This window comes from Thalassotalea agarivorans (genome assembly GCF_030295955.1).
Lineage (GTDB): Bacteria > Pseudomonadota > Gammaproteobacteria > Enterobacterales > Alteromonadaceae > Thalassotalea_D > Thalassotalea_D agarivorans.
In genome coordinates, this window is record NZ_AP027363.1 from 1,038,085 (window position 1) to 1,153,427 (window position 115,343).

Here is a 115,343-nt window from a genome sequence, read left to right on the forward strand (position 1 = left end):
TGCTCAGTTTTCTACCGCCGAAGTTGCCGCTTTTGCGCTAAATGATATTGGCCAGCAACAGGCCGCAACGCAATTAAAGCTGTGGTTAGAGGTTTTTAGTTTTTTCTATCAAAAGAGTGTGAAAAGAGAAAATAAAGGTGATGAGAATGCACTCGCTCATTATCTAGATTTCATTAAGCAGGGTAGCAATGACACTGATAAAAAGTAGCCGGTTAACGTTACGACCTTTAGTACTTTCTGATGCTCGCGATATTAAAGAGCTATTCAATCAACCAGACTGTTTGCAGTTTATCGGGGATAAACAGATTCATAGCATCGCAGATGCTAAACGTTATCTGTTAACGGGGCCTATACAGAGTTATCGAAATAATGGTTTTGGCTTGCTAGCAGTCACTTATCATGGCCAATTTATTGGCGTATGCGGGTTACTGTCGAGACAAGGGCACGCGACACCAGATTTAGGATATAGTTTTTTAACGCACTACCAAGGGCATGGTTTTGCAAAAGAAGCGGCTAAAGCAGTTTTGTCTTATCATCAAAAAGCCGTCGTGTTGGCTTATACAGATCCTGATAACTATGCGTCTATGGCGGTATTAAAGGCGGTTGGTTTTGAGTATACAAACACGCAAATAGTTAGTGATAGAGAAACCTCGATATTCCAGTATATTAAACGGTAACAATTTCGTTTCATTTTAGTTGTTGTCAGAAAAAATACGCGAAGTATAATGTCGAAAACTGGGGCGCCCAAAAGGCGGTTCAGTTTTTTTTTGCCTGAAATTCCCCACGGACTATTATTAATTTACATAGCATAGCGAAATCAGGAGCTATTTATGCGTATTGAACAAGATTTAAAATTAGGTTTTAAAGATGTTCTTTTTCGTCCCAAACGTTCGACCTTAAAAAGCCGATCTCAAGTTGACTTAAATCGAGAATTCACCTTTAAACACAGCGGTCGTAAGTGGAAAGGTGTTCCTATCATTGCAGCCAACATGGATTCAGTTGGTAGTTTTGAAATGGCTATTTCATTAGCTAAGTACGGCGCTATGGTTGCCGTACATAAGCACTACTCTGTTGAACAATGGGCTGACTTCGTTAGCGCGAACGACGCAAGTGTTTTAAACAACGTGATGGTTTCTGCTGGTACTTCAGACGCAGATTTTGACAAGTTAAAAGATATTTTAGCGCTGTCTGATGACTTAATGTTCATTTGTATTGATATCGCAAATGGTTACTCAGAGCACCTTGTAGAATACGTTCAAAGAGTACGTGAAGCGCACCCAAATATGGTTATCAGTGCGGGTAACGTAGTAACGGGTGATATGTGTGAAGAGCTTATCCTTGCTGGCGCGGATATCGTTAAAGTAGGTATTGGCCCAGGTTCGGTATGTACTACACGTGTTAAAACAGGTGTCGGTTACCCACAACTTTCAGCCATTATTGAATGTGGCGATGCAGCGCATGGCCTAGGCGGTATGATCATCGGTGACGGTGGTTGTGCATGTGCAGGTGATGTTGCTAAAGCATTCGGCGGCGGTGCTGACTTTGTAATGCTTGGCGGAATGCTAGCTGGCCACCAAGAAAGTGGTGGTGAAATCATCGAGAAAGATGGTGAAACATTTATGAAGTTTTATGGTATGTCATCTAAGAGCGCTATGGATAAGCATTCTGGTGGTGTTGCAAACTACCGTGCAGCTGAGGGTAAAACCGTATTGTTACCTTACAAAGGTTCTGTAGAAAACACCATTCAAGACATACAAGGTGGCGTTAGATCTACTTGTACTTATGTTGGTGCGGCTCGTTTAAAAGAGTTATCAAAGCGCACAACCTTTATTCGTGTGCAAGAACAAGAAAATAACGTTTACGGTAAAGAGTAAATACTGTTAATGCTATTTGAAAGCCCGCTTCTGCGGGCTTTTTTGTTTCTAAAGGGCGAACGATAAATACTTAATATCCAAATAATCATCTAGCCCGTATTTTGAACCTTCTCTGCCATACCCTGATTGTTTCATACCACCGAAGGGAGCTGCGGTATTTGATATTGCCGTGTCGTTAATGCCAACCATGCCAAATTGCAGTTTTTCTGCGACACGCCATATACGGCTGATATCTCGACTGTAAAAGTAAGCGGCAAGTCCATAAGGTGTATCATTGGCCATGGCAACAACCTGAGCTTCGTTATTAAACTGAATAATGGGCGAAACAGGAGCAAATAGTTCCTGCTGCGCAACAGCCATGGTGTTGTCTACTTCCGTCAATACGGTCGGTGGATAAAAACTCTCACCTAAAGGGGATAAATTGCCGCCACATGCTAACTTAGCACCTTGCGCAACCGCTTGCTGCACTAGATCATGGGTTTTACTAACCGCAGCAGCCGAAATCATTGGACCGACATTTGTTCCTGCGTCAATGCCTTTGCCTAATTTGAGCTCAGTTACTGCACTGACATATTTTTCCGTAAACGTGTCTGCGATATCTTGATGAACAAAGATACGATTAGTACAAATACAGGTTTGCCCTGCATTTCGATATTTTGAGGCTAAAGCTCCTTGCACAGCTTGCTCAATATCAGCATCTTCAAACACGATAAAAGGGGCATTGCCACCTAATTCCATAGACACTTTTTTTACCGTGCTAGCACATTGTTCAGTGAGGATTTTGCCTACCCGAGTAGAGCCGGTAAAAGTAAACTTTTTCACTAGAGCATCGCGAGTAAGCACTTTGCCTATGCTAGGTGCATCGTCACTCGCTAGTATATTAAAAACGCCCTTAGGAATACCTGCGCGATCGGCAAGCTCTGCCATTGCTAACGCCGACAATGGCGTTAACCCAGACGCTAACCCAACAAATGTACAGCCTGCAGCTAGTGCCGCTGCCGCTTTACGGGCAATCATTGCATTTGGAAAATTCCATGGCGTAATAGAAGCGACAACGCCAACGGGTTGTTTTATGACAACGACGCGCTTATGCCTATCCTGTGTCGGTATGGTATCGCCATAGACACGAATGGACTCCTGTGCAAACCATTGTATGAAGGAAGCACCATAGGCTATTTCGCCTTTTGCCTCTGAAAGCGGCTTTCCTTGTTCAAGCGTTAGTATTAGCGCCAAATCGTCTTGATGTTGCATCATCAGCTGATGCCATTTATGTAGTAAATCAGCGCGGTCATATGACGTTAAGCTAGACCAAGACGCAAAAGCATCGTCGGCCGCTTTTACCGCAGCTTTTGCGTCACTGTCTGTAGCATTTCCAACAGATACTAAGGTTTGGCCATCTGCAGGGTTGATAACATCAAATGTAGTGTTTGATGTTATCCATGCACCGTCTATGTAGGAGTCTGTTTTAAGTAGCCCACTGTCCTGCAATAGATTTTCCATTCTATTTCCTTTGTTACGACTTGATTTGTGCGTACCTACTTAATGCTTGCTCTCGAGACGTTTTTAGATCGACTAACGGGTGTGGGTAGGTATCACCTAAGGTTATTTGTGCTAATTGTAAAACATCCTCGGGTGCTTGCCACGGTTTATGGATATATTTTGGCGGTAGTTTCGCTAGTTCGGGACAATATCGGCTGACATACTCGCCCATCTTGTCAAACTTCTCGCCCTGTAAAACGGGATTAAATATGCGAAAGTAAGGCGCTGCATCGGCGCCAGAGCCTGCGACCCATTGCCAGCTTGCACAATTACTGGCTTGATCTGCATCAACTAAACAATCGTGAAACCATTGCAATCCATATCGCCAGTCAATTAACAAATTTTTAGTTAAGAATGAGGCAACAATCATACGTACTCGGTTATGCATGTAGCCTGTTTGCCAAAGTTCGCGCATACCTGCATCAACAATCGGAATGCCCGTTTTGCCTTGTTGCCATGCGGTCAAAAATTCGGGGTTATGCTGCCACTTAAAATGGTTGAACTTAGCGTTAAAGTTTTCGTTTAGCATATGCGGAAAGTGAAACAATAAATAATAACTAAATTCACGCCATCCAAGCTCTTTCAAATAGGTGGCAATATCTGCACTGCTACTTTCGGGCAACGGTGCTTGTTTCACGCTATACCAAATTTGGTTTGGTGATATTTCGCCAAAGTGCAGGTGAGGTGACAATTTAGACGTACCTGGCAGTGACGGAACATCTCTGTCTTTTTTATATTGATTTACGGCATCATCAAGGAAAAGAGCCAATTGTTGACTAGCACCTGCTTCACCTGGTTGCCAATGATGATAGAAGTCTTGGTCCCAATCTATGGTTGGCAACAGGCCAATATCATCTAGCTGAACTGATGTTACTGGCACATCACCAAACGTCATTTGCGGCGGCGCGGGCAAAGGAAAGGCAGGAGATTTAGGTAACGCGCCTTTCGTATAAAAAGGAGTGAAGACTTTATAAGGCGTATTGTCTTGTTTTGTAATTTGCCAAGGTTCCCACAAAAGAGAAGCATTGAAAGACTTAACCGCTACCTGTTGTTCGGATAATGTGGCCTTTACATCTATATCCGTTTCTATTTCCTCTGGTAAATAACGCCTATTCCAATACACGGCATTTGCTTTTGTTGACTCGATGAGCTGTGACAATATGTCTAAAGGCTTACCCACGAAGATAAGTAGTTTACCGCCAAATGACTGCTGTAATTGATTCAAGCTATGATGCAGCCACCATTTGCTAGCACCGCCAAGCTGTTGAAGTGACTTGGGTTCAAAAATATAGATAGGGATAATGTCGCCGCGTTCGCAGGCAGCTGTAAGCGCACGATTGTCGCGAAGGCGTAGGTCATTTCTTAGCCATACTATGGTTGTGTTATTGGTTGTGTTTTTCACCAATTTGTTCGTTACCACCAAGCGTCTCTTTTTGTGATAGTTTTATTTAGTCTAATACGTTGAGCAAAAAGTAAAAGTTTAGTTTTATCTGATGTTTAATGTTACGCTGATGTTAACAGCGAAGTGACTTGAGAAGACAAGGTAACAGATGAAGCTAACAAGATTGTGGTATGCAGTGGCAGCGTGTTTATCGCTTACAGTAAGCGCACAAGAAGAGGGCGATAAACCCGATAAAAATAGCACCGAACAGTCGTCACCTTGGTTGTTTACGCCACTAGTGACGTCCAATCCAAAGCTCAGTACAACCGCTGGTGCAATGCTTGGTTACATGCATACATTCGATCCTAAATCTGCCGCATCCATGTTTGGTTTGACCGGAAATTATTCAAGTACCAAGTCTTATACAGGCGTCGCTTTTGCCAATACCTTTTTCGATGAAGATAGGCAGCGTATTCTTAGCGCGTTTTTTACTGGCGAGATAAAAAATGATTACGACGATTTTCTAGGCAGCGGTATGCCGCTTAAAACAACCGATTCAGTATCGGCGTTTTATTTCAAGTGGGCCTATCGCGTATTTGATCAATGGTTTTTAGGCGGTCAATTCATCAGTACCAATTATTCTATCTATAGTGACGAGATTATTCCGGGCAATAGTCTCGATTTTACAAACTACAGTGTAGATGCGCGCAATGACACTATCCGTTTGGCCGGTTTTCGCTCAAATGGTTTAGGCTTAACGATAGAATACGATAGCCGAGATAGACCACGTTCGGCCACCCAGGGTCATTACTTTCAAGCGGACAATACCGCTTATCGGGAAAGTTTGGGAGGTGTAGAAAACTTCGATGTGTATCGCCTTAAATATAACTACTACTTGTCTCACGGCGAAAGTAGCGTATTGGCGATAAATATCAAAGGTAAGTATACCGATGATGCACCTGTAGCTGCCTGGGCAACAGTCCGTACCAAAGGCTATACCTCCGGCCAATATCTAGCCCCTTATTCAACGGCCATACAAATTGATGAACGCATTAATTTTACTGATAAATGGGGCATGGTCGCATATGCCTCGCTTACCTGTTTGCACGGCGACAATGATGAAGGCTCGCTGTCTTGTTCAGATAGCGACAATCTATACCCCTCTGCATCGGTTGGCGGTTTTTATGCGGTTAAACCAGAAGCTGGCGTGGTTATTCGAATGGAAATGGCGTTTGGTAAGGACGACAACAAAGGGTTTTACATGTCGCTAGGGCATCCTTTTTAGAGGTCGTTATGAGTTTAATTTCTCCAACCGGGCAGATTCAAGAGCCCAGCAACAAGAAACCTGCACCACCTTTTTGGCAATTAGCGTTTCGTCCCTTTTTTCTATCAGCCGCGGTATTTGCTGTGTTAAGCATCGCCCTATGGCTTGCAATGTACAATTCCGCCATTGACTGGCAACCCATCAATGGCATGTATTGGTGGCATATGCACGAAATGCTATTCGGTTTTGTGGTAGCTGTGGTTGTCGGTTTTTTACTGACGGCAGCGCGCACTTGGACGCAACTAGATACTGTGTCAGGTATTCCCTTACTCTTGCTCTTTTTACTGTGGTTAGGCGCTCGGCTATTTATTTTGATACCTGTTATGCCAATGCTTCTAATCGCACTTCTCGATGTGTCATTTCTATTATTTTCGGCGTACTTTTTAGGCAAGCCTATCTTTACAATTAAACAATGGCGCAATGTTATGTTTGTGCCCATTTTATTGGCAATGGCAACATTAAATGGCTTGAGCTGGTATTACGCATTAACTGGTGTTGCCTTGCAGGGGTTGTGGTTGTTTCATGCAATGGTTCTGCTCGTTGCGGTGGTGATGTGCATCATGGGGGGGCGTGTTTTTCCCATGTTTACTGCAAATGGCACAAACACGCAGCGCGTGCCGGCGATTGCGTGGCTGGAGCATGCCTCTATTATTTCAGTGCTGTTTGCTGCCATTACAACGCTAATTGGTCATCCTAGTCTCGCCGAATTTTCAAGTTATAGCTTAATTGCAGCAGGCAGTATTAACTTTGTTAGGGCGGTGCGTTGGCGCATATGGGTGACGCTTAGAACGCCTTTAGTGTGGTCATTGCACGTGAGTTACTGGGCAGTATGTATTGGGCTTGTGATGTTAGGAATGGCACAACTTGGCATGGGTATTCAATCATTGGCGTTACATGCCATCACAATCGGCGGTATGGGGGGTATGATTTTATCGATGATTTCTCGCGTTTCCTTAGGGCATACGGGGAGAAAAATTGTTGCGCCAAGGCTGATGGTGTTTGCCTTTGTTTTTATCAACCTATCATTTTTAATGCGTGTATTTTTGCCAAGTTGGCTCGGTAATTACCAGCTTGCTGTCATCCTTTCTGGCGCTTGTTGGATAGTCGCGTTTAGTTTCTTTGTTGTGCGTTACACTAGCATTTTAACTAAAGCTCGTATTGATGGGTTACCGGGGTAGTTAAATTTGAGATTCAACCGGTAGTAGCGACATAAAGAAAATCGAAAGGCGATCCCACCAACTGCTGTAGGGTTCTTGATCAAATGTTTTTGAACTGCCGTCGCTATAGGTGCGCGTCCATAGTAAATCACCCTTTTCTAAGGTGACTTTAAAGGCGACATGTTTAATCTGGGCATTAAACTGCTGGGTTAAACGACTACCAAGCTGCTCATTGTCTACCACAACACCAATCTCGGTGTTTTCTATAACTGAGCGCGGATCTAAATTAAGCGAACCAATAAAGGTAAACTGGTCGTCAATAACAAAGTATTTTGCATGTAAGCTCGACTTCGACCCTTTTATGCCTTCACGATTTTTACCGCTTTTTTGCCGTTTAAAATCTAATCCTAGTGCCTTAGGATCAAGTTCATAGAGTTGCACGCCTGCTTCAATGAGCTCTTCGCGATAGCGAGCGTATCCCACATGTACAATTGGTACATCATTAGACATTAATGAATTAGTTAAAATACTGACTTTAACCCCTTTTTCTTGCAGCGATTGAAAGAATTCAACACCGCTTTTTCCGGGCACAAAATAGGGAGAAACCACTAGCAAATGATCTTTTGCATTAAGAAAGTAAGGCCCTAGCTTTGGCGCTAGATGAAAGGCTGTATTTTCTCTGTCTTCACTAATTTTATCAGGTAAATCATAGAGCACTTCTGTGTCGCCCCAGAAGTAATCTTCTCCTTGCTGATAACTAGCCGACAATAGTTTGCTTTGTTGCAGGCTTTCAATGTACTTATTATCTTTGTTCTCTTGGTAGAAGGTGTCGATATAAGTTTCTACGCTGGCAAGTTCTTCTTCACTGGTTTGATGTTTTATCAGTGTTTCTACAGGGTAGGCGAGCGGACTATTCCAATAAAGATCAAAAGCTGAAGACACCTCGCCCGTAGATGGCTGCGTTACCATCACATCGAGGTCACCAAATGCCAAGTTAGGGTTTGCTCCAAAGTATTCATCGCCAATGTTTCTGCCGCCTACAATGGCAAACTGATTGTCGGCGATAAATGCCTTATTGTGTGCTCGTCGAGTAACGCTGCCAAAACGGGTAATGTATTGGCCTGCTCGAGATTTACCGCGAATAAAGGGATTAAATATGCGGATTTCAATGTTGTCATGCGCGTTTAAAATAGCCAGCGTTTTATCTCGGCCAGCCATATCCATATCATCAAGTAAAATGCGTACACGTACGCCACGCTCTGCAGCACGCCAAAACTCAGCGGTGAGTAAGTTGCCAGTTAAATCACTGTGAAATAAATAATATTGAACATCCAATGAATGTTGTGCAAGTCTCGCTAATGCAGCTCTTGCGACAAACGCATCAATACCTTCTGCAAGCGGTAAGATCCCTGTGCTGCTTTGTGTTTGGTTATCTCTTTTACGGCCTTTCTCTGCGCGCTCTTCTAAAACAGAGGTTTGTGTAGGCGATATAGCATAGCTTTCAATTTGTTGATCATTGGATGGAAGTGATGCACACCCCGTTACCAATAATAAGAGGATGGAGGCTTGCAGTTTTTTGAGCAACGAAATCGTCGCGTTATTGATTACCATGAAAATTCAAGCACTCGAGTTAACATAATGAATTATATAGCTTTCCTCTTTTTTAACTCATTTGTAAGGGCATTATCAAGTATCACTGCCTCTTCTTTTATCATCTTCAGCCGAAACCTAGCGTGCATTATTAAACCATTAGCATGTTCTACATACTCTAGTAATATGGGGGACGTTAGCACGTTGGGTTTAACTCTTGTTCTTGCAACGTCATAGGCATTGAGTTCTTCACTAAATACTGGGCCCAGTTCCATTAATGCTAATCTGTTTCGATACAAAGCTTCTCTGCCGTTATCACGATAGCGATACTGTATTAAGGTGGCAGTGCGAGGGGCAGTAAAATCGTAAAAGTGCACCATTTGATTGCGTAAATCATCATTCTTTACTTTATCTAACCCCGATGCTTTCAATGCTTCATAGGCACCTTTGTTATAACTAAAGACATAGCCAATAAAGCTATCATCGAGCAGTTGAAGCAGTTCTTTTTCGTCAATATCTTCTTTTTTATACAAATGCTTAAGTAGGGTCTGGTTCGCGTTAAATGCTGGCTCTAATCGATTTCTGATACCTTCAAAATAGCTAATGTCATTACTCAGTGCGGCTTGAATTTGTACCAACATTTTTGTTTCAAATGCGGCAGATTGTTTGGCTTCTTTATAGTTGGAGACTTCAAGTGCAACAAAGATACCGAGTACCACCACAATGAAATCGAGAAACACGGCAAACCAATTTTGCGCTTTTACGTGTTCGGTTATTCTTCTTAAGAGCATGTTCTTGATTATAAAACGTGGCTGAATGTTAAAGATAACTATAGGAAACTATTACGTTTCTGCAATTAACGCGAAACGCTAATCGTATTCTATGCACACGCTTTCTGGCGGCGGTTACTTGCGCAGCGTTTAGAACAATACTTGACCTGGGCCCAATCCCGAGCCCACTTTTTTCGCCAAGTAAATGGCCGTAAGCAAACAACGCAGACTTTACTTTCCTTAGGCTTGTTCATGGCAATGCTATGCTATTGGCCAATCAGCGGCATCGATAGAATCAAGCGCTGCCTGTTCATATTGTCCCTGCCATTTATTGATAAAAGCGTTATCAGGATCAAATATGCGTGTTTGCTTAGCAATATCAAAATGCCTACCACCGCGCGGATCAACGCCAACGCCTGCGATATATTGCCAATTCCCCCAATTACTTGCGGTGTCGTAGTCAATCAGCATTTCTTGAAAGTAGGCGGCGCCATAACGCCAATCAATACCAAGTTCGTTAACAAGACAGCTGGCGACAATTTGCCTACCTCTATTGGACATAAAGCCTGTCGTGTTGAGCTGATGCATACAGGCATTGACCAGTGGATAGGGCGTGTTTCCTGCGCACCATTTTTTGAAGCGCTCTGGGAAATAACTAGTCAAGGGCCCTTTTTTTGATAAGCCTTTAAAACGAAATAACTGGCTTTTAATATTGATGGCAAGCCACTGGAAATATTCGCGCCACAGTAATTCAAAATATATCCAATAGGTAGATTCATTTTCACCATAACAGGCTTCATAGTTTTTCAACCGTTGATAGATATCAGATGCTGCGACATTGCCCATACTTAAATAGGGGCTAAACAGTGTTGAGCTATCTTTGCCTTGCAGGGCGTTGCGTGTTTCTTTATAGGTTGACGCTGATTTAGATTCAAAATAGCGGCAAATGTGCACGTTTGCGGCGGTTTCACCCCCTTGTAAGTCACAACTGCCGTTGTGCTCTAAAAGCTCCGCACCTTGGATATTAAATGGTTGGCTAATGTCGAATCCTCGCGAACTTGGAAAAAAGTTAAGCAAGCATTGTTGCCACAATGCGCTTGGTGTAATCGTTTCAATAGTATGAGGTAATGAAACGCTATCAATCGCAGATAATGGGCTCGCTATTGGGAAAATACGTGGCTCAATGGCCTGCTTTTCGATGATGCGTCTAAATTTGCTAAAGCTTGGTGGCGACGCAAAAGGCAGTGCTTGTGCCTGTTCAAGTTGCTCTGGTGAAAATAAGGTATAGCTATGTGACTGTTCAATTGTCGTGCTATTTAACAGATGGGCTACTTTCGCCACGGCTTCCTGCTCATACAAACCGATTTGATGAGCGACATAGAGTGAATCGATGTGCATAGCGTTGCAAAGCGAGGCGATAACTTGTTCAGCAGGTCCCTCTATTATATGCAATTGATGCCCTTGCAATGCCAAGTTTTGCTGTAAATCGATGAGTGATTCAATCAGTAGGCGCAGGCGGTGAATACCAAGATAGCGCTGATTAAAATTGCGTTTATCAATCCACCTAGGATCGAATACATACACAAAACTCGCTTGCTCGCATTGCTCTGCTAGTGTGTGAAGCAATGGATTGTGTTGCACGCGCAAATCGTTGGTAAACCAATACAAACCTTTGTGGGACATGAAAGCTCCTAATGAAAAGGTAATATTGTTCTTACGATCTAGTGCCTGAGCTAGTTCACTTTAAAGCTTATCTAGCAGTCACAATTGAAATAGGCAAAAAATGTGAATGCTCTTGCTCTTCAGCAATCTCTAATTTTTATTTACAAATCGATAAAACTATTCTAGTTGAAGTTTTGCTGGTTGTTTTTTAACCTCTCTTCGATTTTTTTAAACAACTTAAAGCCAATGAACAGTCTAAAACATTTGATTGCTTTTGCTCTCATGATAGCCTTTTTGTCCGCTTGCCAATCTACTCAAAGTGGTAAGTACAGGTTACACAAAAGTGCGAAGCCCTCTGAAAATCCGAGTGAACATTATGTGCAAGTGGAGCACACCCCTACTAAGGTACTCAATCTGGAAGGTTATGAGATAACATCAGAGGAAGTGGATTCTATAGTTGCTTGGCGCTGTAAAGATTTTTATGAAGGTGGCGACACAGTTTTTGAAATTGGTTTTATCAAAAATTTTGAAATGGATACTGTTGGATACATTTTGTTGAGTGGTGAAACAGTGGCCAGCGCAGCGATTTATCAAAGGCATGGGATAAAACATCGCTGGGATTGGGGAGATGATAAACTAAACTACGCAGTTGTTTTGTCCCACAATGGTAAGGGTTTTTATTACGATTTTTCTACTGCCGATGAAAAAGGAATGAAAAGCAGCGCTGATGAGATATTTAAATGTTCCCAAATCAGCTTATGATGGATATTGTAAAAAAGGCGCTAAATAGCGCCTTTTTATTTTGGATTTGGTGGAGCGGGGGACATCTGAATTGATACTTTAACCTTTTGTTAATTAGGGTTTTTATTTTTCGTAATATTTGGTGGTACTACCTTTGGTACTTCAACTTCAAAACGTTGATAAAAAAACTCGTGCCTTAGATGTACCTGCCTAAAAATTAAATTGTAACTAAATTGTACGTTTTGATTGTTCTAGTCATTTGGAGTAATTTGTAATCACAATAAGGTAATCATTTTTTCAGAATGGCATTAGAAGATCATATACTTTTTGGCAACTACAAGAATACCGGCGAGAGCAAACAAGTCGAAGATGTAGCTAACGGTGAAAAATGTGAATGCTACTGTTTTTCCTGCGGTATGCCGCTGAGCGCACAACAAGGTACTAAAAATGTTTGGCATTTTAAACATGCAACGTATAAACCTGAATATGGTGCGAAAAAGGAGTGTATGTATTCTTTTGATGTTTCAGTATTGGCAATGGCCAAACAAATCATTTTGGAAAGCGAGTACTTAAAAACTCCCAACCAAATAATGTATACCCCAAGCGGCAAAGAGACAGTAGTAGCAGACAGAGGAAAGTTGGTTTTCGATTCTGTTGAAGTAAATGCTAAGTATCATAATCGTAATGTCGATGCGCTTATTCAAAGCTATGGAAAGGAAATAGCCGTCATATTTAAATGTCGGCATCGCGATAATTTATTAGCTGATTCAATATTACAGAATGGTGGTAGTGCTGTGCTAACCATCTCTCTTGAAGACGCTCGATATTGGCTAGATAAAGGAAACAACAAGGGGTTTAAGGAAACTTTAAGAGAACACATAATCGATGATTACTGGGAAAAGGATTGGGCCATGCACCCTCGTAGGTTTAATTACGAACAAGAAAATGGAATTAAGTTAACTTACAAACCAACTACTAGTAATTCTGCTATAAAATTAGGAAGTAATAGCGATTTAAATCAGATGCCAAGGGCCTCGTTTTTTGCGTGTACATCATGCGAAATAGAGTGGCTAGGTAGGGCTTTTTGTAGTTGGTGTAAATCAAAGGAGTATGTGAAGCCAATACCTCATTTAGGGTTTACTAAATAGTTTTGTTGTATAAGTCTGAACTTGATTGGTCGGTTGTTAATAATAGGTCTAAATCACACAATAAAGTTAATCGCATATTTGTTAAAGAGCCTATGACCACTGTGTGCCATTAGCTACCCGTTAGCACTCGCGTTGAGCCTCTTGTATATCTTGGGCCGTGATATGATTGCCCCAAGGATTTGAATCAATGCCTTTAGTTTGTATATTTTTAACCGCCGCCTGATAGATAACTGAAGTATAACGATTAAAGATATTTGGAAATATTTGTCCTGGGCTAGCCTTCCTAGTTAAGAACTCATTGTCCTGGGTTACAAAGCACTTAACCATCTTCCCTTCGTGCTCAACCTTGAAAAGCGCTCCGGTTCCTTTGTTAAATTGTAAGTCTTGTATTTTGCTCATGTTCATAGAAATTTAGCAGTTTATTATGTAGACGGCTTAGTAATTCCCGTTTGGGGGAAATCTGTACTTTCATGTTGCATACGTAACTACCGTTCGTAAATTAATATAATAGATTCGATGTAATTTTAACTGTTTTCTTGAACATATGTATCAGCGTGATTTATAAAGTCTTCATTTCCCCATGAGGCCGTGTATTTTTGAGAGAAATCTTGGTAACAACTTACTGCTTTTTGTGTTTCAAGCTTAAACTCAGAAACATAACAAACTTGGAAGTCTAAACCAGCAAATAGGCGATAAGATTCCACATATTCCTGATAAAAAGAATTCATCCTTTCATATCCATGATGTATACCCTGATATCTTAAATAAGCCATCACTATCTTTTCATCTTTCTTGTTTGCGTTATAGACAGATAAATACAATGCATCACCTTCGTTTTTTCTGCCTATAAATGCGAGCGAATTTGCGTATTGAGCGCCAGAAACATAGAGTGTGGGATGCTGAATATGTTGTTCTTCATCAAAGTATTTCTCGAAGATTTTTATCGATTCTTCATATTGGTAAATTGCCTCTAAGACACCTGCTAACAATAAAGGCATGCCGTTATAGTTAATCTGCTCTGAATCTTCCATTTTTTCATATAAAAATATTGCATGATTTACGTCATTTTTTACTTCTATAACCGCTTTTTTTTCTAGATCTGTAAAATGCCCCATCTTTTGATCTAATTCATACAACCTAATTTGAGAGCCTATCTTGTTGGCTTTAATTGCCATTTCCCTCGGGTGCAATTTAGATTGTTTGCTAATGTATGAATAAGCGGCTTCTATTCCTTTTGTTGAATATGTTTTTTGGAATTTTTGAAGAATTTTCGCTATAGCTTGTTTGTCTAACTTTTCTGTATTTTTGTCACCGCACGCTAACAAGACAAAAGTCATTAAAATTATCAATGTTGTTTTTATTACTTGTGCCATTTGCACTTTCCCTATTATTGTCTTTGGTTCCATTCGGCGCCGTTAGGATAATGGTATCCAACAGGCTCAATAGTTGGTGCATTGCTTCTTTCACCATCCAATTTTTCAACGCAATATGCTACATCATATAATCTAAAAAAACTCAAAAATTATAGGGTTACTGATCCTCAAACCATCTGGTAGAAGCAGATACTTAAATCCAAAATTTCCTAACCTTGTATCTAAAATAGCTTATTTTAAAGAGTATCAACCTAAGGGTATTCTTTATCACACAACGAGCCGTCCAACATAACCAATTCCCCATTGAGGGTTGCCGATAGTGTTTTTTGATGATCACGCATAAGTTCTTCATGGACGAAGAACAAGGTGAAATAGGACAGGGATGTGCTATTGAGACGGTGCGTCGACATCATTAAAAAACAATAACGGGGTCGTCAAACCGAGTTGGGGCGTGGGGGTACGTCCTAGGGGGGGCACGCAACACCCCTGGACTATTACTCCTTTAGGAGTGATAAATACATTCTAAGCAAAGCAAAAGTAGATTCCGTGTCAGGCACGCAATGACGTTTATTGGTTCTTGCAGAGTAGAATTCTAGGGAATTAGGTGGCAACCCTTGCGTGTCAAGCAATACCCCTGAATTATTGCTCATTTAGGAGTAATACAATCTTTGAGTATGAGAAATATTCCAAACAAAAAAGGCGCTAAAAAGCGCCTTTTTATTTTGGATTTGGTGGAGCGGGGGGGAGTTGAACCCCCGTCCGAAAAACCTACATCCTCGGTCCTACATGCTTAGTCGCTCTATTGTTTAACCAGTCAGTCGCCGAGCGACAGGCTACTTTCTGGTGAGTCTGATACTGTTTCGCGGTTCATCCTCAGACAAGATTCCCTCGCTAACCTTTATAATATGACCATCAACACCGCAAGTCTAAAGGTAAAACTTTGCGGGGATGGCTAGCATTAAGCTGCTAGTGCGAACGTTTCGTCGTTTGCAACTATAAGTTTGCGGCTTTTTACCAGGCCAACCGCCCCTGGGCATGCACCTTGGGTTTCGTGAATCCCGTCGAATCCTGAATCCGCCCCAAAGTAGATCGCATTTTACTGCGCTTTAATTGTTAAGACAATGAAAGTTAAAGCAAGTTTACCTTACTTTATGTTTCATTATACGCGCTTTATCGATATTCCACTCTCTATCTTTAATATCAGCGCGTTTATCATGTGCCTTCTTACCTTTACCAAGATAAAACTCTAATTTTACCCAGCAGGCTTTCCAGTACATGGCAGTTGCTATCAGTGAATAGCCATCACGCTCAACCGCGCCCACTAAACGATCAAGTTCTCTGCGATTAAGTAGCAGTTTTCTTGAGCGCACAGGGTCGCATACTACATGAGAGGATGCAGCATTAAGCGGTAAAATTTCACTACCCACTAGGTAAGCTTCACCATCTTTAATGTGTACATAACAATCAGAGATATTCACTTTACCACTGCGAATACTTTTGATTTCCCACCCTTGAAGGCTCATACCAGCTTCAAATTTATCGGATAGGGCGTAGTTATGTCGCGCTTTTTTGTTCAGCGCTATGGTGTTGCTATTTGACTGTTTGGATTTTTTCTTTGCCATAACGGGCGTCATTATACGTATTGCTCGACGTATTTAAAGTACAATTCAAATTTTATCTTTGTTTCAGCTTTGATATTATTGCCAAGATTAAAACAATATAGCAGTGTTTGCGGGGTTAAATGCCAGTAGTCAATCGAAGTTCGCTTGTAATGCACAGCGCAGAACAGATGTTCCAGCTGATAAATGATATTGCAGCGTACCCTGAATTTGTGCCAGATTGCCACGATAGCAAGGTACTAGAAAGCAGTGATTCACAAATGACGGCATCTTTATTAGTTGCCAAAGGCGGTATTAAAAAGTGGTTTACGACCAAAAATACCTTAGTGTCGAATGAATCGGTTGAAATGTCCTTGGTTGATGGGCCGTTTAAAAAGTTAACCGGTAAATGGCATTTAACTAAATTGTCAGACGAGGCCTGTAAAATAAACTTAGAATTGCAGTACGAGTTTTCAAGCAAAGTATTTGATCTTGCCTTTGGGAAAGCATTTAACCATATGGCCAATAACATGGTGCAAGCCTTTATAGCGCGTGCGAAGGATAAATTTGGGGGAGCCAATGGCTGAGCAGATTCACATTGAAGTGGTATATGGTACGCCGACAAAACAAGAGTTACTGTCATTATCGGTAGCGCAAGGTAGCACGGTGGAACAAGCGATTGAAGAATCAGGAATTGTTGATTTGTTTCCTGAAATTGATTTAGCCACTAATAAAGTAGGCATTTGGAATCGCAATGCCAAGTTAAGCGACGAAGTGGCAGATTACGATCGCATTGAAATATATCGCCCGTTAATTGCTGACCCTAAAGAGGTACGCAAACGCAGAGCGGAAAAAGCCAAAGCGGAAGGACGCGCGGATAAAGTAACCGGTGGCAGAGTAAACCCGCTGAAAAAGTAATAAAAAAGCGACCTGATGGTCGCTTTTTTGATTGGAACTTGTTTAGTTCACCATAGGAGTGTAAAAACTCTCGGGTAACTCATAATCGCCTTCGGCTTTTACTACACGGTCATTCTCAAAATAAACCGTAAATTTGCGCGAAATATTCAGATCTGAACTTTTACCTGATTTAAAGCGATACACATAATGCCACACGTCTGATGAAAACGGGTCTTCAACCACAGGCGTGCCAAGAACAAATTTAACTTGCTCTTTGGTCATCTGGATTTGTAACTTGTCGATGTCTCTTTGCTCAACAAAGTTTCCTTGTGGGATATCTCTTTTATAAACCCAACTTGAACAACCACTTAACGCCAACACTAAGGCGAGGGAAATACTTCTAACCAACATGAAACTTTATAAATCCTAAAATTATTGAAGTGCGATAATAACCAAGCAGCCCGTGATATACAAAACAATTTTACAAAATCGTTCAAATTCGGCTGCTAGCTTGCTAAAAGCTCTTCGGCATTAGCTAGGCTACTGTCTGTAATTGTATCGCCAGCCAACAAACGAGCAATTTCTTCGACACGATTTTGCGCATTAAGTTCCCTTACCGACGTTTCTGTGTGTTCACCGTCGGTTAGTTTAGCGACAAACAGTTGCTGGTGGCCTTTACTCGCTACCTGAGGCAGGTGAGTCACGCATATCACTTGCGTATGCTCGCCTAGTTGTTTTAGTTTTTTACCCACCATAGCAGCGGTTGGGCCGCTGATACCGACATCTACTTCATCAAAAATTAATGTTGGTGTGGTTACACGGCTAGCCAAGATAACTTGCATTGCTAGGCTAATACGCGACATTTCACCACCTGAAGCAACTTTATTCATTGCTTCTAGCGGCTGGCCAGGGTTTAAACTAACGTCAAATGAAATGGCGTCGGTGCCATATGGAGATGATTTCTCGCTTTCTGCATCATTTACTGCAACACAAAATTGGCCATGTTCCATATTCAATTCTTGCAAACTTGCGGTGATCAGTTTGCTTAATGTTTCTGCATGCTTTTTGCGACTTTGAGATAGGTTGTCACTTGCCGATATATATTGAGCCTTGCAGTCTTCTATTTCTTGATGCAATTGATCGAGCCTAGATTCGTCAGTATTAATACCTTCTAACTCCTTTAACAGGCCTGCATGAAATTGTGGTAAATCCACCGGCGCGATGCCGTGTTTTCTGCCTAATTCGATCGCCAGCGAATAACGTTGCTCTATGGTGTTAAAGGCTTGTGGATCGAGTTCGATACGATCGTGATGATTTCTAAGCTCGTTACTTGCTTCTTCAACCTGAATGATGGCGTCGTTAAGCATAGTGGAAATTTCTGCAAATTTAGGATCCAAATCAGCATATTTCTGGATACCCTCAATGCTTTTATTTAAGCCATCTAGTACGTTAAATTGTTCACCATCAGTTAGCATGTATAAAGACTGCAAACATTCATGTAGCAAATCCTGGGCGCTACTTTGTTTCTTGAAGTCTTGTTCCAGCTGTTCGAATTCATTGGGTTGTAAGTCAAATTCGTTTAGCTCATTCACTTGATATTCCAACAACTGCAACTTGGCATCCCGCTGGCTTTTACTTTCTTGTAAACGCTCTAATTCACTTTGGAGGTGATGTAAATTACGATGGTAGTAAGCCACTTGATCTACCAAAGGATAGTGATTGGCATAGTCATCGAGGATGCGGCGTTGCTCGCTAGATTTGGTAATCAATTGATGATCGTGCTGGCCATGTATATTGATTAACCATTGGCCTAAGTCTTTTAGTTGCGCTAGCGGTACCTGGCTGCCATTTATGTAGGCCTTGGAGCGTCCCTCTGCTGAAATAACGCGGCGTAAAATACACTCGTCGTCCATTAATAGGTCGTGATTATCTAACCAGTCAATCGCAGCTTGGTTATGTTTAATATCAAAGGTTGCAGCAAGGTCTGCTTTTTTCTCACCTGGGCGCACGGCATTAGTTGTGGCTCTTTCCCCTAAACATAGACCCAACGCATCTATCGCAATAGATTTACCTGCACCTGTTTCCCCGGTAATACTTGTCATTCCTTTTTGCCAGTCAATATCTAACTGGCGCACAATGGCAAAGTTTTGAATATTTAACTGTAATAGCATAATTAACCTGATAATCACTGTATGAAATTACAGTTAATTTATACAGGTTTTATACAGTAATCAAGTGTAAAACAAAAAAAGAATGTGAAAAAAATCGAGGTTAGCTGCTAAGCCTTTTCCAATAAAGGCTTAGCGTATTAATACAGTTTATTACCCCAACTGAGTTTATTTCTAAGGACGTTGAAATAGTTGTGATCTAGTGGGTGAACCAAGCGCAAGGTATTTGGGCTTTTCTTAATAATGACCTGATCGCCAGGCATTACAGCTAGAATCACATGACCGTCACAGCTCACTTGCAAATTTTCATAGTTTTCATTAGCTAGCACCAATTTTATTTCACTGTCGCCGTCTACAACAATAGGGCGAGAAGTTAATGTATGTGGAAACATTGGCACAAGTGATAATGCGTTAAGTTTTGGTGTAAGAATGGGGCCACCAGCAGACATCGAATAAGCCGTTGAACCTGTTGGCGTTGATACAATTAATCCGTCAGAGCGCTGGCTAAACATAAAGCTGCCATCGATATACACTTCAAATTCGATCATATTGGCCACTTTACCGGCATGCAATACCGCTTCATTTACCGCGCTGTTGGCACTTTTTAGTTTGCCATGGCGGTACACTTCCGCTTCGATTAAAAAGCGTTGTTCACTGCGCGACTTGCCAGCAAGAATGTGCTCTAACGGTTCTGTAATATTATCTGGCGCTAAGTCGGTCAAAAAACCTAAATTGCCTCGGTTAACACCAATAACGCCTATGTCGTAATTCGACAATACGCGCGCTGCGCCTAGCATGTAGCCGTCACCACCGACAACAATGGCCAAATCGGCTTTTTCGCCAATTTCGTTGAGTGTGCATACTTCAATATTGTCTATCGCTAATGAACGAGCGACGGTTGCCTCGGTTACCACGTTATAGTCCTGCTGCGTCAAATACTGATGCAACATTTCAATACTGGCTTTTGCGCCTTCGTGTTGGGGCTTACCAATTAAGCCGATGGTGTTATATAGCCTGCTCATATGATTTAGCGACTTGTTATTACATTGCGCTCAGTGTCGTACTTATCACCTTGTTTGTAAAGTATAAGTTAGCGGTAATAGCCGCCGATACATAGTGCTTTTCGGCACATGAATCGACTAAATGTGTAACTAACGCGATTAATTGCTATTAATGTGTAAAATTATCCTAGCAACTACTTGAATCATCTTTTTCAATCCCCATAATATGCAACATATGAGTTTTTAGGGTGTAAAACCGCCTACGCTAGTTATTATACGCGGAGTTTTTCATGACAGCTGAGTCAAACGAATCAATCAACAAAGAAGTAGAAGATCAGAACCAAGAAGAGGTATCTGTTGAAGAAGTAGCAACAGATGAAGCCGTTGAAGGTGAGGTCATTTCTGCTGAACAAGAAAAAATCAATGAACTTGAGCTTAAATTAGCCGCGGCTGAAGCAAAAGTTGCTGACCAAAAAGATAGCGTGGTGCGAGCTAAGGCTGAAGTTGAAAACATCCGTCGCCGCAGTGCACAGGACGTAGAAAAGGCGCGCAAGTTTGCATTAGAAAAGTTTGTTAACGAACTGCTCCCAGTAGTTGATAACCTAGAGCGCGCAATTGAAAGCTTTGATCGTGAAGATGAAGCACAAAAGCCATTACTTGAAGGTGTTGAATTAACGCTACAAAGTTTTATGTCGGGTTTAGAAAAGTTCGATATTCAGGAAATTAACCCGAAAGACGAAGCGTTCAACCCAGAATTGCATCAAGCAATGTCGATGCAAGAAATCCCTGGCGTAGCAGCAAATACCGTTGTTGCGGTAATGCAAAAAGGTTACAGCTTAAATGGTCGTTTAGTGCGCCCAGCAATGGTGATGGTAGCTAAAGGCTAGTCGCGATTTAAACGATAAGCATTTGAAGAAGCTGGCATTTGCCAGCTTTTTTTATGTCCAACTATAAATAAAAAGCTAATTTACATTAAAACTGTTAAAAATTAGTTAATTTTATATACTCAACTAAGTGATGCGTTTCAAGGTAAGTCTGCATGTGGTTGAGAAAGAACTATAAAAACATTTTGGCCTTTTGTATTTTAAGCTTTGCAACAGTAGCAAAAGCGAATGAATTGTCACCAGAATTGTTAGAGTGGGCAATGCAAAATCAAACGGTTACCGTTGGTATCGACGATAATTTACCGCCGTTTGATTTTATCGACGATAGAGGCAGACCTAGCGGCGTCGGCAGGCTAGCACGTGATTCGTTAAACCAAGATTTACCATTTGAATTAAAAGTGACATCCGCTCGCTCCTTTCGTAAGGTATATAACGAAGTTAAAAGAGGCGAATTAGATGTTGTGTCTATGTGTGCAAAAACGCCTGAGCGAGAAGGCGAGGTATTATTTACACGTCCGCTTATCACATTAACTCCAGTGTTGGTGACACAAGAGGGAGGCGCTGGTATTTCTTCTCTTGACCAAGTCCAAAGCTTTCATCGCATTAGCGCAGTGAGTGGTTACAACACGACCGATTACGCAGAAAAAATTTCCAAAGGCACTGAAGTTATAGGCGTGGCAGATACTAAAGCCGGACTTCGCGCCGTCAGTGAAGGCAAAGTAGATGGCTTTGTCAGCTATTATTATACCGTTCACCAGTTGGCTGAAAGTCAGGGACTAAAGAACCTAAACTATATTCAATTAAAGAACTTCAAACCATTTACCGCTGGTTTTTGCGTAAACAAAGACAAACCGGAAATAGTCAAGATCCTGAACCACTTCATAAGGGAAAAAGGGCCAAATTTTGGCCCTGACATGCAAATTGAGTGGCAAGCAATGAAAGCCACGACCTCGATAGATGAAACAGAAAAAGATAATGCCATGGTGTGGTTTGTTGGCATTGCCGCATTAACGTTTGTTTATTTAGTTATTCGTGTTAGCCAGCAATATTCGCTCTCTATCGCAAGAAATTTTGATACCAATACTTTTAGAATTGTTTACTTTTTGGTAATCGCCCTGATGTTAGCCATTATTGGTTACTTAATGACCAATCACCTGAGTAATAAAGAAGAACAAATAAAAACAGAGTTGCTAGATACGTTTGAGTTAACACAAGACGTTGCGCTAAAAATGCTCGACTCGTGGTATACACCGCGTGAGGCCTATACAAAAGATATCGCCAATAGTGATCGCTTTAGAATGCTCGTTGAACAAAGGGCTAAATTTGCCAGTTCAACAGAAAGAATAGAAGAAATAAACGCGATAAACCAAGAAATAGATGCGCATTTTAGAAACAAAGCTTGGTTAAGAGTCGAAAATAGAACCTTTAACGTCATTAGTTTAGATGGGCATCATTATCACTCTAGTGCAGGTCTTAAGATTGGCCATGTCAGTGAAATTTATAAATACAGAAAAGCGCTTTTTGACCGCGTTGTAAAAGGTGAAACACTCTTTATCCCGCCGGTTTGGGCTGATGAGGACGTTGATGGTTTTATTGAAGACGGTGACAGAGATGCTGTTGTTTTTATTGCTACACCTGTTAGAGACATGTCGGGCAAAGTTATTGCGATTTTTGCCGTCCGTTTTGACGCTAGTAAGCGTTATGCCAGTTTGTTCAATGATGCAAGATTTGGCACCTCGTTTGAAAGCTACTTAATTGATCAAAATGGTTTTTTTGCTTCAGAAAGCCGATTTTTAAATAGGCTCAGAAAGCGTGGCATGGTGCCACCAACGGGCTCAACCATTCTCACCGTACAATTGCCTGATGTAGACAATAACCCGATAGCGCAAGCGGCGAGTTTTGGTAACAGTGGTCAGAGCTTGGAAGGATACATCGACTACCGAGGAAATCTTGTTATTGGCCAATGGGTTTGGTTTGCCAAGTACAATGTACTGCTTGTATCTGAGCAAGATTGGGACGACCTTGTTGCATCTTATCGCAACGTAAAAAATATATTTCTCATCAGTATCATTTTGCTGTTTAGTATCGTGTTTACGCTGTCAGTCTTTATGATCATCATTTCAAGGCGAGCAAATGAGATTAGCCAACGATCTAAAAAAGAGCTTGAAGAGCAAGTTCAGCAACGTACCAAAGATCTTGAAGCCGCCATTGAAACCAATGAGCTTGTTGTGCGTTCGATGTCAGAGGGTATTTTTGGGGTTGATATTGATGGGCAAATTGAGTTTTTTAACCACGCAGCTAGCACTATGCTTGGTTTTTCAGAAGACGAAGTCAAAGGTCAACATTGCTTTGATTTATTCCATCATACCGATAAGTTTGGCAAAAAAGTGACGGCTGAAACTAGCCGAATCATGACAGCGATTAGAGAGCAAAAACCCATTAAAATTCCAGAAACGATTTTCTGGACAAAAGCAGGTACCAATATACCGGTTGAGTTTAGCGTGAACCTTGTTGATGATAGAAAATCAACATTAGAAGCGGTAGTCACCTTCCAAGATATAACCAATCGCTTAGAAGAGCGAGAGCGTGTTGAAAAACTGATTGATACGGCGCCAGCGGCTATGCTTATCGTTAATAACAAACATCGCATTGAAATGTTTAACCAAGAAACAACTAAGTTACTCGGTTATTCAGATGAAGAGTTAAATGGTTTAGACGCAAGAAAGCTCATTCCGCCAGAAGTCGCTAAAGATTATGCTAACTACATCGACGATTTTTGGCAGAATCCGCGCCGAATTTCATCGGTAGAGGCGGGATTTGAAGCACGTGCAATCAAAAAATCGGGTGAAATAGTTGAGGTGGAAGATATTCACACACCAGTGACAATAGATAAAGAAGTAAAAGGTATTGTGCTGCTTCGCGATGTCACTATTGAAAACAAAGCTAAACAAACGCTGGTTAAAGCTAAAGAAATGGCAGATGAGGCTAGTAAAGCTAAATCCGATTTTCTGGCAAATATGAGGCATGAAATAAGAACACCAATGAATGCGATTATTGGTATGTCTGATCTTGCTATGCAGCATGTTAAAGATAATAAGGCGCGAAATTATATTGGCAAAGTCAATCGCGCTGCTGAATCGCTCCTTGGCATTATTAACGACATTCTTGATTTTTCAAAAATAGAGGCGGGTAAACTTACCTTAGAAGCCGTTGATTTCCATTTAGAAGACGTCTTAGCAGACTTTTCAAATTTAGTTGGGCTAAAAGCGCATGATAAAGGCTTAGAGCTGTTATTTGACGTTAAGCAAAATGTAACCCGCACGCTTGTAGGCGACCCGCTGAGATTAAATCAAATATTATTGAACCTAGGCTCGAACGCAACCAAGTTTACCGAAGAGGGTGAAATTGTTATTGCAGTGTCTCAAGTTGAACAAAAAGATAGCAAAGTTAAATTGCAGTTTGATGTGAAAGACTCTGGTATAGGTTTAACTGAGGAGCAACAGAGCAAGCTGTTCCGCTCGTTCCAACAAGCGGATACATCGACTACACGTAAATATGGTGGTACCGGGCTCGGCTTAACCATTTGTAAAAAGCTAACTGAGTTAATGGGTGGTGACATTTGGGTCACAAGTGAAGCCGGTCAGGGCAGTACGTTTTCGTTTACTGTTTGGTTAGAACATAGCGAAACACTATCAAGTGCGGCGGTTGCTAAGAAAAATCACGGACTGTTAAAAGACAAGCAAGTGTTAATCGCCGACGACAATCATATTGCGCTCGATGTACTTAAAGGAATCTTGGAAGGGTTCGGCTGTATTGTGACAACAACGTCTACTGGTGTGGAGGCTGTTAATACGGCTGAAAGCAGCATGCAGGTTTTTGATTTTGCGATTATCGATTGGAAAATGCCTGACATAGACGGCATAGAAGTTATACGGCAAATCAGCGGTTTGGAACCTAAAAAAGTGAATCATATGATGCTGATAACCGCATTAGGTAAAGATGAGGTTATTGATCAGGCTCAAGCGGAACAAGCAGAAAATATTGAAGCTTATTTAGCAAAACCTGTCACTTCTTCCGTGGTATTTGATCATATGCTTGATTTGCTGGGCGACAAGTATGCGCATACTACACGTCAACATATTCGCAGCGACGAGCTAAAAGATAACCAGGCATCACTTGCTGGTGCGAAGATTTTATTAGTAGAAGACAACGAGCTTAACCAAGAATTGGCAATGGAGTTACTAAAACAAGCTAATATTCATGTTGAACTGGCTGAAAACGGCCAGCAAGCGATTGATATGATATCGGCTAATGAATACGACGGCGTGTTAATGGATCTGCAAATGCCTATTATGGATGGCTACACCGCAACCAAGCAACTTAGAGCAAATGGCGTTACTTTGCCTATTATTGCGATGACCGCGAATGCCATGGCGGGTGATAAAGAAAAAGTATTAGCGGTTGGTATGAATGCACATATTGCAAAACCGATTAACGTTCGCGAAATGTTCTCTACCATGAGCACATGGATAAAAGTGAGTGGACTATCGCCATCTGAAAATACATTAAGTGAAACTTCAAACGACAGTGATGAGCCGGATAATTTTGATATGTTAGCGCATATCAATGCGGCAAAAGGGTTAGAAGTAAGTAATGGTAGCTCTAAACTGTATCGTAAATTGTTAGGTAAGTTTATCGATGGACAAACGCTATTCCATGAAGATTTCAGGGAAGCGTGGGCGCACGACAGAATGGAAGATGCAACCCGTATTGCACATACCCTAAAAGGCTCCGCGGGTAACATTGGGGCGACTGATTTACAGGCGCAAGCAACAAAATTGGAAAAAGCGTGTGCAGACAAAGCCTCGACAGAAGCGATAACAGCCTTGTTTGAACAAACCAAAGCGTCACTAAATGAAGTGCTTGACGATTTACAACGATTCTTTGATGCAAACCAAGTTGAAAAGGTAGCAACGAAAGCGACATTCGCGCTGGATGACGAGTTGTTAGCATCACTTGATAAATTGGCAGAGCTTATCGAAGAGTTTGAAACAGATGCCGTGGATTTAGTTGAAGAACTTATTCCGCAATTGTCAGGCAGTGGTTTAGAGAGTGAGTTTAAGAAAATCGCTCGTCATATTGAAAACTATGAATTTGATGAAGCACAACAAGTGTTTGATCAGTTTTTAGAAAAACTAAAGTCACGTTAGTACGTCAATAAAGTATGGTGATTAAAAAAAGTTTCAATTTTTTGAAACTTTTTTTGTTTTTAGTGTTGAAAACTCATTTCTCACCCCCATTAAAAGGTCAAGACGAATTTTTACCAAATATATTTTTATACGGAGATCCTCAAGATGGGCAAAATTATCGGTATTGACCTAGGGACTACTAACTCATGTGTTGCTGTTTTAGACGGTGACAATGTTCGTGTAATTGAAAACGCAGAAGGTGATCGTACTACACCTTCTATCATTGCATACACAGACGAAGGCGAAACATTAGTTGGTCAACCAGCTAAACGCCAAGCAGTTACAAACCCACAAAACACATTGTTTGCTATTAAGCGTTTAATCGGTCGTCGTTTCGAAGACAAAGAAGTACAACGCGATATTGACATTATGCCATTTGGTATTGCCAAAGCAGATAATGGCGATGCTTGGGTAGAAGCGAAAGGTGAAAAAATTGCACCACCACAAGTTTCTGCAGAAGTATTGAAGAAAATGAAGAAAACAGCAGAAGACTACTTAGGTGAAACAGTAACAGAAGCTGTTATCACAGTACCTGCTTACTTCAACGATTCACAACGTCAAGCGACAAAAGATGCTGGCCGTATCGCTGGCTTAGATGTTAAGCGTATTATTAACGAGCCGACAGCGGCTGCACTTGCTTACGGTATGGATAAGCAACAAGGCGATAAAGTTGTTGCTGTATACGACTTAGGTGGTGGTACGTTCGATATTTCAATCATCGAAATTGATGAAGTTGAAGGCGAGCACACGTTTGAAGTACTAGCGACTAATGGTGACACACACCTAGGTGGTGAAGATTTCGATAACCGCTTAATTAATTACTTAGTAGCCGAGTTCAAGAAAGACCAAGCGATTGACTTAACAAACGATCCACTGGCTATGCAACGTTTGAAAGAAGCGGCAGAAAAAGCGAAGTGTGAGCTTTCTTCAGCACAACAAACAGACGTTAACTTACCTTACATCACTGCTGATGCAACAGGTCCTAAGCACATGAACATCAAAGTTACACGTGCTAAGTTAGAGTCGCTTGTTGAAGATATGGTTAAAGCGACATTAGAGCCGCTTAAAACAGCATTAGCTGACGCTGACCTTTCAACATCAGACGTAACAGACGTTATTCTTGTTGGTGGTCAAACGCGTATGCCACTAGTACAAAAAACAGTAACAGATTTCTTTGGCAAAGAGCCTCGTAAAGATGTTAACCCTGACGAAGCCGTTGCATCAGGTGCAGCAGTTCAAGCGGGTGTACTAGCAGGTGATGTTACAGACGTATTACTACTAGACGTTACGCCTCTTTCTCTTGGTATTGAAACCATGGGTGGTGTGATGACTAAAGTTATCGACAAGAACACAACGATTCCTACTAAGCAATCGCAAACGTTCTCTACAGCTGAAGATAACCAAGCAGCGGTAACTGTGCATGTACTTCAAGGTGAGCGTAAGCAAGCACAAGCTAACAAATCACTTGGTCAGTTCAACTTAGAAGGTATCGACCCAGCGCCACGTGGTATGCCACAAATCGAAGTAACATTCGATATCGATGCTGACGGTATTTTACATGTGTCTGCTAAAGACAAGAACACAGGTAAAGAGCAGAAGATCACGATTAAAGCATCTTCTGGTTTATCGGACGATGAAGTAGAGCAAATGGTACGTGACGCAGAAGCGAATGCTGATGCAGATGCTAAGTTCGAAGAACTAGTAACAGCACGTAACCAAGCTGATGGTCTTGTACATGCTACTCGCAAGCAAGTTGAAGAAGCCGGTGATGAATTACCAGCAGAAGACAAAGACAAGATTGAAGCAGCATTAAAAGAGTTAGAAGAAGCGATTAAAGGCGATGACAAAGAAGCAATTGATGCTAAGTCACAAGCCGTTATCGAAGCTTCAGCTAAGTTAATGGAAATTGCTCAAGCAAAAGCTCAAGCACAACAAGCTGGCGCTGCAGGCGGCGAAGCACCACAAGGTGAACAAGGCCCAGCAGGCGATGACGTAGTTGACGCTGAGTTTGAAGAAGTTAAAGACGACAAGTAATAGCTGTCGTCTTTCATAAAACATAGTCAAAGCGTCGGTAACCGGCGCTTTGTTATGTTTTACTTAGAGGCTCTGGGCTGCGAGCTTCGAGCGGAAAGTACTAAGAGCTAGCGTAAAGTTGCTTGTACCTAGTTCCTCGTTCCTAGGAACGATAGTGACGAGTCCCTAGGAACCGTCATCCTGTAGGTGCCTACTAGGATGTAGGTACTTAGGTTTTGTCTGGAACTGAAAACCTGTGATACAGGATCTTAAAATCTATTTGTTTAGTCTTTTGACTAAAGAGCATAAACCAATAGATTTTCGAAAATTTGTAGTACGGATAAAGAATTAAGATTTATGTCTAAACGTGATTATTATGAATTATTAGGCGTTGCTAAAGATGCTGGCGAACGCGATATTAAAAAGGCCTATAAGCGCCTAGCGATGAAGTATCATCCGGATCGCACCAAAGGCGATGCCGAGAAAGAAGAAACGTTTAAGCAAATTAAAGAAGCATACGAAGTGCTTAAAGATGATCAAAAGCGTGCAGCTTATGATCAATACGGTCATGCTGCTTTTGAACAAGGTGGCATGGGCGGTGGCGGCGGCTTTGCTGGCGGCGCTGACTTTGGCGACATCTTTGGCGATGTCTTCGGTGATATTTTTGGTGGCGGTCGCCGAGGCGGTGGCTCACGCGCGCGTCGTGGTAGCGATTTGCGTTACAACTTAGAAATGACACTTGAAGAAGCTGTTAAAGGTAAATCAGTTGAAATACGTGTTCCTACCTACGTAGCCTGTGAACCATGTGATGGCAGTGGAGCTAAACCTGGCACAAGCGCTAAAACCTGTCCTACATGTCATGGCCACGGCCAAGTGCAAATGCGCCAAGGCTTGTTTGCGGTGCAGCAAACTTGTCCTACTTGTAACGGCCAAGGTAAGGTTATTGAAGAGAAGTGTACCTCTTGCTACGGACAAGGTCGCGTAGAGAAGACAAAAACACTTAACGCGAAGATTCCAGCAGGCGTCGATACAGGTGATAGAATTCGTTTAGCAGGCGAAGGTGAAGCCGGTGAACATGGTGCACCAGCAGGTGATTTGTATGTGCAAGTGCACGTAAAAGATCATCCTATTTTTGTTCGCGATGAAAATCACTTGTACTGTGAAGTGCCAATTAGCTATACCACAGCAGCATTGGGCGGTGAGATTGAAGTACCGACCTTAGCAGGCAAAGTTAAGCTTAAGATACCGAAAGAAACACAAACCGGTAAAATGTTTAGAATGCGTGGCAAAGGCGTTAAGTCAGTTCGCAGCTCACACACAGGTGACTTGATGTGTAAAGTGGTGGTGGAAACACCAGTGAATTTGTCAGCCAAGCAACGAGAAATTTTAGAGCAGCTTGAAGAAAGCATTGACGGTAAGAAGAATAGACCAAAAGAAAGCTCTTTCTTTGATGGCGTGAAAAAGTTTTTCGACGACCTAACTTCATAATAAAAAGCACCTTCGGGTGCTTTTTTTATTGCCGCTCAAAAACGCCGCTTGGCAATAAATAGCGCACGAAACATAAGTCACCTTTATCTCTTACTGTTGATTTCTTATACTGCTGTAAGGTATTTATTTCAGGAATTGGCTGTGCAACTAGAACAGATATGGTCGACCTACCGAGGCACGCTTAAAAATTTTCTACATGCAAAAGTCTCAGATCCAGACGAAGTAGAAGATCTTCTGCAAGATGTGCTGATTAAAGTACATACTAATCTAGACAAGATTAAGGATGACAGTTCTGTTAAATCTTGGCTTTTTACCACAACCAATCATGCCATTATTGATTTTTATCGTAGCAATGCCCGCAAACGCCAATTAACACAAGAAGACACTTGGTACGAAGAAGAAGCAGAAGAAGACATTAAGCAACAAATGGCACCTTGCGTTTTGTCCTTTATCGATGGCTTAGATGCTGATGATGCAGCCTTACTTAGAATGGTAGAAATAGAGAATAAGCCACAAAAGGCGCTCGCTGAATCGATGAACATAAGCTATTCCACGTTAAAATCTAGAGTTCAGTCAGCTCGCCGTAAGTTGAAAGGTCTGTTTGACCAGTGCTGCAGTTTTGAACTTGATAGCCAAGGCAACTTAATGGATGCAACGCGAAAAAATAATGCCTGCAGCAAATGCTAATCTACCGCCATACTGCATGACTTTTTAAAAAATTTTGTTTAATTTTCGTCTTTTTGCTACATGCATCGTCTTATAGGTAAATACGTTAATTGGTCCTGGTGACTAATCACGTTTAACCCTATTCGAGGATGTTGTCATGATTAAAGTTGTTAGTTTTAGAATCTGCCCATTTGTTCAACGTGTAACTGCGCTTTTAGAAGCGAAAAATGTGCCTTATGAAATAGAGTACATTTCATTAAGCGATAAACCACAATGGTTTTTAGATATTTCGCCTAATGGCCAAGTGCCTTTATTAGTGACTGAAAATGGTACAGCCTTGTTTGAATCAGACGCTATAGCAGAGTATTTAGATGATCAATATGCACCGATTGTTGCTGACGTATCTGCAGAACAAAAGGCGTTAGATCGTGCTTGGACCTACCAAGCGACTAAGCACTATTTGGTGCAATGTGGCACCATGAGCAGTAAAGACAAAGAGACTTTTGAAACACGTTTTGAAAAACTGTCAAAAGCCTTTGCTAAAGCTGAAAAATACCTCGCCGAAGCAAACCACAATGGCCCGTTTTGGCATGGCGATTATGTGTCAAATGTTGATATGGCTTGGTTTGTTCTTCTGCATAGAGCGCATATTGTTGAGCAACATTCAGGTTTGGACTTTTTCGCTCAGTTCCCGCGCGTTAAAGCATGGCAACAAGCGTTGATGGCAACACAATTACCTGAGTCTACTGTGTCTGATGATTTTGTAGAAAAGTTTTCAAATTTTTACTTATCTGAGAATACATACTTAGGAAGAAAGCTTGAACAAAGCTGTGCGCCAGCTGAAAAAAGCGCATGTAGTACATCAAGTTGTTGTGGATAGATGAAAAAGCGCCTTCGGGCGCTTTTTTAATGCGTGCTAAGAGCTACGTGCCACGCGCTCTTACTCCTTGCCCCATGCTCCTTGTACCCTTAAGCGAAGCGCACTTGCTCCTTGCCCCTAGGAACGAAGTAACGAATGGGCACTCTTTACAGTATTAAAGCTTTTAGCCAGTCCCTATTTTTACTCCGTAAAATTAGGGACGACGCCACTGCGGCTATGTTCAAAAATGAGGGAAGTTTCAACGGTTTGTACTTCATCACGGGAGGTAATTGCTTCAAACACGAATTTACGCAAGTGCTCACTATCTCGCACAGACATATGGATAAAGTAATCGTACATGCCGCCCATGTGATACAAGCTGACAATTTCGGGTAACAACAATAGATCATCGCGCAGCTTATCAACGATTTCTTCTGAGTAAGGTTGCAGTTTTATCGCAGCGATGGCTTCGATATTGCCGCCGATAGTTTTGAAATCGATATCGATAAAAGCACTTTTTATCACACCCGCTTGTTTCATACGTTTAACACGTTCTAAACAAGTAGATGGGGCAATACCTATTTTGCTTGCTAGCTCTTTGTTGGTGATATCAGCATCTCTAAACAAGATGGTTAATATGCGTAAATCTATGTCATCTAACTTTTTCATTAACGTACTTATCGAACAAATCCTAACTTAATACTACCTTACATTTTATACAGATTAACAGAGCGTTTATCATCTGTTTTTGAATTAATGTCGCTATAATTTATATTTTTCGAATAAAAACCATAAAAAATAACACTGGTTACAACTGATAACGTTTTTTTCTTTTGTGAATTAACTATAATCGGACATAATGAACCAATGTAAGTTATAAGACGTACGGTTTTTATACTTTTATCAATTAACAGGGAACTTAATCGCTTAACTATGACAACCAATAAAGTAGAGCAGTTTTTCAAAATGGAAGCGGCCAACGGCATTATTCTGATGCTGGCGGCTATTCTAGCACTTGTGTTAGCCAACTCACCGTGGTCAGCTTGGTATGACCTTCTTCTTGATGTGCCTGTCGTGGTCGCTGTCGGTGACTTAGACATATCAAAACCTTTGTTGCTTTGGATCAACGACGGTCTTATGGCATTATTTTTCTTCTTAGTTGGCCTAGAACTTAAACGAGAATTCCTAGAAGGCGATTTGTCTAAACCAGGACAAATTACCTTACCTGCCATTGGCGCTGTAGGCGGTATGCTAATTCCTGCTCTTTGTTATGCTTATATGAACTGGGACGATCCTGCAGCGCTTAATGGCTGGGCGATTCCTACTGCGACTGATATCGCGTTTGCGTTAGGTATTTTGTCGATTATCGGCTCGCGTGTACCCATTCAACTGAAAGTGTTTTTAACGTCGTTGGCTATTTTTGACGATTTAGGCGCGATTATTGTTATCGCGGTATTCTACACAGAGCAACTATCGTTCCTTTCATTAGCCATTGCTAGCTCAGTGCTTGTTGCCTTGGCTGTTGCCAACTTTGTGCTAGGTATTAAGCGCACCTCTGTGTATATAATCTTAGGTATGGTGCTGTGGGTGTCGGTACTTAAATCAGGTGTTCATGCAACCTTAGCGGGTGTGATTCTAGCGATGTTTATCCCCATAAAAGGGAAAGAAGGACAGCCTTCTCCATTGCGAGAGTTAGAGCATAACCTACATTCCACTGTTACCTTTATGGTATTGCCGGTATTTGCCTTTGCGAACGCAGGTGTGCCGTTAGCGGGATTAAGCTTAGAGGATATAACCTCGCCAGTGCCGCTTGGTATTATTGCCGGTCTAGTCATTGGTAAGCAGGTGGGTGTCTTTGGTTTTTGTTGGGTGGCTATCAAGCTTGGCTTGGCTAAAATGCCTAAGAACGTTAACTGGACGCTTCTCTATGGTGTGTCGTTATTAAGTGGTATAGGTTTCACCATGAGTTTGTTTATCGGTTCGTTGGCCTTTGAGGCAATACCTGATTCAAGTATCTATCAAGACAGATTGGGTATTATGGTCGGCTCCTTTATTGCCGGTATAATTGGTTACTTCGTGATTAAGCACGGTGTAAAAGATTTACCCGAAAACAAGTACGATTAACACACAAAACGGCGATGCATTCATCGCCGTTTTTCGTTAAAATGCGCTCACTTAATTTGTTCAAACCAGATTATTAATCGATTTTCAGCATGCAGCACAATATTAGCGATCTCATTGCACTCTTTGCCAATACGTTTGAAACACGCTATCAAACAATTTTGGTAAAAGGTGACGATGAGCCCATTTATCTCCCAGCAGACGAGCATCACCCGATGCATCGTATCGTGTTTGCACATGGTTATTTCGCTAGCGCCCTCCATGAAATTGCGCATTGGTGTATTGCTGGACCTGCTAGGCGATTACTGGAAGATTTTGGCTATTGGTATTGCCCTGATGGTCGCAGCGCGGTAGAGCAAAAAGCATTTGAGCAGGTTGAGGTAAAACCGCAAGCGCTTGAATGGGCATTTAGTGTAGCTTGTGGCAAGAGGTTTAACTTGTCAGCCGATAATTTATCGGGTGAAGCAACTGATGATAGCGAGTTTAGAGTAAGCGTTGAAAAACAAGTTCAGTATTATCTGCATCATGGTTTTAGCGAACGAGCAGAGCATTTTATCGCCGCCTTGTGTCAGTTTTATGGGCAGCCATATCCGCTGCGCGAGCAGCAATTTAATTTTCAAAAAGTGGATGTAGTGAGTGTTTAAGCTTGGATTAATAATCAACCCCATTGCAGGTATTGGCGGTAGTGTTGCGTTAAAAGGTAGTGACGGAGAGGGCACTGCTGAAAAAGCGTTAGCATTGGGCGCTGTGGCTAAATCTAATGATAGAGCTAAAACAGCATTATCACTGTTAGTGCCATATCAATCAGATATCGCCGTTTATACCGCTAACGGTGAGATGGGCGAGACAGCGGCGAAAAGTCTAGGATTTGATACAACAGTTTGTTATCAAACCGCCTCTTCACATACAACTGCAATAGATACCGAAAACGCGGTCAACGCCTTAATAGCGCAGGGTGTCGATGTGTTGTTATTTGCTGGCGGAGACGGTACTGCGCGAAACGTGTGTAATCAAGTAGGTGATAGCTTTCCCGTACTTGGTATTCCTGCTGGCTGTAAAATTCATTCTGGTGTCTATGCTATTACCCCAAAAGCGGCGGGACGTGTGGTTGAAATGATGGTTAATCATCAACTGGTAACTCTTGGTGAAGCAGACGTTATGGACATTGACGAGTCACTGTTTAGAGAAGGCGTGGTAAAAGCAAAACGTTACGGCGAAATGCAAGTGCCGATGGAACTTCGCTACGTCCAGGCAACAAAGTCGGGTGGCAAAGAATCAGATGAATTAGTGTTGCAAGACATCGCCGCTGATGTGATTGAACAAATGGATGATGAAGTATTCATTATTGGCTCAGGTTCCACTACAGCTTTTGTAATGGAAGACTTGGGCATTGACAATACGCTCTTGGGTGTCGATGTGTTACGGCAACAAACCTTGGTTGCAAACGATGTAACCGAGCCAGAGCTATGGAAAATTGTTAATCAACACCCCGGTAATATTAAATTGGTGATCACCTTGATAGGTGGTCAAGGCCACATTTTTGGACGTGGCAATCAACAGTTAAGCCCGCGTATTATTTCAGCCATTGGCAAAGACAATATTATTATTATCGCTACTAAGTCCAAGCTTAGCGCGCTCAATAATCGCCCCCTTATCGCCGACACCGGCGATGAAACACTAGATCAAACATTATCAGGCTTCATGCCAATAACGACTGGTTATAAAGACCAAGTGTTGTATCCCGTTGCAAGCCCTCAATAACGAGAAGTATTCATGAACTTACAAGATTTTTATCAATTTTTAGATGACGTAGTCGAGTCAAATGCCGACGCTGATGATTTATTTGCCTCAAGCTACATTCGAGGATTTGTTAGTTTACATGCGGCGGCCTTTGGCGACGAAAGTCAGCCATTGTCGCAAGCTTTGGCGAGTAAAGTGAGTGAAGAGTTAGTGAATGCCAAAAATGAATTAACGCCTCAAGACCAAGCTATTGTTGCCGCTTATTGGCAAACATTAACGCCAAAATTTTCGGCTTAATTTATTTTTACGGCGTATGTGCTGAAACTTAGAACAGAAAATAGTTGGCTTAGAATGCATTGGTGGTTAAAGTATAGCCATCTCTCGCGCCGCAAAGGCGCTTAAGACTCGCAGTAAGATGTATAGGTTGGATATAGTAGTGAACAAAGCGAAAGGCTTTACATTAATAGAACTCGTCGTTGTTATTGTAGTTGTAGGTATCTTGTCAGTAACGGCTTTGCCAAAATTTATTAATTTACAAGATGACGCTCATGCTGCCGTTGTGTCTGGCACGGGCGGGGCGTTTAAAGAAGCTATTTCATTAGCACATACAAAGTGGGTTGCAGGTGGTCATTCAGGACCAGTTGATAACTTAGATTTGTATGGAACAGGTTCTAATTTAATGGATATGAACCGATTCGGTTGGCCTGCTCAAAGCTGGTTTCCGTTTGAATCTGATCCCCAGTTAAACAATACCAATGATTGTATTTCGGTTTGGGGCGCAGTACTAGATAACAACTCGCCAACGGTTGCAACCAATGCGCAACAAGATTTTCAGGTCACTTATAGCAGCAACACCTGCACATACACTTATGTTGACCAGCCGGCATATTCAATATTCTATGACTCGGTCAATGGCGAAGTTGTGGTTGATACGGAGCTATAATCGGCTCCTAGTCGCAAGCAACATACGTTGAGCTGCACGCTTTGTCCTTTGTTCCTCGTTGCTCATAACATGCGTAGGGCTGCGAGCTTCGAGCTGCGAGTTAAAAGAGTGCTAAATCACCTGTTCCGCGTCCCTCGTTCCCAGGAGCGTTAGCGACGACTCCCCAGAATAGTGCGTAGAAATTAGTTGTTAGCACTTATTCTTAATAATATCCCTGATCACAAAACGATTGGGCGCAAGATTAAACAACATAGTATTATCGACAGGATAGGGAGCTGAACTAAGATCGGCAGCCAATATGTCTCCTAGTAGAGGCGCCGTACATAAGCCTCTAGCACCTAGCCCAGTTAATACATATAGGCCTTTTTTTACCGGCGCCGGGTCGTCATATTTCCAGTGTTTATCTTTGGCTAAATGAGGGTACACAGTTTTGTGTTGCTCTATATCAGGCATAGGCCCAACAATCGGCCAATGATCAGGTGTCATACAGCGAAGACGCGCTTTACTTTGAACTACATCTTTACTTGTCCATGGATTGAGATAACCCATGGCTTGATTAAGCATGTCTAGATTGTAACTATCGTCAGAGTCTTTTTGCTGTATTGAAAAATCATCTTTATCAAAAGTAGCGCCAATACAATGCTCGTTTTGATTCGCAGGTGTTAGATAACCTTTGTGGCAAATAACCGTACTCAGTTTATCAAGCGGCGCTTTGCTGATCATAGACGAAACTTGTCCTCTTACCGCATATACAGGCAGATGTTTTAGCTCATCAATATCACTTAACAAACCTTCAGCGCCAGTGGAAAGCACCAAGTGATTGACCAATAAGCTGCCTTTGTTGGTTTTTAATTGCCATTTAGTATGGTGTTTATCGTCTGCGAGCGGCGAAATTTGTTCAACGTTTACCTTGGTTTTGATTTTTACCTGACCAATCGCCTGCGCCGCTTTAAGCATTGCACTCACTAATTGTGCTGGCGCAATCCAGCCGGCTTTTGGGAAATACATGCCACCGTCATTCAAAGGGATATTGGCGCGCTCGCTGGCGGTTTTGGCATCGATTGCCTGTATTAATCGAGTTGACCAAGGCGATTTTTCTGCAAACTGCTGTTGCCGTTTACGCAAAGGCTCCTTAAAGGATAGCTCTAGTAGCCCACACCAATCATGGTCGAATTCATAGCCCTGTGCCAATAGCGTGTTATAACGACCCAATGCATGTTCAAACGCTTTTTCATAGAAAATGCTGATGTCATCTTTAACAAGATGAATGAGAGGGTATATAGCACCAATGGCATTGCTTGACGCACCTTGAGCAATACTTTCGTCTTTGCAATACAGGGTTACTTTAATGCCTGCTTTCGCTAGTGAATAGGCTGCACAAGCACTGGCGATTCCGCCACCAATAATGGCGACATGTTGCGGCTTTGTTGTTAACGGCCTTTGCATGTAACCCTTATGCTTGGGCATCTGAAACTTGCCGGCGAGCATTTCTTTTTTCTTGCCCTTTGCTACCTGTTTATAAATCCGAAAACCAGCTGTTGTTAAGCCGCGCTTTACTATACCGGCAACAGTAAACGTTGCTACTGTGGCTTGTTCGGCGGACAAGCGATGCATTTGCTGGAAAAGCGCAGGAGACCACATGTCAGGGTTCTTTGCTGGTGCGAAACCATCTAAGTACCAGGCATTGATCTTGTTTTCATAACGACGGTCCAAGCCAGACAAGCTTTGTGCAGCATCGCCGATTAATAAAGACAAGGTCACTTTGCCATCTAGAAATTTCAGTTTACAACTGTTGCTTGTTTGCTCGGGGTATTGTGACAACAAAAGCGATACTACAGCACTTAATTGCGGTAGTAGTAATAGAGATTGCTCAAGCGTTGCTTTGTCTAACGGGAATTTTTCTGTACTGATAAAATGCAGCGTAGGTAGCTCGGCTATGTCGTGTTCTTGAGCCAGCGACATAAAAAGTTGTAGCGTTAGCAGAAAATTTAATCCGGTGCCAAAACCGGTTTCGGCGATAGTAAAGTCACTATCGCTTTTAAGCAGGCGCTGCCTTATATCATTGCCATTAATGAATATGTCTTCGCTCTGACTACAGCCATCTTCTGTATCAAAATATATATCATCAAATTGGGTAGAGAATGGCGAACCATCTTGTTGAAAAATGATTGAATTAGAAGAAGTCACAATATTAATTTAAGCAATATTCGGTTAGACTGAGCCCAAATAATAACATGAACCTCGCTTATTTAGCCAAATTTAGCCTGCTGATCATGACCTTACAGTGATTGAGCGTACAAGTGTTCACTGGATAGACCAGTAAAAGGCGCAAATCGGTTAAAATACGCGAGATTTTTGACAATGCGAGTGAAAGAATGAAACGTGTCGTAATTACAGGATTAGGTGTTGTATCAAGTATTGGTAACAACGCTGATGAAGTAACGGCTGCGCTAAAAGCAGGCCGTTCAGGTATATCTCGTTCAGAAAGTTTTGAAGAAGTTGGCCTACGTAGCCAGGTTTGGGGTAAGCCAAACATCGATATTAAAGAGCATATTGACCGTAAAGCACTGCGCTTTATGGGTGAAGCAGCAGGTTATGCATACATTGCGATGCAACAGGCAATTGAAGATGCCAAATTAACTGATGAGCAAGTATCAAACTTCCGCACTGGTATCGTTGCCGGTTCTGGTGGTGCTTCATCTGACAATACAGTTTCTTCAAGCAAAACGTTACTTGATCGTGGCGTAAAGCGTGTTGGCCCTTATGCTGTACCAAAAACAATGTCGAGCACGTGTTCAGCGTGTTTAGCAACACCATTTAAAATTAAAGGTGTGAACTACTCGATCAGTTCAGCTTGTGCAACATCTGCGCATTGTATTGGCCATGCAATGGAGCTTATTCAATTAGGTAAGCAAGATATTGTCTTCGCCGGTGGTGGTGAAGAAGTACATTGGACGATGGCTGGTATGTTTGATGCAATGGGCGCGTTGTCGACTAAATACAACGAAACGCCTGAAAAAGCATCAAGAACTTATGATGCAGACCGCGATGGTTTTGTTATCTCTGGCGGTGGCGGTATGGTTGTCGTTGAAGAATTAGAGCATGCCTTAGCACGTGGCGCACACATCTATGCGGAACTTGTTGGTTACGGCGCAACATCTGACGGCTTTGACATGGTTGCACCAAGTGGTGAAGGTGCTGTTCGTTGTATGCAGCAAGCAATGCATGGCGTTGACGGCGACGTAGATTACTTAAACACGCATGGTACTTCTACGCCAGTGGGTGATGTTAAAGAATTAGGCGCTATCCAAGAAGTATTCGGTGGTAAGTCTCCAGCGATTAGCGCGACTAAAGCAATGACTGGTCACGCGTTAGGTGCTGCTGGTGTGCATGAAGCAATTTATTCACTATTGATGATGGAAAACAACTTTATTGCGCCGTCAATCAATGTGGAAACCCTTGATGAAAAAGCTGAAGGTTTGGATATTGTGACACAAACACGTGAACAATCGCTTGACCTTGTTATGTCAAATAGCTTTGGTTTTGGTGGCACCAACTCAACGTTAGTATTTAAAAAATACGCGTAGTAAACTAGCCCACCAGCAAAAAGTTTGAAATGCCAATCAGTTTGCTGATTGGCATTTTTTTTTGGCTGTAGATTAAACACCATTTTTGTGATGTTTTGCCTAAGGTATGTGATATCGAGGTGGGACTTTAATCTTTTGATACAAAGATAATATGATGAATATTTACTACGATGAAAACATGCCTTATGTTGCTGATTTTTTTGGCGGTATGGGTCAATTGTTTCCATTTGCGGGCAGAGAAGTAGATGCTGAGCAAATTTCAAACGCCGATGTTTTGTTGGTGCGTTCGATAACCCAGGTTAACCAGCAGTTGCTGGCGAGAAATCCGCGTATTCAATTTGTGGGTACCGCGACAATTGGCGTTGATCACATTGACCAGCCATACCTCGCATCAAAAAATATCGCCTTTAGCAGCGCACCAGGGTGTAATGCCATTTCTGTTGCAGAATATGTTATTAGTGCGTTGGTTATTTGCGGTGAAAAATATCAACGGGATATTAGTGAGCTAAGTGTTGGTATTGTAGGCGCAGGTAATACAGGCACACGCGTCAGTGAAAAACTAGCGGCTCTTGGTATTGAATACAAGTTATGTGACCCTCTTTTAGAGCGCTCTGGCGATGAGCGACAGTTTCACTCGCTTGAAGACGTGTTAGCTTGTGACGTGATATCACTCCATGTGCCTTTAACAAGAGAAGGCGAGCACGCCACTTATCATTTGTTGGATGCGAACAAACTGTCGCGATTAAAACCCGAGCAATGGCTGTTTACCGCGTGCCGCGGCGAAGTCATTGATAACAACGCTTTGCTCAGTATGAAACAACAGGGCCACGGTCTTACATTAGTGTTAGATGTATGGGAAGGTGAACCCAACGTACTACAGCCGTTAATTGAGTATACGGATATAGCGACCGCACACATTGCTGGTTATAGCTTAGAAGGAAAAGCTCGTGGTACTGAAATGCTTTATCAGGCATTATGTCAGCATCTAGAAATAGACCCTACTATTACACTAGATAAGGTATTACCAGCGGCAGAAGTCAGTGAATTTGAATTAACTTCAGACGCTGACTCGATAATGCGAAATAAATTAATAAAAATGGTCTATGACGTTCGTCGTGACGATGCTATATTTCGCTCTCAGCTTAATGAGATTGGCTTTGACAATATTCGCAAAACCTACCCAGTTCGCCGAGAGTTTTCATCGCTATCAATAAAAGCGGGTGAATATAATGCATCGCAGCAACTCATGGATTTAGGCTTTAAACTCAAGTAAACAGAAAGAAGAAGTAAAGAGAGAAAGAAGATGGCACAAAAATTTGACGTTTGTGTATTAGGCGCTACAGGACTTGTAGGCAAAACTATCATGGAAATATTGGAACAACGCGATTTTCCAATTAATAAACTTTATCCGTTAGCAAGTGCTCGCTCTGCTGGTGAAGTTATTGAGTTTAAAGGTGAAAGTATCGAAGTGTTAGACGCAGATCATTTTGATTGGAGCTTAGCACAAATCGGATTCTTTTCTGCCGGCGGTGCAACGTCTGCTAAATTTGCACCTTTAGCGGGTGAATCTGGTTGTATTGTAATCGATAACACATCAGAGTTTCGCTACGAAGAAGATATTCCATTGGTTGTGCCGGAAGTTAACCCACACGCATTAGCAGATTTTCGTAATCGTAACATTATTGCAAATCCAAACTGCTCAACTATTCAAATGCTTGTTGCCCTTAAGCCGATTCACGATGCGGTAGGTATTTCACGCATCAATGTGAGCACATACCAATCAGTATCAGGCGCTGGTAAAGAAGCAATGGATGAATTAGCGAAGCAATGTGCTGATTTGTTAAGTGGTAAGCCAGTAGAACCGAAAGCATTTTCTCGTCAAATTGCGTTCAATGTGATTCCTCAAATTGACGTATTCCAAGACAATGGTTACACCAAAGAAGAAATGAAAATGGTGTGGGAAACAAAGAAAATTTTTGGTGATGAAAATATCTTAGTTAATCCAACTGCTGTACGTGTACCGGTATTTTATGGTCACGCTGAAGCCATCCATATCGAAACGAATGCGCCAATTTCTGCCGAAGAAGTAAAAGACTTACTTGAACAAGCGCCAGGTGTTGTAGTTTGTCGTGATGACGAAGACTTCCCAACACAAATTGGCGACGCAAGTGGTAAAGATGAAACATTTGTTGGCCGTATTCGCGAAGATATCAGTCACAACCAAGGTATCAACTTGTGGGTTGTAGCAGATAATGTGCGCAAAGGTGCAGCTACGAACAGTGTGCAAATTGCCGAATTACTAGTGCAAGAATATCTAAACTACTAAAGATGTAACACGCAATTGAATGTTAAGAGCCCGCTAAGCTAAAGCGGGCTTTTTTATGCTTGTCACTTAATCATTAAATAGGGTAGTCTTTGTTATATAAGTTTAGGCCCCCGCCAATATAATAATTATCAGGAAAATAAGCATGGCTAAGTCATTTGTTGCCCAAAAAGCAGCGGCAATTTTAATGGGTGCAATCGCAGTAACATCCTTCACCTACATAGATGCTGCAACAGCAAGCGATTATGGATATTACAATAAAGCAGAGCGCAAGTTTGGTCCTATTAGTGCTAAAGATACGCTTTGGAATATATCTAACAAAGTAAGACCTGATAATGAGGTCACAATATACCAAGTAATGCAGGCGTTATTTGACGCAAACCCAAAGGCTTTTTCCGATGGTAATCGCAACCATTTGGTTGAAGGGGCTTATTTGAATATTCCGTCTAAAGCACAGATGTTAAAAGCTGAGCCAACGAATGCGCCTAGCACGTCGAAAAAAGCAACCACTAAGCCTAAACAACAAGGCCCAGTGATCAAGAAAACGTTAAAATCAAGCAACACCACCACAACCAAGGTGACTAACACTCCAGCGGCTAAAAAGTCAGTTAAGCTTCAGCCTATTAATGAGAAGCAATTAGCAGAGCTTAATGCGATCAAAGCTGAACTACAGCGTTCTATTGAAGATCTAGAAGCCGCGTTAGCTGAGAATGAGCAGCTTAAAGCTGATTTAGATAGCGTTAATCAGCGTATTGTTACTTTACAAAAAGCGGCTTCTGATGCGGATACAGCCTACAACCACCAGTTATCGGTTGTTGAAGAAAAAGAACAGCAATTAACTACAGCCAAACAACAAAACGCACAATTAACGCAGCAACTGACACAACAAAAAACTGCCGCGCAACGTGCACAAACGCCTGATTATATGATGTTAGGTGCATCTGCTGGCGGTGCGGCATTGTTAGTATTCCTCATCATGTTGCTATTTGGCCGTAAAAAAGGTGGAGAGCAAACAACACAACCTTCTCCGTCAGACGACAATGATAGTGGCGTAACATCGCTAGCTGATTTAGTAGCAGATGATGCTGAAGATAAAAAAGAACAAGAAACAGCAGAAACAGTCGATGCTGAAGAACAAACAGAGCAAGATGAAAAGGAAACGGCTACGCTAGAAAACGAATTAGTAGAAGCGCATGTTGAAGATGAGCCTACAGAGCGCTTTGAAGAAGAAACGGCGGTAGTTGAGTCTGACCTTGCAGAAGAAACAGAGGTTGCATCAGAAGAAAGCACTGAAACAGAAGAAAACACTGAATCAGAAGAAACTTTGACGCAAGAAGAGCAAAAAAATGAGCCAGTAGACTTATTAGCACCGGCAGAAGAGCTTGATGATGAAGCGATGGATAAGATCATCGATAGCGTGCTTGAAGATCAAAAAGCGCTTGAAGAAGATGTCGCTAATCAAGAAATCACTGATGCTGAAGATATCGATTCGGTGTTAAGAGATGTTGGCGTTGCAGGCCCTTACATTGAAGAAGCCGAAACAAAAGAAGAGATTACCGAATTATCGCAACTCGATGAAGTGTTAGATGAGATGCCGGAAGTGGCATTTGAAGAAGAAACTGCACCGATCATGCCACCTGAAAAAAGTGAGGTGGAAGAAGAGGTAGAAGTTATCCAAGACAGCGCCGCTGATTCAGCCAGTGAAGATGATACTTTGTCGTTAGAAGAGCAAACCGAGCAAGAAGAGACTGCTGACGGTTCTAATCTTAATCAAGTAATGAACACCATCGCACAAGAACAATTCGAAGAAGACATCGCGACTGAAGAAGACAAGCCGATGACTATCGATGATGTGATGAATCAGACCGCACAAGCGCATTTTGAAGAACAACAATATGAAGCAACAACAGAAGATGATGTTGATCCACTTAAAACGTTTGAACAAAGTTATTCCAGCAATGCAGTTGAACTCGATTTAGGCGTGATTCCACAAAACAGCTTTGAACAAGGCAGTGGTAGTGATTTACCCGAGTTTACTGAGGAATATTTAGCAAGCTTGCCAGAAGATGAAGAAATTGAAGACGGCGACGAATTCCTGCTTCAAGATAAAGAAGAGGGTGGTTCGGTCTTTGGCGATTTGCTGAAAGGGTCACCTAGCAAACGAGCTAGTGACGAAGCGCTTGCAATCGATGATATGGAAGCCTTGGAAGACGTCGATTTTGATGATTTATTGGCGGATATCGAGCAAAAAAATAAAGCACAGCAGCCTGCTCCTCAAAGTAAATTTCCTACAAAAATTGGGTTTGCAGACGAAGAAGAAGCAAGCGATACGGCTGGAGAAGAAACTGCAGAAGCTCAGCAAAAACCGGCAAGTGACCCGAGCGAACATATTGATGTAGATGATTTGCTTGAGGAAACATTAGATCCAATAAAAGACGAACCTTACAACCTAGAAAATATGGATGTTGGTTTAGAGGAGTTTCCTGAGTTTAAACAACAAGAAGCCGTTGACGTTGATTTAGTTGGTGACAGTGGCTTTGATGAAAAACTCGACTTAGCCCGTGTATACATTGATATGGACGACACAGAGGCTGCATTAGAGTTACTTAACGATGTGTTAGTCAATGGTAGTGATGACCAACAACAAATTGCACAAGCGCTGATTGACCAGCTGAAAAAGAAGTAAACGCGAAAAAGCCAGCATTACGCTGGCTTTTTTAATCCCGCTATAAAGTTGGCGAAAGGCAATAAATAGGCGATAATGCGCGTCCACAAAACGGAGGACAAAATGCGTTACGCGATTGGTGTTGAATACAATGGTGAAAATTACTTTGGCTGGCAAAGGCAAAGAGATGTTGTCAGTGTGCAACAGCGCCTTGAAGAAGCTTTGTCGCATATTGCTAATGAACCCATTGAAGTGGTTTGTGCGGGCCGCACAGACACAGGTGTCAATGCAACCAATCAAATAGTTCATTTTGACTGTAATAAGCCAAGAAAGCACGTTGCTTGGACGCAAGGGACAAATTCAAAGTTACCTAAAGATATCGCCGTTAAATGGGTCACTGAAGTGGACGAAAGCTTCCATGCTCGCTTTAGCGCCACCGCTCGTCGCTACCGATATATCATTTACAATGGTCCCCTTAGACCAGCGATCATGGCCAATGGTCTGAGCTTTTGTCATTATCCGCTTGACGAAACCTTAATGCATCAAGCCGCACAAGTTTTGGTCGGCGAAAATAATTTTGATTCGTTTCGAACGGTTCATTGTCAAGCCAATAGCCCTATTCGTACCGTTAAACATTGCAATGTAAGCCGCCAAGGTGACTTTGTGATTATAGATATAAAAGCCAATGCATTTTTACATCATATGGTGAGAAATATTGCTGGCAGTTTGATGAAAGTGGGTAAGAAAGAGCGCCCTATAGAGTGGATTGCGCAAGTACTTGCTGCGCAAGATCGCACCGTTGCAGGTATGACAGCACCATCAGGCGGACTATATTTTGTTGATGTAGACTACCCAGAGCAATACGCGTTGCCTACCTATTCACTTGGCCCACTGTTCATCCCTGAGTAACACTTTATTAAGCCACATTGTTTGTTTTGCTATTATTATAGCTAGCTAACCGTGTGATTTTAGGTTATTACTACTGACTAGACCGACCAGTTTTTGCTATAAATAGGTAGGGTATTTGTGGTTTAATGCGCGGTTAGAAACTAGCTACGAATATGTCGGTAACTAGTCAAGAATTTATATGGTGTTGGTAACGTGCCAGCAACATGAACACAGGCTTAAGGCAATAAAATAATATGAGTTGGATAGAAAAAATTCTCCCTCGTGCAAACTCAACTGAGAAGAAGAATATTCCAGAAGGTGTTTGGGCGCAGTGTCCCTCCTGTAACGCAATGCTCTATAAGGCAGAATTAGAGCGTCAAATGTCGGTTTGTCCGAAATGTGATCACCATATGCGTATTTCTGCTCGTCATCGCATTGACAGTTTCTTGGATGAGGGTAACCGCGAAGAGTTAGGCAGTGAGTTAGAGCCACAAGATATTCTCAAGTTTAAAGACTCTAAAAAATACAAAGACCGTATTTCTTCTGCGCAAAAAGTAACAGGCGAAAAAGACGCACTGGTTGTGATGAAAGGCGAACTTCACGGTATGCCTATCGTGGCAGCGGCCTTTGAATTTTCATTCTTAGGTGGATCAATGGCGTCAGTTGTAGGTGCAAGGTTTGTGCGCGCTGCAGAATACTGCTTGGAACATAATTTACCGCTAGTTTGTTTTTCAGCGAGTGGCGGTGCTCGTATGCAAGAAGCATTGTTATCATTAATGCAAATGGCTAAAACCAGCGCAGCATTAGCTAAAATGAGTGAAAAAGGTCTTCCTTATATCTCTGTGTTAACCGATCCAACGATGGGCGGTGTATCGGCAAGTTTAGCTATGCTAGGTGATGTAAACGTGGCTGAACCAAAAGCTTTGATTGGCTTTGCTGGTCCTCGCGTAATTGAGCAAACGGTACGTGAAAAATTACCTGAAGGCTTCCAACGCAGTGAGTTTTTGTTGGAAAAAGGTGCTATCGATTTAATTGTTGACCGCAGAAATATGCGTGATAAATTAGCGCAACTCATCGCTAAGTTTACGGGTGCAGAGTCACCCATCGCGTAATATATGACCGAAAAACATCAAAAAAGCCACTTAGTTAATCAATCATTAGCTCAGTGGCTTTCTTATTTAGAGCAGATCCATCCCACTGAAATTGACCTTGGTCTAGGTCGTATCACACAAGTTGCAGAGAAACTCGCGGTCGACTTGTCGTTCGCAAAAGTTATTACCGTAGCAGGTACTAATGGTAAAGGGACCACGTGCGCCTTTCTAGAGAACGCATTATTGGATATGAAGCAGCGCGTAGCTGTATATTCTTCACCGCATATTCACCACTTCAACGAACGTCTAAGGATTAATAAACAAGACGTTAGTGATACCCCTTTGATTAGTGCCTTTGAAGCGATAGAAACGGCGCGCGGCGATATATCGCTGACGTATTACGAATATACAACGCTAGCGGCGCTTTTGGTGCTGATGGATGAGAAGCCTGATGTTGTCATACTAGAAGTTGGCTTGGGTGGGCGACTCGATGCCACGAACTTAATTGATGCGGATATTGGCGTTATTACGTCGATAGATTTAGACCATCAAGCTTTTTTGGGCAATACGCGAGAACTGATTGGTGCTGAAAAAGCCGGTATTTTTAAAGCAAATAAAAAAGCGGTTGTTGGTGACCCCAATGCGCCGCAATCAGTGCTAACTAAATTGGATGAATTAGGCCTTATACACAATGTTCGGGGGAGTCAGTTTGATATCCTCGATGACGGCAATACGTGGCAATACCATGCACAAGGTTATGTCGTTAAAAACTTAACTCAACCTTGTATACCGCGTGACAATGTCGCAACGGCAATCACTGCATTGCGCGCATTAGCTTTTGAATTTTCCGAACAGCAGATTAATCAGTGGATTGATATAACCCGCGTGCCAGGAAGAACAGAGATATTTCACGGTCATTGCGATGTAATGTTGGATGTTGGGCACAACCCTCATGCCGTTAGATATCTGGCGGGTTACGTTAAAAGTAAAGGTTATGCAAAGATTCATGCGGTTGTTGGGATGCTTAAAGACAAAGAAATATCCGCCACTTTGTCAGAAATAGAGCAATATGTTGATCATTGGTATTTTTGCAGCTTAGATGTGCCACGGGGGGCTACAGCCAAAGAAATGCTGTCTCGATTTGCGCCTGCCAATCAGCATGTGAATTGCTTTGACAATGTCATTGAGGGTTATACAATGGCATTAGAAAGTGCGCAACAGCATGATTTAGTACTTATCTTTGGCTCATTTTTCACCGTTGCCGAAGTGCGTCATTTATTGCTAAACGAATAACAATAATAATTTTACAGGAGTAAGTTTTGTCTACACCTTTTCAAAATAGATTGGTCGGGACCATTATTGTAGCCGCAGTAGCAATTATTGTATTGCCTGATTTGCTTGACGGTGAAAAGAACCGAAATCAGGCTGACTTTGAAAATATTCCTCAGGCGCCTCAGTTTGAAAGTACACGTGAAATTAAAACATTTCCTGAAGAAAAACTCGATGCGTTGCCTCAAGAGCAAGTAGTTGATGAGGTAGCGGTTGAAGATCAAACTGAAGAAAATACACCTGCGAATGTTGTGCCGGAAGATGCTAACACCAAAATAGAGCCAGTAGCACAGCAACCAAAAACCAAGCAAACAAAGCCGGAGCAAACAACGACTTCCTTGCCTGAAAAAGCAGTGGCGCAGCAAGCATGGGTCATTCAACTTGGTAGCTTCCGTGATAAAAACAATGTAAATGCGCTTGTCAAAAAATTGCGAGCAAGTGGCTACACCACCTTTACTCGCCCTGTAAAAACCAAAACAGGCGAATTAACAAAAGTCTTTATTGGTCCAGAGCTTATTCAGAGTAAGTTGGAAAAGCAGTTACCTAAATTGGAAAAAGAATTTTCTTTAAAAGGGCGAATCGCGCGATTTTCTCCGACAAATAATTAGGCATATTGCTCTGCCTCTGGTAGAATGCGCGCGACTAATCGGTGAGAACACTAGTTTATGATTTGGATCGATTATGCCATTATCGCAATTATTGGCATATCAACATTAATTAGCCTGGTCAGAGGATTTGTCAAAGAAGCTGTTTCTTTGGTAGTTTGGATCAGTGCGTTTTTTGTCGCCAGTACATTTTATCCAAATCTCGCCTCACTGCTCACAAATATTTCTGACGAACTTGTCAGAAACGCCGCTGCAATCGCCATTCTATTTATCTCGACATTAATCGTCGGCGCACTCGCAAACTACGTCATTGGACAGCTCGTTACTAAAACAGGATTGTCAGGTACTGATAGAGTACTTGGTTTATGTTTTGGTGCGCTTCGTGGTGTACTTGTTGCTAGTGCCATCTTATTTTTTATGGACTCTTTCACCCCTGCATCGGATGCAGATTGGTGGCAAGATTCTCGATTAATTCCTGAGTTTAAATTAGTGATTGAGTGGTTTTTTGACTATTTAAAAGAAAGCTCTAGCTTTCTTAACTGATCTTTAAAGACGGAGTAAAACCAAATGTGTGGTATCGTAGGTATTGTAGGTAAATCACCTGTAGGGCAATCAATTTATGACGCCCTAACTGTATTGCAGCACAGAGGCCAAGATGCAGCAGGTATTGTTACCATTTCTGATAACACCTTTAGACTTCGCAAGGCTAATGGCCTAGTGAAAGATGTTTTTCATACTCGCCATATGCATAGACTACAAGGCGATATCGGTATTGGCCATATTCGCTATCCTACTGCAGGTAGTTCAAGCTCTTCAGAAGCTCAACCTTTTTATGTGAATTCACCGTTTGGTATTTCACTTGCTCACAATGGTAATTTAACAAATGCCGATGAGTTAAAAGATTGGTTATTCAAAACAGCGCGCCGTCACGTAAATACCACGTCTGACTCAGAATTACTGCTTAATATACTAGGTCACGAGCTACAAGAAGCTGGTGGTATTTCACTTACTCCGGATGAAATTTTTACCGCTGTTGCTAATGTTCACGAGCGCGTCAGAGGTGCATATGCGACAGTAGCATTGATTATCGGTCATGGTATGTTGGCATTTCGTGATCCAAACGGTATCCGCCCAATGGTTTTTGGTAAGCGTGAAACTGAAACAGGCACTGAATATATGGTTGCGTCTGAATCAGTAGCACTTGATGCCTGTGATTTTGAGTTTGTACGCGATGTAGCACCGGGTGAAGCGATTTATTTTTCGGAAGACGGACAATTACACAGCAAACAATGTGCTAAAGCACCAAATTACAGTCCTTGTATCTTTGAGTTTGTTTATTTTGCTCGCCCAGACTCAACCATCGACAAAATGTCTGTTTACGCGTCACGCGTAGAAATGGGCAGAAAGCTTGGTCAACGCATTGCGCAAGTATGGGATGATTTAGATATCGATGTTGTTATCCCTATCCCTGAAACATCTAACGATATTGCACTGCGTATAGCTCAGCAATTGGAAGTACCATACCGACAAGGTTTTGTTAAAAACCGTTATATTGGTCGTACATTTATCATGCCTGGCCAAGAAATGCGTAAGAAGTCTGTGCGACGCAAGCTAAATGCAATTGGTACAGAATTTAAAGACAAGAACGTTTTGCTAGTAGATGACTCTATTGTGCGTGGTACTACGTCAGAACAAATTATTGAAATGGCTCGTGCAGCAGGTGCAAAGAAAGTTTATTTTGCTTCTGCAGCGCCTGAAGTTCGCTTCCCTAATGTCTATGGTATTGATATGCCAAGTGCGAACGAGTTAATTGCTCATGGTCGTGAAGTGGAAGATATTTGTGAGCAAATTGGTGCTGACAAACTTATTTTCCAAACTAAAGATGATTTGATTAAAGCGGTTGGTATGCACAACCCAGAAATTACGCAATTTGAAACGTCAGTATTTGACGGCGAATATTTAACTAACGATATAGATCAAGGTTACCTAGAAAAGCTTGATGCTGCGCGTAATAACGAAGTGAAAGAGACGTCAGATAAAAACGCTGACTCTATCCTTGATTTGCATAATGAAGGTGCGAGCTAGGTTTTTCTCTATAGCAACAGCTATACGACACCCACAAAAAAAGCGCTTTCAAAGCGCTTTTTTTATTGCCTTAATAGTCTAGTGCACATATTCACCGACAAAGCCCATGCTGTAAAGCACAGCGGCTGTCGCTAACATGCCGACCAAAACAACAAGTCCAACGGTTACAACCGAACTCGCGTAGATAAAGCCTTTCTCGCTTGGTATGCGCATCATAATCGGCACACCCGAATATAGCAGGTACACTGAGTATGCGATTGCCAACATTAATGCTAATGTGACGAACCATAACACAGGATATAGCGTTGCTATACCAACCATTAACAGTGGTGTTGCTGTATAAGCAGCAAGCTCTAATGCTTGGCTCATATCTGGCGCAGCATCAAATGTTTCACCCATCCATTTGATTAAATAAGCTAACGCGAACACTCCCATCACAGAACCTGCGTACATTGTTACCGACATCATTAATGCACTTTGCTCTGTTAATTTTATCGGGTCTCCAGCGCCCACTGTCCACCCAATATGAGCAGCAGCAAAATAACTGCAGATAGCGGGAATTAATGCAACAACAAGTATGTGTACTAAGCTGTACATCATGCTCTCGTGGCGTTTTTCAATTGTTTCCCACTCTTGTCTTGGGTGAGCGTATAAACCCCAAATATGGTCTAAGATCATAACGTCTTCCTCATGCTGTCCCCGATTCATTACTTCTTTATACGTAATGACTTTAGTTATAGATTTTTAACAGGTCGTTTATTTTATTCTTATCCTGTTAACCTATTTATGAGGTCTGATCGAAAATTAGTCAAGAACTGATTGGTATTTATACAAAAATAAAATCAAATTGAATATTGTTATAACCAAAATAAATATAAATGATGTTTTTAAAGGGTGTTCTCTATTTTGTTTTTAGCAAGTGCGCGACTAAAAAGTATTTATTCCTTATACTGTTATCGTCAATATTAACAGTAGATTGCTATGCCAACTCAGCGAGAAAAACTATTAAAGAAACACACCAATTTAATTCAAACGGATAATGTAAAAGTGGTGTCTCATGTGCAACGTGAAGAGGATGATTGGTTTTTGAATACGGTTATGATCGAGGACGTTGATGTACCTTTTAAGTATAAACGTAAACAATTGTATCGATCTTTGAATGGTCAGCGAGTTAACTTAAGTTATTATCCAGACGAAGAGCAGGTCGCCGGTTTTTCAATTGAGGTGATGAAAGTCGTACGAATTAAGGTTGCATAAAAAACGCCAGTCTAAGTTCATGTATAGGTCATTTAGCTGATGACAGACAAATTGTATTCTAGCTTTAATCTTCAAATTCGTATTTATCAATTCAGTAATTAGATAGCGAGCCTCAAATTCAACACCAACTCACCTTTGAGTTTTACAGAAAATTTAGAAGTTGTTCACGTATACAGGCTTCATGGATGAAGCCAAGGCGAGGAGCACAAGGACGTGCTCTTGAGGCGTTACGTCGACAACAAATGACCAAAATTTTTTGAGTACAAAACTCCAGGTGACGCGGGGGTATGTCCTAGGGGTATCGCGCAATACCCCTGGACCTGCTGTCGGCAGCCCGACATGTTTTAATTAGATAATGCCTTAATAACGGGACAATACAAGCTTAACTGATCGGGTTAAGCTTGATTTCAGCTTGTTAGCATTCCAATAATACTACGCAGATAGGTCGAACCTATCTGCATTCATGACCTTAGCCCATGCGTTAACAAAATCATTAACGAAAGCTTGCTCATTTCCGGCGCTTGCATAGTACTCGGCTATGCCACGCAGCTGCGAATTTGCGCCAAAGACAAGATCTACTCGAGAAGCTGTCCATTTTTCTGCGCCGCTAGTCAGGTCCGTTCCAACAAAACTTGCAGCGCTGGCATCAACAGGTGCCCACTTAATATTCATATCAAGCACATTGGTAAAAAAGTCTGTGCTTAACACACCGGGTTGGCTAGTAAAGACACCTTGTTGCGAGCCACTATGGTTAGCATTCAACACACGCAACCCACCCACGAGCGCTGTCATCTCAGGCGCTGTTAAACCAAGCAACTGCGCTTTATCAATCAGCAGTTCTTCTGCAGGTGCATTAACGCCATTTTTTACAAAGTTTCTAAAGCCATCTGCGATAGGTTCTAGCACCGCAAAACCCTCTTCATCAGTTTGCTCTTGGCTGGCATCAACTCGACCTGAAGTAAATGGAACATCGACATTAAAGCCACCAGAAGATGCTGCTGACTCTATCGCTGCAGTTCCAGCTAGTACAACTAAGTCAGCTAAGCTCACCTCAATACCAGAGTTTTGTTGAATAGTTTTTAGTGTACTTATGACTTGTTCAATACGCTCAGGATCATTGGCTTGCCACTGGTTTTGCGGCGCAAGCTGAATCCGCGCTCCATTTGCTCCGCCACGATAATCTGAACCTCTATAGGTAGATGCGCTCGCCCATGCGGTAAAAATAGCGTCATTGGCAGTTATTTCACTGTCTAAAATGAGCTGTTTTAATGCCGCAATGTCTGCATCTGACAGTGGCTTTCCTGCATCTGGTAAAGGGTCTTGCCACAGCAAATCTTCAGAAGGTACTTCACTACCGACATAACGAGACTTAGGCCCCATATCTCTGTGAGTAAGTTTGAACCAAGCGCGCGCAAAGGCATCACCAAACTCGTCGGGGTTTTGATGAAAATGCTCTGAAACCTTGCGATAGGCAGGGTCTTCAATCATTGCCATATCTGCCGTTGTCATCATCAAACCAACTTTTTTGTTTGCATCTTCGGCATCAGGTGCGTGATCATCGTCTGATAAATCGACAGCCGCCCATTGATAAGCGCCCGCAGGGCTTTTAGTTAACCACCATCTATAGCCAAACAATACATTGAAATAATTGTTATCCCATTGCGTTGGGGTAGGGGTCCAAGCACCTTCTATGCCACTGGTGATGGTATCGCTTCCCTTGCCGCTGGCGTGAGTACTTAACCAACCTAGCCCCATTGCTTCCATTGGCGCTGCCTCAGGTTCAGGACCAACATGGGCCGCGTCGCCAGCGCCATGTGCTTTACCGAAGGTATGCCCACCTGCTGTTAGTGCAACAGTTTCGTAATCGTTCATACCCATGCGAGCAAAGGTATCGCGTATATCTTGTCCAGAGGCTACTGGATCAGGCGTTCCATCTGGCCCTTCTGGGTTAACATAAATCAGCCCCATTTCAACCGCAGCTAGCGGGTTTTCTAAATCTCGCTCTCCTGAGTAACGTTTACTTGTTAGCCACTCGGTTTCTGCGCCCCAATAAACGTCTTCTTGTGGCTCCCACACATCTTCACGACCACCACTAAAACCAAATGTTTTAAGACCCATAGATTCTATTGCAACATTGCCGGTTAAAATTAATAAATCAGCCCAAGATAAGTTGTCACCGTATTTTTGTTTGATAGGCCAAAGCAATCGTCTGGCTTTGTCTAAATTGCCATTATCTGGCCAACTGTTTAGCGGCGCAAAGCGCTGACTGCCGGTATTGGCGCCACCACGACCATCTGACGCTCTATACGTGCCTGCAGCATGCCATGCCATACGAATCATAAAGGGACCATAATGGCCATAATCTGCCGGCCACCATGATTTTGAATCTTTTAGTACATGCTCGATATCGGCTTTTACTTGTTTAATATCTAGTGAGGCAAATGCAGCAGCATAATCTGTTGTTACGTGCGCAGGTTTAGATTTTGTATCGTTCTGATGGAGAATTTTGATATTAAGTTGATTTGGCCACCAATCATTGTTGGTGGTGCCCGTTTTGGCTTTTGTGGTCACACTGCCATGCATAAAAGGGCACTTTCCGCCTGCGTTTTCTGTTGTCATAGGTTTTCCTCATTCGATAAGGTGTTGGCATTTGATAAGTTAGTTATAGACAACAAAGTGAGCATTTAAAAATGGGAATAGCCAATCACGCTAATCGAAAAACTCGATTAAACGAAAAAAGAAAAAGGCCGCAGTCAAACCTTAGTTTGCTACGGCCACTGATCTAGCAGAGTCAAAGGATTCTTTTACTTGCACAAAATTGTGTTAATCATTTTTAATCTCTGCAATTGCTAGGATTGCTGAGCAACAATACTTGTTGCAACTTGCTGGACAGATTAAAATAGGCGTGATTTTTACTAGCATATTTGCATCTCATATGTACGACGACTTACTTGCACCGATTAAATCTTTTCTGTTGTGTGAAACGCCTGAAAAATGGATAGAAAAAGCGAAACAGCCCGAGCAGCTTCAGCTGTTGCTAACTGACCATATGATATGTGAACTTAAGGCGGCACAAACTGCGATGTATTTGATTCGTAAGTATGCAGTAGATAAAGACAGTGGCGAGGCATTGCTTGCTTGGCTTGCCCCATATGAAGCGTTTATTTATCGTAAGCAGGGCAGTATCGAAGATCTAGCAAGCAAAAATAAACTGTCGAAACAGATACTGCCGAAATCGACATCAGCGTATGGTCAAGAGCTGATCGATAAAATGGTGTTGTTGATTAAAGAAGAATTACATCATTTCTATCAAGTGCTAGAAATTATGCATCAACGGGGCATTAGCTATGAAAGCATTACGCCAAGCAGATATGCTAAAGGAATGATTTCTAAGGTCACCAGCTATGAACCATACACACTTGTCGATAAGCTGATCATTGGTGCTTACATTGAAGCGCGCTCTTGTGAACGTTTTGCTAAATTAGCACCGCATCTAGACGACGAACTTAATAGCTTTTATGTTTCGTTATTGCGCAGCGAAGCTCGTCATTATCAAGATTACTTGTCATTAGCACAGCAAATATCGCCAGAGGATATTACGCCACGTGTAGAATTTTTCGGAAAATTAGAAGCCGAATTGATTAGTTCGCCAGACAGCGATTTTAAATTCCACTCAGGTTTACCTCAATAATCTGTCACTGTTTTCTTGATTTGTTTTACTTTTTCCTAAAAAGTGCTTAGCTTTTTAAGGTCAAAATTATTTTTATAAAAACGAATCAAGGATTTAACATGAAAAAATCTTTACTAGTTGCCGCCTTAGCAACCTCATTGCTAGTCGCTTGCCAGTCAGCAAATGACAGTAAACCTGCTGCTGTCGTAGATCAAGCTGAAATACAAGCAGAAACAAGCCGTTTAAATGCATGGTTCGACGTTAAATATGAAGAACAGCTGCAAAGTAGCCCATTGATGATGACATTTTTGGGCCGCAAAGATAAATACGATCAATTTAATGACTTTAGTTATCAGCAAGCAGACAAAGACTTGGCGTGGCGCAAAGCGTCGGTTGAGGAAATGGAAGCTTCGTTTGACTACGACAAGTTATCAGCCGATGGCAAGATTTCATATGATTTGTGGAAGTATACTTATCAACGTGACCTAGAAGCCTCAAAATATAGAAGCCATGAGTATGTGTTTACTCAGATGAATGGTACGCAAGCTTTTCTACCAAGCTTTATGATCAATTTCCACAAAGTAGATAGCAAAGAGGATATGGTTGCTTACAACGCTCGTTTATCTGGTATTGGAAAAGCAATTAATGACTTACTTGCTATTGCAAAAGATAACGCGGCAGGAGGTGTTCGTCCGCCTAAGTTTGCTTACGAAGGTGTTATAGAACAATCGCTAAATGTGATTACAGGCGCACCATTTGATAAGAGTAACACCGTATCTCCACTTCGTGCTGATGCAAAAGCTAAAGTGGATGCTTTAGTGAAAGCTGAAAAAATCACGCCTGAAGAAGCTAATACATTGCTTGAACAAAATAGAACCGCCTTACTAGAGAACATAGCACCTGCCTATGGTGAACTTGTCACTTGGTTCAAAGAAGATATTAAAAATACCGATGAAATTGCAACAGGTGTAGGTAAACAAAAAGGTGGTGTTGAATATTATAACTACCGTTTAAAAGCGAACACGACAACAGAATTAACCGCTGATCAAATTCATCAAATAGGTTTAGATGAAGTTGCCCGAATCAAAGCAGAAATGATCGCTATTAAAGATTCGGTAGGTTTTGAAGGTGACTTACAAGCCTTCTTTAAGTTTGTAAAAACAGACAAACAGTTCTTCTACCCAAATACAGATGAAGGCCGTCAGGCGTATATTACAGATACCGAAGCCTTTCTCGATGAGATTAACCAAAAGTTGCCAGACTACTTTGGCATTTTGCCGAAAGCGCCACTCGTGGTTAAGCGTGTAGAATCGTTTAGAGAGGTTGCCGGTGCACCTCAGCATTATTTTCCAGGAAGCCCAGACGGAACGCGCCCGGGTGTCTATTATGCTCATTTACTTGATATGAATGCGATGCCGAAAAATGAAATGGAGGGTGTCGCTTATCATGAAGGTAACCCAGGCCACCATATGCAGATTTCGATTGCACAGGAATTAACCTCTGTACCTAAGTTTAGAACGCAACTTGGCTTTACCGTTTATTCTGAAGGGTGGGGACTATATGCCGAGCTTTTAGCCAAAGAAATGGGTCAGTATAAAAACCCTTATTCGGATTTCGGTCGCTTAGTTAATGAAATGTGGCGTGCTGTTCGTTTAGTTGTAGATACTGGTCTGCACTCAAAAGGCTGGACGGAACAAGATGGTATCGATTACTTTACTGAAAACACACCTATTTCTGCTGGCGCAATTAAGCAAGAAGTGCGTCGTTATATTGTTTGGCCAGGCCAAGCAACAGCATACAAAATTGGTATGTTGAAAATATTAGAACTTCGAGCGAATGCAAAACAGGCGCTTGGCGACAAGTTTGATATTAAAGGCTTCCACGATGTTGTTTTAGGTGGTGGTGCGGTATCACTCGATGTATTAACATTGCGCGTTGACCAATGGGTTGAGTCGGTTAAAGCGGGTTAGGATAATACTTGGGCTACGGGCTACGGGCTACGGGCTACGGGCTACGGGCTACGGGCTACGGGCTACGGGCTACGGGCTACGGGCTACGGGCTACGAGCTGCAAGCTGTGGGCTAGGAGGCTTCAACTGAATAACTCGAAGCACATAGCTCGCCGCACCAAGCTAATTTGAAAGCAATAGTTAGGCATTTCAAAATAAAAAAAGAGTGACTCGTCACTCTTTTTTTATACTTGTATTTTAACTTTTTACTTTTACTAGCCTTTAAAAGGCTGGTTCAGCAATTCCATACTGTCAGGGGTTACTTTTAACCAAGCACCTTGATCGTACCAATCACCCAGTACAATGCGCTCCGCTGGCTGTCCATTTGCTTCAATTTTATGGCGATAAGGCCTATGGGTGTGACCATGAATCATGAGTTGGCAATGATATGCTTCGAGCGTTTCTATGACTTCGCTCGGTGTTACATCCATAATCTCTTGAGCTTTCATTGCCGTTGCAGCGGCACTTTTCTTGCGATAATTTTCAGCCATATTGCGACGCACGAATAAAGGTAACGCGCGCATGATGCCTTGCCACCACCAAGTGCGAGACTTTTTACGAAACTTTTGATACTCAACATCACGTGTACACAAGGTATCGCCATGCAATATCACCGCCTGCTGACCATACAGGTCGATTAATTCAACATCGTCGAGTAAGGTCATACCAGCCTGTTTACAATAGTCCTTGCCAATCGCAAAGTCGCGATTACCTTGAATAAAGTATATGGCTGTGCCGGTATCCGATAATGTTTTTAATGCTGTCGCTATCTTGCGATTAAATGCGGTATCGTTGTCGTCACCTATCCAGTACTCGAACAAGTCGCCTAGTATGTATAGTGTTTGCGCCTTCGTTGCTTCTGTCTGCAAAAACGCGAGAAAGCAGTCGGTGATGTCCGTTCTGCTCTCCACTAAGTGCAAATCAGCAATAAAGTAGGTAAGTGGCTGCTTTGACGTCATTAATTATGCTACAACCGTTGCAGATTCAATTACGATTTCTTCTTTAGGTACATCTTGGTGGAAACTGTAATTACCTGTTTCTACTAAGGTCATTTTGTCTACGATGTCCATACCTTCAACAACCTCACCAAATACACAGTAGCCCCAACCATGCATAGTTTCACTTTGGAAGTTTAGGAAATCATTATCAACTAGGTTAATAAAAAACTGCGCTGATGCAGAGTGAGGGTCTTGCGTACGTGCCATCGCTAATGTGCCACGCTTATTGGTTAAACCGTTATTCGCTTCATTTTTAATTGGCGCACGTGTTTGCTTTTCTACCATGCCTGATTCCATGCCACCGCCTTGCGCCATGAAGCCTTTAATAACGCGATGAAAAATAACGCCATTGTAGAAGCCTTCTTCTACATATTGTTGAAAGTTTTTAGCGGTTTCTGGCGCGTTGTCAAAGTCCAAGGCAATTTTAATTTCGCCCAAGTTTGTTTTTAATAAAATCATGAGAATACTCTTGTATCGTTGAATTAGCGCAATTGTATATCAACAGAGCGAGAGAATAAATCTAATGAAGTTGAAAGTGGTATAGGGTACAATTGCCGCGATTTTTTTAAACCGCCCAATGGCATAGATAAAACACAGGATTAAAAAAGGCTTATGCTTCAGATTTACAATACCTTAACCCGTCAAAAAGAGACTTTTAAACCACTAGTACCTGGCAAGGTCGGTTTATATGTTTGCGGTGTTACAGTGTATGACCTGTGTCACATTGGCCATGCTCGCACTTACATTGGTTTTGATAATATCGTTCGCTACATGCGATTTACAGGATTGGATGTTAACTACGTGCGTAATGTCACCGATGTGGAAGATAAAATCATTAATCGCGCAGCCGAAAATAACGAAGACTGGTTAGGTTTAGTAGATCGTAATATCGACGAAATGTATAAAGATTTCGATGCGCTTAATTTACTTCGCCCGGATATTGAACCGCGTGTAACCACACACATGCAAGAAATTATCGATATGATTGAACAACTTGTGGCAAAAGGTAATGCTTATGTGGCAACCAGTGGTGATGTATTGTTTGATGTTTCAAGCTTTGAACAGTACGGGCAATTAAGTGGTCAGAATCTAGAACAGTTACAAGCAGGTTCACGTGTTGAAGTGGACGAATCTAAACGTAACCCGCTAGATTTTGTGCTGTGGAAAATGGCCAAACCGGGTGAACCAAGTTGGTCTTCACCGTGGGGCGAAGGGCGCCCTGGTTGGCATATTGAATGTTCAGCAATGAATGCTAAAGAGCTTGGTGCCCATTTTGATATTCATGGCGGTGGTAGCGACTTGTCGTTCCCTCATCATGAAAATGAAATCGCGCAAAGCTGTTGCGCACTTGATACCCCTTATGTGAATTATTGGATTCACACAGGCATGGTACAAGTCGACCAAGAAAAGATGTCTAAATCGCTAGGTAACTTTTTTACCATACGTGAAGTCCTTGAAAAATATGACGCGGAAACGACTCGATTCTTTTTAACGTCGGGCCACTACAGAAGCCAATTAAACTATTCGACAGACAACTTAGACCAAGCGCGTGCAAGCGTAGAGCGTATCTATACGGCGCTGCGCGACGTGGACGTGCCTGCAGATTTTGTGTTGGACAAGACACATCCGGCAGCTGAGAAGTTTTGTCAGGCAATGGATGACGACTTCAATACACCAGAAGCACTAGCAGTGCTGTTTGAATTGGCAAAAGAGCTTAACGTAGCGAAGCAAAGCGATAATCAACAAGACGCTATTACCTTAGCTGGCACGTTGAAAACTTTAGGTGGTTTGCTAGGTATTTTACAGCAATCACCAGAAGCGTTTTTACAAGGTGGTGGTGATGAAGATGAAGTTGCCGTAATTGAAGCCTTAATAGCGCAACGCAATCAGGCACGAGCTGATAAAAATTGGGCGCTAGCCGACGAAGCACGGGATAAGTTAAAAGCGATGAATATTGTGTTAGAAGATAGTGCCGGTAAAACCACGTGGCGAAAAGCCTAATTCAACGAGATAATTAGAATTTCAACAACAAAAAAGGCGCTAAAAGCGCCTTTTTTATTTTTGTATACTGATACACATCGAGCCGTCATTTTTCTACTTCACGTCGCCCGAAGCACGCAGCTAAATAACATTTCTGCTATGCATTAAACTCTTCACATGCGATTAATGTGTTTTCAATAAGGCTAGCTACTGTCATCGGGCCAACACCACCAGGGACCGGCGTTATGAAGGCTGCTTTATCTTTAGCTACATCAAATTCGACGTCACCTACCAATTTGCCATTGTCTAAACGGTTGATACCAACATCAATCACAATAGCGCCTTGTTTAATCCAATCGCCTGGGATAAAACCTGGTTTGCCTACAGCAACAACGACTAGATCGGCATTGCGTACTTTAGTTTCTAAATCTTGAGTGAAGCGATGCGTTGTCGTCGTCGTACATCCAGCTAGCAGTAATTCGAGTGTCATTGGACGACCGACAATATTCGATGCGCCAATAACCAGTGCGTCTAAACCATGAGTTTTAACACCTGTTGACTCGATAAGAGTCATGATGCCCTTTGGTGTACATGGGCGCAGGCCAGGTTGTCTTAATGCGAGCTTGCCAACGTTTGCAGGATGAAATCCATCAACGTCTTTCTTTGGGTCAATGTGTTCAATCACTAAGTTAGCGTCTAAGCCCTCAGGTAAAGGTAGTTGCACCAAGATGCCGTCGATTTCGCTGTCATTATTAAGTTGAGTAATTAGGTCAAGCAATTCTGTTTCGCTTGTTTGTGCTGGCAGATCATATGATTTAGAAACAAAACCTACTTCTTCACACGCCTTACGCTTACTGCCCACGTAGACTTGTGATGCAGGATCTTGGCCTACAAGGATCACAGCTAAACCAGGCGCTCTTAAGCCTTTGTCTAAGCGCTGCTCAACGCGTTGTTTTACAGAAGTTCTAAGTTGTTTGGCAATATCCTTGCCGTCAATAAGTGTTGCAGACATGTCGGTTATCTAATTACTACAGGTTAGCGGTTATTTATGCGGCGCTATTTTCGCACAAATAGACTAAAAATGTATAGCTTATTTGTTGTCAATTGAGCAGCAATCGCATTGTATACATTATGCTTTTAAAGAGGGATTACTTTATCCGCCAAAACGAGCTGAATTAGGCTACTTTTAATGAGTGGATAGAAAAAGTTGCGTAATAAATTGGCTAATTGATTTAAAAGTGTTCGAACAGTGAATTTTTTACAAAAAATGTTTGACGAGTTCAAAGCAACTCGGTAATATCCGCACCCGTTGAAAGCGACATGCTTTTAACGCATATCAGTCGGTGATTAGCGCAGCTTGGTAGCGCACTTGGTTTGGGTCCAAGGGGTCGTAGGTTCAAATCCTACATCACCGACCACTTTCTCTTCGAGAGAGTGTGCATGATACGAAAACGTGTCTGTAGGTCATGCGCCCTTAGCTCAGCTGGATAGAGCAACGGCCTTCTAAGCCGTGGGTCGCAGGTTCAAATCCTGCAGGGCGTGCCATACAGTGGTGGCATTAGCTCAGTTGGTAGAGCCCCGGATTGTGATTCCGGTTGTCGTGGGTTCAAGTCCCATATGCCACCCCACTTTTCTTTATAGTCGGTGATTAGCGCAGCTTGGTAGCGCACTTGGTTTGGGTCCAAGGGGTCGCAGGTTCAAATCCTGCATCACCGACCACTTTCAAATTTCGTTCCTCAACGTCTTTTTCAACACTTATTTACTTTAAAGCTATCTGCTGTATGCTGCTTTAGTCGTTCTACAGAATTCTGTCGATATCGTTGAATTGAGAGGAAAAAACTATTTTAGAATTTACCCTTGGATTAGTAATTTACCTTGTTGTTTGTTCTTTTTTGGCGAAGTGTCATTCGATTTTACGTTCCAAAACAAAGGGAAAATTATTTCTAGAGTATTTATTGGCTGGTATATTTTTAATCACATATATTTCCTTTTCTATCTTGGGAATAGCGTGGTTAAACTCAATGACAAACACTTGGATAGCTAATTCAGATAATACATTCATATTTCTTATAATTGGTTCTATCTGTTGTGGATTAATACTTTTCTTGTTTGGACGAGAACTACCTCCTAGCAATTAACTACAAACATATAGCGATGTATGCTGAATATTGCTTAATATGAACGGTTACATACGCTTTAATTCCTCGCTATTTACCTGTATTTCCATGGGTTTTTATTTTACTTGATAAAAACCATAGATTTTTGTATTTGACGGTACTATAATTCCGCGTCACAAAATTTAATCTGAACATCTTTTATGTGGGTTTACCCGGCTCTTCGGCAGGTGTCATAAGGGCTTGAGCAAGCTTTAGTAGCGGCTCTATAAACAGATGGTTATTGAAAGCGTAAAATAAAACGCGAAATTTGAGGTATATACATGCAAGTTTCTGTAGAGACTACACAAGGTTTGGAGCGTCGTTTAACGATTACAGTTCCAGCTGACGCGGTAAATGTTGAAGTTAAAAACCGTCTTCGTCAATTAGCAAAGACACAACGTATCAATGGTTTCCGCCCGGGTAAAGTGCCACCATCAGTAATCGAAAAGCGTTACGGTAACGCAGTTCGTCAAGAAGTGTCTGGTGACTTAATGCAACGCAACTTCGTTGAAGCGATTATGCAAGAGAAGTTGAACCCAGCGGGTCGTCCACAGTTCGCTGAGAAGAGCGAAGCAGGTGCTGCAGAATTAACATTCGAAGCGACATTTGAAGTATACCCAGAAGTTGCGCTTAAAGACTTAGATAAAATCAAAGTTGAACAGCCTAACGTAGAAGTAACAGAAAAAGACATCGATGAGATGTTTGTTACGCTTCAAAAGCAACACGGTACTTGGAAAGAAAACAAGCGTAAGACTAAGAAAGGCGACAAGTTAACTATCGATTTCTTAGGTCGTGTTGACGGTGAAGAGTTTGAAGGCGGTAAAGCTGAAAACTTTGAATTAGAACTTGGTTCTGGTCGCATGATCCCTGGTTTTGAAAAAGAAATCACAGGCATGAAAGTAGGTGAAGAGAAAACAATCACTGTTACTTTCCCTGAAGACTACCACGCAGAAAACCTAAAAGGTAAAGACGCAGAGTTCGACATTAAAGTAAACAAGACTGAAGGTCCTGTATTACCAGACGTTGACGAAGATTTTGCTAAACTATTCGGTATCGAAGAAGGTGGTATTGAAGCACTTCGTGAAGAAGTAACTAACAACATGACACGTGAATTAACGAATGCTGTTAAAGCAAAAGTTAAAGAGCAAGTGATCAATGGTTTACTAGAAACTAACGATGTTGATTTACCTTCAGCATTAGTTGCACAAGAAGTTGACGTATTACGTCAACAGGCTTTACAACGTTTTGGCGGTCAAATGGACCCTAAAAACTTGCCAGAGCTTCCTGCAGAAATGTTCACTGAACAAGCAGAGCGTCGCGTTAAAATTGGCTTACTTCTAGGTGAAGTAATCAAAGTGAACGAGTTGAAAGTTGATGATGCGAAAGTTGAAGAGCTAATTGCTTCAGCAGCATCAGCATACGAAGACCCAACAGAAGTTATTGAGTACTACAACTCAAACCCTGAGCTTAAGCAACAAATGCAAAACGTTGCGTTAGAAGAGCAAGCGGTAGACTTCTTACTTGAAGGCGCAAAAGTGAAGTCTAAGAAGGCAAGCTTCAAAGACATCATGAACCCTGAAGGTAAATAATATCGGGTTGCGTCTACTCGATACCTTACATTAGGTATTGCGTAAATGAACAGATTTGAAACGGCAATGGTTAAAACAACCATTGCCGTTTTTTATTTTAGGGCGAAAAACAAAATCTAATGCGGATAGCTACTGCAGTGGTTCATATATTGTTCGAATGTTGTAAACCTTTATAGCTTTCGATTGACAATAGCTTTAGCAATAGATTAAATGGCTCTTATGGAAACATATGAGCCATTTTACATTTCGGCCAACAGACACTAGTTAAGGATACACCTTTTGATTACATCACAAAAAAACTTGGATATAACCAGCGTAACTGAAAGTGCACTTGTACCTATGGTTGTTGAGCAAACAGCTAAAGGCGAACGTTCGTACGATATATACTCACGCCTACTAAAAGAGCGTGTTATCTTTCTATGTGGTCAAGTCGAAGACCATATGGCCAACTTAATCGTTGCGCAGTTGTTGTTTTTGGAATCAGAAAACCCTGAAAAAGACATCTACCTTTACATTAATTCTCCTGGTGGTTCGGTAACAGCCGGTATGGCAATTTATGACACGATGAAATTTATTCGTCCAAATGTCAGTACTGTTTGTATCGGGCAAGCTGCGAGCATGGGTGCTTTCTTATTGTCAGGTGGAGAGAAAGGTAAGCGTTATTGTTTGCCTAATGCACGTGTGATGATTCATCAACCGTTAGGTGGCTTCCAAGGTCAAGCGTCAGACTTTGAAATTCATGCGAAAGAAATTCTGTCTATTAAAGAGAAGATGAATCGTTTAATGGCTGATCATACTGGCAAACCCTATGAACAGGTTGCTCAAGATACTGATCGTGACAACTTCCTTACTGCTGAAGACGCTGTTGAATATGGCTTAGTTGATGCCATTTTAGAACAAAGGAATGACGGTTAAGCGAATCTAACAAAGGGGTAACAGTTTACTATTGTTATCTTTGAGAATTGTGAAATACTTAACTATAGCTAGATTACAACAATTAGAGGTACCGTATGACCGATATTAAAAAAGGTGACGGTGAAAATGGCAAGTTACTTTACTGCTCTTTTTGCGGTAAAAGCCAACACGAAGTAAGAAAACTTATTGCAGGACCTTCAGTGTTCATTTGTGATGAGTGTGTTGACTTATGTAACGATATTATACGGGAAGAAATAAAAGAGATTTCTCCAAAGCAGGATTCTGATAGCCTGCCAACACCTATTGAAATTAGAGAAAACTTAGACGACTACGTAATCGGTCAAGATTATGCGAAGAAGGTGTTGTCTGTAGCGGTATATAATCACTACAAACGTCTAAGAAAAGGCGATTCTCACAATGGTGTCGAACTAGGTAAGAGTAATATTCTGCTTATTGGCCCTACAGGTAGTGGTAAAACATTACTAGCTGAAACGTTAGCACGTATGCTTGATGTGCCTTTTACTATGGCAGATGCTACTACGTTAACAGAAGCAGGTTATGTCGGTGAAGATGTTGAAAACATTATTCAAAAACTACTGCAAAAATGTGATTACGACGTTGAAAAAGCGCAGCGCGGTATTGTATACGTTGACGAAATCGACAAGATATCTCGTAAGTCTGACAACCCATCAATTACGCGTGATGTATCGGGTGAAGGTGTTCAGCAAGCCTTGTTGAAACTGATTGAAGGTACGGTTGCTTCAGTACCACCTCAAGGTGGACGCAAGCACCCGCAGCAAGAATTCTTGCAAGTTGATACGTCTAAAATACTATTTATTTGTGGCGGTGCATTTGCCGGCTTAGACAAAGTCATCGAACAGCGCGGTTTAACCGGTACTGGTATCGGTTTTGGTGCAGAAGTTCGCAGCAGCGACAGTGGTAAGTCACTCACTGAACGCTTCCAAGAGGTAGAACCGGAAGATTTGGTTAAGTATGGCCTTATTCCTGAATTTATTGGTCGTCTACCTGTGGTTGCAACCTTGGGCGAACTCGATGCTGATGCACTGATTCAAATACTTCAAGAACCTAAGAATGCGTTAACTAAGCAGTTTTCTGCGCTCTTCGATATGGAAGATGTTGAACTAGAGTTTAGAGAAGACGCGCTTGTTGCTATTGCCCAAAAAGCGATGGATAGAAAAACAGGTGCTCGTGGACTGCGTTCAATTGTTGAAGCTGTTCTACTAGACACTATGTATGAGCTTCCGTCGATGGAAAACGTAGCGAAAGTTGTTATCGACGAAACCGTAATCAAAGGTGAATCTAAGCCAATCGTGATTTACGAATCACCAAAAGATCAAGCCGCATCTGATGCATAATGCTAGATTTGGTTAAAGAATGAACAAAAAAGAGCCTAAAAGGCTCTTTTTTTTATTCTGATATTGAAAGCAAGACTGTTATCCCCATATACTTTTTTAACACCCATAAAATGTTGTGATCAAAGCATGCCATAAGCGCGTTTTGCTTACTATTACACATATCTGAGAGCGAATTGAATGTCTGAACAAGTATCTGGTATCACAGAAATTCCGGTTTTAGCCCTACGCGACGTTGTCGTTTATCCCCAAATGGTTATTCCATTGTTTGTTGGCCGAGAAAAGTCGATCAAGTGTTTAGATATAGCGATGGAAACCGATAAACAGGTTTTTCTTGTTGCCCAAAAAGATGCGTCAATTGACGATCCTGTTGCCAACGATTTATATGACATCGGTACTATCGCCACCGTATTACAAATGTTGAAGCTACCTGACGGTACTGTAAAGGTGCTAGTTGAAGGTAGCCGCCGCGCCACTATCGCAGAGTTTATCGAAACAGAAAATTACTTCACCGCATCGGTAGATTTCCTTGCTGCAGATAAAACCGGCATTGAAGACAATGAAGTACTTGTGCGAAGCGCGATTTCACAATTTGAAGGCTACGTTAAATTAAATAAAAAGATCCCACCAGAAGTGCTTACTTCGGTGTCGGGTATCGATGACCCAGAGCAACTTGCAGATACCATGGCAGCGCATATGCCACTTAAACTGCTTGATAAGCAAAAGGTGCTCGAAATAAACAATATCGCTGAGCGTTTAGAGTTTTTAATGGCGCTAATGGAAGGCGAAATTGATCTGCTTCAAGTTGAAAAGAAAATTCGTACCCGTGTTAAGAAGCAAATGGAAAAAAGCCAACGCGAGTACTACCTCAACGAGCAAATGAAAGCGATTCAAAAAGAATTAGGCGAAATGGATGATGTGCCTGATGAAGTTGAGCAAATTACGCAGAAAATTGAAGAGGCACAAATGCCAAAAGAAGCTAAGGAAAAAACCTTAGCTGAACTACAAAAACTTAAGATGATGTCGCCGATGTCAGCTGAAGCAACAGTTGTGCGCAGCTATATCGACTGGATGACCAGTGTACCTTGGAAAAAACGCAGCAAGTTGAAGAAAAACCTTAAGCTTGCCGAAGAGGTGCTAGAGAAAGATCACTATGGTCTAGAAGAAGTTAAAGAGCGCATATTGGAGTACTTGGCGGTACAACATCGCGTGAATAACCTAAAAGGACCTATTTTATGTTTAGTAGGACCACCGGGTGTTGGTAAAACGTCGCTAGGTCAGTCAATCGCTAAATCTACAGGGCGTAAGTATATTCGTATGGCGCTAGGTGGCGTGCGTGATGAAGCTGAAATTCGCGGCCATCGCCGCACTTACATCGGCTCATTACCAGGTAAATTGATTCAAAAACTGTCTAAAGTTGGTGTTAAGAATCCACTATTTTTACTTGATGAAATCGATAAGATGGCGTCCGATATGCGCGGCGATCCAGCTTCTGCGTTATTAGAGGTGCTAGATCCTGAGCAAAACTCAAGTTTCAATGACCATTACTTGGAAGTTGACTACGATTTGTCAGATGTCATGTTTGTCGCAACATCAAACAGTATGAATATTCCAGGTCCGTTGCTCGATCGTATGGAAGTTATTCGTCTTTCTGGTTATACCGAAGATGAGAAGCTTAATATCGCTAAGCGCCATTTGGTGACTAAGCAGATGGAACGTAATGGATTAAAAGCATCAGAAGTTGATCTAGATGATAGTGCAATTATCGGCATTATTCGTTACTACACGCGTGAAGCGGGTGTGCGTAATCTAGAACGTGAAATTTCGAAACTGTGCCGCAAAGCGGTTAAAGCCATTTTACTCGACAAGTCATTGAAAAAAGTTGTGATAAATGACGACAACCTAACCGATTTTCTAGGCGTTAAACGATTTGATTACGGCAAGGCTGATGATCAAAATCGTGTAGGACTAGTAACAGGCTTAGCTTGGACATCGGTTGGTGGAGAGTTGTTAACGATAGAAACAGCGTCAGTACCAGGAAAAGGTAAATTATCGTTTACCGGTTCGCTCGGTGACGTGATGCAAGAATCTATTCAAGCGGCAATGACAGTAGTGCGTAGCCGCACCGACAAGCTGCGCATTAATGAAGATTTTTATGAGAAGCGCGATATTCACGTGCACGTACCGGAAGGTGCTACGCCAAAAGATGGCCCAAGTGCTGGTATCGGCATGTGTACCGCACTCGTGTCGAGTTTGACCGGCAACCCGGTTAAAGCCGATGTAGCGATGACAGGTGAAATCACCCTGCGTGGCGAAGTATTAGCCATTGGTGGTTTAAAAGAGAAGCTATTGGCAGCGCATCGAGGCGGCATTAAAACGGTCGTTATTCCGAAAGACAATGAGAAAGATTTAGCTGAAATTCCTGACAATGTGAAGGCAGATCTTGCTATACACCCTGTTAAATGGATAGATGAAGTACTAGAAATTGCGCTTGAGCATCCGGTTGAGAAAATTAAAATCGAACAAAAAATGAACTAATTTTGTCTGGAAAAGCGATTTTTTTTAAAAAAAACTAAAAAAAATCGCAAAAAAGTGAAATTAGTGCTTTTCAAACGCGAAAACTATGGTAAGTTAAATACGCTGATATCCGCTAGAGGGCAATGAATACATAGCCTCTGTAGTATAGATAGTAGTTATCTGAGGTATCTTTTTAGGAAAACTTGGTGTTTGATGTTCGAAAGAAGCTAATGGTAGTTTCGCAGGACGCTTAACAAATGATAACACCGAATAATAACAAATGAAGGGGAAGACACTGTGAATAAGTCTCAATTAATCGAGAAAATCGCTGCGGGCGCAGACATTTCTAAAGCTGCAGCAGGTCGTGCATTAGATTCTTTTATTGATGCTGTGACTGATGAGTTAAAAAGTGGTGAGCAAGTTGCTCTAGTTGGTTTTGGTACATTCTCTGTACGTGACCGTGCTGCACGCACTGGCCGTAACCCTCAAACTGGTGCGACTATCGAAATCGCAGCAGCTAAAGTACCATCTTTCAAAGCTGGTAAAGCTTTAAAAGACGCTTGTAACTAATCACAGTTATATGATTTCTTTAAAAGGCCGCCGCAAGGTGGCCTTTTTGTTTCTGTCCCTTTAAAAATAATGTGTCTCACGGTTTATAAGAAAACCGATTGTGATTATTTTTTGGTTTAAAAAAACATACAATTTATTTGCAATCTCACCTTTTAGCTAGGCCTAGCATCTGCTAGAATCGCGCAAGGAAAATTGTCACAATTGTGCAGTAAGAGAATAAAATGTTAGAAAGTATTAGAGAAAACTCGCAAGGCGTAGTAGCTAAATCCATTTTAGGTTTAGTTATTTTAACGTTCGCGGTAGCGGGTGTAGGAAGTTATACCTCACAAGTAGACACATCAGTTGCAACCGTTAACGGTGTTAAAATCACGCAGTCAGAATTCGACCGTGCATTCCAAGCACAACGTAATCGTATGCAACAACAGTTTGGTGAAATGTTCGACACTTTGTCGTCAGACGCAAACTACATGGCAAACCTTCGTAACAACGTGTTAGACAACTTAATCAACGAAGCGCTTATTGATCAAAACAGCAATGACTTAGCTATTCGCGTGTCAGACGAAAAGCTAAAACAAGCGATTCGTGAAATGCCGGAGTTTCAAGTTGATGGCAGTTTTGACAACGACCGTTACTTAGCGCTAATTCAACAAGCAGGTTTTTTCCAATCATCAGATTTTCGTGATTATCTGCGTGTAGAAATGACGCGTCGTCAGTTAACGCAATCTCTTTTATCAACAGAGTTTGATTTACCTTATCGCCAAGAATTAACGTCAGCGTTGCAAAATCAAAAACGTAATATCCGTTATGCAGTAATTGATGCAGAGCAATTTAAGGCGCAAGTAGAAGTGACAGACGAAGAAGTGTCAGCATTCTACCAAGACAATCAAGATAGATTCCAAAATCAAGAACAAGTAAAAGTTGATTACGTTGTATTAAGCGTAAATGACTATGCTCAAGATGTTGTAGTAAGTGACGAAGAAATCTCTGCTTACTATGAAGAAAATATTGAAGCTTATTCGACACCTGAGCAACGCCGTGTATCACATATCCTGATCGAATCAGGTGAAGATGCTGATGCTGCAAAAGCTAAAGCTGAAGCAATCTTAGCTCGCATTCAAGCCGGTGAAGATTTTGCTGAACTAGCAAAAACTGAATCTGACGATATGTTCAGTGGTGAAAATGGCGGTGATTTAGAATACCTAGAAAAAGGTGTAATGGAAGAGTCATTTGAAGTGGCTGCTTTTGCACTAGAAAATGTTGGTGATGTAACTGAAGTTGTTGAAACATCGTTTGGTTTCCACATTGTCAAGCTAACTGAATTAACAGATGCGCAAGTAGAAGAGTTAGCGTCGGTGTCACCAGACATCAAAGAAATGCTAGCTAACGACAAAGCGCAAGGCATCTTTTTTGAGAAGCAACAAGAAGCAGCTCAGCTAGCGTTTGAAGTACCAGACAGCTTAGAAGATGCAGCAAATGCAGTTGGCGTTGAAGTACAAACATCAGAGTGGTTATCACGTTTTGGCAATGATGCGCCATTTGATAACGCGCAAATTATTGAAGTTGCGTTTGATGACGTATTAATCAATGACCAAGTAAACTCTGACGTTATTGAAGTCAGCGAAGAAGAAGTTGTTTTCGTTCGCGTTAATGAATATCAAGCGGCGACAGTTAAGCCACTTTCTGAAGTAAGTGAAGATATTAAAACACAGCTTATCGCAGAAAAAGCAACAACAGCGGCAGATGTACAAGCGGCAGCGCTACTTGCTTCATTTAAAGCGGGTGAAGACGTAAACGAGCAATTAACAGCATTAAACTCTTCGTTTGAATCTAAAGTTGATGTAGCGCGCTTTGGCGCTGATATCGATGGCGCAGTGCGCAGAGAAGCATTTACTTTGCCTCATCCAGCTGAAGGTGTTGTTTCTGCAAGCACAGTGACGATGTCTAACGGTAATATTGCGCTGGTAGAAGTAGAAGCGGTAACTGCTGGCGAAGCGAGTGTTAATCCAAACTTAGCTCAACAGCAGACACAAATGTTAGCGACTGCAGCTTATGCGGCATACGTTAAAGCGTTAAGAGTAGACGCTGATATTACACGCAAAGAAGTGATTGAATCGACTAACGTGCTGTAATCATAAAGACAAAACAAAAAAGCCAGCTTTAAGCTGGCTTTTTTTTATGCTGATTTTTTACCTTTAAACAAATTCACTTGCTGACTCATCAGCAGCTTTTTGGTGTATTTGTGTTGCGGGTTGGAAAATACGCTAAGTGTTGGACCCGATTCCACATTGATACCTTTTTGTAGCATTAGTACTCTGTCGCTGAAATGCTTCACTATACCGATGTTTTGCGAAATCAAAATATAGGCTAAATCCATTTGTTGTTGTAAATCGAGCAATAGATTTATCATTTGCGAGCGCAGAGAGGGGTCTAGTGACGCTAGCGCTTCATCAAGAATGATAACCTGTGGCTTCAATATAATGGCGCGAGCTAGCGCTATACGCTGCTTCTGGCCGCCCGAAAACATATGCGGATAAAAGTGCATATGCTCGGCAAGCAAGCCCACTTGCTGAAGGGTTTTGCGAATCAACTTCACTCTTTTAGACTCATCGAGTGTTGTATTGAGTTTAAGCGGCTCTTCTAAAGTGTGACGGATAGTTAAACTAGGATTTAGGGTGTTACCAGAATCTTGAAAGATCATTCTGATGTGCTGACATCGTTGTTTAAAATCGCCGTGATCTAACACTTGCCCATTAAGTTTTACTTGCCCAGTGGTAGGCGACAGGGCACCGACCAATATTTTCGCTAACGTTGATTTACCAGAGCCTGTTTCGCCAACAATGGCTAATGTTTCTTTCGCATTTAAGCGGAAAGAAATATCGTTTAACACGGTTTTGCTGCGCTTTTTTAACCAAACGCGGCTATCAAATGTTTTACTGATCTGTTCTACATCAAGTAAACAGGTCATGAGTAATTATCCTCGAGTGAAAAATGACAACTGACTAAATGGCCATGATAGTTTTTAATCTTAGGTGCCACTACGCATTCTCGCTGTGCTCTTGGGCATCGTGGCCCCAAGCGACAACCTATAGGCAGGTGCTGCAAAATAGGAATACTACCCGGTAACGTCATTAAACGTGATTTTGCAGGCAGATTTAAATTAGCGATAGGGCTACTTTCCAATAGGGCTTTGGTATAAGGATGCAGCGGGGTATGAAATATTTGCTCTGTCGTGCCTGCTTCTACAAATTGGCCGCAATACATCACGGTAATGTTATGAGTCCAGTTAGTGACATTTTCTAAATCATGGCTGATCAGCAATACCGCCATATTTTTTAACTGGTTTAAACTGGCAAGTAGGCGATAAATTTGCTCGCGGCTGGTCGTTTCCATTGCCGCAGTAGGCTCATCAGCAATGAGTAGTAATGGTCGTCTAGCGAGTGCGATAGCAATCATTACCCGTTGGCAGATGCCATTGTTTAATTGATGCGGAAAAGAGCGCATACATTCGCTGTGATTCTTTATGCCGACTTTATGCAATAGTTCAATTGCTGCTTGTTTTACTTGTTTACGTTTTTGCCAAAAGAAGCCTTTGAATTGTTTACTATCGATTGCTTCTTTTACTTGTTCACCAATGGTCGTGGTTGGATCCAAACTAGCGACAGCGTCTTGGAATATGATAGCGACATCTTGCGTTATGATTTCTTTTCGTTCTTTAAGGGATAGACTCAGGAGATCTTCACCGCGCCAATGAAATCTATCTGCAGTGACTTCCCACTTGTCGTCGATAACACACATGATAGCGAGCGCAAATAATGATTTTCCAGAGCCAGACTCCCCAACAAGGCCTCGAACTTCACCTTCTTTTAGGGTAATACTCACTTTGTCGACCGCGAGAATGTTGCCATTACTCGCTTTTAAACATATCGATAAATTTCTTATGTCGAGTAAATTCATTAGCTATCTCGTCTATGTTTTAACGAATGGCGTATTCCTTCGCCAAGCATATTGGTCGCGATAACGGCAAATAAAATGGCTAGGCCAGGTAAATAAACTGTCCATGGTGCAATATAGAATAAATCGAGACCATTGCGTAACATCGCGCCCCATTCTGGCAATGGAATAGGTGCACCCAAGCCAAGAAAGCCTAATGCTGCAATGTCTAAAATTGCTGCAGATTGTGCAAACGTTGCTTGTGTAATCAACTTTTCTACGATGTTTGGTAGTACATTGTGAATAAGAATATGTAACGAACTTGCTCCATCTAAGCGAGCAGCCATGACATAGTCTTTGGCAAATTCTTCTTTCAACAAGTTGCGTGTTACATGGACAAATTGCGGTATAAGTGCCATGACAATAGCCCATAGCGTGTTATTCAAACCTGGGCCCAATATTGCAACAATAATAATCGCGAGAAGTAGTGATGGTATTGACAGCACTACATCTAAAAAGTGATTGAGGAAACTTGATTTGATCCCTTTGGTAAGCGCTGAAAACGACCCAATAACAAAGCCAAGGACTAAAGCCACAATAACCACAACAAAGCTAAAACCGAAGGTATAAGTGGTGCCGTGCATTAATCGAGATAACATATCTCGACCTAAGTTATCCGTGCCTAACAAATAGGTTATGTCGCCTAATTCACTCCATGCTGGTGGCAGCAGTAATTTATCGAGATGGTTGGCAACCGACGAGAAAGGGGTGATAAATGGTGCGAAAAGCGCCATCGCGGTTAAAAATGCAAACGCTGATAAGCCCACTATCGCAATAGGCGTTTTTTTAAATACCAGCCAAAACTGAATAATAAGTGATGGCGTTTCTTCTTCTTGATATATCTTATCGCGCGCCATAACTACTTTCCCTTGCTAAAGGATTTAATGCAGCATAAAGCAAATCGATGACAATATGCACAAAAAATATAAAACTTGATAGTACCAATAATCCCGCTTGGATCGCGGTATAGTCTCGCTGGTAAATACTTTCGATTAACCATCGGCCAATACCAGGCCAATTAAAAATGACTTCAGCGACCATTGCAATCGTGATCAGATTTGCAAACTGCAGCCCAACATCGCGAATAACTTTAACCAGTGCATTTCTTATGGCGTGATTGATTAGGATTTGGCTATCGCTTAATCCCTTTGCTTTTATCGCTCTAATGTATGGGGTTTCTAGGACTTCTAGCATGGCGGTGCGCGCGAGCCTAATAAACACAGTGGCGGGTGCTAAGGCGACAACCAAACAGGGTAGGATCATATGCAAAGTCGCATCTTGAAAGGCTTGCCATTGATATGGACTATCTGACAGCAATATATCTATGATCAAAAATCCTGTTTTTTGTTCGATTTCATAGACCAAACTGATCTGACCCGACGATGGCAGCCACGCTAAATTGATAGAAAATATCAATATCGCCACAAGCGCTAACCAGAAAGCGGGAATGGAATAACCAAACATGGCAAACGCCAAAATACCGTTGTCGGTAGCTTTACGGTGGTTTAACGCTGCAACAAAGCCAAGCGGCACACCGATAAAAAATGCAACAAACAAGGCCGCAATACTTAATTCAATGGTTGCCGGTAGTAAAGATACAACGTCATCGAAGATAGGTTGGCCATTGGCCATGGAGACACCAAAATCGCCACTAAAAACTTGTTTCAAATAACTATAATACTGCACGAATAAATTGCTGTTAGCGCTGTATTGTTGTGTTAACTGTGCAGTTTGTTCAGGGGTTTGAGAAATCTGCCCCGACATATTGATCAGCGGATCGCCCGGAAAAAGAAAGTTTAGGCTAAACGATAAAACGGTCAGTAGCGCTATAGTAAACACAAACAAGTTGACGCGGCGAAGGGTAAAAATCAGCATTTACTCCGCCTCCTGAGTGGTTTGCTTGCGCGCATTAAAGAAGTCTAAGCCACCAATCGCCGTTAATATATCGCCTCGAACTTGGTCTGTACTTGCTTGAAAGCGTTTAGAGTGTGCTATTGGCAGTAATGGCAGTTTCTCACTAAGTAGCTGTTGGGCTTGGCGGTAATAATGTTTGCGTTGATTAATGTCATTGGTCTGCAATGCGCGTTCAAGTAACATATCGAATTCTTGGTTACACCAAAACGTTCTGTTGTTTCCGGTTTGCGCAGAAGCGCAGCTTAATAATGGTGAGAAAAAATTGTCTGGATCTGGGTGGTCTGCAAACCATCCTAGCAACACAGATTGATGTTCCCCTTGAGAGAGCCTGCGTAAAAAGGTGGTCCACTCATAGCTAACGATATTGACTGTAATATTAATCTTAGCCAAGTCTGCCTGAATCAATTTAGCCATTGTTAAAGCATCTGGGTTGTAGGCTCTTTGTACAGGCATGGCCCAAATATCCATGGTAAAACCTTGTTCATATCCTGCTTGCAATAGGTAGGTTTTCGCTTTTACAACTGAATACTCGGTGCCTTTAAGATCGTCACTACTTGCCCAAGAGTTTGGAGGTAAAATTCCTTTTGCCATTTCCGCCTGATTAAAATAGATGGTTTCGATAATAGCTTGTTTGTTAATAGCATGAGCTACAGCTTTTCTTACTAGCGTGTTATCAAAGGGTGGTTTTTGTGTATTAAAGCCAAGATACCCGACATTAAACGCCGTTTTTGATTCTAAGTTGAGGTTTTCGTTCTCGATGATTTTTTCGTGTGCGATCGGGTAAGCAATAACATCACATTCGCTCGACATTAGTTTGGTCAGTCTACTGGTATTGCTTGGCGTTACATCAATAACCAATTGCTGCAGATTTGGACTGCCGCGCCAATATTCTTGGTGCGCATAATAACGAACGAATGAACCTGAGCGGTAATCTTTAAATTTGTATGGGCCGCTGCCAATAGGTCTTGAATCAATTAGGTTAGTATTACCTTGCTTGTATAGCAACTCACCATATTCTTTAGACAAAATAACTGCAAAGTCAGTGGCTAGGTTAGCTAAAAACGCGCTGTCTGGTTTGCTTAAGTGAAAGCGCACCGTATAGTCATTAATCCTCTCAATTTTGTTGACGATATCGCTAAAGTTTACACTCTGAAAGAAAGGGTATTGCGCGCCTCCAACAAAGTGATAAGGGTGATTTTGATTAAGGATGCGTTGAAAGCTAAAAACTACATCGTCTGCTGACAGTTGACGTGTAGGGGTGAAGTAGTCGGTTTGATGAAACTGCACATCACGGCGCAAATAAAAGGTATACATCAATCCATCATCGGTTACATGCCAAGAGTTTGCTAGCGACGGCTTTAAACTATTGTCTTTGCTCTCAATGGTAATCAGTCTGTCGTAAAGCTGTTTTGCAACGATATCTATTGTCGTTCCAGAGGTCACCGTTTGCGGGTTAAACCCTTCAGGCGAACCTTCGGCACAATAAACTAAACTCTTCTCGGCAAGCATGGCACTGTCGCTTGTATCACAACCGACTAATGTTGTTACTGCTGCTAATGTAAATACAGCCGACCGAGCGATTTTAACTACGCAGTTATTCGTCATTTTGCTTAGAATCTAACAAGTTATACTTCTTCAAATAGCCTCTAAGTTGATGATAGGTCAACTCTAACGCTTCTGCCGTTTTCTTTTGATTAAATTGATTTGAAGCCAGTGCTGTTTCAATCATGTTAATTTCAAATTCTTGCGACTTATCTTTAAGTGAAAGAGGGAATTGCAAACTTTGTTCAACGGCAAGGGTTGGTTTCTCCGCTGAATCTTGTTCGACATTGCTACTCACGTTAGTGCTTTCTATCGGTGTTGATGCAACGCGATCTTGCGTTTTAATGCGACCTTGTGGTCTGTATGGAGACTCAAACGGATCTATGACTAATTCGTGCACCGGCAGGTGAGGGTTGTTACAACGGTAAACGCTGCGCTCAACCACGTTTTTAAGCTCTCGGATATTACCCGGCCAATGATACTCAAGCATGGTCTTCTTTGCTTTCTCGGTAAAGCCACTAAACAGCTCAAAATCGAGTTCCCTTGCCATATTAATAGCGAAGTGTTCTGCCAGAATGATGATATCTTCTAAACGTTCTCTTAGCGGTGGTAAGGTGATGACATCAAACGCCAACCTATCGAGTAAGTCAGCGCGAAACTCGCCATTGTCTGCTAATGTTGGCAAATCTTCATTCGTTGCCGCCACTAAGCGGGTGTCTGTTTTGATGGTACGAGAACCACCAACACGTTCAAATTCACCATATTCAACCACGCGCAATAGCTTTTCTTGAATTAAACCCGAGGTATTGGCGATTTCATCTAAAAACAAGGTTCCTTTATCTGCGCGTTCAAATCGTCCTTCATGTCGTTTGTTTGCGCCAGTAAACGCACCGCTTTCATATCCAAACAGTTCGCTTTCGAGCAGGTTTTCATTTAAGGCAGCACAGTTAAGCTTTAAATAGTTTTGATCCCATCGTTTCGACAGGTAGTGCAGGCGAGCTGCGACAAGCTCTTTACCTGTGCCTCGCTCGCCTATGATAAGCACGGGTTTACTCAATGGCGCTATCTGAGAAATTTGCTCAAGCACCTCTAGAAAACTGTTTGATTGGCCAATTAAATTATCTTGTTGGTTAAAGCGCGCCATGCCTTACCTATTTATTAGTAAATTTGACTAATAAATAGTGTATTTCATAAATAACAAAGAGAGAAGTTTTTTTGAAAATTAATTATAAAATATTTAAAAACAACAACTTAAATGGAGTGGCTAAAGTTGGCGCGAAAAGTGTATGTATGTTGGCATGACCTTAAATTGTTAAAAAGTAAAGGACGTTAATATGGGTATTTTTTCACGCTTTACAGATATTGTTAATTCTAACATCAACAGCCTACTTGATAAGGCTGAAGATCCAGAAAAAATGGTTCGTCTCATTATACAAGAGATGGAAGATACATTAGTAGAGGTTCGCTCTACATCAGCGAAAACGATTGCTGACAAAAAAGAGTTAACTCGCCAAGTGCGTCGTTTAGAAGAAGATGCGTTGCAATGGGAACAAAAAGCTGAGTTAGCACTTAGTAAAGAAAGGGATGATCTTGCGCGTTTAGCTTTAATTGAGAAGACAAAATGTTCGGACAATGCCGTAGTGGTTCGTGAAGAGCTTAATCAATTGGAAGACCATATTGTTAAGTTGCAAGATGAAATCACACAGCTGCAAGAAAAACTTGCTGATGCTAAGGCTCGTCAAAAAGCGATCATCATGCGAGAAAAAACAGCAAGCTCTCGCTTGAAAGTGAAGCAAAACATTAATAGCGATAAAGTGAATGAAGCATTGAGCAAGTTTGATCGCTATGAACGTAAGATCGATGACATCGAATCGCAAGTAGAAGCATATGATTTAGGGACTAAATCTTTGTCAGATGAGATTGCTGAATTAGAATCAGCTGATAAAATCGATGATGAACTTGCTGAATTAAAAGCTAAAATGGGTAAAAGCAAAGCGAAAAAATAATTTAGCTTAATCATTAATCGATAGAAGGGAATGCTTGTGGAAGACGTAATCTTGGCGCCGATTGTTATATTTTTACTTGTCGTAGCGCCAATATGGTTAATTTTGCATTACCGCAGTAAACGTCAAATTAGCCAGGGATTAAGTGAAGAAGAATATATTCAGCTATCTGATTTAGCAGAACGTGCCGATAAGATGGCTGAGCGCATTCAAACGCTAGAAGCAATTCTAGACGAAGAAGCGCCAGACTGGAGAAAACGAGTATGATGCACATAATAATGGTGCCAATTATCATTTTCTTGTTAATAGTTGCACCAATTTGGTTGATTCTACATTACAAAAGCCAACGCCAAATTAGCCAAGGCTTAAGTGAAGAAGAATATATGCAGATGTCTGAGCTTTCAGAACTTGCAGATAGAATGGCTGATAGAATTAAAACACTAGAAGCTATCCTAGATGAAGAAGCACCACAATGGAGAAAAGGTGTATGACACAGAAGCGTAAAGAACTATACAGAGACAAGGAAAACGGCAAAATCGCTGGCGTCTGCGCCGGTATAGCCGACTACTTTGGCTGGGAAACTTGGTTGATCCGTATCTTAGTTGTGTCATGTGTACTCTTTGGTATGGGCTTTCTGATCATTATGTATATTGCCGCTTGGTTTATTCTTGATAAAAAACCGGTGCAACATACCCGCTTTGTAAAAAGCAATGTAAAGGTTCAAACCTCAGCTCAGGATATAGAAGACCCAGTGGTAGAAGAGCATATTCGCGTAAAAGCGAGAATTTGGCAGTCAGGTGAACCACCGCGTCAGGCGTTTCATGACATCAAGCGTAAATTTTCGCATTTAGAAGGAAAGCTACAGGCAATGGAAACATATGTAACGTCACCAGAGTTTACTGTCTCACGAGAAATAAACAGGTTGTAGCTGAGTTTAAGGTCATGAAAAAAGGCGGCGATGAGCCGCTTTTTTTCTGCTTTAATTCCTCCAAATTTAAGCGTAATATCAAAAGGCTTATTCAGAATAATATGTTGATTTATGGCGATTATTAGTAAAACGAAGCTTAAAAAATTGAAACACTCTGCCAGTGATTTATTGCAAAAATCACTTGATCAGCATGTTACTTTAGCGGTGACAGGACTTAGTCGCAGCGGCAAGACCGCCTTTATAACCTCGTTGGTAAATCAATTGCTCAATGAAGGCAATGGCAGTGAACTAAGCTTTTTCAATCCTGTGCATCAAGGCCGATACATCGCGGCAAAACGTGTCAATCAAAAACACTTTCATATTCCGCGCTTCGACTACGAAACGGCAATGCAAGCCTTTACGCAAGATCCAGTGCAGTGGCCACAGCCAACAAAGGGCATTAGTGAATTACGTTTAGCGATAAAATATAGGCCAGCCAGCGGCCTCTTAAAGTATACCAGCGACACAGCTACGTTGACGTTAGACATTACTGATTACCCCGGTGAATGGTTACTTGATTTGCCGATGTTAAAATTGACCTATGAAGAATGGTCAGAGCGCATGCTTGAGCTAATGAAATCTGAACCTCGCGCCGAGGTAAGCCAAGCATTTATCGATGAAATCAAAGAAATCGATCCTCTTGCGCCTTGCAGTGAAGAGGTGTTAGCGCAGCTTGCTGAAAAGTATACTGCACTGCTGCATCAGTATCGTGATGAACTTGGCTTATCCATTATTCAGCCAGGTCGATTTATTTTGCCTGGTGAATTAGAGAACGCGCCTATTTTACAGTTTTTCCCTTACACCTCGATGGATGAACTCGATTACGATAGTTACATTGAAGCGAGTGGAGATAGCTTTATTGGCATGCTTAGAGCGCGCTATCTAGAGTATCGCGAGCGCGTCGTTAAAAAGTTTTATAAAGAACATTTTGTCCATTTCGATCGCCAAATTATTCTTGCAGACTGCCTGACGCCCCTTAATCAAGGTGAAGCGGCATTTCATGAGTTATCTCAAGCAATTAGTTTAATTATGGAAAGCTTTGATTATGGAAAATCAGGTTTTTTACGTCGTTTGTTTTCGCCGAAAATAGATCGTTTATTGTTCGCAGCAACGAAAGCGGACCATGTCACTGTTGATCAACATGGTGCCTTGGTTTCCTTACTTAATCAGTTAGTACATAGCAGTAAACATGAGCTTGATTTTGAACAAATACAAATGAAAACCTTGGCGTTATCTTCGGTTAAAACAACTAAGAATGGCAAAAGTATGCACCAAGGAAAAACTGTACCGGTGATTCAAGGGCATCGTTTAGACGATGGCCAGCTAATTACCGTTTTCCCGGGCAGTGTGCCTAGCAAGCTACCGGAGCAACAATACTGGCAAAACAAAGCATTTAATTTTATTAGCTTTGCCCCGATAAAATCGCCATCGGCTCATACACCATTACCTCATATGCGTCTTGATCAGGCGTTACAGTTTTTGCTGGGAGACAAACTCGCATGACCGAACCCAAAGATGATTTTCAACAGCAAATACTGTTTGAAGAAAATATAACAGAGCAGCACGATAAGTCGCTTCCTGTCGATGCAGAGCAGGTTGTGTTTGACAATAAAGATTGGCAGCCAGAACAACAAGAAGAGGAAGAACATTTTGAAGATGTTCAAAGCAAGCCTTCTTGGATCTTTAGAGGACTTGCTGTGCTTATTTCGGCAATAGTCGGTATTGAGCTCTATGATTTCTTTACTGTGGGCTTTACCGACGAGCCAATTTTAACCGGCATTTATGCACTGGTTTTTGCAATAGTGTTTATTTTAGCCAGTAGCAGCCTGATCAAGGAGCTGCTTGGTTTAAGACAACTTAAAGCACAGCAGAATATTCAAAAACAAAGTGAACAGTTACTTAATGACAACGCTGATATCGATGGACAATCGCTTTGCCAACAAATCAGTGAACAACTACCTTGTGACATACCTGCAGTATACGAACAAGCCTGGGCAGATGTAACGCATGAAGATTATGACGACAAGGAACTACTAGAGCTATATCAAAAAATGGTGCTGGTAAAAGTTGATGAAAAAGCAATTGCAGAAGTTGCTAAGTTTTCAAGTGAAGCTACTGTACTCGTAGCATTAAGCCCCATTGCATTGCTCGATATGATGATTATGCTTTGGCGAAACCTTAAAATGATAGATAAAATCGCTGGTCTTTACGGTCTTAAGCTGGGTTATTGGAGCCGCATTAAGTTGATTCGCCAGGTGTTTGTCAATATGGCATATGCAGGTGCAAGTGAGCTCATCGCCGATTTTGGTACTGAAATGATTGGTGCAGATTTACTAGGCAAATTGTCTGGCAGAATGGCGCAAGGGTTCGGCGCAGGCATGTTGACGGCTCGCTTAGGCATTCGCACGATACTGATGTGCCGTCCTATTCCATACACGCACAATAAACCGAGACTTAGTGATGTGCGCAAGGCGGTGGGGCAACAAATTAAGGCGCTAATTAACAAGAAGCAAACGGGCGCGTCGTAACGTTGAAAACGCGTTTGTAAGCCTATATGTACAGTTTCATCACTATGTGCAATTTTTGTTCGTCGTCAAAAGCGTGATTATTACCCCTATTTTTGCCTAATATAACGGCAGCTATCGCAGAATACTGCGCAATTGCTATAGCTATATTCAAGCTTTAGCGTAACAGGCTGTTTTTATGGGGAAAGCAACAAAATACATTTCAAAAGTACCAAATGATAACGGTGTTATTGATTGGACTGATGAAGAAAACACGATATGGCATGAGCTCATTACGCGTCAATTAGACTGTATAAAAGGTAAAGCGTGTGACGAGTATTGGTTAGGGTTAGATAAACTTGATTTGCCAAGAGATCGCGTACCACAACTTGACGAAGTCTCTGCTGTATTAACGAAAGAGACAGGGTGGCAATGCTACCCTGTGCCGGCATTAATTGGATTTGAAGAGTTTTTCAGGTTGCTGTCAGAACGTAAGTTTCCAGTAGCTACATTTATCCGCTCTCGTGAAGAATTCGATTACTTGCAAGAGCCAGATATTTTTCATGAAATCTTTGGCCATTGTCCATTACTTACCAACAAATCATTTGCCGATTTTACACAGGCCTATGGTCAAATGGGATTAAACGCTTCGAAAGAGCAGCGTGTGTTTTTAGCACGACTATACTGGTTTACGGTTGAGTTCGGGCTGTTAAAAACAGATCAAGGGTACAAAATTTATGGTGGCGGTATTTTATCGTCTCCAGCGGAAACTGAATATGCGATCAATGGCATCGAAGCGCAGCGTGATGCCTTCGATATGCTAACAGTACTTCGTACGCCATATCGTATAGATATTATGCAACCTGTGTACTATTGTTTGTCTGAGTTAACTGATTTAGACAAAATGCGTGAATACAGCGTTGAAGATGTTATGGACTTTATCAAGCAAGCTCAAACGATGGGCTTATTAGAAGCAAAATTTCAACAAAAAGCGAGTTAACATGACAACAGAACAATTAACCAAGCAGCATTGCGAAGCGTGTCAAGCTGGAGCACCTCAGGTATCAGATGAAGAGTTGCCGACATTGTTGGCGCAAATCCCTGATTGGGCTGCACCTGTGCGTGACGGTGTAATGATGTTAGAAAGAGAGTTTAAATTTAAAAACTACAAGCTTGCTTGGGCGTTTGCTAACAAAGTATCAACGCTAGCAGAAGAAGAATTTCATCATCCGGCTATTCTGTTAGAGTGGGGCAAGGTGACAGTGACTTGGTGGACGCATGCGATTCGTGGCGTACACAAGAATGACTTTATTTGTGCAGCTAAAACGGATGCCCTGCTAGACGCAGAATAATCCAAATTTTAGTAAAAAAGCTATGTAAGCCTATGCTTTCATAGCTTTTTTTGTATCTATTGGTTTGCGGTAAAGAATAGTTTACAATACCCGCCCTTGAAAACTTTCACAATTGAGATCAGGTAATGCGTTTAGAAATCGCTTGTCAGGACCGTGTGGGCATCGCTCAGAAGGTTTTGGCTGTCTTTGTTGAGCATAACATCAATGTGCGTGGCATCGAATTTGAACAAGCTAGCAGAATATTTATCAGCTTTCATGATGTAGACTTTACTGAACTGCAAAACATTATGCCTAAGCTACGCCTTATTGACGGTGTAGAGGATGTAAAAACGGCTAACTTCATGCCGTTTGAAAGAGAGCGTAATGAATTAGAAACCTTAATCAAAACCTTTCCTGATCTGTTCATCTCTATTGATGGCAGAGGTAATATTCATGCCGTGAACAAAATTGCGGCGAGTGTTATCGGTCAAGACACACATGAACTAGCTGGCGAAAGCGTAGCGCAGTGGATTAAAGGTTTTTCTTTAACCAAATGGTTGGAACAAGATGAGGTGCTTGCGCAAACAACGCGTTTGAAATTCTTGGAAGACGATTATGTCGCTGATATGTTACCTATTTATGTAGAAGGCGATGGTAATAAAACACTAGCGGGCGCTGTGCTAATGCTTAAATCGGAAGCGCGCCTTGGTCAACAAATGACGGTGTTTAAACAAACCAAAGAAAACTCATTTGCAAGTGTCCATGCTTCGTCAGGTGTGATGCGCAAAGTCATCCGCGAAGCAAAACGCATGTCTAGTTTAGACAACTCTATACTGATTCAGGGAGAAACCGGTACCGGTAAAGAGTTGTTAGCACGTGCTTGTCATGGCGCGTCTACGCGTGGTGATCACCCGTTTATAGTGCTTAATTGCGCCGCGTTTCCTGATGAGTCTGCCGAATCAGAATTGTTTGGTATTGGTGACGAAAAAGATAATGATGCTAAACGCGGTATATTTGAATCTGCAGACGGTGGCACCATATTTTTGGATGAAGTCGGCGAAATGTCTGCAACCTTGCAAAACAAATTATTGCGCGTAATTGAAGATGGTAGCTTTAGACGAGTAAACAACGAAACCGAAATTAAGGTAAACGTCAGGTTTATTGCTGCAACCAATAAAGACTTAGTAAAGCTTGTTGAAGAAGGGCAATTTAGAGAAGAGCTTTATTATCGATTAAACGTGCTAGGCCTAACGATTCCTTCATTAAGAGAAAGACGCAGTGATATCATTCCACTGGCAGAATGGTTTATCGCTAAATTTGCGCAAGGGCAGGGCAAATACAGTGTGAGTTTATCGGACGATTGTCGCGACTTTATCGAGCATTATCCGTGGCCAGGTAACGTTAGGCAATTAGAAAATGTGTTGCTTAGAGCCGTTAGTATTGTTGAAGGTAGCTCTATTGAAATAGAACATTTGCAGTTGCCATCATTTACCCGTGAACATGGTTATTTGGAACAAGAATTTACTGGTACATTAGAAGAAGCAGTAAAAGGGTTTGAAGCCGAGTTACTGAGAAAGCTTTATCCTGCTTACCCTAGCACTAGACAATTAGCGAAAAAGCTTAGTTTGAGTCATACCGCAATTGCCAATAAATTGCGTGAATACAACATCAATAAGAAGACGGTAAAGATTTAGCTGCTGCGCTTAATTTGCGGTTAGATTTTTGACCGCAAAAATGGTGAAAAAGCATAATTAGGACTTGATAAAAAACACGTATTTAAGCGAAGATAGAAGCATGTTTTCGCTGTACGTGTTTTTTTATGGCCTCTTCTTCTGAAAATACTCCCTCTCTTGCCGTCTTTGTTATTGCTATTGTTGCCGTGCTATCAGTGATAGGTTTTATTTGGTATCAAAGTGAGCAAGTTCCGGAACAAACGGTTGAACCTATAGAACAACCTGTGCTTGCAGAACCTGAGCCACAAGCTGAGATAGTGACTGAGGTTGAAGAGGTAATTGTAGAAGAAGACGTTGTCGTGGTTGAAGAAGAGGTTGAACAACCTATTGCTGAGCCACTGCCACAATTGGAAGAAAGTGACGCGCGTTTTAATTCAGACATTGAGCAAGTTACATGGAAAACAGAGCTTTTGACGTTAATGTTGAAAGATGACGTTATTCGTCGACTTGTTGTTTTTACTGACAATTTTAATCGCGGTGAGCTTGCTTATGCGCACGCGCCATTTGTTAGACCTACCGAGCCTTTTTCTGTTGACGCTCAAACGATTGATTCAGGTGAGGTAAAACTCAACTGGGATCAAACTAGCCAATTGCGTTTTGTCCCTTACATAGAGCTTCTTAGAGCAAGTAATCCAGAGAAACTTGTCGCCTTGTATCGTTATTACGAACCCTTATTTGATCAAGCATATCAAGAGTTGGGCTACCCAGATGAGCCTTTTTTACCGGTGTTGCTCGAAGCGATGGATAAAGTGCTAGATCATCAAGTAGAACCCGCATCGCCTGAACTTATTCAACCTTCTGTAATGTATAAGTACGCAGATCCAGAGATTGAATCCTTAGATGATGCTGAAAAATTGATGCTACGTATCGGCAAAGAAAATTTACTTATTCTTAAAGGCGTGATCTTAGACGTGCAGCAACACTTGGCTGTCGAGTAATGAATAAAGTCCCAGAAAACATTCCGCGCAGGCGGGGCAAATGGATGGCGTCGTTTGCCTCTAAAATGCTCAATCTTACGGGCTGGAGCGTAACAGGTGACTTTCCTCAGCACAGAAAATTTATCATCGCCGTAGGCCCGCACACCTCTAATTGGGATTTTCTCGTAGGATGCGCTGTGATGCTAAAGTTTCGTGTCAAAATTAAGATTTTAGCTAAAGACGGACTCTTCTTTTGGCCAATGTCCTCGTTAATGCATTACTTAGGAGCCATTCCTGTAGCACGAGGTCAAAAATCAGGGTTGGTAGAGCAAATAGTTGAGCGTTTTAATCAGGAAGAGCAAATGATTTTAGGGCTTGCACCTGAAGGCACTAGGACCTCAGGTAAAGCGCTTAAAACCGGTTTTTTGCATATTGCTCACCAAGCCAATATTCCTGTCATGCCGGTTAATTTGAACTTTAAGCTAAAGCAAGTAGAGCTATTACCTGCCGTAAGTATTTCATCTGATATTGATCGAGAGCTCGAGCAATTTATTCAGTATTTCGATTACCAGTGTGCAAAAAATCCGCAAATAAACAGCACAGGGTGAAATTGGCTTGCAACACATAGCGCAATTGGCGATAATGCGCGCCGCTAAAGTAGATTTATGCGCTTTAGCTTATCTATGGTGACCCTTTGGTCCCCTCGCAATGATACTCTGTGAACTCGGCCAGGTCCGGAAGGAAGCAACCGCAGCAGACGACTCATGTGCCGGGGTGTGGCTGAAGGGTTACCACCCAAATCCCCCACAAAATTTTTTTCCGTCTGATTAAACAAAATAAATTTGTTTAATTGAATTGGCTTGTTTACTATAGCAGTAATAACAATATTAAGTGGATGCGCTGAAGTACACGCATCGTATGGATTTTGAAAGGGAAGCTGAGGGTAGTATGTCCACCCAAGCATTAGCAAAAAAAACAAATATCTTCGAACTATTACCAGGCAAATTAATTGATATTCAGGTCAATCAAAACGATGCTGATCGATTAAAACTACCTCTGGTGGGATATGCTTTTGGTCGCTACATCATATTGAAGTATCCTGTCGGTACACGTGCAAAAGATTTTGCCGAAGCATTGATGCCAGGAAACTCACTGTTTGTACGATACATATTAGATGATGGCTCACGCGAATGTTTCTCGTTTGTCTCGCAAGTCAAAGATATTATTGAATGCCCTGAAAAATGCATCATTATTGATTATCCAACGCGCATCAATAACAGACAATTGCGTCGTCATCAACGCACGCAAACTCATCTTCCTGCTATCATGCGCTTTGTTGACCCGAAATCCGGAATGAGTGTATCGCAAGCCAACGGTATTATTGTCGATATCTCTCCTGAAGGGTGTGGTTTCACCTTTAAGCACAGTGGCGACGTCACTAAACTCAACGAAACGGAAGTCCAACTTTGTGTGCAAAGTCCTATCGAAGGTGATATCGAAATACCGGCAATGGTTTGCAACGTAAGACAAACTAACGGTAAAGTCAGTATCGGTATTAAGTTCTTTGGCGATGGTAAGCAAGTAGAGCGCTTGTTAGTGCACTTGTTTATTGAGCTACTTTAGCGAAAAAAAGCATTCTGCTTTTTCTGGGAATAGGGTCGCGTTGCTTAAGGGAACATGCAGCGTAGCTGCTGGGTACAAGGAAGGGCCAGTCTTAACACTTATCACTTAGTACTTAGCATCTAGCACTTATTTCTTAGCTCTTAGCTCTTAGTTTTTAGTATGTTCGCTTCGCTAAAGGGGACAAGGTCGCGTTGCTCAAGGGAACAAGGCACGTGGAGTCTTTTGCACACAGCACACAGCACACAGCACACAGCCTAAAGCTACCGAGCACCTCTTCGGGGCGAGGTCTTTGTTTCCGACATTTCTATCTGCCGTTCGGTTTTAGCAATCGCTTGTCTGCAGCGTCCCAAACGTTGATGTAATGCCAATATCTCTTGCTCTGCTTTTTTGGAAATAGCGGCATTACCTGCCAATCTACTAGCTTCACGCTCGCTAATCATTGCCAATAAACGGCGTTCAAAGTCGTGATACTCAGCGAGTTGCTGATGCAGTTGGTGGCTACTTGCCATGATTTGTGTTGCAGCTGATTTGTACTTAGCTTGCTTGGCGCGGCTGGCCTGTTTCGCAATTTGTTCACTTTTTTTCATACTGCCCAACGCATTAAATGCGCTGATTAAGGCCGAAACTTGATGTTCAATACGCTCTAGCAAACTATATGCAATGGTATCTTGTCGTTTACTTAAAAGTAATTTGATTTGCTTAATATTAGCTGCAACCTCTTCGACAAAAGGGCTATATTTTGTGCCGTTTTGATGAAAGAGTGTTTGAGCAAACAAACTGGTTTGTTTGCTGTAGCGTGTGGTTGGCGCAAACTGTTCGCTGTTGTCAACATCCTTTGCTTGGGTGCGTAGCTCGTCAACGATGCTTTCGAGTTTGTTTATAGTTGTTTTGTGCAGTGTATTTACCAAGCTTGAATCGCCAAATTAATCGACATACCTAAGGCAATTATTATAAATACAGGACGAATAAATTTACCACCATATTTTATCGCCGAACGAGCACCAAGCCATGAACCCATCATGATAAAGAGACCCATAGCTAACCCTAAAAGAAAGTTAACGTGCCCGAGATAAATAAAAGTCAACAAGCTAACAAAATTACTGATGAAGTTTGTTGATCGCGCTAGTCCAGCACTCAACAATAGGTTCATACGATAAATGGCAGTTGACGTTGCGGTCCAAAACGCGCCTGTGCCAGGGCCAGCAAAGCCATCATAAGCACCTAAAGTGAAGCCCTGAACCGCTTGCTTTATTTTATTTTTACGGTCGTTAGTAGGTAGGCCGTGTTCGCTATCAATCGCCGTTTTAGAAAACAGCATGTATATTGCCGAGATGGAAATAACAACAGGGATGATCTTATCTAAAATTGCAGTATCTAGGCTGTCGATAACTAATGTGCCTATACACGCACCGATTGCGGTAAACACTATGGCATGTCGCCAAAAGATAGGATCGAAAAGTCGCTGTCTGTAGAAGGTGACAGATGCAGTGAATGAGCCAAATGAAGCGGCTAATTTATTTGTACCAAGGGCGATATGTGGCGGTAAACCTGAGGTAAGTAGCGCGGGTACGGTTAACATGCCTCCGCCTCCAGCAACGGCATCTATATAGCCTGCGATAAAGCTTACAGCGAGTAAAACTAACCACAGCTGGCCATCGATTATTGGTTCCATACTACTCCTAAAATTTAAGGCGCTAAGTGTAGCACAGGGTGAAAGTTTCCATCATGCTTATTTCAACTAAACCACAACGAAATTTTACTGGTTAAAAATTGACAGCTGTGGTATATTGCGCGCCGCTGATAAAAGCATTGTTTTTAATCAGTAAAAATTAGTAGTACTGCTGTGTTGGTAGTACATGTTTATAAACTCACATACATCTTGCAAAGATATACCGGGGTGCCTCATTGTTTGCGCTAAGCAAAACAAGCTATAGGTCGTGTATATTGGGTGTATGGACGCTTAACCCCAAAAGGAAAAATTATGCCAAACGTATCTATGCGCGATATGCTTAAGGCCGGTGTACACTTCGGTCACAAAACTCGTTACTGGAACCCAAAAATGAAATCTTACATTTTTGGTGCTCGTGACAAAGTTCATATCATCAACCTTGAAAAAACTGTTCCTTTATTCAACGAAGCTTTAGCTTTCTTATCTGGCGTTTCTGCTAACAAAGGTAAAATCCTTTTTGTTGGTACTAAGCGTGCAGCATCAGAAGCAGTTCGTGAAGCAGCAGCTAAGTGTGACCAATTCTACGTTGATCACCGTTGGTTAGGTGGTATGTTGACTAACTGGAAAACAGTTCGTCAATCTATCAAGCGCTTAAAAGACTTAGAAACGCAAAGCACTGATGGTACTTTTGACGCTCTTACTAAGAAAGAAGCGTTAATGCGTACTCGTGAAATGGAAAAGCTTGAAAAGAGCTTAGGTGGTATCAAGAACATGGGTGGTCTTCCAGACGCAATCTTTGTTATCGATGCTGATCACGAGCACATTGCTATCAAAGAAGCTAACAACTTAGGTATTCCAGTTGTTGCTGTTGTTGATACTAACTCAAACCCAGATGGTGTTGATTACGTTATCCCTGGTAACGACGACGCAATCCGTGCGGTTTCATTGTACTTAGACTCAGCAGCTAACGCTGTTGTTGAAGGTCGTGCTTCAGACGTTAAAGTACAAGCAGAAGAGAAAGACGGTTTCGTAGAAGCTGAATAATCTGCCCAACGATTAGTTGAAAATTACGGAAGCAACGTCTGTTGCTTCCTATCTTACTATCTGAATTATTTGAGGAATTAACTCATGGCAATTACTGCTGCACAAGTTAAAGAATTACGCGAGCGCACTGGCGCTGGTATGATGGATTGCAAAAAAGCACTTCAAGAAGCTAATGGCGACATGGAGCTTGCAATCGAAAACATGCGTAAATCTGGCCAAGCAAAAGCGGCTAAAAAAGCAGGTAACATTGCTGCTGAAGGTGCAATCATCATTAAAGAAAGCAATGGTGTTTCAGCTTTAGTAGAAATCAACTGTCAAACAGACTTCGTTGCTAAAGACGGTAACTTCTTAGAATTTGCTAACAAAGTTGCTGACGTTGCAATCGAAGCTAAGCCATCAATTGAAGAACTACAAGCTCAATTCGAAGAAACTCGTGTTGCTCTAGTAGCTAAAATTGGTGAAAACATCAACGTTCGTCGTGTTGAATATGTAGAAGGCGGTTCTCAAGCTTCTTACATCCACGGTGGTACTATTGGTGTTGTTGTTGCTGGTGAAGGCGACGCTGCTGTACTTAAGCAAGTTGCAATGCACGTTGCTGCTTCTAAGCCAGAATACGTTAACCCAGAAGACGTTCCGGCTGACGTAGTTGAAAAAGAAAAAGCTATCCAGGTTGAAATCGCGATGAACGAAGGCAAGCCTCAAGAAATCGCTGAGAAAATGGTAACTGGCCGTATGAAGAAATTCACTGGCGAGATCTCATTAACTGGTCAAGCATTCATCATGGAACCTAAGCGTTCTGTAGGTGACGTTCTTAAAGAAGCTGGTGTTTCAATCACATCATTCACTCGTTTAGAAGTGGGTGAAGGTATTGATAAGAAAGAAGAAGACTTCGCTGCTGAAGTAGAAGCGCAAATCGCTGCTGCTAAAGGCGAGTAATCTTTTTTACAAGCTTTTGAAAAAGCGCCGAAAGGCGCTTTTTTTATGCCTGTCTTTTACTCGTAAAAGCTTATTGGCTTTTACCATTAGTGAAGAAAAATTACACAAAATGAGATTAATAGTCACTTTTTTCAGTTAAAACTTTCGATAGCAGTAAAAAACTTATAAAATAGCGACGGTCTGATTGTGACCTCAACAAATAAATTGACGGAATTTATATTATATGAGCACCAACCTTAAACCTACTTATCGTCGTATCCTCCTCAAACTTAGCGGTGAAGCCCTAATGGGAGACGAAGGATTCGGTATCGACCCAAAAATTCTTGATCGAATGGCACAAGAAATTAAAGAGCTTGTTGAAATGGGTATCCAAGTGGGCTTAGTTATTGGAGGTGGCAATTTATTCCGCGGTGCAGGTCTAGCAGAAGCTGGCATGAACCGTGTAGTTGGCGACCAGATGGGTATGTTAGCAACCGTTATGAACGGGCTTGCAATGCGAGACGCGCTACACAGAGCCTTTGTCAATGCACGCCTAATGTCAGCGATTGATTTAGCTGGTGTTTGCGACACATACAACTGGGCTGAAGCGATAAGCTTGCTTAAGTCGGGTCGTGTCGTAATTTTCAGTGCCGGTACTGGTAACCCATTTTTCACTACAGATTCAGCAGCGTGTCTTCGTGGCATTGAAATCGAAGCAGACGCGGTTCTTAAAGCGACTAAGGTTGATGGTATCTATTCTGAAGATCCAGTGAAAAACCCAAATGCAGAACTCTACAAACACCTAAACTATCATCAGGTGTTAGAGCAAGAATTAAAGGTGATGGACTTAGCGGCGTTTACGCTAGCCCGTGACCACAATATGCCGATTCGCGTATTCAATATGAATAAACCAGGTGCACTAAAATCAGTGATCATGGGCGAAGACGAAGGCACTACAATCGACAACCTTACAGAATAAAAAGTGATTTTTTAGGAAGACGAACGTGATAGATGAAATTAAACAAGATGCTCAAGAAAGAATGGGCAAAAGTATTGAAGCGCTTAGATCTAACTTAAACAAGGTACGCACTGGTCGTGCACACCCATCTTTGTTAGACAATATTACGGTTGAATACTACGGCATGGACACGCCTTTAAATCAAGTGGGTAACGTTTCAGTACCAGATGCGCGTACGTTAGCAGTTACCGTATTTGATAAAAGCATGATTGGTGCTGTTGAAAAAGCTATCTTATCGTCTGATTTAGGTTTAAACCCTGCATCACAAGGTACGCTTATTCGCATTCCCCTGCCACCGCTTACAGAAGAGCGTCGTAAAGACCTAGTGCGCGTAGTGCGAGGCGAAGCGGAGAATGGTAAAATTGCTATTCGTAACATCCGTCGTGACGCAAACTCTGACGTAAAATCTTTATTAAAAGAAAAAGACATCAGCGAAGATGAAAGCCGTCAAGCAGAAGATGAGATTCAGAAAATTACAGACACTTTTGTTAAGCAAGTGGATGAAATTTTGTCTGAAAAAGAAGCAGAGTTAATGGAAATCTAGCCCTAAAGGCGACTCTTATTCGCCGTAGCAATTTGCTACGGCGTTTTTATATTGCGGAGCAATCGTGACAGATTCACAATACGTTTTAGACAGTAACGCGAATTTACCCAAGCATATTGCCATTATTATGGATGGCAATGGTCGTTGGGCGCAGTTGCAAGGTAAAGCGCGGGTATTTGGCCATAAGAATGGCGTAGAAACTGTAAGAGATATTGTTGGGTCGTGCAGTGAATTAGGTATAGAAGCGCTCACATTATTCGCTTTTAGTAGCGAAAATTGGAAACGCCCTGAGAAAGAAGTCAGTGTATTGATGGACCTCTTTATGTATGTACTGACCAGAGAAGTCAAAAAAATGCACAAAGGTGGCCTACGTTTTCAGGTGATAGGTGACATTTCTAGATTCTCTAAAAAACTGCAAACTGAAATCCAAAAAGCACACGAGCTTACGCAAGATAATACTGGCATGACACTGTCTATTGCCGCGAACTATGGTGGACGTTGGGATATTGCACAAGCTGCTCAAACGCTAGCACAACAAGTAGCCAATGGTGAGCGTTCAGTTGAGGATGTGACAGAAGACGCCATAGACAAGCATATTATGTTAAATACGTTGCCCCCTTTGGATTTGCTTATTCGTACAGGTGGTGATTACCGCATTAGTAATTTCCTACTATGGCAGGCAGCGTACGCAGAGCTGTATTTTACAGACGTATTATGGCCAGACTTTACGTTAGATACGTTAAAGGAAGCCTTATTAACATTTGACCGACGTGAACGAAGGTTTGGTCAAACGAGTGAACAAGTCGTTAAACAACAGAATAATTAATAGAAAGGATTACCACTTGTTAAAGCAACGAATCATAACAGCATTAATTTTAGCCCCAGCGGCCATCGCGGCGATATTCTTTTTGCCATTGCAATGGTTTGCCGCAGTAATTATGGGTTTGATTGCCCTTGGCGCTTGGGAGTGGGGACCTTTGATGGGCTTTGCCAAGAAGCGTCGTCGTTTGGCGTTTGTATTGACAAACATCGCGTTAGTCGGCGCACTTTGGTTCTTTATTCCACCGGGTGATATTTGGTCACTAACTGGTGAGCTTTCTTGGCAGGTAGAAGCTATTTTTTGGCTAGCAGTTGCATGGTGGATAGTCTCAGCTTTGCTAACCATTCTATATCCTCGTTGTAGTAAGTTTTGGTCAAGCCATCGCAGTGTTAGAGGCTTGTTTGGCTGGTTAACGCTAATCCCAACATGGTTGGCATTTATGGCGTTGCGTGCCAGTGACTATACAATAGAGCCTTATCATGGTGCGCAGTTGCTTCTTGCCTTGTTTATTATGGTTTGGGCTGCTGACATCGGCGCTTATTTTGCTGGTAAGTCATTCGGTAAACATAAACTGATGCCAAATGTTAGCCCTGGTAAAACTATGGAAGGCATGATTGGTGGTATTGCCTTTGCTTGCCTAATCGTAGCTGCAGGCGGACTAATTTTAAGCTGGACAAGCACTCAATTTATAACCGCTTTATGCGTTACAGCAGGTATTAGTATTGTTTCTGTGTTGGGTGATTTAAGCGAAAGCATGCTCAAGCGACAAGCGGGTGTGAAAGATAGTGGTACTATACTGCCAGGCCATGGTGGTATTTTAGACAGAATCGATAGCCTAACGGCAACGGCGCCAGTATTTGCGCTTTGTTACGCATTGATAGGCTGGTAGATTTGTGAAACACGTTTGCGTATTGGGAGCAACAGGCTCTATCGGTTGTAGTACATTAGATGTAATAAGCCGACATCCACAACAATACGCTATTCATAGCCTCGCTGCGCATACTAATGTAGACACATTATTTGAGCAATGTGTAGCTTTTAAGCCGCAAATTGCTGTGTTAGTTTCTCGCCAACATGCTTTGCAGCTTTCAGATAAGTTAGCCGAAGCTGATCTCGATATAGAAGTGCGTCATGGCGAACAAGCCCTTATTGATATTGCTCGCGATCAGCAGGTTGACATAGTTATGGCTGCTATTGTCGGGGCATCTGGTCTATTGCCAACAATGGCGGCTGTTGAAGCTGGCAAAAAAGTATTGTTAGCAAATAAAGAATCCCTTGTTACCTCTGGCCAGCTATTTATCGACGCATTGGCAACATCCGAAGCAGAACTTATTCCTATTGATAGTGAACACAACGCTATCTATCAGTGTTTACCTCATACCCAACAAGACAAAACAGGTCATTGCACACTGAAACAGCAGGGTATTAGCAAACTTATTTTAACGGGTTCAGGCGGACCCTTTAGAACCACTGATTTATCTACGTTTGACGATATTACGCCGGAGCAAGCGATAGCTCACCCGAATTGGGATATGGGTAAAAAAATATCGGTAGACTCAGCAACCATGATGAACAAAGGATTAGAGTTTATCGAAGCAAAATGGCTGTTTAATGTCGAACCTAACGACATTCAAGTTTTGCTGCACCCTCAAAGTACGATTCACTCTATGGTGCAATATGCCGATGGTAGCGTGCTTGCTCAGATGGGAAATCCAGACATGAGAACGCCTATTGCGCATGCCTTAGCGTTTCCCGAGCGTATTGATGCTGGAGTCGAGCCGTTAGACTTTCTAACTGTTAAAGATTTTACCTTTGAAGCACCTGATTTTGAACGTTACCCAAATCTTAAATTAGCTATTGAAGCGTGCGGTCTTGGACAGGCTGCTTGTACTGCACTAAATGCAGCTAATGAAGTAGCAGTAGACGCTTTTTTACGTCATCGCATTAAATTTACAGATATTGCAAAAGTGAATGAACTTACCATGCGTGAGTTTGTCTCATATTCAATAACGCAAATAGAAGATGTACTTTCCGTGGATAAAGACGCTAGACAACATGCAACAACAGTTGTCGAATCACTTACCGTTTCACTAGAGCAGACACAATAACATGATAGAACTATTGTGGAATATCGGCTCATTTGTGGTGTGTTTAGGCATCCTAATTACTGTGCACGAGTATGGTCACTTTTGGGTAGCTCGTAAAAACGGTATTAAAGTGGAACGCTTTTCTATTGGCTTTGGTAAAGCCCTGTGGCGTAAAACTGACAAGCAGGGTACCGAATATGTCGTTGCAGCAATTCCGCTAGGTGGTTATGTCAAAATGCTCGACGAACGAGTGGATGACGTTGCAGAAGAAGATAAACCCCACGCGTTCAATAACAAATCGGTTTATCAACGCATAGCGGTTGTATCCGCAGGGCCAATAGCAAACTTTATTTTTGCGATTTTTGCTTTCTATTTGATGTTTTTAATCGGTGTACCCAGCGTAAAACCAGTGGTGCAGTCGACGCAGCCGAACAGCATTGCGGCAACAGCAAATATTCCAACCGACCTTGAGATAATTCAAGTAGGGAAGAAAAAGACAGAAAATTGGCGAGCTGTGAACATGGCCTTGGTAAGTCACATTGGCGAACCTAGCATTGTAATACAAGGCATTGAGCCCGGTAATACCGTCGCTAAAGAGTATCGTTTAGATACTCGCAACTGGCAGTATTCTCCTGAAAAGGAGTCAGCAATCACTAGCTTAGGATTAAACCTCGTTGGTGTAACTGTGCTGGCAGAGCTTGCAACTGTCGAGGCAGGTAGTCCTGCCGATAATGCTGGCCTACAAATTGGTGACAAATTGCTATCAATTAATGGTGAGTCAGTAGAGGGAGATTGGTATACTTTTTCGCAACGTTTAAGGGAATTCCCAAATACTGCGATAGATGTTGGCATTGAGCGGGCTGGAGAAACCTTGACTGTGTCGGTGGTACCAGCAGCATATGACACCGGTGACAAAGTGGTGGGCTATTTAGGTGTTAGGCCTAAAGTGGAGCCAGTACCAGATGAATATCGCTATACCATGCGTTATTCAATCATAGATTCGGTTGGGAAAAGTATTGAACGAACTTGGGATTTAATTGTCCTTAGTTTGCAGATGATTGGTAAATTGATCACTGGCGATGTGTCAGTGAAAAATTTAAGTGGTCCTATCGCGATTGCACAAGGTGCAGGTGACAGTGCTGGTTACGGAATTGTCTATTTTTTAGGCTTTTTGGCGTTAATTAGCATTAATTTAGGAATAATTAACCTTTTACCGCTTCCAGTACTTGATGGCGGGCACTTACTCTATTATCTTGTAGAGCTTTTAACAGGGAAGCCCGTTCCGGAACGTGTTCAGGAAGTTGGATTTAGGATTGGCGCCATAGTACTTTTAGCGCTAATGAGTATTGCATTGTTTAACGATTTATCGCGCTTGTAGCAGTTAGTAAAGATTAGATTTATGATAAGAAAAATTGCCTTAGCCGTTCTATTGGCCGTATCGGGTACAGAAGTTAGAGCAGCGGACTCTTTTCAAGTAGAAGATATAGAGATTCGAGGGTTGCAACGAGTAGCACTAGGTGCTGCGCTGACGCATATTCCTTTTAACGTTGGCGATACGTTAAATAAATTCCGTATTTCCCAATCGATCAAGTCATTGTATAAGTCAGGTCACTTCAACGATATCACAGTATATCGCGAAGGTAACCGCTTGGTTTATCGAGTCAGAGAACGTGAGACCATCAGTGAAATCATCTTTGATGGCAACAAAGACTTAAAAGACGAACAATTAATTGAAAGCTTAGACGGAAATAATATCCGTGTAGGTGAAACGCTAGACCGCACTGTTATTTCAGGTATAGAAATGGGTCTAGAGGACTTTTACCATAGTGTTGGTAAATACAACGCAGATGTAAAAACAGAAATCACCCATTTACCACGTAACCGTGTAAACATTAAGTTTGTATTTAATGAAGGCGATGCTGCAGCAATAAAACAAATTAACATCGTTGGTAACGAACTATTTACTGACGCAGAGTTACTTGAAGACTTTGAATTAACCTCTGACTCGCCGTGGTGGAACTTCATGGCGCAAGATCGCTACCAAAAGCAAACCTTGCAAGGGGACATGGAAAAAGTCGAAAGTTACTATCTTGATCGCGGTTACTTGCGCTTTGCAGTAGACTCTACGCAAGTATCGATGACGCCAGACAAAGAAAAAGTCTATATCACCATGAATGTAACTGAAGGTGAGCAATACACCATCAGTGGCGTTGACTTTGTCGGTAACATGGCGGGTTTTGAAAGCACTATTCGTGCGTTAAACCCTATTCGTCCAGACAAACTGTACAATGGTGCGCTTGTTACCTATACCGAAGAAATGATCAGTAAGTTCTTAGGTCGCTTCGGTTACGCTTATCCAAAAGTTACCACGATTCCTGAAATTAATGATGACGACAAAACCGTTAAGCTATCTATTTCAGTTGACCCTGGTAAACGTATCTACGTAGAACGTATCAACTTCCAAGGTAATGACGTTACCGCAGACCGCGTACTTCGTCGTGAAATGCGTCAGTTAGAAGGTGCGTGGTTGTCAAACAGTCAGGTGGAAGGTTCTAAGCTCTGGTTACAGCGTCTTCCATATATCGAATCTGTTGAATTTGAAACTAATCAAATACCAGGTGAAGACGACTTAGTTGAAGTAGATTTTACGGTTAAAGAACAACCATCTGGTTCATTTACTGCCGGTGTTGGTTATGGTTCAACAACAAAGCTCAGCTTAAATGCTGGTATTCAACAAAATAACTTCTTGGGTACAGGTAATCAGTTAGGCTTAAGCGTAAATACAGTCAGTTATTCTCGCTCAGCTCAGATTTCTTATACCGACCCTTATTTTACCGTTGACGGCATCTCGCTTGGTGGTCAGATATTCTATAACCAGTTTGATGCGGGCTCAGCTAACCTTGTTCAATATAACAACAAAACCTATGGTGTAGGCTTAAACCTTGGTTTCCCAATCGACGAATATATTCGATTAAATTTTGGTGTAGGTTACAAACACAACGGTATTACGCAACTGCAAACCTATGAGCAAATTGCTAGGTTCTATGAAATTTACGCCGATCCGAACGATCCAGATGGCGGCTTAGAGTTTAAGAACTTCGATTTAAATGCGGGCATTTCACGCGTTACGTTAAACCGTGGTACCTTCCCAACGGCTGGTTCATCACAACGTTTAAATGTGAAAATGACTACGCCAAACTCTGACGTTCAGTATTTTAAAGTTAACCTTGATACTAAGTGGTATTTCCCATTATCGAACGACCAGAAGTGGACAGTATTGACGCGCTTTAGAGCGGGTTATGGTAACGGCTACGGTACTGTAGACGGTAACGACCAAATTTTACCTTTCTGGGAAAACTTCAGAGCGGGTGGTTCTGAAACCCTTCGTGGTTTCGAAACAAACATTGTTGGTCCTCGTGCCATCTTCCGTTACCCAGTATGTGTACCAGGCTCTCCAGATCCTGCCGCAGGTGGTAACGTTTGTTTGAGTCCAGATCAAGATATCATCGATGTTTCACAACGAAGTGTTGGTGGTAATGCCATGATTCTAGGTGGTGTGGAGTTAATCGTTCCAACCCCATTCTTAGATGAAAGCTACGCAAGTAGTGTACGTACGAGTCTTTTTGTTGATGTAGGTAACGTTTGGGATACAGAGTTCAACATCGATGATTATGCAGATTTGCCGGAAGATCAGTTTGACTTACTAGCTGATTTCTCGGATATTGGTCGCTTTAGAAGTTCAGCAGGTCTTTCTGTCCAGTGGATTTCACCAATGGGACCAATGATATTTAGTTTTGCTAAGGCGATTCGTGAAGAGCCAGGTGATGATACCTCATTCTTTAGTTTCAACATTGGTAAAACGTTCTAACAATAAAAACAATGTAGACAATAAGTCGGAAAGTTAATTTTTTAGGAGAAAACATTGAAAAAGTTTTATAAGTCAATTGCTTTAGTAGTAGCAGCTTCAGGATTATTGTTTGCTAACGCTGCTATGGCAGCAGATAAAGTCGCTGTAGTTAATATGCAAAAAATTATGCAGCAAATTCCTCAAACAGCAGCGATGCAGCAAGCATTGCAAGTTGAGTTCAAAGACGAAACAGCTGAATTAGAGCAGTTGCAAAAAGATTTTGAATATCAAAGAACAAAGCTTGAAAAAGAAGGCTTCGACGAAAATGATAAGCAAAAAATGGCTACGCTTAACAAAGAGCAAACCGATGAGCTTAAAAAGAAGCTAGCTAAAATGTATCAAGAGCTTCAGCAAAAAAATGGTGCATTCCAACAAAAAGCACAAGCTCGTCAAAACGAAGAGCTAAGCAAGCTTGGAGCATTAGTTAAGCAAGCTGTTGATCAAGTTGCAGCTAAAGAAAAAATCGACGTTGTACTGCAGCAACAAGCGGTTATGTATGTTAACCCAGATTTAGATATCTCAGACAAAGTGGTCGAAGCAGTAAGTAAGCTAAACTAAGATAAACTATTGTCGTTTCAGTAAAAAGCCCACTAAAACGTGGGCTTTTTTGTAACTGTTACACCCTTATCGATGTCCGTTTGATAATACAGAAAGTGATCACTTTACGTGTTGGCAGCATACTTGTTGCGAAATAATTCACGACATATTGGTATGCCAAGGCAAATTTTCTGTTAAAATATCAACATCATAAAAAATAAAGAGGTTAATAGTTGAATGTCCTTTAGCTTAGCAGAGCTCGCTCAAAAAATAGGCGCAGATGTTCAAGGCGATGCATCAATCACGGTGCAGCGTTTAGCAACATTGGCGCACGCAGGTGAAGGCGACATTGCATTCCTTGCAAATACTAAGTATAAGTCTCAATTAGTCTCTACCCAGGCTTCAGCGGTAATTATTTCAGCCGATGTAGCACAAGATTGCCCCACCAATGCGTTAATTATGAAAGATCCTTATTTAGGGTTTGCGCAAGTTGCACAGCTACTAGACGATACACCTGCTCCGGCAACTAATATTGCTGAATCAGCTGTTATCGATGCTAGCGCTACGTTAGGCAGTAATGTCGCTATTGGCGCCAACGCTGTTATTGAAGCGGGTGTTGTACTTGGTGATAATGTTGTTATCGGTGCAAATTGCTTTGTTGGTAAACAAGCAAAGATTGGTGATGGTACTAAACTATGGGCCAATGTTAGTATTTATCACAAAGTTGTTATGGGCAAAAACTGTCTTGTGCAAGCGAATACCGTGATAGGTTCTGATGGTTTTGGTTATGCCAACCACCAGGGTAACTGGGTCAAAATTCCACAGCTTGGCAGTGTGGTAATAGGTGATAACGTCGAAATAGGCGCAGGTACGACAATTGATCGTGGCGCACTCGACGACACTCAAATTCATGATGGCGTGATTATCGATAATCAGGTTCAAATTGCTCACAATGTGGTGATTGGTCAAAACACCGCAGTGGCAGGCAGTACAGGTATAGCAGGTAGTACAGTTGTTGGTAAAAATTGTATTTTTGGTGGTAACGTTGGTGTAAATGGTCATATAGAAATTGCTGATGGTAGCGTATTTACTGGTATGGCTATGGTCACTAAATCGACTACTGCACCAGGTGTTTATTCGTCTGGAATGCCAGCAGCCCCAAGCCGCGAATGGAGCAAAATGAACGCACGTATTAGAAAATTACCAGATATTATGGCTAAACTTAAAGAGTTGGAAAAACAACTAAAAGATTAGCGGTCTAGTAAAAAGGGAGTTGAATTTGGAAACGACAAATAACGTTATTGATATAGAAGAGATCCAAACACTAATACCACATCGTTATCCGATGTTATTGGTGGATCGAGTTTTGGATTGGGAGTCAGGTAAGAGCTTACACGCGATTAAAAACATTACCTTCAATGAACCTGTGTTTCAGGGGCATTTCCCAAGTTTCTCGATTTTTCCTGGCGTCATGATTTTAGAAGCGTTAGCGCAAGCGACCGGTATTTTGGGTTTTAAAACGCATCAAGATCAAGCAGGCAAAGAATTGTATTTGTTTGCATCGATAGATAACGCTAGATTTAAAAAGCCAGTAGTGCCTGGCGATACCATGCATTTGCATGTCGAATTTATTAAAGAGCGCCGTGGTATGTGGAAGTTTTACGGTGAAGCAAAGGTTGACGGCAAGGTAGTATGTTCAGCCGATTTAATGTGTGCAAGAAGAGAACTATAACAAAGTGATACACCCGCAAGCGATAATTGAACCAGGTGCCAAAGTAGGCAATAACGTTACCATAGGTCCTTGGACTTACATTGGTAATGATGTTGTCATTGGCGACGATTGTGTGATTCATTCACATGTAGTCATTAAAGGCCCCACCGAAATAGGTAAGGGCAATCGTGTTTTTCAATTTGCGACGCTTGGCGAAGAATGCCAAGATTTAAAATACAACAACGAGCCGACCAAGCTGATTATCGGTGACAATAATACCTTCCGCGAATGTTGTACTGTACATCGCGGTACTATTCAAGATGAAGGTATCACGCGCATTGGTAGTAATAACTTGTTCATGGCATATACACATGTTGCCCATGACTGTGTTGTCGGTGACAACTGTATTTTGGCTAACAATGCCTCTATTGCGGGTCATGTTCATGTTGGCAATCATGCCATTATCGGCGGCATGGCGGGTGTACATCAGTTTTGTAAGATCGGTGAGCATGCCTTTATTGCAGCAACATCTACCGTGCTACGAGATGTGCCACCTTATGTCATGGCGTCTGGCAACCCGGCGGGTCCCTTTGGCTTGAATAGTGAAGGGCTTAAACGTCGCGGTTTTGATAAAGACGCTATCACAGCAGTGAAACGTTCTTATCGACTGCTTTATCGCAAAGGGCTTACCCTAGACAACGCGGTAGAAGAGATTACCACACAATATGGTCAGTTCCCTGAAGTACAAAGATTCCTTGAGTTTATCAAACACTCTGACCGTGGATTAGCACGTTAATCTATGACTGAAACTGAACAAAGATCTCAGCCAGTGTTTGCCATGATTGTTGGTGAACACTCGGGTGATACCCTTGGTGTCGGCTTAATGAAAGCCCTAAAAGAGCACTACCCACAAGCAAGTTTTGTGGGCATTGGTGGCCCTAAAATGATCGCTGAAGGTTTTGACAGCCTATTTGCGATGGAAGAGCTTGCTGTCATGGGGATTTTTGAAGTGCTCGGTCGTTTAAGGCGTTTACTTCATATCAGAAAGACCGTGGTAAAGCATTTTAAGGCATTGCAGCCTGATGTGTTTATTGGCATAGATGCCCCCGATTTTAATATTCCGGTTGAATTAAAGCTCAAACAGTCAGGCATTAAGACAGTCCATTACGTCAGTCCTTCTGTGTGGGCGTGGCGAGAAAAACGCGTATTTAAAATAGCTGCTGCCACGGATATGGTGCTAGCGTTACTGCCGTTTGAAAAAGCCTTTTATGATAAACACGACGTACCTTGTACCTTTGTAGGTCACCCATTAGCCGATGACATTCCGCTAACATCAGATCAAGCGCAAGCGAGAAATCAGCTATCGTTAGAGCCATCAGGTAAACTATTAGCACTAATGCCAGGAAGTCGCTCAAGCGAATTAACCAAGTTAGTAGAGCCTTTTTTACAAAGCGCGCAGCAATTATTTGAACAAGATAAGACCTTACAATTTGTTGTTCCCATGATTAGTGAGCAACGTGCAGAACAATTTGAAGCGCTCAAGCAAGAGATCGCGCCTGAGTTGCCAGTATCTGTTATTGTAGGGGAAACACAAAAAGTAATGGCTGCGAGTGATTGTTTGCTAACTGCCTCCGGTACCGTGACATTAGAGGCGGCATTGATAAAGCGCCCTATGGTTATTACTTACAAATTCAATTGGCTGACTTACCAAGTAGGTAAACGTTTAGTCAACGTTGAATGGTTTTCATTGCCTAACTTATTGGCCAATAAAACCCTGGTGCCAGAGCTGTTGCAAGATGAAGTAACAGTAGACAACATTGTGCCTTTGTTAAAAGAAAGGCTGTATGATAATCAAGAAGACTTAACCGCCGCATTTACCGAAATTCATCAGGTATTAAAGCAAGATGCGAGTAAACAAGCCGCTCAGGCTGTAGTAGATTTACTGTAATTTATGAGCAAACAACAAAAAGTATTGCCGCCTTTTAAATATCCTGTCGCTTACTGTATCGCTGGTGTAGACGAAGTAGGGCGTGGCCCACTCGTTGGTGATGTGGTTACTGCTGCAGTGATACTTGATCCTGACAATCCCATCGATGGCTTGATGGACTCTAAAAAACTATCTGAAAAAAGACGCGCCGCGTTATCTGAAGAAATTCGTGAAAAAGCGCTAGCGTTTGCCATTGGTAGAGCAACACCAGAAGAAATCGATACCATTAATATCCTGCATGCCACCATGTTAGCCATGCAGCGCGCGGTGCAATCATTAAATGTTGAACCTGATTACGTGCTGGTCGATGGCAATAGAACGCCTGAATTTGGTATTCCCGCAGAGCCTGTTGTTAAAGGCGATGCTAGGGTTGCAGAGATCAGTGCAGCCTCAATTTTGGCTAAAGTGGCTCGCGATGAAGAAATGATCGCGCTTGATAAACTGCACCCAGAATATGGCTTTGCTAGCCACAAAGGATATCCAACCAAAGCTCACCTTGAAAAAATAGTAGAACATGGCGTGCTGGATTGTTATCGTAAGAGTTTTAAGCCAGTCGCCCAAGTACTCGCGAGCAATAATAACTAAACATGTCAGATTCGCATTCTTTAGAGCCAAAACCCGCTTTTGAACCGCCAAAGTTCGTGCATCTTCGCGTGCATAGTGACTTTTCAATGTGCGACGGTCTTAATAAGGTTAAGCCTATTGTAGCTAAGGCGGCAGCGGAAAAAATGCCGGCCATTGCGCTCACTGACCAAATGAACCTATGCGGTTTGGTAAAGTATTACCATGGTGCTCATGGCTTGGGTATTAAGCCCGTAATTGGCTGCGATTTTTGGGTAAAAAGTGATGCCATGGGCGAAGAAATATTTCGTTTAGTTGTCATTGCCAAAAATAATACGGGTTATAAAAACCTCACCGAACTTATCTCGAAAGCATACTTACGTGGTCATGTTCAAAATAAAGCTGTTATCGACCAAGCGTGGCTGGTGGAATATGCCGAGGGGCTGATTCTTTTATCTGGCGGTAGAGAAGGTGATTTAGGCAAGGCGTTAATCAAAGGTAATACCGCATTAGCCCATGAAATTGCCGCATTCTATCAACAGCATTTTAACGACCACTTTTATATCGAACTTATTCGCACCGGTCGCGAAAACGAAGAACATTATCTACACCTTGCCGTTGCCTTTGCCAGTGAACAACAAATGCCTGTTGTTGCTACTAATGAAGTGGTTTTCTTATCGCCTGAAGATTTTGATGCACATGAAATACGTGTTGCCATTCACGATGGTTTTACCTTGGATGATAAGCGTAGACCTAAACGCTACTCCGCGCAGCAATACCTGCGTAGCGAAGCGGAAATGGTTGAGCTTTTTAGCGATATTCCAGAAGCACTTGTAAACAGTGTTGAAATAGCAAAACGCTGTAATGTAACGGTTCGCCTTGGTGAATACTTCTTACCAGATTTCCCGACAGAAGGGATGACCATTGAAGACTATTTGGTCAAAGTATCAGAAGAAGGTCTGGAAGAGCGATTAAGCTTTTTGTTTGATGCTAACGACCCAGATTATGCACAAAAGCGAAAGCCTTACGATGAGCGTTTAAAGATAGAATTAGACGTTGTTAACAACATGGGCTTCCCGGGTTACTTCCTTATCGTCATGGAATTTATCCAGTGGAGTAAGGACAATAATATTCCTGTTGGCCCTGGTCGTGGTTCTGGTGCAGGGTCGTTGGTGGCTTATGCGCTGAAAATTACTGACTTAGATCCACTTGAATTCGATTTACTTTTCGAACGATTCTTGAACCCTGAACGTGTATCTATGCCAGATTTCGATATCGATTTTTGCATGGATCGTCGTGACGAAGTGATTGATCACGTTGCTGAGCTCTATGGTAGAGACGCCGTTTCTCAAATTATTACCTTTGGAACCATGGCCGCGAAGGCGGTTATACGCGATGTTGGTCGTGTTCTTGGTCACCCCTATGGTTTTGTCGACAGAATTTCAAAACTGGTACCAGGCGATCCGGGTATGACGCTCGCTAAAGCATTTGAAGTTGAACCTAAGCTACCTGAAGTATATGCACAGGATGAGGAAGTAAAATCGCTCATCGATATGTGCCGCATTCTTGAAGGTACCACGAGAAACGCCGGTAAGCATGCCGGTGGTGTTGTTATCTCACCAACAACCATTACTGATTTTGCGCCATTGTATTGTGATGATCTTGGTCAAAACCCTGTAACACAATTTGATAAAAATGACGTTGAAGATGCAGGCCTTGTTAAGTTTGACTTCTTAGGTTTGCGTACGCTTACTATTTTACAGTGGGCGATTGAAATGGCGGACGTCAAGCTTAAACAGGCTGGTAAAGAGCCTATCGATATTGCTGCGATTCCACTAGATGATAAGCCGTCATTTGACGTGCTGCTGCGCGCAGAAACCACCGCGGTATTCCAGCTTGAATCGCGCGGTATGAAGGATTTGATCAAACGTCTTAAACCGGATTGCTTCGAAGATATCATTGCACTTGTTGCGCTATTTAGGCCTGGTCCGCTGCAATCGGGCATGGTTGATAACTTTATTGAGCGTAAACATGGTCGTGAAGAAATCAGTTATCCCGACGAAAAATGGCAACATGAAACCCTACAGCCCATTCTAGAGCCGACTTATGGCATTATCTTATACCAAGAGCAGGTAATGCAGATCGCACAAGTCTTAGCCGGCTACTCGCTTGGTGGCGCTGATTTGTTGCGTCGTGCGATGGGTAAGAAAAAACCCGAAGAAATGGCGAAACAACGTGCTGTTTTTGAAGAAGGCGCAATAAGCATTGGCGTTGATGGTGAACTTGCTATGAAAATCTTTGATTTAGTAGAAAAGTTTGCCGGTTATGGTTTTAACAAATCCCACTCTGCCGCGTATGCGTTGGTGTCTTATCAGACGTTATGGATGAAAGCCCATTTCCCCGCACCGTTTATGGCGGCGGTAATGTCTGCCGATATGGACAACACAGATAAAATAGTGACCTTGGTGGACGAATGCGAAAATATGGGGCTAACCCTACTGCCGCCAGATGTTAATGCCGGTTCATATAAATTTACGGTTAATGATGACGATGAAATAGTTTATGGTATCGGCGCCGTTAAAGGTGTTGGTGAAGGGCCTATTGAAGCTATCATCAAAGCGCGCACAGAAGGCGGTCCATTTGTTGACTTGTTCGACTTTTGTGCACGTTTAGATTTAAAGAAAACCAATAAAAGGGTACTTGAACGCCTTATTAAATCCGGTGCTATGGACAATCTAGGGCCGCATCGAGCTGCCTTATTTGAAACGTTACCAGAAGCGATTAAAGCAGCTGAGCAGCATGCAAAGGCGCAGGCGCTTGGTCAAAATGATCTGTTTGGATTAATTAATGAAGAACCAGACGATACACGCCAGTCGTTCAAAGACGTGCACCCTTGGCCAGAAGAAGTTTGGCTTGATGCTGAAAAAGAAACGTTAGGGCTTTATCTAACAGGCCATCCGATTAATCGCTACTTAAAAGAAATAAAACATTATGCCAGTGGCCGTTTGGTGGCAATGCAACCAACAGGTAAAGATAAGTCTTCGACAGCCGTGGGTTTAGTGCTCGGGGTTCGTGTTATGACAAATAAACGCGGCCGCCGCTGGGCAATTGTGACATTAGATGATAAAAGTGCCAGAATGGATGTTCGGCTGTTTCCTGATGATTACGAACAATATCAGGATATCTTAACAACTGACGCAATTTTAGTCTGTAAAGGACAGGTCAGCTTTGATGATTATTCAGGTGGTATTACAATGACCGCCCGAGAAGTAACGACAATTGCAGAAAGTCGCGCTAACTTTGTTAAATCATTGGATTTAAAACTGAGTCAATCGTCGTTACCAGCAGGATTTTTTGATAAGTTTGCTGAAACAATTTCGCCATTTACCGAAGAGGGGAGCTGTCCGTTGCGGGTGTTTTACGATAATGAACAAGCGCAAGCACGGCTAGACTTAGGTAAAGATTGGCGGGTACAGCCAGCAGACTTACTAATACATGAATTAAAAATGTTGTTAGGTGAAGACAACATTAGACTACAATTTGATTAACGCTAAAGATTAGCGACGTTAAAGGTATAGAAAAAGTATGTCATTGAACTTTTTAGACTTTGAACAACCGATTGCAGAACTAGAAGCAAAAATAGAAGAGTTGCAATTGGTCAACAACGGTCAAGAACTGAATCTTGACTTGGAAGAGCAAATCACGCAATTACGTGGCAAAAGCAAAGAGTTAACCAAGAAAATCTTTTCTGATTTAGATCCTTGGCAAACGGCACGTGTTGCTCGTCATCCACAGCGCCCATACACATTAGACTATTTGTCAGAAATCTTTACTGATTTTGATGAGTTAGCAGGTGATCGCGCTTATGCCGACGACAGTGCTATTGTCGGTGGTACGGCAAGAATCGATGGTCGCCCTGTGGTGGTTATTGGTCATCAAAAAGGTCGCTCTACAGCCGAGAAAGTAAAGCGTAACTTCGGTATGCCTCGTCCAGAAGGATATCGTAAAGCATTGCGTTTGATGGAAATGGCAGAACGTTTCAATATGCCAATTATTACGTTTATTGACACACCAGGTGCTTATCCAGGTATTGGTGCTGAAGAGCGTGGCCAAAGTGAAGCGATTGCTAAAAACCTTAAAGTTATGGCACGTCTTAATGTACCAATTATTTGTACTGTTATCGGTGAAGGTGGTTCTGGTGGCGCATTAGCTATCGGTGTTGGCGATAAAGTGAATATGCTGCAGTATTCTACATACTCGGTTATTTCACCAGAAGGTTGTGCGTCGATTCTTTGGAAGACAGCGGAAAAAGCTTCAACTGCTGCCGAAGCAATGGGCATAACAGCACAACGTATTAAAGAACTAGAACTCATTGATACTGTGGTTGAAGAGCCACTTGGTGGCGCTCATCGTGATATCCCTCTGATGTCAGCGCAGCTAAAACAAACGATTAAATCCGAATTAGCAGAACTTGATAAACTTTCTAAAGAAGAGTTATTAGAATCACGCTATAATCGACTGATGTCATTTGGATATTGTTAACGAGTAAGCGGTGGCATTAGCCACCGTTTTTTTATGTCAATAGAACAACATTTACTGTCACATTTTAAACCTTTCGCTGGGCGGGATGTACTTGTCGCTCATAGCGGTGGCGTGGATTCACAAGTGTTGCTTCATGCCCTTTATCAAACCAATCAGCAATCAGGGTTAAATCTGCATATTCGGGTGTGTCATATTAACCATGGGTTATCGCCACAAGCGACTCAATGGCAAGCATTTGCCCAGTCGCAAGCATCCGCACTCAATGTGCCTTTTGCAACGGAGTCGGTCAAACTTGAACGTCGCAATCGCGAAAGCTTAGAAGCAGTTGCGCGCGAAGCAAGATACAAGGCTATAGCGCAGCATTGCAACGAACAAACCATCGTAGTGACAGCTCATCATCAAGACGATCAGTTAGAAACGGTATTGCTTGCATTAAAGCGCGGCTCAGGCGTTAGAGGGTTGTCTGCCATGGCAACACATTCTTCCCTTTATGGTTTGCAGGTGTTTAGACCTTTACTGCTTATTGATCGAAGTAGTATTGAAAACTATGCAAATGAAAAACAACTGTCGTGGGTTGAGGATGAGTCAAATCAAGACGAAGCCTTTGATCGTAACTTTATTCGTCATCAAGTTGTTCCAATCTTAAAATCACGCTGGCCAAGCATACTAAATACAGTAAGTCGCAGTGCGCATTTATGTCATGAAGCTGACACTCTATTGGCGGAGGTGGCCGAGGAAGATATGCGTTTCTGTCGCGGCGAGCAGGTCAATGCTCTGTCGATATCAGCATTGAAAGGACTAACTCATGTGCGCTTTAATAACCTTGTTAGGCGCTTTTTATCTTCGCAAACAGGTGCGTTTCCAAGTGCAGCTCAATTAAGCCAGATTTATTTTCAAGCGATAAAAGGGCAGAGCAAACAGTTAGAAATAGGTCTTGGTGAATACAGTGTTCGCGTTGATAAAGATGATTTAATCGTTACTCAGTGTTTTCAAGATGTGAGCGACAATGTGATAAACGTTGCTGAGCCACAAAAGAGCCAACAAATCGTGTTACCTGACTATCTAGGTTTGCTAAAGCTCAATGAAGCGAGCAGGGGCAGTGATGCCAACGGCGGTAAAACATTGGATCTGCTGCCGCCTAAAGATGATGAGGTAATGTCTATTAGGTTCGCACACGATAACCCAAAATGTTTACCCGATTATCGCCAGCGTAGCAGAGATCTTAAAAAAGTATTGCAAGAGCTCGAAATACCCAGCTGGAAGCGAAAAAGAATTCCATTCATCTATTATAATAACCAATTGGTTGCGGTAGCAGGCTATTTCGTTTGTCAGCCCTTTATGGCAAAAACAGACGATCGTATTACGCTATCGTGGATCAAACAATAATTACAAAAAACCGGAGAGCACATGAATCTCATATTAAAACTTATCATTGGTATCGTTGCAGGTATCTTAATTGGCGAATTTGCGCCAGATTTTCTTGTTCGTTTAATGTTGACGATACAAACCTTAGTGGGTCAACTTATTAAGTTTACTATTCCACTGATTATTCTATTTTATATCGCCAGCGGCATAGCAACTCTGCCGCAAGGTTCTGGTAAATTGTTAGGTAAAACAGTCGGTGTTGCTTATGGCTCTACCATTATTGCTGGAACACTTGCTTTTTTAATTGCCGCTGTCGTATTGCCTATGATGGTAAGTGGTACTGCCGGTGAAATCGTTAATGATGCAGGTGCATTAAAAGGCTTTATCGACCTTAAAATTCCACCACTATTTGATGTAATGACGGCACTTGCCTTAGCGTTTGTCTTTGGTATTGGCATTAGCGCAATTAATGCCAATTCACTGCGCACAGTATTGACCGAAAGCCGCGATATTATCGAGCTGTTATTGTCTAAAGTGATAATCCCTGCATTGCCTTTTTATATTGCAGGTGTGTTCACCGATATGGCTCATCAAGGCACCGTGTGGGATACGTTACAAACCTTCGGCGTGGTATTGATCATGGCGGTCGTAATGCACTGGTTGTGGATTTCTGTGCTTTACGTAGGAACAGGCCTTGCATTGGGTCGCTCGCCAATTACCTTGCTTAAGAATATGTTACCTGCTTACTTTACCGCGCTAGGTACAATGTCGAGTGCGGCAACTATACCTGTGTCGTTAAAAGCAACGAAAAACAATAAAGTATCGGAGCATATTGCAGACTTTACTGTGCCGCTTTGCGCTTCTATTCACTTAAGTGGTTCAACAATCACGATTGTTACGTGTGCTACTGCGGTAATGTTATTAACCCCAGAATTAAGTATTCCTGGTTTAGGTGCAATGATACCGTTTATTCTGATGCTAGGCGTGACCATGATAGCAGCGCCGGGAGCACCTGGCGGCGCAGTTATGGCAGCATTAGGCTTGTTAGGTAGTATGCTGGGCTTTTCTGATGCGGCGCTTGGTTTAATGATTGCATTGTACTTAGCACAGGATAGTTTTGGCACAGCATGTAATGTTACTGGAGACGGCGCGATTGCCCTATGGGTTGATCATTTTGCCAGTCAAGAAGAAAAGGCCGCCAGTTAACTGTGAAGACAAATGAAAAAGCAGCCAGTAGGCTGCTTTTTTTATGCCTAGGCTTATGTATCAACATCTGCCTTAGGAGAGAAAAAGAGTTGCACAGCGCGTAGCAGATAAACCTTGTTGGTTTGGGAGCAAAAAGGTTTAGAAGGAAGTCTTTATTTCAATCTGCTACGGCTGCACATTAATACCAATTAAGGTATTGGTCTCAGGGGATTTTGTTATATCCAACGTCTAACCGACGCAGAATAATCGATGTAAGGTTGTCCAAATCTGTCTGCCAACGCTTTTTCCTTTGGTAATACTTTAAAGTAATGAACGCAAGCAAAATACGCGACAAGCCACAAAATATTAGCGAAGTTGGCTAACCACAATGCACTGCCAACGACAGATAGTAGTAAGGCTAAATATTTAGGGTTTCTACTGATAGCGAACATACCTGATTGCAATAAAAATTTAGAACCTAAACGGCGGTTGTTTTGGTCAACCGAGGTATATTGATTTAACTGTACAGTGGTGGCGATTAAAATAACCACAGCGGTAAGCCAAAGGGCCATGCTGCCAATCACCGTCAGTGGACTAAAAGAAACGTTTTTCGCAGTAATTAAATCGGTCAGGATCATCATAATGATGGTGCATACTGTTAAAAACGCAGGAGACATGCTAGATATGGTCTTATTTATTTTATTCATAATGATACTTCAAAATAATTAAGGTTAACTACGACTAAATTCGTAACTTAATGTATAACGAAGTTATCAGCCTGTAAAGTGTTTTCTATTAAAAGTTTCGTAGTTTAGTTAGGGGCCGTTTATTATTTATAGCCAGCGGCGCACATTTGCCTTGTACTCTAGGTAGGGATTGCCAAATTTTTCGGCTAAAATACGCTCTTCTGGCACAATTTGAAATCGCGTAATATAGGCGAAAAAACACAGCACCCAAACTATATTGACGATATTTTCTAACCAAATGGCAAAACCTAATACAGCAATCAACATAGCGAGATACATAGGATTTCGAGAGTAGGCATACAAACCTGAAGATACCACTGTTTGAGCGTCTGCAAGTTTTTGCGGGTGTACTGTCGTTTGATGACGTTTAAACTGCCATAGCGCAACAATAGCGACTGTAATTGCCACTATCCAAAGTATCATGCCTGTCATTAAAAAGAATGGATTATTAAAGCCAAAAAAGGGCACAAGGGCATCTGTCAGTAGCATCAAGGCAATAATAATGACAACTTGCAGTAGAGGGACAATTTTTAATTCAAGTGCATGCATTTTTTTGTTGACTTAGTGTGATATTCACGTGACTATGTTTACCTTATTTTTACAAATAACGTATTTAATGAAAAGCAACTTTTGTCTTACAGAGCATAACAGTATAATCCGCGGCGCTGATAAATGCGTACGTGCGATTTGGCTCGTGCGTAAACGATAGTTGCGGTAAATGCCGCAGAAATTTTCGCTGCGGTATCTGTTTTTATCCCTTCTTAAATTTCTGCATTTTTTAATCATTGCTGATGCAATCACTGTTTTTATGGAATGCTTAACATGTTAGTGATAGTCGCCTATTTGGTGGTGCTTATTGTCTGGTCAACGACCCCTTTGGGGATTGCGTGGAGTGCTGAATCTGTTCATCCGACGATGGCTGTACTCTCTCGCATGGCTATTGCTTGGGTGTTGGGTTTAGTTATCATCTTATGTACGCCGATAAAGCTGCCTTTTTCAAAACCGGCTAAGCGGCTTTACTTATATTCCGGTATAGGTATCTTTTGCGGTATGACGTTAGGCTATTTTGCTTCTCGCCATATTAGCTCTGGACTTATGTCGCTTGTTTTTGGGCTAGCGCCAATTATCTCTGGTGTGCTGGCGCCCAAAGTACTAAAAGCAAAACCGCTTTCAAGAACGCAATTAGTGGCTATGTGCATCGCTGCGTTCGGTTTAACGCTTGTTTGCATTGACGGTGTGAGCTTTGGTGAAAAGGCTCTGCTTGGTATTGGCTATGTTTTAATGGCGGTAACCTTTTTCAGCGTGAGTGGCCTGCTGGTGAAAAGTGTGGATATAGAAATACATCCAATTGCGACTACCGTTGGCGCGTTGACTTATACCATGCCATTGTTTTTTATCGCCTGGTTAGTATCTGATGGCTCATTTGATGTGGCTAGTTGGTCGCAACGTTCGATCGCCGCTATTTTATATTTGGCGATTGTGGGGTCGTTACTAGGTTTTGTTGCTTACTACTATATTTTACAAAAATTAGATGCGACAACTGTCGCCTTTGTAACCATGCTTACGCCTATAGCAGCGGTAACGTTAGGCGCCTATTTAAACCATGAACCGATCACCTTTGATCTCGTGTTTGGTGGCAGCTTAATTATGGTGGGGCTTGCACTCTATAATTTTGGTGATAAATGGATACATAGAAAAAGAGTGGCTCAGTAGCCACTCTTTGCTAATAGATTACCAGCTACCGCTATTTTCCATACTTGCCCAAGGTTCTTGAGGCGGCAGTGATTCTCCCGCTTGCAATAATTCGATAGAAACACCATCAGGCGATTTAACAAATGCCATGTGCCCATCTCTAGGTGGACGATTAATTTCAACACCTGCGTCCATTAAACGTTGGCATGTGTCATAGATATTGTCGACGTGGTAGGCAAGATGGCCAAAATGGCGACCAACAGAATAAGGCTCAGTTTCGCCCCAATTGTAGGTCAGCTCTATTTCAGGCGCACCTTCTTCGGTCGCCAAAAACACGAGTGTAAATTTGCCCGCGGGGACTTCTTTTCGCCTAATTTCTTTTAAACCGAGTTTATTAACATAAAAATCAAGCGAAGCGTCTAGGTCAAGCACGCGAACCATGGTGTGTAAAAATTTCATTTCACTATCCTGTCTTTTGTAGATGCCCAGAGGATAACATATTAAGCATTAGCTTCGCTCAATTGTTGTTGCGAATGGATGACTGCAAACAAGGCTAAGCCCAAACAGAGCAACAATATTTTTTGCGACGATATCTCCAGTGTGTAAGACGCTTCACTGAGGTGACTGTATAGCTCGGATGACATAAACACCTCTGTGATACTTTGAATAAATGGGTACAGAATTAACGACCATGCCG

Annotated in this window: 103 protein-coding genes, 4 tRNA genes and 2 other RNA genes (2 of these 109 only partly in view); 77 read left to right on the top strand and 32 right to left on the bottom strand. The window is 42.0% G+C overall.

Annotation, left to right across the window (positions count from 1 at the left end; genetic code table 11):
* From QUD85_RS04900 to QUD85_RS04910, 3 genes are all read left to right on the top strand, one after another.
* Positions 1 to 208, top strand: the end of a protein-coding gene (locus tag QUD85_RS04900; RefSeq protein ID WP_286219633.1) for a tRNA-uridine aminocarboxypropyltransferase. It extends 554 nt beyond the left edge of the window; only the last 208 of its 762 coding nucleotides appear in the window; its start codon lies off the left edge, out of view; it ends in the stop codon at positions 206 to 208.
* Entirely contained in the window at positions 189 to 677 is a 489-nt protein-coding gene (locus QUD85_RS04905) for a GNAT family N-acetyltransferase (protein WP_093327386.1), read from the top strand. The genes QUD85_RS04900 and QUD85_RS04905 overlap by 20 nt, the downstream gene beginning before the upstream one ends.
* Positions 678 to 830: 153 nt before the next feature.
* The gene (locus QUD85_RS04910; RefSeq protein ID WP_093327388.1) at positions 831 to 1,874 is read left to right on the top strand and encodes a GMP reductase; all 1,044 of its coding nucleotides are present in this window, start codon (positions 831 to 833) and stop codon (positions 1,872 to 1,874) included.
* A 48-nt stretch (positions 1,875 to 1,922) separates the two neighbouring features.
* Here the strand turns inward: QUD85_RS04910 and QUD85_RS04915 are convergent, their stop codons facing one another.
* Positions 1,923 to 3,374: an NAD-dependent succinate-semialdehyde dehydrogenase gene (locus QUD85_RS04915; RefSeq protein ID WP_093327389.1), complete on the bottom strand. Its 1,452-nt coding sequence runs from the start codon at positions 3,372 to 3,374 to the stop codon at positions 1,923 to 1,925.
* 13 nt (positions 3,375 to 3,387) lie between these two features.
* Positions 3,388 to 4,833: a cryptochrome/photolyase family protein gene (locus QUD85_RS04920; protein WP_245732042.1), complete on the bottom strand. Its 1,446-nt coding sequence runs from the start codon at positions 4,831 to 4,833 to the stop codon at positions 3,388 to 3,390.
* 130 nt (positions 4,834 to 4,963) lie between these two features.
* Between QUD85_RS04920 and QUD85_RS04925 the strand changes: the two genes are divergently transcribed.
* Positions 4,964 to 6,079 carry a hypothetical protein gene (locus tag QUD85_RS04925; protein ID WP_093327391.1) on the top strand — a complete coding sequence of 372 codons (1,116 nt, stop codon included), beginning with the start codon at positions 4,964 to 4,966 and terminating at the stop codon, positions 6,077 to 6,079.
* Between the two features lie 8 nt (positions 6,080 to 6,087).
* Entirely contained in the window at positions 6,088 to 7,296 is a 1,209-nt protein-coding gene (locus tag QUD85_RS04930; protein WP_093327392.1) for an NnrS family protein, read from the top strand.
* On the opposite strand, the gene QUD85_RS04935 is transcribed toward QUD85_RS04930, so the two are convergent.
* The 4 genes from QUD85_RS04935 to QUD85_RS04950 all read right to left on the bottom strand — a co-directional run bounded on the left by QUD85_RS04935 (position 7,297) and on the right by QUD85_RS04950 (position 11,318).
* Positions 7,297 to 8,886 carry a phospholipase D family protein gene (locus QUD85_RS04935; protein WP_093327394.1) on the bottom strand — a complete coding sequence of 530 codons (1,590 nt, stop codon included), beginning with the start codon at positions 8,884 to 8,886 and terminating at the stop codon, positions 7,297 to 7,299.
* 32 nt (positions 8,887 to 8,918) lie between these two features.
* Positions 8,919 to 9,656 carry a hypothetical protein gene (locus QUD85_RS04940; RefSeq protein WP_093327395.1) on the bottom strand — a complete coding sequence of 246 codons (738 nt, stop codon included), beginning with the start codon at positions 9,654 to 9,656 and terminating at the stop codon, positions 8,919 to 8,921.
* Positions 9,657 to 9,745: 89 nt separating this feature from the next.
* Positions 9,746 to 9,889: a DUF2256 domain-containing protein gene (locus QUD85_RS04945; RefSeq protein WP_093327397.1), complete on the bottom strand. Its 144-nt coding sequence runs from the start codon at positions 9,887 to 9,889 to the stop codon at positions 9,746 to 9,748.
* A 7-nt stretch (positions 9,890 to 9,896) separates the two neighbouring features.
* Entirely contained in the window at positions 9,897 to 11,318 is a 1,422-nt protein-coding gene (locus QUD85_RS04950) for a DASH family cryptochrome (protein WP_093327398.1), read from the bottom strand.
* Between the two features lie 225 nt (positions 11,319 to 11,543).
* Between QUD85_RS04950 and QUD85_RS04955 the strand changes: the two genes are divergently transcribed.
* Together QUD85_RS04955 and QUD85_RS04960 are read left to right on the top strand one after the other, a co-directional pair.
* A complete protein-coding gene (locus tag QUD85_RS04955) occupies positions 11,544 to 12,059 on the top strand; it encodes a hypothetical protein (protein ID WP_093327400.1) in 516 nt (171 codons plus the stop codon).
* A 281-nt stretch (positions 12,060 to 12,340) separates the two neighbouring features.
* A complete protein-coding gene (locus QUD85_RS04960) occupies positions 12,341 to 13,186 on the top strand; it encodes a hypothetical protein (protein ID WP_093327402.1) in 846 nt (281 codons plus the stop codon).
* A 120-nt stretch (positions 13,187 to 13,306) separates the two neighbouring features.
* On the opposite strand, the gene QUD85_RS04965 is transcribed toward QUD85_RS04960, so the two are convergent.
* The 4 genes from QUD85_RS04965 to smpB form a co-directional block, all read right to left on the bottom strand.
* Complete coding sequence (locus QUD85_RS04965) at positions 13,307 to 13,585, bottom strand: hypothetical protein (protein WP_143047907.1); 279 nt, start codon at positions 13,583 to 13,585, stop codon at positions 13,307 to 13,309.
* Between the two features lie 125 nt (positions 13,586 to 13,710).
* Positions 13,711 to 14,559, bottom strand: coding sequence for a hypothetical protein (locus QUD85_RS04970; protein WP_093327405.1), 849 nt, complete (start codon positions 14,557 to 14,559; stop codon positions 13,711 to 13,713).
* 729 nt (positions 14,560 to 15,288) lie between these two features.
* Positions 15,289 to 15,640: a transfer-messenger RNA gene (gene ssrA / locus QUD85_RS04975) on the bottom strand.
* Positions 15,641 to 15,698: 58 nt separating this feature from the next.
* Positions 15,699 to 16,181, bottom strand: coding sequence for an SsrA-binding protein SmpB (smpB, locus tag QUD85_RS04980; protein ID WP_093327627.1), 483 nt, complete (start codon positions 16,179 to 16,181; stop codon positions 15,699 to 15,701).
* A 119-nt stretch (positions 16,182 to 16,300) separates the two neighbouring features.
* Here smpB and QUD85_RS04985 point away from each other — a divergent pair, with 119 nt between their 5' ends.
* Together QUD85_RS04985 and QUD85_RS04990 are read left to right on the top strand one after the other, a co-directional pair.
* Positions 16,301 to 16,744 (top strand): type II toxin-antitoxin system RatA family toxin, encoded by a 444-nt coding sequence (locus tag QUD85_RS04985; protein ID WP_093327406.1) that lies wholly within the window; start codon positions 16,301 to 16,303, stop codon positions 16,742 to 16,744.
* Positions 16,737 to 17,075 carry an RnfH family protein gene (locus QUD85_RS04990; RefSeq protein WP_093327408.1) on the top strand — a complete coding sequence of 113 codons (339 nt, stop codon included), beginning with the start codon at positions 16,737 to 16,739 and terminating at the stop codon, positions 17,073 to 17,075. Before QUD85_RS04985 ends, QUD85_RS04990 begins: the two co-directional genes overlap by 8 nt.
* Positions 17,076 to 17,117: 42 nt before the next feature.
* On the opposite strand, the gene QUD85_RS04995 is transcribed toward QUD85_RS04990, so the two are convergent.
* The 3 genes from QUD85_RS04995 to nadK form a co-directional block, all read right to left on the bottom strand.
* Positions 17,118 to 17,465, bottom strand: a complete 348-nt coding sequence (locus QUD85_RS04995) for an outer membrane protein assembly factor BamE (RefSeq protein WP_093327410.1) — start codon at positions 17,463 to 17,465, stop codon at positions 17,118 to 17,120.
* 95 nt (positions 17,466 to 17,560) lie between these two features.
* The gene (recN, locus tag QUD85_RS05000; protein WP_093327412.1) at positions 17,561 to 19,225 is read right to left on the bottom strand and encodes a DNA repair protein RecN; all 1,665 of its coding nucleotides are present in this window, start codon (positions 19,223 to 19,225) and stop codon (positions 17,561 to 17,563) included.
* A gap of 137 nt (positions 19,226 to 19,362) precedes the next feature.
* Positions 19,363 to 20,244, bottom strand: coding sequence for an NAD(+) kinase (gene nadK / locus QUD85_RS05005; protein WP_093327414.1), 882 nt, complete (start codon positions 20,242 to 20,244; stop codon positions 19,363 to 19,365).
* Positions 20,245 to 20,513: 269 nt separating this feature from the next.
* Here nadK and grpE point away from each other — a divergent pair, with 269 nt between their 5' ends.
* From grpE to QUD85_RS05035, 6 genes are all read left to right on the top strand, one after another.
* Positions 20,514 to 21,110 carry a nucleotide exchange factor GrpE gene (gene grpE, locus QUD85_RS05010; protein WP_093327416.1) on the top strand — a complete coding sequence of 199 codons (597 nt, stop codon included), beginning with the start codon at positions 20,514 to 20,516 and terminating at the stop codon, positions 21,108 to 21,110.
* Between the two features lie 152 nt (positions 21,111 to 21,262).
* Positions 21,263 to 26,317, top strand: a complete 5,055-nt coding sequence (locus tag QUD85_RS05015) for a response regulator (RefSeq protein WP_093327417.1) — start codon at positions 21,263 to 21,265, stop codon at positions 26,315 to 26,317.
* Positions 26,318 to 26,461: 144 nt separating this feature from the next.
* Positions 26,462 to 28,390, top strand: coding sequence for a molecular chaperone DnaK (gene dnaK / locus QUD85_RS05020; RefSeq protein ID WP_093327419.1), 1,929 nt, complete (start codon positions 26,462 to 26,464; stop codon positions 28,388 to 28,390).
* 336 nt (positions 28,391 to 28,726) lie between these two features.
* Positions 28,727 to 29,857: a molecular chaperone DnaJ gene (gene dnaJ, locus QUD85_RS05025; RefSeq protein WP_093327420.1), complete on the top strand. Its 1,131-nt coding sequence runs from the start codon at positions 28,727 to 28,729 to the stop codon at positions 29,855 to 29,857.
* 141 nt (positions 29,858 to 29,998) lie between these two features.
* On the top strand, positions 29,999 to 30,544 hold the full coding sequence (gene sigZ, locus QUD85_RS05030) for an RNA polymerase sigma factor SigZ (RefSeq protein WP_093327422.1): 546 nt from the start codon (positions 29,999 to 30,001) through the stop codon (positions 30,542 to 30,544).
* Between the two features lie 136 nt (positions 30,545 to 30,680).
* Positions 30,681 to 31,403 carry a glutathione S-transferase family protein gene (locus QUD85_RS05035; RefSeq protein ID WP_093327424.1) on the top strand — a complete coding sequence of 241 codons (723 nt, stop codon included), beginning with the start codon at positions 30,681 to 30,683 and terminating at the stop codon, positions 31,401 to 31,403.
* 180 nt (positions 31,404 to 31,583) lie between these two features.
* On the opposite strand, the gene QUD85_RS05040 is transcribed toward QUD85_RS05035, so the two are convergent.
* Complete coding sequence (locus QUD85_RS05040; RefSeq protein ID WP_093327426.1) at positions 31,584 to 32,051, bottom strand: Lrp/AsnC family transcriptional regulator; 468 nt, start codon at positions 32,049 to 32,051, stop codon at positions 31,584 to 31,586.
* A 264-nt stretch (positions 32,052 to 32,315) separates the two neighbouring features.
* On the opposite strand from QUD85_RS05040, the gene nhaA reads away from it, so the two are divergent.
* The 5 genes from nhaA (at position 32,316) to QUD85_RS05065 (ending at position 36,186) form a co-directional block, all read left to right on the top strand.
* Positions 32,316 to 33,506, top strand: coding sequence for a Na+/H+ antiporter NhaA (gene nhaA, locus QUD85_RS05045; protein WP_093327427.1), 1,191 nt, complete (start codon positions 32,316 to 32,318; stop codon positions 33,504 to 33,506).
* Between the two features lie 89 nt (positions 33,507 to 33,595).
* Positions 33,596 to 34,147, top strand: coding sequence for an elongation factor P hydroxylase (locus QUD85_RS05050; protein ID WP_093327429.1), 552 nt, complete (start codon positions 33,596 to 33,598; stop codon positions 34,145 to 34,147).
* Positions 34,140 to 35,264 carry an ATP-NAD kinase family protein gene (locus tag QUD85_RS05055; protein WP_093327431.1) on the top strand — a complete coding sequence of 375 codons (1,125 nt, stop codon included), beginning with the start codon at positions 34,140 to 34,142 and terminating at the stop codon, positions 35,262 to 35,264. The genes QUD85_RS05050 and QUD85_RS05055 overlap by 8 nt, the downstream gene beginning before the upstream one ends.
* Before the next feature lie 12 nt (positions 35,265 to 35,276).
* Complete coding sequence (locus QUD85_RS05060; RefSeq protein WP_093327432.1) at positions 35,277 to 35,540, top strand: YfcL family protein; 264 nt, start codon at positions 35,277 to 35,279, stop codon at positions 35,538 to 35,540.
* A 139-nt stretch (positions 35,541 to 35,679) separates the two neighbouring features.
* Complete coding sequence (locus tag QUD85_RS05065; RefSeq protein ID WP_322787095.1) at positions 35,680 to 36,186, top strand: prepilin-type N-terminal cleavage/methylation domain-containing protein; 507 nt, start codon at positions 35,680 to 35,682, stop codon at positions 36,184 to 36,186.
* A gap of 189 nt (positions 36,187 to 36,375) precedes the next feature.
* On the opposite strand, the gene mnmC is transcribed toward QUD85_RS05065, so the two are convergent.
* Positions 36,376 to 38,373 (bottom strand): bifunctional tRNA (5-methylaminomethyl-2-thiouridine)(34)-methyltransferase MnmD/FAD-dependent 5-carboxymethylaminomethyl-2-thiouridine(34) oxidoreductase MnmC, encoded by a 1,998-nt coding sequence (mnmC, locus tag QUD85_RS05070; RefSeq protein WP_245732043.1) that lies wholly within the window; start codon positions 38,371 to 38,373, stop codon positions 36,376 to 36,378.
* 188 nt (positions 38,374 to 38,561) lie between these two features.
* Between mnmC and fabB the strand changes: the two genes are divergently transcribed.
* From fabB to purF, 10 genes are all read left to right on the top strand, one after another.
* Complete coding sequence (gene fabB, locus QUD85_RS05075) at positions 38,562 to 39,773, top strand: beta-ketoacyl-ACP synthase I (protein ID WP_093327437.1); 1,212 nt, start codon at positions 38,562 to 38,564, stop codon at positions 39,771 to 39,773.
* A 151-nt stretch (positions 39,774 to 39,924) separates the two neighbouring features.
* Positions 39,925 to 41,046: a 4-phosphoerythronate dehydrogenase gene (locus QUD85_RS05080; RefSeq protein ID WP_245732044.1), complete on the top strand. Its 1,122-nt coding sequence runs from the start codon at positions 39,925 to 39,927 to the stop codon at positions 41,044 to 41,046.
* Positions 41,047 to 41,076: 30 nt separating this feature from the next.
* Positions 41,077 to 42,099 (top strand): aspartate-semialdehyde dehydrogenase, encoded by a 1,023-nt coding sequence (locus QUD85_RS05085; RefSeq protein WP_093327440.1) that lies wholly within the window; start codon positions 41,077 to 41,079, stop codon positions 42,097 to 42,099.
* 142 nt (positions 42,100 to 42,241) lie between these two features.
* A complete protein-coding gene (locus QUD85_RS05090) occupies positions 42,242 to 44,782 on the top strand; it encodes a FimV/HubP family polar landmark protein (RefSeq protein WP_093327442.1) in 2,541 nt (846 codons plus the stop codon).
* Positions 44,783 to 44,884: 102 nt separating this feature from the next.
* Positions 44,885 to 45,670, top strand: coding sequence for a tRNA pseudouridine(38-40) synthase TruA (gene truA / locus QUD85_RS05095; RefSeq protein ID WP_093327443.1), 786 nt, complete (start codon positions 44,885 to 44,887; stop codon positions 45,668 to 45,670).
* 233 nt (positions 45,671 to 45,903) lie between these two features.
* Positions 45,904 to 46,761 carry an acetyl-CoA carboxylase, carboxyltransferase subunit beta gene (accD, locus tag QUD85_RS05100; RefSeq protein WP_093327445.1) on the top strand — a complete coding sequence of 286 codons (858 nt, stop codon included), beginning with the start codon at positions 45,904 to 45,906 and terminating at the stop codon, positions 46,759 to 46,761.
* A 3-nt stretch (positions 46,762 to 46,764) separates the two neighbouring features.
* A complete protein-coding gene (folC, locus tag QUD85_RS05105) occupies positions 46,765 to 48,033 on the top strand; it encodes a bifunctional tetrahydrofolate synthase/dihydrofolate synthase (protein WP_093327447.1) in 1,269 nt (422 codons plus the stop codon).
* A 26-nt stretch (positions 48,034 to 48,059) separates the two neighbouring features.
* Positions 48,060 to 48,677 (top strand): SPOR domain-containing protein, encoded by a 618-nt coding sequence (locus tag QUD85_RS05110; protein ID WP_093327448.1) that lies wholly within the window; start codon positions 48,060 to 48,062, stop codon positions 48,675 to 48,677.
* A 57-nt stretch (positions 48,678 to 48,734) separates the two neighbouring features.
* Positions 48,735 to 49,217, top strand: coding sequence for a CvpA family protein (locus QUD85_RS05115; protein ID WP_093327450.1), 483 nt, complete (start codon positions 48,735 to 48,737; stop codon positions 49,215 to 49,217).
* Between the two features lie 24 nt (positions 49,218 to 49,241).
* A complete protein-coding gene (purF, locus tag QUD85_RS05120) occupies positions 49,242 to 50,759 on the top strand; it encodes an amidophosphoribosyltransferase (protein WP_093327451.1) in 1,518 nt (505 codons plus the stop codon).
* Positions 50,760 to 50,837: 78 nt separating this feature from the next.
* Here purF and QUD85_RS05125 read toward each other — a convergent pair whose 3' ends face one another.
* A complete protein-coding gene (locus QUD85_RS05125; protein WP_093327453.1) occupies positions 50,838 to 51,437 on the bottom strand; it encodes a Yip1 family protein in 600 nt (199 codons plus the stop codon).
* Between the two features lie 303 nt (positions 51,438 to 51,740).
* Between QUD85_RS05125 and QUD85_RS05130 the strand changes: the two genes are divergently transcribed.
* On the top strand, positions 51,741 to 52,016 hold the full coding sequence (locus QUD85_RS05130; protein ID WP_093327454.1) for a hypothetical protein: 276 nt from the start codon (positions 51,741 to 51,743) through the stop codon (positions 52,014 to 52,016).
* 432 nt (positions 52,017 to 52,448) lie between these two features.
* On the opposite strand, the gene katG is transcribed toward QUD85_RS05130, so the two are convergent.
* Positions 52,449 to 54,635: a catalase/peroxidase HPI gene (gene katG, locus QUD85_RS05135; protein WP_093327456.1), complete on the bottom strand. Its 2,187-nt coding sequence runs from the start codon at positions 54,633 to 54,635 to the stop codon at positions 52,449 to 52,451.
* Between the two features lie 316 nt (positions 54,636 to 54,951).
* Between katG and miaE the strand changes: the two genes are divergently transcribed.
* Positions 54,952 to 55,707 carry a tRNA isopentenyl-2-thiomethyl-A-37 hydroxylase MiaE gene (gene miaE, locus QUD85_RS05140; RefSeq protein ID WP_093327628.1) on the top strand — a complete coding sequence of 252 codons (756 nt, stop codon included), beginning with the start codon at positions 54,952 to 54,954 and terminating at the stop codon, positions 55,705 to 55,707.
* Between the two features lie 98 nt (positions 55,708 to 55,805).
* A complete protein-coding gene (locus tag QUD85_RS05145; protein WP_093327458.1) occupies positions 55,806 to 57,656 on the top strand; it encodes a DUF885 domain-containing protein in 1,851 nt (616 codons plus the stop codon).
* A 253-nt stretch (positions 57,657 to 57,909) separates the two neighbouring features.
* Here QUD85_RS05145 and QUD85_RS05150 read toward each other — a convergent pair whose 3' ends face one another.
* Together QUD85_RS05150 and QUD85_RS05155 are read right to left on the bottom strand one after the other, a co-directional pair.
* The gene (locus QUD85_RS05150) at positions 57,910 to 58,653 is read right to left on the bottom strand and encodes a UDP-2,3-diacylglucosamine diphosphatase (RefSeq protein ID WP_093327459.1); all 744 of its coding nucleotides are present in this window, start codon (positions 58,651 to 58,653) and stop codon (positions 57,910 to 57,912) included.
* A 3-nt stretch (positions 58,654 to 58,656) separates the two neighbouring features.
* The gene (locus tag QUD85_RS05155; RefSeq protein WP_093327461.1) at positions 58,657 to 59,151 is read right to left on the bottom strand and encodes a peptidylprolyl isomerase; all 495 of its coding nucleotides are present in this window, start codon (positions 59,149 to 59,151) and stop codon (positions 58,657 to 58,659) included.
* Between the two features lie 153 nt (positions 59,152 to 59,304).
* On the opposite strand from QUD85_RS05155, the gene cysS reads away from it, so the two are divergent.
* On the top strand, positions 59,305 to 60,693 hold the full coding sequence (cysS, locus tag QUD85_RS05160) for a cysteine--tRNA ligase (protein WP_093327462.1): 1,389 nt from the start codon (positions 59,305 to 59,307) through the stop codon (positions 60,691 to 60,693).
* 136 nt (positions 60,694 to 60,829) lie between these two features.
* Here the strand turns inward: cysS and folD are convergent, their stop codons facing one another.
* Positions 60,830 to 61,684 carry a bifunctional methylenetetrahydrofolate dehydrogenase/methenyltetrahydrofolate cyclohydrolase FolD gene (folD, locus tag QUD85_RS05165; RefSeq protein WP_093327464.1) on the bottom strand — a complete coding sequence of 285 codons (855 nt, stop codon included), beginning with the start codon at positions 61,682 to 61,684 and terminating at the stop codon, positions 60,830 to 60,832.
* Between the two features lie 329 nt (positions 61,685 to 62,013).
* On the opposite strand from folD, the gene QUD85_RS05170 reads away from it, so the two are divergent.
* The 10 genes from QUD85_RS05170 (at position 62,014) to QUD85_RS05215 (ending at position 71,921) form a co-directional block, all read left to right on the top strand.
* Positions 62,014 to 62,090: transfer RNA gene (locus QUD85_RS05170), tRNA-Pro, on the top strand.
* 50 nt (positions 62,091 to 62,140) lie between these two features.
* Positions 62,141 to 62,217: transfer RNA gene (locus tag QUD85_RS05175), tRNA-Arg, on the top strand.
* 7 nt (positions 62,218 to 62,224) lie between these two features.
* Positions 62,225 to 62,300 (top strand) — tRNA-His (locus QUD85_RS05180).
* A 14-nt stretch (positions 62,301 to 62,314) separates the two neighbouring features.
* A tRNA-Pro gene (locus QUD85_RS05185) sits at positions 62,315 to 62,391 on the top strand.
* 718 nt (positions 62,392 to 63,109) lie between these two features.
* Positions 63,110 to 64,417: a trigger factor gene (gene tig / locus QUD85_RS05190; protein ID WP_093327466.1), complete on the top strand. Its 1,308-nt coding sequence runs from the start codon at positions 63,110 to 63,112 to the stop codon at positions 64,415 to 64,417.
* Between the two features lie 300 nt (positions 64,418 to 64,717).
* The gene (clpP, locus tag QUD85_RS05195) at positions 64,718 to 65,332 is read left to right on the top strand and encodes an ATP-dependent Clp endopeptidase proteolytic subunit ClpP (RefSeq protein WP_281241740.1); all 615 of its coding nucleotides are present in this window, start codon (positions 64,718 to 64,720) and stop codon (positions 65,330 to 65,332) included.
* A gap of 95 nt (positions 65,333 to 65,427) precedes the next feature.
* On the top strand, positions 65,428 to 66,708 hold the full coding sequence (clpX, locus tag QUD85_RS05200; RefSeq protein ID WP_093327469.1) for an ATP-dependent protease ATP-binding subunit ClpX: 1,281 nt from the start codon (positions 65,428 to 65,430) through the stop codon (positions 66,706 to 66,708).
* 177 nt (positions 66,709 to 66,885) lie between these two features.
* Complete coding sequence (lon, locus tag QUD85_RS05205; protein WP_093327470.1) at positions 66,886 to 69,243, top strand: endopeptidase La; 2,358 nt, start codon at positions 66,886 to 66,888, stop codon at positions 69,241 to 69,243.
* Between the two features lie 276 nt (positions 69,244 to 69,519).
* Positions 69,520 to 69,792: a nucleoid-associated protein HU-beta gene (gene hupB / locus QUD85_RS05210; RefSeq protein WP_093327472.1), complete on the top strand. Its 273-nt coding sequence runs from the start codon at positions 69,520 to 69,522 to the stop codon at positions 69,790 to 69,792.
* A gap of 221 nt (positions 69,793 to 70,013) precedes the next feature.
* Positions 70,014 to 71,921, top strand: a complete 1,908-nt coding sequence (locus QUD85_RS05215; RefSeq protein WP_093327473.1) for a SurA N-terminal domain-containing protein — start codon at positions 70,014 to 70,016, stop codon at positions 71,919 to 71,921.
* 44 nt (positions 71,922 to 71,965) lie between these two features.
* Here QUD85_RS05215 and QUD85_RS05220 read toward each other — a convergent pair whose 3' ends face one another.
* The 6 genes from QUD85_RS05220 to pspF are packed head-to-tail and all read right to left on the bottom strand — an operon-like array spanning position 71,966 to position 78,382.
* Positions 71,966 to 72,757 (bottom strand): peptide ABC transporter ATP-binding protein, encoded by a 792-nt coding sequence (locus QUD85_RS05220; protein WP_093327475.1) that lies wholly within the window; start codon positions 72,755 to 72,757, stop codon positions 71,966 to 71,968.
* A complete protein-coding gene (locus QUD85_RS05225) occupies positions 72,754 to 73,746 on the bottom strand; it encodes a peptide ABC transporter ATP-binding protein (protein WP_093327476.1) in 993 nt (330 codons plus the stop codon). Before QUD85_RS05225 ends, QUD85_RS05220 begins: the two co-directional genes overlap by 4 nt.
* Positions 73,746 to 74,639, bottom strand: coding sequence for an ABC transporter permease subunit (locus QUD85_RS05230; protein ID WP_093327478.1), 894 nt, complete (start codon positions 74,637 to 74,639; stop codon positions 73,746 to 73,748). The genes QUD85_RS05225 and QUD85_RS05230 overlap by 1 nt, the downstream gene beginning before the upstream one ends.
* Positions 74,626 to 75,657 carry an ABC transporter permease gene (locus QUD85_RS05235; RefSeq protein WP_093327479.1) on the bottom strand — a complete coding sequence of 344 codons (1,032 nt, stop codon included), beginning with the start codon at positions 75,655 to 75,657 and terminating at the stop codon, positions 74,626 to 74,628. Before QUD85_RS05235 ends, QUD85_RS05230 begins: the two co-directional genes overlap by 14 nt.
* On the bottom strand, positions 75,658 to 77,301 hold the full coding sequence (locus tag QUD85_RS05240; protein WP_093327481.1) for an ABC transporter substrate-binding protein: 1,644 nt from the start codon (positions 77,299 to 77,301) through the stop codon (positions 75,658 to 75,660).
* On the bottom strand, positions 77,291 to 78,382 hold the full coding sequence (gene pspF, locus QUD85_RS05245; RefSeq protein ID WP_093327483.1) for a phage shock protein operon transcriptional activator: 1,092 nt from the start codon (positions 78,380 to 78,382) through the stop codon (positions 77,291 to 77,293). Before pspF ends, QUD85_RS05240 begins: the two co-directional genes overlap by 11 nt.
* Before the next feature lie 190 nt (positions 78,383 to 78,572).
* Here pspF and pspA point away from each other — a divergent pair, with 190 nt between their 5' ends.
* From pspA to QUD85_RS05310, 13 genes are all read left to right on the top strand, one after another.
* A complete protein-coding gene (gene pspA / locus QUD85_RS05250; protein WP_093327484.1) occupies positions 78,573 to 79,244 on the top strand; it encodes a phage shock protein PspA in 672 nt (223 codons plus the stop codon).
* 30 nt (positions 79,245 to 79,274) lie between these two features.
* Positions 79,275 to 79,508: an envelope stress response membrane protein PspB gene (pspB, locus tag QUD85_RS05255; protein WP_093327486.1), complete on the top strand. Its 234-nt coding sequence runs from the start codon at positions 79,275 to 79,277 to the stop codon at positions 79,506 to 79,508.
* Positions 79,505 to 79,732, top strand: a complete 228-nt coding sequence (pspB, locus tag QUD85_RS05260) for an envelope stress response membrane protein PspB (protein ID WP_407705089.1) — start codon at positions 79,505 to 79,507, stop codon at positions 79,730 to 79,732. Before pspB (QUD85_RS05255) ends, pspB (QUD85_RS05260) begins: the two co-directional genes overlap by 4 nt.
* Positions 79,729 to 80,169, top strand: coding sequence for an envelope stress response membrane protein PspC (gene pspC, locus QUD85_RS05265; protein WP_093327487.1), 441 nt, complete (start codon positions 79,729 to 79,731; stop codon positions 80,167 to 80,169). Before pspB (QUD85_RS05260) ends, pspC begins: the two co-directional genes overlap by 4 nt.
* 111 nt (positions 80,170 to 80,280) lie before the next feature.
* Positions 80,281 to 81,711 (top strand): YcjX family GTP-binding protein, encoded by a 1,431-nt coding sequence (locus QUD85_RS05270; RefSeq protein ID WP_093327488.1) that lies wholly within the window; start codon positions 80,281 to 80,283, stop codon positions 81,709 to 81,711.
* On the top strand, positions 81,708 to 82,736 hold the full coding sequence (locus QUD85_RS05275) for a YcjF family protein (RefSeq protein ID WP_093327490.1): 1,029 nt from the start codon (positions 81,708 to 81,710) through the stop codon (positions 82,734 to 82,736). Before QUD85_RS05270 ends, QUD85_RS05275 begins: the two co-directional genes overlap by 4 nt.
* 175 nt (positions 82,737 to 82,911) lie before the next feature.
* Positions 82,912 to 83,712: a phenylalanine 4-monooxygenase gene (gene phhA / locus QUD85_RS05280; protein ID WP_093327492.1), complete on the top strand. Its 801-nt coding sequence runs from the start codon at positions 82,912 to 82,914 to the stop codon at positions 83,710 to 83,712.
* 1 nt (position 83,713) lies between these two features.
* Entirely contained in the window at positions 83,714 to 84,064 is a 351-nt protein-coding gene (locus QUD85_RS05285; protein ID WP_093327493.1) for a 4a-hydroxytetrahydrobiopterin dehydratase, read from the top strand.
* Between the two features lie 125 nt (positions 84,065 to 84,189).
* Complete coding sequence (tyrR, locus tag QUD85_RS05290) at positions 84,190 to 85,737, top strand: transcriptional regulator TyrR (protein ID WP_093327495.1); 1,548 nt, start codon at positions 84,190 to 84,192, stop codon at positions 85,735 to 85,737.
* 125 nt (positions 85,738 to 85,862) lie between these two features.
* Positions 85,863 to 86,714: a DUF3014 domain-containing protein gene (locus tag QUD85_RS05295; protein ID WP_093327497.1), complete on the top strand. Its 852-nt coding sequence runs from the start codon at positions 85,863 to 85,865 to the stop codon at positions 86,712 to 86,714.
* Complete coding sequence (locus QUD85_RS05300; protein WP_093327499.1) at positions 86,714 to 87,301, top strand: 1-acyl-sn-glycerol-3-phosphate acyltransferase; 588 nt, start codon at positions 86,714 to 86,716, stop codon at positions 87,299 to 87,301. The genes QUD85_RS05295 and QUD85_RS05300 overlap by 1 nt, the downstream gene beginning before the upstream one ends.
* An 84-nt stretch (positions 87,302 to 87,385) precedes the next feature.
* Positions 87,386 to 87,482: signal recognition particle sRNA small type (ffs, locus tag QUD85_RS05305), an RNA gene on the top strand.
* Between the two features lie 159 nt (positions 87,483 to 87,641).
* Entirely contained in the window at positions 87,642 to 88,316 is a 675-nt protein-coding gene (locus QUD85_RS05310) for a PilZ domain-containing protein (RefSeq protein ID WP_177168830.1), read from the top strand.
* A 260-nt stretch (positions 88,317 to 88,576) separates the two neighbouring features.
* Here QUD85_RS05310 and QUD85_RS05315 read toward each other — a convergent pair whose 3' ends face one another.
* Positions 88,577 to 89,224, bottom strand: a complete 648-nt coding sequence (locus tag QUD85_RS05315; protein WP_093327503.1) for a primosomal replication protein — start codon at positions 89,222 to 89,224, stop codon at positions 88,577 to 88,579.
* Positions 89,218 to 89,988: a sulfite exporter TauE/SafE family protein gene (locus tag QUD85_RS05320; protein WP_093327505.1), complete on the bottom strand. Its 771-nt coding sequence runs from the start codon at positions 89,986 to 89,988 to the stop codon at positions 89,218 to 89,220. The genes QUD85_RS05315 and QUD85_RS05320 overlap by 7 nt, the downstream gene beginning before the upstream one ends.
* A 309-nt stretch (positions 89,989 to 90,297) precedes the next feature.
* Between QUD85_RS05320 and rpsB the strand changes: the two genes are divergently transcribed.
* From rpsB to QUD85_RS05415, 19 genes are all read left to right on the top strand, one after another.
* Positions 90,298 to 91,029 carry a 30S ribosomal protein S2 gene (gene rpsB / locus QUD85_RS05325; protein WP_093327507.1) on the top strand — a complete coding sequence of 244 codons (732 nt, stop codon included), beginning with the start codon at positions 90,298 to 90,300 and terminating at the stop codon, positions 91,027 to 91,029.
* An 84-nt stretch (positions 91,030 to 91,113) separates the two neighbouring features.
* Positions 91,114 to 91,965, top strand: coding sequence for a translation elongation factor Ts (gene tsf / locus QUD85_RS05330; RefSeq protein ID WP_093327509.1), 852 nt, complete (start codon positions 91,114 to 91,116; stop codon positions 91,963 to 91,965).
* A gap of 223 nt (positions 91,966 to 92,188) precedes the next feature.
* On the top strand, positions 92,189 to 92,923 hold the full coding sequence (pyrH, locus tag QUD85_RS05335) for a UMP kinase (RefSeq protein WP_093327511.1): 735 nt from the start codon (positions 92,189 to 92,191) through the stop codon (positions 92,921 to 92,923).
* Between the two features lie 25 nt (positions 92,924 to 92,948).
* A complete protein-coding gene (gene frr / locus QUD85_RS05340; RefSeq protein ID WP_093327513.1) occupies positions 92,949 to 93,506 on the top strand; it encodes a ribosome recycling factor in 558 nt (185 codons plus the stop codon).
* 61 nt (positions 93,507 to 93,567) lie between these two features.
* Positions 93,568 to 94,332 carry a polyprenyl diphosphate synthase gene (gene uppS, locus QUD85_RS05345; RefSeq protein WP_093327515.1) on the top strand — a complete coding sequence of 255 codons (765 nt, stop codon included), beginning with the start codon at positions 93,568 to 93,570 and terminating at the stop codon, positions 94,330 to 94,332.
* A gap of 16 nt (positions 94,333 to 94,348) precedes the next feature.
* Positions 94,349 to 95,215: a phosphatidate cytidylyltransferase gene (locus QUD85_RS05350; RefSeq protein ID WP_093327517.1), complete on the top strand. Its 867-nt coding sequence runs from the start codon at positions 94,349 to 94,351 to the stop codon at positions 95,213 to 95,215.
* 4 nt (positions 95,216 to 95,219) lie between these two features.
* Entirely contained in the window at positions 95,220 to 96,434 is a 1,215-nt protein-coding gene (ispC, locus tag QUD85_RS05355) for a 1-deoxy-D-xylulose-5-phosphate reductoisomerase (protein ID WP_093327519.1), read from the top strand.
* A gap of 1 nt (position 96,435) precedes the next feature.
* Positions 96,436 to 97,791: a sigma E protease regulator RseP gene (gene rseP, locus QUD85_RS05360; protein ID WP_093327521.1), complete on the top strand. Its 1,356-nt coding sequence runs from the start codon at positions 96,436 to 96,438 to the stop codon at positions 97,789 to 97,791.
* Between the two features lie 21 nt (positions 97,792 to 97,812).
* The gene (gene bamA, locus QUD85_RS05365; RefSeq protein WP_093327523.1) at positions 97,813 to 100,281 is read left to right on the top strand and encodes an outer membrane protein assembly factor BamA; all 2,469 of its coding nucleotides are present in this window, start codon (positions 97,813 to 97,815) and stop codon (positions 100,279 to 100,281) included.
* Between the two features lie 54 nt (positions 100,282 to 100,335).
* Positions 100,336 to 100,878 carry an OmpH family outer membrane protein gene (locus tag QUD85_RS05370; RefSeq protein WP_093327525.1) on the top strand — a complete coding sequence of 181 codons (543 nt, stop codon included), beginning with the start codon at positions 100,336 to 100,338 and terminating at the stop codon, positions 100,876 to 100,878.
* Positions 100,879 to 101,094: 216 nt separating this feature from the next.
* Positions 101,095 to 102,111 (top strand): UDP-3-O-(3-hydroxymyristoyl)glucosamine N-acyltransferase, encoded by a 1,017-nt coding sequence (lpxD, locus tag QUD85_RS05375; protein WP_093327527.1) that lies wholly within the window; start codon positions 101,095 to 101,097, stop codon positions 102,109 to 102,111.
* Between the two features lie 25 nt (positions 102,112 to 102,136).
* Entirely contained in the window at positions 102,137 to 102,589 is a 453-nt protein-coding gene (fabZ, locus tag QUD85_RS05380; RefSeq protein WP_093327528.1) for a 3-hydroxyacyl-ACP dehydratase FabZ, read from the top strand.
* A gap of 4 nt (positions 102,590 to 102,593) precedes the next feature.
* A complete protein-coding gene (gene lpxA / locus QUD85_RS05385; RefSeq protein ID WP_093327632.1) occupies positions 102,594 to 103,364 on the top strand; it encodes an acyl-ACP--UDP-N-acetylglucosamine O-acyltransferase in 771 nt (256 codons plus the stop codon).
* A 3-nt stretch (positions 103,365 to 103,367) separates the two neighbouring features.
* Complete coding sequence (gene lpxB / locus QUD85_RS05390) at positions 103,368 to 104,516, top strand: lipid-A-disaccharide synthase (RefSeq protein WP_093327530.1); 1,149 nt, start codon at positions 103,368 to 103,370, stop codon at positions 104,514 to 104,516.
* A gap of 3 nt (positions 104,517 to 104,519) precedes the next feature.
* The gene (rnhB, locus tag QUD85_RS05395; protein ID WP_093327531.1) at positions 104,520 to 105,140 is read left to right on the top strand and encodes a ribonuclease HII; all 621 of its coding nucleotides are present in this window, start codon (positions 104,520 to 104,522) and stop codon (positions 105,138 to 105,140) included.
* Positions 105,141 to 105,142: 2 nt separating this feature from the next.
* Positions 105,143 to 108,664 carry a DNA polymerase III subunit alpha gene (gene dnaE, locus QUD85_RS05400; protein WP_093327532.1) on the top strand — a complete coding sequence of 1,174 codons (3,522 nt, stop codon included), beginning with the start codon at positions 105,143 to 105,145 and terminating at the stop codon, positions 108,662 to 108,664.
* Between the two features lie 37 nt (positions 108,665 to 108,701).
* Positions 108,702 to 109,658 (top strand): acetyl-CoA carboxylase carboxyl transferase subunit alpha, encoded by a 957-nt coding sequence (gene accA, locus QUD85_RS05405; RefSeq protein ID WP_093327534.1) that lies wholly within the window; start codon positions 108,702 to 108,704, stop codon positions 109,656 to 109,658.
* Between the two features lie 33 nt (positions 109,659 to 109,691).
* Positions 109,692 to 111,044: a tRNA lysidine(34) synthetase TilS gene (gene tilS / locus QUD85_RS05410; protein ID WP_093327536.1), complete on the top strand. Its 1,353-nt coding sequence runs from the start codon at positions 109,692 to 109,694 to the stop codon at positions 111,042 to 111,044.
* Positions 111,045 to 111,065: 21 nt separating this feature from the next.
* Positions 111,066 to 112,229, top strand: coding sequence for a dicarboxylate/amino acid:cation symporter (locus QUD85_RS05415; protein ID WP_093327538.1), 1,164 nt, complete (start codon positions 111,066 to 111,068; stop codon positions 112,227 to 112,229).
* A gap of 215 nt (positions 112,230 to 112,444) precedes the next feature.
* On the opposite strand, the gene QUD85_RS05420 is transcribed toward QUD85_RS05415, so the two are convergent.
* Together QUD85_RS05420 and QUD85_RS05425 are read right to left on the bottom strand one after the other, a co-directional pair.
* Positions 112,445 to 112,915 (bottom strand): methyltransferase family protein, encoded by a 471-nt coding sequence (locus QUD85_RS05420; protein WP_093327540.1) that lies wholly within the window; start codon positions 112,913 to 112,915, stop codon positions 112,445 to 112,447.
* Between the two features lie 126 nt (positions 112,916 to 113,041).
* Entirely contained in the window at positions 113,042 to 113,503 is a 462-nt protein-coding gene (locus QUD85_RS05425; protein WP_093327542.1) for a methyltransferase family protein, read from the bottom strand.
* 273 nt (positions 113,504 to 113,776) lie between these two features.
* Here QUD85_RS05425 and QUD85_RS05430 point away from each other — a divergent pair, with 273 nt between their 5' ends.
* A complete protein-coding gene (locus QUD85_RS05430; RefSeq protein WP_093327543.1) occupies positions 113,777 to 114,667 on the top strand; it encodes a DMT family transporter in 891 nt (296 codons plus the stop codon).
* 18 nt (positions 114,668 to 114,685) lie between these two features.
* Here the strand turns inward: QUD85_RS05430 and QUD85_RS05435 are convergent, their stop codons facing one another.
* Both QUD85_RS05435 and QUD85_RS05440 read right to left on the bottom strand, forming a co-directional pair.
* Positions 114,686 to 115,105: a VOC family protein gene (locus QUD85_RS05435; protein ID WP_093327545.1), complete on the bottom strand. Its 420-nt coding sequence runs from the start codon at positions 115,103 to 115,105 to the stop codon at positions 114,686 to 114,688.
* 153 nt (positions 115,106 to 115,258) lie between these two features.
* On the bottom strand, positions 115,259 to 115,343 hold the final stretch of the coding sequence (locus tag QUD85_RS05440) for a hypothetical protein (protein WP_093327546.1). Its footprint extends 254 nt past the window's final position; only the last 85 of its 339 coding nucleotides appear in the window; its start codon lies beyond the right edge, outside the window; its stop codon occupies positions 115,259 to 115,261.

Bases quoted from the DNA above. Each gene is read 5' to 3' on its own strand.
- QUD85_RS04905 (WP_093327386.1), top strand. From the start codon at position 189: ATGACACTGATAAAAAGTAGCCGGTTAACGTTACGACCTTTAGTACTT.
- QUD85_RS04910 (WP_093327388.1), top strand. From the start codon at position 831: ATGCGTATTGAACAAGATTTAAAATTAGGTTTTAAAGATGTTCTTTTT.
- QUD85_RS04915 (WP_093327389.1), bottom strand. From the start codon at position 3,374: ATGGAAAATCTATTGCAGGACAGTGGGCTACTTAAAACAGACTCCTAC.
- QUD85_RS04925 (WP_093327391.1), top strand. From the start codon at position 4,964: ATGAAGCTAACAAGATTGTGGTATGCAGTGGCAGCGTGTTTATCGCTT.
- QUD85_RS04930 (WP_093327392.1), top strand. From the start codon at position 6,088: ATGAGTTTAATTTCTCCAACCGGGCAGATTCAAGAGCCCAGCAACAAG.
- QUD85_RS04935 (WP_093327394.1), bottom strand. From the start codon at position 8,886: ATGGTAATCAATAACGCGACGATTTCGTTGCTCAAAAAACTGCAAGCC.
- QUD85_RS04940 (WP_093327395.1), bottom strand. From the start codon at position 9,656: ATGCTCTTAAGAAGAATAACCGAACACGTAAAAGCGCAAAATTGGTTT.
- QUD85_RS04945 (WP_093327397.1), bottom strand. From the start codon at position 9,889: ATGAACAAGCCTAAGGAAAGTAAAGTCTGCGTTGTTTGCTTACGGCCA.
- QUD85_RS04950 (WP_093327398.1), bottom strand. From the start codon at position 11,318: ATGTCCCACAAAGGTTTGTATTGGTTTACCAACGATTTGCGCGTGCAA.
- QUD85_RS04955 (WP_093327400.1), top strand. From the start codon at position 11,544: ATGAACAGTCTAAAACATTTGATTGCTTTTGCTCTCATGATAGCCTTT.
- QUD85_RS04960 (WP_093327402.1), top strand. From the start codon at position 12,341: ATGGCATTAGAAGATCATATACTTTTTGGCAACTACAAGAATACCGGC.
- QUD85_RS04965 (WP_143047907.1), bottom strand. From the start codon at position 13,585: ATGAGCAAAATACAAGACTTACAATTTAACAAAGGAACCGGAGCGCTT.
- QUD85_RS04970 (WP_093327405.1), bottom strand. From the start codon at position 14,559: ATGGCACAAGTAATAAAAACAACATTGATAATTTTAATGACTTTTGTC.
- smpB (WP_093327627.1), bottom strand. From the start codon at position 16,181: ATGGCAAAGAAAAAATCCAAACAGTCAAATAGCAACACCATAGCGCTG.
- QUD85_RS04985 (WP_093327406.1), top strand. From the start codon at position 16,301: ATGCCAGTAGTCAATCGAAGTTCGCTTGTAATGCACAGCGCAGAACAG.
- QUD85_RS04990 (WP_093327408.1), top strand. From the start codon at position 16,737: ATGGCTGAGCAGATTCACATTGAAGTGGTATATGGTACGCCGACAAAA.
- QUD85_RS04995 (WP_093327410.1), bottom strand. From the start codon at position 17,465: ATGTTGGTTAGAAGTATTTCCCTCGCCTTAGTGTTGGCGTTAAGTGGT.
- recN (WP_093327412.1), bottom strand. From the start codon at position 19,225: ATGCTATTACAGTTAAATATTCAAAACTTTGCCATTGTGCGCCAGTTA.
- nadK (WP_093327414.1), bottom strand. From the start codon at position 20,244: ATGAGCAGGCTATATAACACCATCGGCTTAATTGGTAAGCCCCAACAC.
- grpE (WP_093327416.1), top strand. From the start codon at position 20,514: ATGACAGCTGAGTCAAACGAATCAATCAACAAAGAAGTAGAAGATCAG.
- QUD85_RS05015 (WP_093327417.1), top strand. From the start codon at position 21,263: ATGTGGTTGAGAAAGAACTATAAAAACATTTTGGCCTTTTGTATTTTA.
- dnaK (WP_093327419.1), top strand. From the start codon at position 26,462: ATGGGCAAAATTATCGGTATTGACCTAGGGACTACTAACTCATGTGTT.
- dnaJ (WP_093327420.1), top strand. From the start codon at position 28,727: ATGTCTAAACGTGATTATTATGAATTATTAGGCGTTGCTAAAGATGCT.
- QUD85_RS05035 (WP_093327424.1), top strand. From the start codon at position 30,681: ATGATTAAAGTTGTTAGTTTTAGAATCTGCCCATTTGTTCAACGTGTA.
- QUD85_RS05040 (WP_093327426.1), bottom strand. From the start codon at position 32,051: ATGAAAAAGTTAGATGACATAGATTTACGCATATTAACCATCTTGTTT.
- nhaA (WP_093327427.1), top strand. From the start codon at position 32,316: ATGACAACCAATAAAGTAGAGCAGTTTTTCAAAATGGAAGCGGCCAAC.
- QUD85_RS05050 (WP_093327429.1), top strand. From the start codon at position 33,596: ATGCAGCACAATATTAGCGATCTCATTGCACTCTTTGCCAATACGTTT.
- QUD85_RS05060 (WP_093327432.1), top strand. From the start codon at position 35,277: ATGAACTTACAAGATTTTTATCAATTTTTAGATGACGTAGTCGAGTCA.
- fabB (WP_093327437.1), top strand. From the start codon at position 38,562: ATGAAACGTGTCGTAATTACAGGATTAGGTGTTGTATCAAGTATTGGT.
- QUD85_RS05080 (WP_245732044.1), top strand. From the start codon at position 39,925: ATGATGAATATTTACTACGATGAAAACATGCCTTATGTTGCTGATTTT.
- QUD85_RS05085 (WP_093327440.1), top strand. From the start codon at position 41,077: ATGGCACAAAAATTTGACGTTTGTGTATTAGGCGCTACAGGACTTGTA.
- QUD85_RS05090 (WP_093327442.1), top strand. From the start codon at position 42,242: ATGGCTAAGTCATTTGTTGCCCAAAAAGCAGCGGCAATTTTAATGGGT.
- truA (WP_093327443.1), top strand. From the start codon at position 44,885: ATGCGTTACGCGATTGGTGTTGAATACAATGGTGAAAATTACTTTGGC.
- accD (WP_093327445.1), top strand. From the start codon at position 45,904: ATGAGTTGGATAGAAAAAATTCTCCCTCGTGCAAACTCAACTGAGAAG.
- folC (WP_093327447.1), top strand. From the start codon at position 46,765: ATGACCGAAAAACATCAAAAAAGCCACTTAGTTAATCAATCATTAGCT.
- QUD85_RS05115 (WP_093327450.1), top strand. From the start codon at position 48,735: ATGATTTGGATCGATTATGCCATTATCGCAATTATTGGCATATCAACA.
- purF (WP_093327451.1), top strand. From the start codon at position 49,242: ATGTGTGGTATCGTAGGTATTGTAGGTAAATCACCTGTAGGGCAATCA.
- QUD85_RS05125 (WP_093327453.1), bottom strand. From the start codon at position 51,437: ATGATCTTAGACCATATTTGGGGTTTATACGCTCACCCAAGACAAGAG.
- QUD85_RS05130 (WP_093327454.1), top strand. From the start codon at position 51,741: ATGCCAACTCAGCGAGAAAAACTATTAAAGAAACACACCAATTTAATT.
- katG (WP_093327456.1), bottom strand. From the start codon at position 54,635: ATGACAACAGAAAACGCAGGCGGAAAGTGCCCTTTTATGCATGGCAGT.
- miaE (WP_093327628.1), top strand. From the start codon at position 54,952: ATGTACGACGACTTACTTGCACCGATTAAATCTTTTCTGTTGTGTGAA.
- QUD85_RS05145 (WP_093327458.1), top strand. From the start codon at position 55,806: ATGAAAAAATCTTTACTAGTTGCCGCCTTAGCAACCTCATTGCTAGTC.
- QUD85_RS05150 (WP_093327459.1), bottom strand. From the start codon at position 58,653: ATGACGTCAAAGCAGCCACTTACCTACTTTATTGCTGATTTGCACTTA.
- QUD85_RS05155 (WP_093327461.1), bottom strand. From the start codon at position 59,151: ATGATTTTATTAAAAACAAACTTGGGCGAAATTAAAATTGCCTTGGAC.
- cysS (WP_093327462.1), top strand. From the start codon at position 59,305: ATGCTTCAGATTTACAATACCTTAACCCGTCAAAAAGAGACTTTTAAA.
- folD (WP_093327464.1), bottom strand. From the start codon at position 61,684: ATGTCTGCAACACTTATTGACGGCAAGGATATTGCCAAACAACTTAGA.
- tig (WP_093327466.1), top strand. From the start codon at position 63,110: ATGCAAGTTTCTGTAGAGACTACACAAGGTTTGGAGCGTCGTTTAACG.
- clpX (WP_093327469.1), top strand. From the start codon at position 65,428: ATGACCGATATTAAAAAAGGTGACGGTGAAAATGGCAAGTTACTTTAC.
- lon (WP_093327470.1), top strand. From the start codon at position 66,886: ATGTCTGAACAAGTATCTGGTATCACAGAAATTCCGGTTTTAGCCCTA.
- QUD85_RS05215 (WP_093327473.1), top strand. From the start codon at position 70,014: ATGTTAGAAAGTATTAGAGAAAACTCGCAAGGCGTAGTAGCTAAATCC.
- QUD85_RS05220 (WP_093327475.1), bottom strand. From the start codon at position 72,757: ATGACCTGTTTACTTGATGTAGAACAGATCAGTAAAACATTTGATAGC.
- QUD85_RS05225 (WP_093327476.1), bottom strand. From the start codon at position 73,746: ATGAATTTACTCGACATAAGAAATTTATCGATATGTTTAAAAGCGAGT.
- QUD85_RS05230 (WP_093327478.1), bottom strand. From the start codon at position 74,639: ATGGCGCGCGATAAGATATATCAAGAAGAAGAAACGCCATCACTTATT.
- QUD85_RS05235 (WP_093327479.1), bottom strand. From the start codon at position 75,657: ATGCTGATTTTTACCCTTCGCCGCGTCAACTTGTTTGTGTTTACTATA.
- QUD85_RS05240 (WP_093327481.1), bottom strand. From the start codon at position 77,301: ATGACGAATAACTGCGTAGTTAAAATCGCTCGGTCGGCTGTATTTACA.
- pspF (WP_093327483.1), bottom strand. From the start codon at position 78,382: ATGGCGCGCTTTAACCAACAAGATAATTTAATTGGCCAATCAAACAGT.
- pspA (WP_093327484.1), top strand. From the start codon at position 78,573: ATGGGTATTTTTTCACGCTTTACAGATATTGTTAATTCTAACATCAAC.
- pspB (WP_093327486.1), top strand. From the start codon at position 79,275: ATGCTTGTGGAAGACGTAATCTTGGCGCCGATTGTTATATTTTTACTT.
- pspB (WP_407705089.1), top strand. From the start codon at position 79,505: ATGATGCACATAATAATGGTGCCAATTATCATTTTCTTGTTAATAGTT.
- pspC (WP_093327487.1), top strand. From the start codon at position 79,729: ATGACACAGAAGCGTAAAGAACTATACAGAGACAAGGAAAACGGCAAA.
- QUD85_RS05270 (WP_093327488.1), top strand. From the start codon at position 80,281: ATGGCGATTATTAGTAAAACGAAGCTTAAAAAATTGAAACACTCTGCC.
- QUD85_RS05275 (WP_093327490.1), top strand. From the start codon at position 81,708: ATGACCGAACCCAAAGATGATTTTCAACAGCAAATACTGTTTGAAGAA.
- phhA (WP_093327492.1), top strand. From the start codon at position 82,912: ATGGGGAAAGCAACAAAATACATTTCAAAAGTACCAAATGATAACGGT.
- QUD85_RS05285 (WP_093327493.1), top strand. From the start codon at position 83,714: ATGACAACAGAACAATTAACCAAGCAGCATTGCGAAGCGTGTCAAGCT.
- tyrR (WP_093327495.1), top strand. From the start codon at position 84,190: ATGCGTTTAGAAATCGCTTGTCAGGACCGTGTGGGCATCGCTCAGAAG.
- QUD85_RS05295 (WP_093327497.1), top strand. From the start codon at position 85,863: ATGGCCTCTTCTTCTGAAAATACTCCCTCTCTTGCCGTCTTTGTTATT.
- QUD85_RS05300 (WP_093327499.1), top strand. From the start codon at position 86,714: ATGAATAAAGTCCCAGAAAACATTCCGCGCAGGCGGGGCAAATGGATG.
- QUD85_RS05310 (WP_177168830.1), top strand. From the start codon at position 87,642: ATGTCCACCCAAGCATTAGCAAAAAAAACAAATATCTTCGAACTATTA.
- QUD85_RS05320 (WP_093327505.1), bottom strand. From the start codon at position 89,988: ATGGAACCAATAATCGATGGCCAGCTGTGGTTAGTTTTACTCGCTGTA.
- rpsB (WP_093327507.1), top strand. From the start codon at position 90,298: ATGCCAAACGTATCTATGCGCGATATGCTTAAGGCCGGTGTACACTTC.
- tsf (WP_093327509.1), top strand. From the start codon at position 91,114: ATGGCAATTACTGCTGCACAAGTTAAAGAATTACGCGAGCGCACTGGC.
- pyrH (WP_093327511.1), top strand. From the start codon at position 92,189: ATGAGCACCAACCTTAAACCTACTTATCGTCGTATCCTCCTCAAACTT.
- rseP (WP_093327521.1), top strand. From the start codon at position 96,436: ATGATAGAACTATTGTGGAATATCGGCTCATTTGTGGTGTGTTTAGGC.
- bamA (WP_093327523.1), top strand. From the start codon at position 97,813: ATGATAAGAAAAATTGCCTTAGCCGTTCTATTGGCCGTATCGGGTACA.
- lpxD (WP_093327527.1), top strand. From the start codon at position 101,095: ATGTCCTTTAGCTTAGCAGAGCTCGCTCAAAAAATAGGCGCAGATGTT.
- lpxB (WP_093327530.1), top strand. From the start codon at position 103,368: ATGACTGAAACTGAACAAAGATCTCAGCCAGTGTTTGCCATGATTGTT.
- rnhB (WP_093327531.1), top strand. From the start codon at position 104,520: ATGAGCAAACAACAAAAAGTATTGCCGCCTTTTAAATATCCTGTCGCT.
- dnaE (WP_093327532.1), top strand. From the start codon at position 105,143: ATGTCAGATTCGCATTCTTTAGAGCCAAAACCCGCTTTTGAACCGCCA.
- accA (WP_093327534.1), top strand. From the start codon at position 108,702: ATGTCATTGAACTTTTTAGACTTTGAACAACCGATTGCAGAACTAGAA.
- tilS (WP_093327536.1), top strand. From the start codon at position 109,692: ATGTCAATAGAACAACATTTACTGTCACATTTTAAACCTTTCGCTGGG.
- QUD85_RS05415 (WP_093327538.1), top strand. From the start codon at position 111,066: ATGAATCTCATATTAAAACTTATCATTGGTATCGTTGCAGGTATCTTA.
- QUD85_RS05420 (WP_093327540.1), bottom strand. From the start codon at position 112,915: ATGAATAAAATAAATAAGACCATATCTAGCATGTCTCCTGCGTTTTTA.
- QUD85_RS05425 (WP_093327542.1), bottom strand. From the start codon at position 113,503: ATGCATGCACTTGAATTAAAAATTGTCCCTCTACTGCAAGTTGTCATT.
- QUD85_RS05430 (WP_093327543.1), top strand. From the start codon at position 113,777: ATGTTAGTGATAGTCGCCTATTTGGTGGTGCTTATTGTCTGGTCAACG.
- QUD85_RS05435 (WP_093327545.1), bottom strand. From the start codon at position 115,105: ATGAAATTTTTACACACCATGGTTCGCGTGCTTGACCTAGACGCTTCG.